The following is a 115,343-nucleotide window of genomic DNA, read 5'->3' on the forward strand; positions in this document are numbered from 1 at the left end:
GTCCTGAAGCTGCGGATCGTCCGGTTCCTGCGCACCATCGACTACGACCAGATCTTCTCCGGCGACCCCTACTGGGCCACCTGGTCCGACGCCGGCTTCGGCCAGGACGGTCGGCCACTGGTCACCAAGACCGCGTTCCGCCTGCTGCAGACCCTGCGCAACCTCGGCCCGGCACCGGAGCCGAACATCACGGTGTTCTGGGATCCGGCTCTACCTGAAGGCTACAAGGAGTTCTGCGCCGCGATCTCCATCGAGACCTCATCGATCCAGTACGAGTCCGACGAGCAGATCCGCAGCCACTGGGGTGACGACGCCGCGATCGCCTGCTGCGTCTCCCCCATGGCCGTCGGCAAGCAGATGCAGTTCTTCGGTGCCCGCGTCAATGCCGCAAAGGCCCTGCTCTACGCCATGAACGGCGGACGTGACGAGGTCTCCGGAAAGCAGGTCGTCGAGGGCTTCACCCCCATCGAGGGCGATGGCCCGCTCGATTTCGACGAGGTCTGGCACAAGTACGAGGACATGCTGGACTGGGTGATCGGCACGTATGTCGAGGCACTGAACATCATCCACTACTGCCATGACCGCTACGCCTACGAGGCCGTGGAGATGGCACTGCACGACTCGGACATCCAGCGCACGATGGGCTGCGGTATCGCCGGCCTGTCCATCGTCGCGGACTCCCTCTCCGCGATCCGGTACGCGAAGGTCTACCCCGTCCGCGACGAGACCGGGCTGATCGTCGACTACCGCACCGAGGGCGACTTCCCGATCTACGGCAACGACGACGACCGGGCCGACGACATCGCTGCGACGATCGTGCACACCGTCATGGCGAAGATCAAGGAGATCCCGATGTACCGGGACGCCATCCCGACCCAGTCGGTGCTGACGATCACCTCGAACGTCGTGTACGGCAAGGCGACGGGCGCATTCCCCTCCGGACACAAGGCCGGTACCCCGTTCTCCCCGGGCGCGAACCCGGAGAACGCCCTCGACTCGCACGGCATGGTCGCCTCGATGCTGTCGGTCGGCAAACTCGACTACAACGACGCCCTGGACGGAATATCCCTGACCAACACCATCACACCTTCAGGCCTCGGTCGGACGCCTGATGAGCGGATCCGGAACCTCGTCGGTGTCCTCGACGCCGGATTCATCATCGACGACAACGACTGACCCACTGTTCTTCCCCATCCAACTCAACTCAAAGGAGCACCACCCATGTCATCCCTCTCTTTCGACGAACGCCTCGCCGACATGAAGTCCAACCGGGCCGCAACGCACTCCGGTTCCGGTCTCTACCACGCCAACATCAACGTCCTCGACCGCTCGACCCTCGAGGACGCGGTGGAGAACCCCGACAAGTACCCGAACCTCACCGTCCGGGTGTCGGGATACGCCGTGAACTTCGTGAAGCTGACGAAGGAGCAGCAGCTCGACGTCATCTCCAGGACGTTCCACGAGGGCGCCTGACACCACCCGCCCGCTGAGGCACGGAAGTACCGAAAAGGAGCACCACCATGTCCGACGGCATCAACTCCCCCGTCGTCGTCGCCCCCTCCGAGGGGCCGAGGATACGGGGAGCCGCCGAGGGCATCGGTGGTGCCCACTCCGTACTGCCGGATGACGCCGAGGGCCGCCGGAAACTGATCGCGGCCCGGCGCACCGGTGATGTCGGCCTGGTCCACTCCTGGGAGCTGGTGACCGCGGTCGACGGTCCGGGAACCCGAATGACCCTGTTTCTCTCCGGGTGCCCGTTGCGGTGCCAGTACTGCCACAACCCGGACACGATGGAGATGCGGACCGGCACACTGGAGACCGTCGAGGACATCATCGCCAAGGTGAAGCGCTACCGGGCGGTGTTCCGGGCCTCCGGCGGAGGGCTGACCATCTCGGGCGGCGAACCGCTGTTCCAGATCGCGTTCGCCCGACGGGTGTTCACAGCCTGCCACGACGCCGGGATCCACGTCGCCGTGGACACCTCCGGGTTCCTCGGCTCCCGGTTGACCGACGCCGATCTCGACTCGATCGATCTGTTCCTCCTCGACGTGAAGTCGGGGGACCCGGACACCTATCACCGTGTGACCGGCCGCGAACTGCAACCGACCATCGACTTCGGTGACCGCCTCGCGGCACACGGAAAGAAGATCTGGATCCGGTTCGTTCTCGTGCCCGGACTCACCGACGACCCCGACAACGTGGGCAAGGTGTGCGACATCGTCTCCCGGTGGAAGGGCTCGGTGGAGCGCGTCGAGGTGCTGCCGTTCCACAACATGGGCCGGGACAAGTGGCACGAACTCGGCATGCACTACAACCTGGAGGACACGAAACCGCCCTCCGCCGAGGAGACCGAAGCCGTCCGCGACCGGTTCCGGGCCCGCGGATTCACCGTCCACTGATCCGCCCGCGACCCACTACCCCGCAACGATCCGTGCGCGGTTCTTCCCGTACGGCGCCACAGCGCGCCCCACGGTCATCCCCCACCACGGATGCGGTCTCCTATCCGGTTACGGCGAATCCTCGCACAGCCACACCGCCCGGAGGCCGGAGAACCTGGTCGCGCCCCCGGCGGCACCGCGCACAGCGGCACCGCCCCGCAGGGTCCGGGGAACCATTCCGCCCCCCGGTCTGCACCGGCGGTGGAAAGCCCGGGGCCCGGGGTCACCGGACACCGAACCGTCACGTCTTGTCGATGAACTCCTGCTCCTCGACCTCCACGTCACTGACCAGCTGCTCCGCGAGTCCGCGGTTCCGGGTCACGAGCTCCGCCGCGTCCCGGGAGGCCCGCTCGATCATCGGGGCGTCGTCGATGAGGTCGAGCAGCCGGACGTGACGGCGTCCACCGGACTGCGCGGTGCCGAGGACATCGCCCTCCTGCCGGGAACGCAGATCCAGCTCCGCGAGGCGGAAACCGTCCGTCGTCGCGGCGATCGCGCTGACCCTAGCGAAGGAATCGGAGTCCTCGGGCTGGTCGGTGTGCAGGAGACAGAGTGAGGAGTGCCCACCACGGCCCACCCGACCGCGCAGCTGGTGCAGCTGGCTGACCCCGAAGTTGTCGGCCTCGCGGACGTACATCACGGTGGCGTTGGGCACGTCGATGCCGACCTCGATGACGGTCGTGGACACGAGGATGTCGATCCCGCCGGCGGCGAAGTCGGACATCACCCGATCCTTGTCCTCGGGGTGCATCCGGCCGTGGAGCAGCCCCACGGTGAGCTCGGGGAAGATCTCCCCGCGCAGGAGCTCGAAGGTCTCGGTGACCCCGCCCTCGCCGTCGATGCGTGGGCAGACGACGAACGCCTGACGCCCCCGCGCCACCTCCTCGCGGATGCGTTCCCACGCCCGGCGGACCCAGGCGGGCTTCGATCCGGGGACCACGGAACTGCTGATCGGGCGACGACCGCCGGGCAGTTCGCGGAGGGTGGAGACCCTGAGGTCACCGAACGCCGTCATCGCGATGGTGCGGGGAATCGGGGTCGCCGTCATCACCAGCAGGTGCGGTGTCCCGCCGTCGCGCCCGGCGCTGCGCAACCGGTCGCGCTGTTCGACACCGAAGCGGTGCTGCTCGTCGACGACGACCAGCCCGAGATCGAAGAACTCGACCCCGTCCTGGATGAGGGCATGGGTGCCGACGACGATGTCGGTCTGCCCGGAGACGGTGTCGAGCAGGGCCCGTCGACGGCGTGCCACGGTCATCGAGCCGGTCAGCACCGTCACGGTCGCGGGCACACCGGCCGCCATTAGGGTCGCCGTGATGCTGCGGGCGTGCTGGACGGCGAGCACCTCGGTCGGGGCGAGCAGCGCGCACTGTCTACCGGAGTCGACGACCTGGAGCATGGCCAGGAGTGCGACGATCGTCTTCCCGGAACCGACCTCCCCCTGCAGCAGCCTGCTCATCGGTACCGGGGCGGCGAGTTCCCCGGTGATGTCGGCACCGACCTCCCGCTGGCCGTCGGTCAGCGGAAACGGGAGGTTGGCGAGCATCGTCGCCTTCTGTCCGTCCGGGGCCTCGGGGCAGGCGGGTGCGACGCGGGCTGCGGCGTCGGCACGGCGCAGGGCCATGACGAGTGCCAATGACAGGGCCTCGTTGTACTTCAGACGCTCGATGAAAGGCGCCGGGCCCCGGTCGTCGGGTTGGTGGATTCCGCGGATCGCCTCGTCGAAACCGACCATTCCTTCCGGTACGACATCGAGCGGTTCGGGGATCCCGGGCGTCTGTGTGAGCACGGCGTTCACCGCGCCGAGCAGCGCCCAACTCGTCACCCCCTTCTTTCCCGGGTAGACGGCGAGGTACTCGAGCTGGGAGAGCAGCTCCTCCAGTTCCTCCGGGGAACCGAAGTCACCGAGGGTACGCAGCGATCCCGTGGCGAACTGTCTGCGCCCGGGTTCCGGGAGGATCACGTACGCGGGGTGGGAGATCTCGGCCTGTCCGCGGAACACCCGGAGTTTGCCGGAGAACATCGCCCGGACACCGGTCTTGAGTTGTCTCGCCGGGAGTCTGGCCTGGAAGAAGGTGGCGGAGAGGGTGCCTGTGCCGTCGCTGATCGTGATCCGGTGCATCTGTTTCCCGGTGGACGTGTACCCGGTCCTCGCCGAGATAACCGTACCGACGCAGGTGACGGTGTCGCCCGGCTCCGCGGCATCGACGTTGACTCCGGCTCCGTGGTGGGACCAGGCGCGAGGGAAGTGCAGGAGGAGTTCATCGACGGTGGTGTACCCGAACGCCTTCTCCAGTGCTGCGGCGTTCTTCTTCGGGATCAGATCGTCGATTCTCCGGGGGTCGAGCCAACCGAGCATGGGCGCTACTCCACCCCGACCTCGGCGAGATGCGCCAGCCCCTCGGCCGGATAGACCATCACCTCTATCTCGGCGCCGCGCTCCACCGCACTGTTGACACCGGGGAGCTGATCGGTGAACCGCGCGAGATCGATCTCCGCGGCGGCTTCATCGGTCAGCAGCAGAGTGACCAGTTCGCCGCCCCGTCCGAGCAATCGGGCACAGGTCTGTTCGAGTGCGGTCTGCAGGTCATCGGCCACGAAGAGAACCCCGGTCCCGCTGGTGACGAGGATGTCTCCGCGGGAGCACGGGCCGGCGAGGGTGAGTGCGGCCTTGTCGGCACGCTGCAGGATCGCGGTGCGCATGGAGCCCGCGGCCTCGGCCATGGCATAGGAATCGACCGCCACGGGCTGTTCCGGATCGTGGACCGCCAGCGCGGCGATGCCGCTGACGAGTCGCGCGGTGGGCAGGATCGTCATGGTGCGTTCCGCCGCGTGTGCGGCGAGTTCCGCCGACACCATCTCCCTGCGGGTGAGCAGGCCGTTCGGGAGCAGAATGACCTCACCGATTCCGCGGGTACGCAGTTCCGCGAGAATCCTCGAGACCGTGTCGGTGGTGCCGTCGTCACCGTCACCGGGGGCATCCGGGGTGATGACGATCGCACCGGCCTGCCGGTAGAGCTCCGCGAGCGGTCCGTCCGGGGCGAGTGCCATGACCGCACGGCGGAGCGTCTCCACCTGGGGGCTCTCCGGCAGCACCTCGAGGCGGAGATCACTCACGTCACCGGCCCGGTACAGCTCCTCGATCACGGGACCGGGAACGCTGCTGTGGATGTGGACGGTCGCTGAACGGACGGGGCCGTCCGGATCGGTGTCGGCGGGTGCGAGGATGAGGCTGTCACCCATATCCGCCAGGTTGGCGCGGAGCGTCCCGAGGGCGTCCCCGTCCTCACCGCTCAACCGGATGAAGCACATGATCTCGAGCTCGCGGGACCTGCCGTGGCGGGCGTCGCAGACGGTGCTGTCCTCCACCACGGGGTGGGCCCCGGGACGCCCGAAGGAATCGATCACGCCGTCCTCCCGGGCGATGCCCTCGATCTCGTCGAGCAGCGACTGGAGCAGAACCACCAGACCCGCCCCGCCCGCATCCACGACACCCGCGGACCGGAGGACCTCCAGCTGGGACGGGGTCTTCATCAGGGCGGTGCGGGCGGCATCCACGGCGGCGGCGGCCGTCTCCCGGAGTCCTCCCCCGGCCTGTGCCGCTGCGACGGCGGTCGCCCGGAGGACGGTCACGACGGTGCCCTCGACCGGGTCGGTGATGGCGCGGTCGACGAGCCGCACGGCGATGGCCAGCGAGTTCTTCAGGCACTCGCCGTCGATGCTTCCGCTGGCGGCAGCCTGGGCGATACCGCTGATCACCTGGCTGAGCACCACACCCGAATTGCCCCGGGCACCGCGCACGGACCCCGCGGCGAGTGCGGCCGCCACCGCGTGCGCGCTCTCCTTCTCCGCGTCGTCGAGCCGGGTGGCTTCCGCGAGCGCCGCCTCCATGGTGTAGGTCATGTTCGATCCCGTGTCCGCGTCCGGAACCGGGAAGACGTTCAGCCCGTTGATCTCCTCCCTGCGGGTGGAGAGAGCGTCCACCGCCCGTTCCGCCCACGAAAGGAGGGCGGTACCGTCGAGGGATAAGTCAGAGGCCATGGTCGACAAGTCTACAGCCGCCAGTCCACCGGCTGTGCGCCCCGGGAGGCGAGGATCTCGTTGGCACGGCTGAACGGGCGGGATCCGAAGAAACCGCGGTGGGCCGACAGCGGGGACGGGTGCGGGGAGCAGATGCACGGGGTGTCGCCGAGGAACCGCTGCGTGTTCTGCGCGTCACGCCCCCACAGTACGGCGACGAGGGGGCGGTCCCGTTCGGCGAGAGCGGTGATCGCAGCCTCGGTGATCTCCTCCCATCCCTTCCCGCGGTGGGATGCCGCGGCGCCGGGACGCACCGTGAGAACCCGGTTGAACAGTGCGACGCCCTGCTTCGACCAGGGCGTGAGGTCACCGTCGTCCGGCACGGGGAGCCCCAGGTCCTCCGAGTACTCCCGGAAGATGTTGGCCAGGGACTTCGGTAGCGGACGGACGCCCGGCTGGGTGGAGAAGGACAGCCCCATCGCGTGCCCCGGTGTGGGATACGGGTCCTGTCCCACGATGAGGACCTTGACCTCGTCGAAGGGGTAGGTGAACGCCCTCAGCACGTCGGCTCCCGCGGGGAGGTAACCACGGCCCGCCGCGTTCTCGGCGCGGAGGAAGTCGCCCATCCGGTGGATCGCCGGAGCCACCGGTTCGAGGACCCGCCGCCAGCCCTCCTCCACCGGGAGGGGGGTGGTGTGGTCGGCGGACATCTGCACGGGGTTTTCTGTGTCACTCATGTCATCCCCGAGTCTAGGGTGCCGTCGCCTGCCGCGGGAAACTGTCCCAACCGGCACTGTGGGCGGGAGGCACGGAATCGACCGTGACGGCCGCTCCGGCACGGCGGCGGTGGACCGCCCCGATCACGCGGAAACCGCTGGGCGCGTCCTTCGACGTCGTGCCGATGAGGGTGTGGTCCTCCCCACCGGTGAGGACCCAGCTCCAGGGATCAACCCCCAGGTGCTTCCCGGCGGCGGTGAGGAGTTCGTCGGGTGCGATGGCGACCCCCGCCAGATCGATGCCCACCTCGCTGCGACGGGCGATGGTACCGAGGTCGGTGATGAGACCGTCCGAGTTGTCGGTCATCGATGAAGCGCCGGTGGCCCGGGCGATGACTCCCCTGCCCGGGTCGACCGTGGGGGCGAGATGCGCGTCGACGAGTTCGGAGAACTCCGCGGGCACCCGCTCCCGCCCGTACCTCCGCAGAAGCGCCAGGCCCGCCGCGGAGTAGCCGATGCGCCCCGATGCGACGACGGCCTGGCCAGGGCGGGCGGCATCCAGAGTGAGGGCGGGCAGGCTCCCGCCGAGATGACCGATGGCGCTGACACCCACCACGATGTGCTCTCCCCCGGTGAGATCCCCTCCGGCGAGATCGGCACTGTAGGCGGAGACGCGGTCCCCGACTCCCCGGGCGAGGTCTGTGATGAAGTCGAGGGGGGTGTGTCCCGGTGCGGAGAGCGCGAGGACGACGGCGACGGGCCTGGCCCCCATCGCCTCGATGTCGGCGAAGTTCTGTACGACGGCCTTGTGTCCGATCTCCGCCGCGCGGGACCAGTCGAGTCGGAAGTGCCGCCCCTCGACGAGCATGTCCGTGGTGACCACGGTGCGGGTGTTGGGGTTCGGCAGCGGGAGCACCGCAGCATCGTCCCCGTTGCGGTGGGACGGAACCGCGTCCAGGATCGCCCGGATCGTGGCGCGTTCCCCGGTCTCGGCGACGGTCGGCCCGGTGTAGCGGCTGGGAAATACGGTGGACACGGGGGAGATCACTCTTTTTCGGTGGTGGGGTACGGGCAGATGTGCACATTACCCGGCGACTAGGATGGGGTGCCATGAGCACCGAGCAGTCCACCCCGTTCAACCGCGTTCCGTTGTACATCGCCCTCGGGCTCTCCGTGGCGCTGGTGATCGCCACCCTGATCGGGGCGAAGATCGTCTATCGGAAGGCCGCACTGCAACCGGTGTCCATGTCCACGATCGATTCCCCGGACGCGGATTCACCGGAGTGTTCGCGGTTCCTGGATGCCCTTCCCGGGGAACTCTCCGGACATCCCCGGGCGGAGCTCACGGACCCGGCCCCGGCGGGTGCGGCGGCGTGGCGCTCGAACTCCGTCAGCCGGATCACCCTGCGGTGCGGTGTCTCGCTGCCGCTGCAGTTCACGGCACTGTCCGACACGACCGATGTCGACGGTACGGTCTGGATCCGGGTGGATGACGCGACCACGGGATCCAGCCTGCGGACGTGGTTCGCCGTGAACCGGACCCCGGTCGTTGCCGTGACGGCCGACGGCCGTGCCCTGGACGACACCGAATCCCCGGTTGCGGAACTGTCCGCGGCACTCGGGACCCTGGACCGCACCGAGCCCGTCCCCGCACCGGCTCCGCTCGCGGAGCTCGGGCCGGGGTCCTCCGATGCGGGCTGCGACAAGCTGCTCCCCTCGTTGCCGGAGAAACTCGGCGGCGCGGCCGGCTACACCCGTGTCGACGGCGACCGGCTCAGTGCCGCCGGTCTGCCCGCCGGTTCGGCGGCCTGGACCGCGCCGGGTGCGGAACCCGTGGTCCTGCGGTGCGGGGTCGCCGATGCGCCGTCCTATGAACCGGGTGTCCAGGTGCAGCAGGTCAACGACATAGCCTGGTACCACGACACCGCACTCGCCAACGGCACCACGGCCGGGACCTGGTATGCGCTGGGACGTACCGCGAATGTGGCGGTCTCGATGCCGCAGGCGGCCGGCAACACGGCGATCGTGGGGCTCGGTGACGCGATCTCCCGGAACATCCCCGCGGCTCCGGGGACCCGGTAGCGTCGGTCCGTCCCGCTTCGCCCGTCCCCAGTCGTCCCAGGAAGGACCCGATGACCATTCTCCACAGCGGGAGACCGGACCTGCCCGGTTTCGCTCGTGTCGCCGGCGTGTACTCGTGCGCCGACTGGTGCCGGTTCGTCGACTCGGGCGAGCCCGCCGTGGATCCCGCGTACCTCTCCGACGGCGGCGGTGCCTTCCTCATCGCGCACCACTGCCCCGCGGATCCCCCGCCGCACTACCCCGGTGGCCTGGTTCTCGGTGGTCTCGCCGGACGGACCTCACGCCTCCTCCTCGATGACGGCGTCCCGGAGTCCCGGCTGCCCGCACTGGTCGACGCGGCGGTGGATCTCTTCCCGTCCTCCCGGGGTGCCTGGGTGTGGCCGTTTCTCAGCGGCGACGACTCCAGACGTCTGATCCGCGCGTTCGGGTTCAGCGCCTCCCACCTGCGGCTCGCCGGCGCGGACTGCACGGTGACCGTCCCCGCGGGCGGAATCGAGGCACACATCGGATCCCTCCAGTCCCGCGAGCGTCGCGACGATGTCCGCGCTGAACTCGGCGCCTTTGCCCGGGGACCGGTGCGGATCGCGGCTGCCGCGGCCACGGCGGCCGACTGCCCCTCCCCCGACATGCTGGGTCCCCTGCTCGGAACCGTGGAGCGGGCTCACGGACAAACCGTCACCGATGGACGGGCGGTCGATCTGCTGGAGCGCCGGAACCGGTTCCTGGCCGACTCGTCGACCGTGTTCACCGCCACGGACACCACCGGTGGGATAGTCGGATTCAGTGTGCTCCGGCGGGTCGGTGACGAGGCCACCGTCGATGTGGTTGGCCTACGTGATCCGTCCCGGGAGGCCGTGGCGGGCCCGCTCTACGCGCATCTCGCCCTGTGGGAACCGCTGGCGTGGTGTGCCGGGCCAGATCGCGGTGTCGTGACGCTGCACCTCGGGATGCAGGCATTCGAGGCGAAGACCAGACGCGGTGCCGCGATGCGGTCCCTGTGGACCGTCACCGCGGCACCGCGCGATGACTAGTCGGGTTCGTCAGTGCAGCGCGCGGGCGACGAGAATGTCCAGCAGCTCGCCGTAGTCGACTCCGGACGCGGCCAGCACCTGCGGGTACATGGAGATCGGGGTGAACCCGGGCAGCGTGTTCACCTCGTTGATCACCGGGCCGTCCGGGGTGGCGAAGAAATCGACCCGGGCGAGTCCGTCCGCGTTCACGGCGCGGAATGCCGCGACGGCCATCCGACGGATCTCCCCGGTCGTCGCCTCGTCCAACGGCGCCGGGATCTGCGGGGTGACCGCGTCATCGAGGTACTTCGTGTCGAAGCCGTAGAATCCCTCGTCGCCTGATTCGGTGCCCTGGAGCTGTGCCGGGACCGAGGCGAACAGCCGGCCGTCCGGGTACTGCAGGACGCCGACCTCGACCTCGGGGCCGGTGATCTGGGATTCGACGATGACCTTGTCGTCCTCGGAGAACGCGGTGTCGAGGGCGGCCGGGAAGTCCGACCAGTCGGTCACCCGGGACACCCCGATCGAGGATCCGCCCTGCGCGGGTTTCACGAAGACGGGGAGGCCCAGGCGTTCGCGCTCGGCGGAGTCGAGGTCCCGGTGCTCACGGAGGATGATCTCCGGGGCGACCGCGAGATCCGCCGCCGCGAGCAGCTTCTTCGTGTACTCCTTGTCCATGCAGCAGGCCGAGGCCAGGACACCGCACCCCACGTACGGGATCCCGGAGAGCTCGAACATCCCCTGGACGGTGCCGTCCTCACCGAAGCGGCCGTGCAGTGCGGGGAAAATCACGTCCACCTCGGCGTGCACCTGCCCGGCACGGTCCCCGTCCAGGATGATGAGTCTTCCCCGGGAGTCCGGGTCGAGGGAGAGCTGGAGGCGCTCACGGAGCCGCACCTCCGGGAGGGTGCGTCCGGAAATGGTGAGCGCCCGCGGATCGGATTCACCGACGGTCCACACCCCCTCGCGGGTTATCCCGACCGGCACGATCTCGTAGCGTTCGGGGTCGAGGTGGGACATGATGGCGCCGCCGGTCACACACGACACGGAGTGCTCGGAGCTGCGGCCACCGTAGACGACCGCGACGCGGATGCGGCGGTCGGTTACGGGTTTGCCCACTGCGGGGGCGGTACTGGGTTCAACGGGTGAAGTCACGACCGTCATCGTACCGAGCGTCGCTCCGCGGTGTACCGTTCCGCCCTATTCCGCCTTCTTCGAGCGCCCCATGAGCGCCCGGATCATCGTGTCCACGTCCATCCCTCCGTGACACACACCGACGACGGCCTGGGTGATCGGCATCTCGACGCCGTGTTCCCGGGCGAGCTGCCAGACGGACTGAGACGAGATGACGCCCTCGGCGACCTGGCCGTGGGTCGCCCGGGCAGCATCCTCGAGCGAGTCACCCCTACCCAGGCATTTGCCGAAGGAGCGGTTCCTGGACAGGGGCGATGAGCACGTCGCGATGAGGTCGCCGATGCCGGCGAGCCCGGCGAAGGTCCGCGCGTCGGCTCCGAGTGCCTCCCCGAGCCGGGAGATCTCCGCCAGACCCCGGGTCATCAGCGAGGCGAGGGAGTTCTCCCCCAGTCCCTTACCGGTCGCCATGCCGCAGGCCAGGGCGATGACGTTCTTGCACGCGCCGCCGATCTCACAGCCGATGACGTCGTCGTTCGTGTACGGACGGAAATACGGTGCCGCGAGCGCCGCCTGGACCGCTTTGGCGCGCTTCTCGTCGGTGCAGGCGATGACCGTCGCCGCGGGTTGTTCGAGGGCGATCTCGCGGGCGAGGTTCGGTCCGGACAGGACCGCGATCCGGTCCGGATCGACTCCGGCCACCTCGGCGATCACCTCCGTCATCCGGAGATGGGTGCCCCGCTCGATACCTTTCGCCAGGCTCAGGAGGGTGGCGTCCTCCGGGATCAGCTCCCGCCACTCGGACAGGTTCTCCCGGAGTGTCTGACTCGGGACCGCGAGGACCACGATGTCGGCGTCCTGCAGTGCCCTGGCCGGCTCCGACGTCGCCCAGATCTCCCTCGGGAGGACGAGTCCGGGGAGGTAGTCGGTGTTCTCGCGGCTGATCTGGATCGTGCGGGCGACCTCAGCGCGCCGGGCCCAGAGCGTCACCGCGCTCCCGGCGTCGGCGAACACCTTGGCGAGGGTTGTACCCCAGGAGCCGGCTCCCATGACTGCGACTCTGACCATTCTCGTTCTCCTCGTCCTCGGTGTCCGGTGCGACGGAAGCCTCCGCCGGCGGGTCCCAGAAAACACTCACACAATTCTAACGCCTGCGATCCGGGCCGAACCGTGGGGACGGCCGGGAATCCTCAGACGGCCGACACGTGGATTCTGGGTTGCGGCAGAGACCTCACCTGGCTCGATATCTCGTTACCTATTCCACATTGACACTGTAACCGGCGGGAACAGATTTCGGCGGAGCGGACGGGGCACACCAAGAGGGAAACGGGGGACTGAAAATCGCTCACATGAGCCCGTACGTGAGAGAGGTACCGCCAAGGACAAACAGTTACAGCTGGTCTCGGTTCCGGGAAAATCAATCAACGGAGATTTCGGCGGGTCAGGATTGAGGTTCGAACGGTGAAGGGACTCAGCCTCTTTGAATACCGGACATCCCGGTTCGGTTCAACACCCATACAGACCGAGGATGAAAACCCGAAGACAAGCCGTGTAACCCGACGAAACCTCAATGAAACGCACTTCCGGATCAACCGTCCCACTCGCCGTGCTCCTCTTGAGCTCACCGGCTCCGGTCACCGGCCAGTCAGAAGATTTGCAGGCACTATCGATAACCGCGCAAAATAGCGGAACCCATCCCCGACGGAACGCGCCCCGTGGTGCACAGCGCCTTCAAGCCCGGCTGAGCGCCATCGATCCCCCTTACACTGACCGGGAAGTGGCCGAGTTCACTGTTCCCGGCTTCGGTAGAGCGGCTGAGATGAATCCTGATCTTTCCCGCTTGGTGCGGACGGACAATGCTCAACGGGTTGGTCCGACCGAAAACCAAGTAAACTTTTCTGTACGGAAAACTGTTCGAAAAGTTTCCGGATCACCATGATGTCGTTTCGCCCAGAATGCAGAGCGGAGAGCCGAACCGGACGCAACGAGCAATTCTGACCACCACATTGGGCTTCGCGAGATCGGGAGGGAATACAGCCACACATCAGAGGAAGGCCACTACGCACAGTACGGTTGCGTGACACCACCGACAATACCGGAAGCAATGGTGCTGTCATTTTGAACGCGGCGTTATATGCACATGCAGCCGTAGCGACTGAGGTAGCCAAGGTTTTCCACGTCGTGCCCGGAGTGATCAGGTACCGGTTCCCCGTGACGGCGATCCCCTCCGAAGCCTGATGCGAAACCCTCAAAACCGGCGGTCAAATTGTTCTGGCACATCTGGAAATCACCGCGCTCAAGGTCCTACCGCGCTCAAGGTCCTGAGGCACTAGACTTGACCGAAAGATTCCGAATGAAGGATGGAGAGACCGGGCCGATGATCTCTCGCCGTCCCCCAAAGACGCACTCCCGACAACCCCTGGAGAAGTTGGCAACATGTCATCGCAAACAATATGTCGAGACGTGATAATCAACTCGACCCTCATCACCCCCAGATCGTTTCGACCACTAATTAAAGATGAATACAGAATCGATAAGGCCGCGAAGACACGGGTGGCATGTGATGGGTGATCAGGATTCGCCAATGGTTAAAGTGGAATCATCGACAAGGCTCGAAGCGATAGTTAGATCTGCGAATATCCAATCCAGGTTCATTTCAATTGGCAGAGCCCTTATCGCCGTCACACAATTGAGCTTCATTCTCTTCACCTCGCACGAGGCACGGTTCGCGGAGGTTGGTCCGCAACCGTTCGGCCCTCACTGTCAAAGTTGGAGTCAGGCCGGTTTGTACTGCGTGGTCGGTAAGGAGAATTTGGGCCTTGCTGACGTGATGATTGCGTTTGGGCTGATCCTAGTCATAAGCGGCTTTTATCCGCGGTGGACCGGATTTTTGCATCTCTACATCACCTACACGATATCGACTGCAGTCGCCCTCCCGGACGGTGGAGAATCTGTGGCTCTCATTTTCGTTGGTCTTCTTGCGATTGTGAGTTTGAGTGATAACAGGCGCAATTGCTACCTCACAGACCTTGACATGGATCGCATTCCGATCCCCCTGCAGGGAATCAGTCGGGCCGCGATCATTTTCGGGCGAGTTCTGTTGTGTTTACTTTACGCCGGTGCTGCGCTTTTCAAGCTCGGTGTTGCCGACTGGAATAATGAAAATGCACTCTACCATGCCGCGAATAATACTACATTTGGTGACTGGTACCAGCTTCTCGAAACATCTGGAATTTCCGAGCACGGCTGGCTTTCAGCAGTGGCCGCCTGGACGCCTGTAGTGCTGGCACTTTTAATCTCGATCAACGCTATCGGCACCGCTGATATGCGGCGATTCGCATTCACGTTAGTTGTTGTCCTGCATGGCGGAAATGTCCTTAGTACGGGCCTTGTCAGTTTTTCCTTGATTATGATTGGCTGCTGCCTAAGCGTAATTACACCGCCTAATCGCTACACACATGTCTCGATTCTCTCCACACCGACAGATTCGGCCGCCTTGGATGATTTCGTGGCGGTCAAGGCCGACATTCGTCCGAACCCTTTCATTTCCCTTTTCGGATTCCATCAGGCGTTCACTCGTCCTGTGGTGTGCTGCGATGGGGTGGCCACACAGGGCCGTTGGGGAGGTGATCTGGCTCTGGTGAAGATCGGCGAACCAATAGTCGTACGGATGCGTTACAAGCTGACGAACAAACTACTCGGCCACAGTACAGAGGTACTGGTCGATGACGAGAGCGATATAATTCGTGCCCGCCTGGGCCCGCTGAACGGGTCCCCGTTCAAAGTTGAGGTCATCTCCGGCGGCAGCTCGGATCCCGGGTAGTTCTCAACCTACCGATTGCCCGGCACCTACCGATTGCCCGGCACCTACCGATTGCCCGGCGGGAGACCGCTGCAGCAAACGCTTCGCCGCATGGTTGAACGCTGAAGCCTCATTCTCGGGTCCAGGGAATGAGGGGGATGGAGTCGCCATTCGGACAGCAGAGGGACGGAAAGATCCTCGTGACCGTTTACTCCTGCCGTGTCGGCCGAGATAACTGCTTTCGTCGGTGTCCTCCTCGTGGATAGAGGTCCGTAAGCTTGAATGACCCCGGCTCTACATTGGATGCAAGTGCGTCTGCAGCCCCACCTACTACGTATGGTAGGTGGGGTTTTCTTTATTGACCCAGGTGCACACGAAAAGATCGGACCACGGTAAACGGTGTGGTCCGGGCGGGTTCCCCGGAACTCTCCTGTTACTGGAGGAGATCGCCTGCGATGGTGATTCACCGGGTGAGTTCCGCCCTTCTGCGTGCCGTTTTGTTCCAGTACACGTGGTTACGTCACCCCGGTTTCGCTCACACGACACTCCGGGATGGACAATGATGGGAACAGCACCCCCGTAGAACCAGCCAAGGAGAGTGGAAGCCAGATGGCAAAGAAGTCGAGCGAGTCCGACAAGGACCGCAGCAATGCGCTGAACGTCACGGGGCGTTACCAGTCGATTCCGGCACGCCCCGCCGACGAGTTCCGGCGGTGCACTCTCGCGGCCGGCGCCGTGCTGTGGCGCGGGGAACTCACCGAGCCCGAGACCGTCGAGGTTGCGGTCATCCACCGCCCCCGCTACGACGACTGGTCCCTGGCCAAGGGAAAGGTGGATCCCGGCGAGTCACTGCCGCAGACCGCGACCAGGGAGATCCTCGAGGAAACCGGCTACGAGGTACGTCTGGGCAAGCTCCTCGGACGCGTCACGTATCCGGTGGCCGACCGTACCAAGGTCGTCTACTACTTCACCGGGAAGGTCATGGGCGGAGAGTTCGCGGCCAACGATGAGGTGGATGAGATCCGGTGGCTGACGATCCCGCAGGCCCGTGAGCTGCTGAGCTACGACGTCGACCGCCAGGTGCTCGACAAGGCGGCCAAGCGGCTGGCTGTTCCGGTGGACACACGACTGCTGCTGGTCCGGCACGCGCACGCCTTCGCGCGCCGAACCTGGTCCGGCAACGATGACGTCCGGCCCCTGGACAAGAAGGGCCGTCGCCAGGCGACGGCCCTGACGGAACTGCTCGCCCCCTACCGGCCCGACCGCATCTACTCGGCCAAGCCGGACCGCTGCGTCGCCACCGCGGAGCCACTGGCTGCACACCTCGGCCTCGACATCGAGTCCGACGTCCTCCTGGGTGATGAGGGCTGGACCACCGCGATGAAGAACTCGAAGAAGCGCTTCCGGGAGATCATCGCCGGCGGCGGAACCCCCGTGGTGATCTCCCAGGGGCTGACGATCCCCGATGTCATCGCCTGGTTGTCCGCCGAGGGGCGGCTTCCACTGGACGAGCCGGACGCGAAGAAGGCGTCGGTGTGGGTGCTGACCTTCACCACGGACGGCGAACTCACCGGGGCAGACTACCTGGTCAGCCCACTGCCCGTGAAATAGCTCGGCCCTGTGTCCCGGGGTGCCCCGACATCGGCTCCGGGCTGCGGGCCGGCGGTGGGGCTCGAGGTCACGCCCGACGGGTCACCGGTTTGAACGTCGGCCGCCCGGCCTCGAAGCGGCTGATCGCGGGCTCGTCCCGCAGGGTCAGTCCGATGTCGTCCAGCCCCTCGAGCAACCGCCAGCGGGTGTAGTCGTCGACGGTGAAAGGCAGGACGTGGGATCCGGCTGTCACGGTGCGTTCGACGAGATCCACGGTGAGTTCCATGCCTGGATCGGCATCCATCAGTTTCCACAGCAGATCGATGTCGGTCTGTTCCATCTGCGCGGCGAGCAGCCCGGACTTGCCGGCGTTGCCCCGGAAGATGTCGGCGAAGCGCGAGGAGAACACGACCCGGAACCCGTAGTCGATGAGCGCCCACACGGCGTGCTCGCGCGAGGAACCGGTCCCGAAGTCGGCACCCGCGACGAGGATCGAACCGTCACGGAACGCGTCCTGGTTCAGGACGAACTCGGGATCCCTGCGCCAGCTCTCGAACAGTGCGTCCTCGAACCCGGTACGGGTCACGCGCTTCAGGTAGACCGCGGGAAGGATCTGGTCGGTGTCGACGTTCGAGCGTTTCAGGGGGACGCCGACGCCGGTGAATTCGGTGAACTTCTCCATGATTTCCTCTCGTGCGTCGCTCAGGCGCTCGCGAGTGCGGGCACCGGGTCAAGGTCGGAGGGGGCGGCGAGATGTCCGAGTACCGCCGTCGCCGCGGCCACCTGTGGTGACACGAGGTGGGTGCGCCCACCGGGCCCCTGGCGTCCCTCGAAGTTGCGGTTCGAGGTCGAGGCCGCCCGTTCGCCCGGTTCCAGCTTGTCCGGATTCATCGCCAGACACATGGAGCAGCCGGGTTGCCGCCAGTCGGCGCCCGCCGCACGGATGATCGAATCCAGCCCCTCGGTCTCGGCCTGGGCGCGGACCACGGCGGAGCCGGGTACGACGAGCATGCGCACCCCTTCGGCGACGCGGCGCCCCTCGAGGACCGCGGCGACGGCCCGGATGTCCTCGATCCTGCCGTTCGTGCAGGACCCGACGAACACGGTGTCGACGGGAATCTCCCGCAGGGGTGTACCGGGGACCAGGTCCATGTAGGACAGCGCCTTCTCCGCCGCGATCCGTTCGGTCTCGTCGGTGAAGTCGTCCGGGTACGGCACACTGCCGTCGAGCGGCAGACCCTGGCCCGGATTCGTGCCCCAGGTGACGTACGGGGTGAGCGACGAGCCGTCGATCTCGACGACGGTGTCGAACTCGGCGCCGTCGTCGGTCCGGAGGCTGCGCCAGTACTCGACGGCGGCGTCCCAGTCCGCGCCGGTCGGTGCGTGCCGTCGACCCCTCAGGTACTCGAAGGTGACGTCGTCGGGGGCGATCATGCCGGCCCGGGCGCCGGCCTCGATGGACATGTTGCACACCGTCATGCGGGCCTCCATCGAGAGTTTCCCGATGGCTTCACCACGGTACTCGATGATGTGGCCCTGTCCGCCCCCGGTACCGATCCGGGCGATGATCGCGAGGATCAGGTCCTTCGCGGTCACATCCTCGCGCAGTGTCCCCGAGACGTTGACCGCCATGGTCTTGAACGGCCGCAGCGAGAGCGTCTGCGTCGCCAAGACGTGCTCGACCTCCGAGGTCCCGATACCGAAGGCGATGGCGCCGAATGCGCCGTGCGTCGCGGTGTGGCTGTCACCGCAGACGACCGTCATGCCCGGCTGGGTGAGCCCGAGCTGTGGACCGGCGACGTGGACGATGCCCTGTTCCGCGGTTCCCATCGGGAAGATCGGGACGTCGAACTCCTCGCAGTTCCTGCGCAGGGTGTCCACCTGGGTCCGGGAGATGAGGTCCTCGATCTCGATGACCGCGCCGGTGGTGATCCCGGAGGTGGGGACATTGTGGTCCTCGGTGGCCAGGGTGAGATCCGGCCGGCGGAGCCGACGTCCGGCGAGCCTGAGCCCGTCGAATGCCTGCGGGGACGTCACCTCGTGCAGCAGATGCAGGTCGATGTAGACCAGGTCGGGGTCGTCGCCGTCGCCTTTCGCGACGATGTGGTCCGCCCAGACCTTCTCCGCGAGGGTGCGGGGTCCGTCTGCTGCGACGCCGGCGGCGGCAACATCGTTCGGACCGCTCATGTCGGAGCACCTCCATATTCGTATATTCGGATCAACTGCGGGACAGCGCGGTTGAGGGTGCCACGCAACACCCTCGCTTTCCCACAACATGAGATGTTAATATCAGAATATGGGACAGTATAACTCACCGGACGCCAACGAAGGAAGCGGGATCAAGGTCCTCGACCGTGCCGTGCTCATCCTCTCCACGGTCGCCGAACAGCCCCGCTCACTGGCGGAACTCTGCGAGTCGACCGGACTCCCCCGGGCCACCGCGCACCGACTCGCAACCGCACTCGAGGTTCACAACATGCTGACGCGCACCGGTGACGGCAGATGGTGCATCGGGCGGACGCTCACGACACTCGGGGCGAACGCCTCCGACAAGCTCATCGACGCCGCCCGCCCCGTGATGAGCGCACTCATGGAGACCACCGGTGAATCCGTGCAGCTCTACCGGCTGACGGGAACGACCCGCACCTGCATCGCGTCCCTCGAGCCACCATCGGGCCTGCAGAACACCGTCCCCGTCGGATCCCGCATGTCCCTCACCGCCGGATCCGCGGCACGGGTATTCATGGCCTACGCCTCCCCGCAGCTCCGGGGTGTGATCCTGCCCGACGCCGCATTCACCACCGACGATCTCGAGCGGGTCCGCCGCCTCGGCTACGCGGAATCCGTCAGCGAGCGCGAGACGGGTCTGGCCTCCCTCAGTGCACCGGTGTTCGAGGACGCCGCCATGGTCGCCGCCCTGTCGATCTCGGGACCTGCGGAGAGACTGCGCCCCCACCCGGGGCAGAAGTGGGGCGTCGAGCTCAGCAGGGCGGCGCGGGAACTGTCCGCACAGCTGTGAGGACGCGGCCCGACGGCCGGACCGAGGCAACCCGGGGCTCCCGGGCCCCGACAGACGGGAACCGGGGCCCGTGGGTGCCGATCACCGGTGGGTGATCAGCACCGGACCCCGGCACCGACCTGAGAGAATCAGCTCCTCTGTCTCCGCATGAAGACCAGGAGTGCACCGATCACGAGAGCCAGCAGGCCGGCGGCGAGAAGGCCGACCACGTCGGCACCCGTCGAGGCGAGAACCCCGGACTTTTCTCCACTATCAGGAGCCTGATCGGTCGACGGCGCGGCGGGCGCCGGCGCGGCTGCCTCCGGTGAAACGGGGGAATCGCCGGCATTACCCGACGCGCCCGGAGCGGAACTACCTGACGACCCCAGAAGGGAGCTTCCGAGAGCCGCCCCCAACAGGGCCCCTCCGGACAGCAGGGCGTCATCGGCGGACTCCTGACGGATGAGGAACAGTGGGTCGTGGGCCTCCATCAGAGCGTTGGTGACCTTCCCGTTGGAGGTCACCGCCGCCATGTCCGCGTGGTAGCTACCCAGCCGGTCGATCACCGACACGCAGTTGACGGCCTGGCCCGGGGCGACGCTCAACTCCTCCGGGAACTCGAACTTGGCCTTGTTGACACCGTCCTCGGTGAACCGCGAACCCTCGACGGTGAATTCCGCACCATCGAGGTAGCTGGCCTGACCCGACGCAGCCTTGTCCACGGTGCAGGTCAGCGGCTCGTCAACCACCGCGGTGTCCCTGTCCGCGGTCTGCACGACCGTGCCCTCGACGGTGAAGTCAATGTTCGAATCCACCAGTTCCAGCATGGTCAGGGCCTCGTCCGACAGTTCCGGGACGCTGACACGGTAGCGAACCTCGACTGAATCGCCGGCCACGTGCACCGGATCGGTGCCCTTCTGACCGTCACCCTCCGGCAGCGACTCCACGAACTTCTTCACGCCGACGCCGACGCCGGCCTCGCAGGAGGAACGGTATTCGACGATGCGCCCCTCGGATACGGAGACCCCCTCGGGTCCGGACACGATCTCCCAATCCGTCGGGGAGGTCGGCTGAAGGACGATAGGCGTCTCATTCGCCGTGCATCCCGGTGCGGCGGTGTTCTCCTTCAGGATCAGCTGGGTCGTCGCCCCATCATCCTTCTTCTGGTCCCAGCCGACACCGTCAGGAAGCCGGTCTTGGAGAGAAATACCGGATCCGGAGACTTCGAAGGAACCCAGATCAGATATCTCACCAGACACGTCCTTGAAACTGACGTCGTACTTTGCACCTTCCCTGGCCTGGCCGGTGGCACTGTCAACGACGCGGAAGGTCAACGGGGCTTGTCGAACCTCCGGCCCCTCCTCGCTCGGGGTGGGTTCTGACTCCACCTCGGACCGCTGCTCGACAGTGGCCTCGGCCCCGCCTGTCGGGACCTCATCCTCGGCTGCGGCGGGGGACACCACAGATCCGGCCAACACCATCATCACACTGACCGGAATCATCCAGCGCTTCTGCATAGTTCTCCTCTTTAAGAGCGGGTTCCGAGACCACTGCCGCCTCCCCCGGGGACACGTCGTTCCTCCGGGAAAAGTTCTGTGTTCGGGTTTTAGATCACCGCGATCTACGGTGCTAACGAATTAGACGATAGCAGGAAAAAAAGACACGGACAGCACGGGTTTCAGAGTCAGAACACGGGTTACACCCGCGTACTCACCCCCGCTCCAGGTCCGGTTCCCGGAGCAGGATTTCCTCGGCGCGGATCAGTCCGACCGATGCCACAGCAGCAACCCTGGAGCACGCCCGTGACCCGAGGAACCGCCCCACCACTGCCACCGACGACACCCCGTGGGCCACCACCCGACCCCGGAAGCGCTGGACAGACGAAAAGGCCGGGCGCAGATCTACCGCGCCCGGCCTTTCACTCGTACCCCGTACGGGATTTGAACCCGTGTTACCGCCGTGAGAGGGCGGCGTCCTAGGCCCCTAGACGAACGGGGCATGCCCTGTGGACCCGCACTACTCTAGGCGACCACCCGATGGGTAACAAATCGCCTGAATAGAGGGTATTTTCCGCACCGTCCGGAGGAACCCACACCGCAAGTCAACCACCACCGTCACAACCGCTCACAGTACTCCGGGCAGCACTTCTTTTGCACAATGCAGACGGAATTGCTAAATTATGTTCATTGTTAGATTAGGGTCGACTCACACAAGGAGCCCGATGATCACCTCCGCCCCCGCATCCCCGCCATCGACCATTCTCGACGTCCGCGGTCTGCACTGCGACCGCGGTGGCACCGAGATACTCAAGGGGGTCGATCTGGCCATCCCCGCCGGTGGGATCCTCGCGGTACTCGGTGCCAACGGCGCGGGAAAGACCACACTCATCAACGTCCTGAGCACCCTCATCCCCTACAGCTCCGGTTCGGTGAGCGTCGCCGACCATGACCTGGGATCCGACCCGAGCGGCGTCCGGAACTCGATCTCCCTCACCGGCCAGTTCGCCGCGGTGGACCAGGAACTGACCGGGACGGAGAACCTCGTGTTCTTCGGGCGACTCGCCGGTCTGTCCCGCAGAGCGGCCCACGACCGTGCAGCGGAACTGTTGACGGAGTTCAATCTCAGTGACGCGGCGGACAAACGCCTGTCGGACTACTCGGGCGGAATGCGGCGTCGGCTCGACATCGCCGCATCACTCGTCGTACCTCCCGCCCTCCTGTTCCTCGACGAGCCATCGACCGGACTCGACCCGGAGTCCCGGGAGGCGCTGTGGACACAGATCCTCGATCTGCGGGATCACGGAATGTCGATCCTGCTGACCACCCAGTACCTCGATGAGGCGGACCGACTGGCGGACCGTGTCGCCGTACTCCGGGACGGCCGGATCATCGCCGTGGACACACCGCAAAACCTCAAGTCCGCGTACGGCCGCCACCGGTGCTCGGTCTCTTTCCCGGACCACGCCTCGGCCGTGACGGCCGGGCGAATCCTCACGGAACGCGGGTACACAGCCCGGAGCAACGATCTCGTGGTGGGCGACACCGGTGTCGTCGAGCTTCTCGTCCGTTCCGGCTTCACCGAGCTCAACCCCCTCCTGCAGGCGATCGACTCGGCGGGACTCACGATCACGGACGTCGGGATGACGCCGCCCTCCCTGGACGACGTCTACTTCGCCCTCGCCCGTTCCGGGGTGCAGACCCCGCAGGGGCCGGCCGGGGACGGTGACCGGTGAACACGCTCACGGCACTGTGGACCCGCGGAATTCTGCGCTTTCTCCGGAACCGCGCGGCGATGATCTCGGCGCTGTTCATCCCCGGTATCTTTCTCGTCTGCTTCTACAGCGTCTTCTCCGACGCGACGGCCATCTTCGGCATCGACTACGCGACCTTCCTCTATCCGGCGGCGATGATGCAGGTGATCGTGTTCGCCTCCGGCGGTTCCGCCCTCGACGTGACACTCGACCGGGAGAACGGCATCCACTCACGTCTGGAGACGATGGCGGTCAGTCCGATCCAGATCGTCACTGGACGACTACTGACCGATGTCACCCGCGTCACCATCTCCGGGGGCGTGGCCACCCTCATCGCGGTTCTCCTCGGGGCACGCATCGACGAAGGCGCGTGGCGGATCGTGGTGGTGTTCGTGGTCTTCCTCCTGCTCACACTCACGTTCTGCGCGGGCTTCTGCGGGTTGAGTCTGCTCGGCCGGAAACCGACGTCCACGGCACTGCTGATCCAGTCCCTGGTCATGCCCTTCATCCTCTTCTCGACGGCGTTCATCCCCGCCGAGGCGATGTCCTCCACCGTCCGACCGATCATCACCCACATGCCGCTGTCACCGATCCTCGACACCGTCCGCGCCATCATGACCGGTGCCGAACTGGATCGGGGAACGACCATCGAAGCCGGGGTATGGCTGATCATCCTCACGGCTGTCGCGGTCGTCGGTTTCTCCGCCGCATTCTCCAGGGAGCACAAGTGACCCAGTCCATTCTCTCCTCCGCTGTCACACACGCCCGACGACTCTTCCTCGGTTGGCGCCGCAACCCGTCCGCCGTCGTCAACACCCTCGGGCCCCCTGTCCTGATGACGCTGATCACCCGTGCGATGTTCGGTGATCTCATCCGCGCCGTCCACCCGGACGGTGAACTCGACCTCCTGCCGCTGACCGTCATGTTGATCTTCGCGGTGGAGTTCATGCTCGCGATCTCCACGTCCGCGGAGATGATCCGGGAAAAGCGCCTCGGCCTGACCGCACGGTTCGCCACCACCCCGTCCGGGATCCGCTCGTACATCGCCGGAAACCTGCTCTTCATCCTGTTCCGGATGATCCTCGGCGGCCTACTCGTCGTCGCGGTCGCCGTCCCCTGTGGACTTCGGATACACACGATCACAGCCGGGGTGTGGCTGGCGGCGTTCATCGCCCTCGCCGGACTCACAGCCGGAGCACTGTCCGTACTGATCGGATCCGTATTCCAGACCCCGGAATCAGCGATGGTGATCGCACCGTTGGTGATGATCCTCCAGTTCTTCAACGAGGGTCTGATGCCCGCGGAGAGGTTCGTCGCCGCTGTCCGGCCCCTGGCGGTGAATTCCCCGGTGAGCCATGCGGTCCGTACGGCGACCGGGCTGAACGACGGTACCGGTGTCGGGGACTCGCTCACCTTCAGTCTCCTCTGGTTCGGCGGACTTCTTCTGGTGTTCTCCTGGGGGGCGCTGCGGGCATCCAGGCGAAGTCTCTGACAGCAGATCCTCCCCCCCCCCCTGAATATGGTGGGGACCTGCCCCCCCCCCGACCGACCGCGCCGGTAGCCTCGGCACCATGTCTACCTACCCCTTCGAACATTTCCTCTGGATCACGTTCATCTTCGCGGCCGTCCCGTCGGCCGTGTGGGCCGCGATTCTCGCGGTCCTCGCCTGGCGGTTCCCCGATGACCGTTCCGCGTCCGGACCGGGGCTGTGGCTGACCGGGCTCATCGGGTTCGCCTTCGGTATTCTGGCGGCCGTCGGCTGGTTGAGCTGGTCGGCGGACGACCACGGAGGAATCACGGCCCCCGGGTTCCCGCCGCCGACCAACTTCCCCTCCTGGCAGATCGCGGCCTGCGCCCTCACGGTCGGTGTTCTCTGGTTCCTGGCGGCCCGGTTGTCCTCGTGGCGGAAGCTCGGCGGGTTCAGCGCCGCAATCGGGGTGACCGCGGGGCTTGTCACCGCGTTCTGCATCGCGGCCGCGACGGACATTACGGGCCAATCGGGAGTCGGTGCCGTGTTCCTCGGCGCAGGCGCCGGTGTCTCACTGGCGTTCTGCGCCGGCACCCGGGCGACCTTTCTGGGCAGGTCGCGGGATACCTCAGCGTAGCGTCAGATTTGCCGGATCAGCGTAGTTCGACGATCTTCTCCGCGTCGCCGAGCCGGTCCCCGAGCCCCACGAGCACGAGGAACACCGCTCCGAGGAAGAACGACAGGCCGACCCACAATCGGTGGAACCTCGGTCCGCAGAGCCCGGCGAACCATGCGCCGAGAAAAGCACCCAGCGTGTTGAACAGGATGTCGGTGACGTCGGAGTGCCCGAGCACGAAAACATACTGCAGTATCTCGATGCACAGGCTCACCGCCGCACCCACGAGGGTCACCCTGCGGAGCGGGTTCGACTCCGATTCGACGATGATGTACAACAGCACGCCGAGGGGAACGAAGAATGCGACGTTTCCCACCCCGTCGAACAACGGCGCGAACCAGCTCGATCCCCGCAAAGCCTCCGCGAGGGGCACGAGTTCCAGGGACCGGGTGCGTTGATTTTCCGGGCGCCACAGGTGACCGATGACAAAGAATGCCTTGAGCATGGTCAGTGCGATCATCACCCCGCCGTAGACGAACAACGCTCCGAAAGCCGCCTGCCGACGTACTGCGACCATGTGGCGGTTCCCCTCTTTCGACCCCCCAGACGGTTGAGGGCCCAGAATACCACCGGGGGTGGTGGGCCAGGCGTCCACGATGGGGAACCGACGGCGAAAGGCCGGTGGGCTCCCCTGGAGGAGAGCCCACCGGCCTCAGAAAACCTGCACTACCACATGCGGCGAATCATGATCACATGGCTAGCTTGGGCCACTCTTCAGCGGTGATCCGGGTGACGACCTCGAAGCTGTCGCCCTCGGGCTTCACGATGTAGGTGGTGCCCTGCGGCTCCGGGTAGATACCCGTTGCGGCGTCGAAGACATCGTCATGGCCGACGATGACGTTGTTCATGCCCTCAGCGGGCATGGTCTCGAGCATCGGGGTCATGTTGTCCTTCATGATCTTGAGCTGCTCCGCCGTGTACTCCTCGGCGGGCTGGAAGTTCAGCTTCGAGTTCTTCTCGTAGCGGCCGAATGCGAGTTCAGCGGTGTTGTACGCACGGCAGTACTCACTGGAGACGACCTCGCCGACCGGGATCTCGAGCTTCTTGAAGGCTTCGCCGATCTCCTTGGCCTGCTTCTTGCCGAGGTCATCGAGCTGACGCTGGGTCGAGCAGTCATCGAGCTTCATGTTCGGATCAGCCTGGTCGGCGTAATCCTTGGCGGTGTGGCCGTGGCGGATGAAGATGACATAGCCACCGTCCTTGAGGTCCTTGACGATCTCCTCCGGGGCAACCACGTTCTCGAACTTGGCCTGCTCCTCGGAGTCATCGTCGTCGCTCTCGGCCTTCGTACTGCTCATGGTCGAGGACTCGTCGGAAGCGGTCTCCGACGAGGCGGACGAAGCCGAGCTCATTTCCTCGGTGGTCTCGTCCGCGGAGTCGGAGCTGCAGCCCGACAGTGAGCCGGCAACGACCATGATGCTGGCGGTTGTGACGAGACTGAGTCGACGGATTCTGGAAATCTTCATACTTTTCTGCTCCTTGATTTGGTGAATGCTCATTTAGCCTAACCTATCCTCTTTGCCTCAGCACAGGTCCAGACGGGAATAATGGGAGGAAGAACGAAACCGGGCGCCCCGAAGCGGGATATTTTTCATCGGCACACACAATCGAAGGAAGGGCGGGAAAGTACCGCTACTCAGCTGTTATGCTACATTTTTTCAGCCCACCGCAAACCCGGGTGCGGTCTGCCGGTACTACACATGTGATATGTGTCACATTTTCTCGTCGATGTCTCATCCCCCACCATTCGATCCGTCATCCGGGACCCGAAAACGCGGGAAATACACCCCGTCCGGCGAACCGGCGTCAGTGACCGACGCGAAGCTCCGACACAGCGAACCACCCGAGGAATCCGACGACGGTCACGAGCACCGCCGCCTTCCCACACCGGCATCCCGGACATCGCCGCCGCCGGTCCGGACACGGCCCCACCGAATGCGGCCGCGACGTTCATGGTGAGGTCACTGCGCCCCTGCGCCCGGACACGCATCCCGGCGGGGACGACATCGACGAGGAGCGCGGAGGATCCGACGAGCGCAGCCGACCAGCCGAGCCAGAGCAGGGTGAGCGCGATGACCACCATGACGGTCTCGCCGTCGCCGATGATGAGCAGTACGCAGCAACCGGTGATCATGGCGTAGCCGGCCACCACGGTGGGGAGTCTGCCGAAGCGGTCCGCGGTGAAGCCGAGCAGTGGCGCCAGGGCGTGCATGCCTGCGACATGGAGGCTGATCGTCACTCCGATCAGGGTGAGAGCCACACCGTGTTCGTGCATGTGGACCGCGGTGACGACCACCGACACCGATCCAGGCCCGGATACCCGTGAGGCAGGTGGTTCATCCTCCGGCTGCGGTCGCTGCGTGCCTGCGCCGGAATGGATGAGTGCCGGGTCCGGCCGCAGGGCGACCTGAAGTACCGACACGACGAACAGTCGGGCGGAGATGGTGATCACATGGGCCCCGGAATGCGGTGCCAGGGCCAGCGACCACCCCGACATCCCGCTCGGCTCGAAGAGGTTGAGTCCGGTCACCGCACCAACGGTGGTCGCCCAGACCACCAGAGAGATCACGACCCCGCGTCACCGCGGAAACGGAGACGTCGGTGGCGGCGAACCGACTCTGGAGGTTCACCGCAGTCACCGAACCGAAGAGAACGAAACCCATGAGCAGTAGTGGCGGGGAGATCCTCTGGTCCGTCGGCACCGCGCAACCGGCGCCCGCTGTGCCGATGAGCAGGCCGGTAATCAGGGAGAACCGTCGTCCCCTGGACACCACGAGCCGGCCGAGAGGCAGCGCGAAAGCGGCGGCACCCAGGGTGGTGCAGGTCGCCGCGATGCCATCCCATGCCGTGCCCGCCATGCCGGCGGCGAGCAGGCCACCCATCGAGTAGGGGATCCCGCTCGCGAGCCCGGCCATGACCTGGGCCGTCATCAGTGCGCCGGGAACACGGCGGCGGTAGCCGGGCGAGAGGCGGTCACCGGGAGAATTCGAAGTCATGATATGAGACTCCCGCATCCCCAGAGCGGTCATCTCCTTCCGGTGACTGAACGTCACGCCCCGGATACGCAGCGAAGCAGCCTGCCATCACCGCTGCCTGAACAACCGGAACCTGCCGCGATGTCCACGCGCCCGCTATGGCGCACGGCCGAGATACCGGCAGGCCCACCACCCCACACCAGCGATCCACGGCATCCGGGAACACGAAGAACCCCCACACCTCGTGAAGTGTGGGGGTTCTTTCAATCTTGTACCCCGTACGGGATTTGAACCCGTGCTACCGCCGTGAGAGGGCGGCGTCCTAGGCCGCTAGACGAACGGGGCATAAAGGACGCGGAATTTATCCGCTGCTGGCCTACCAGGACTCGAACCTAGAACGACGGTACCAGAAACCGCTGTGTTGCCAATTACACCATAGGCCATCGTCTCACGCGCGGTCTGTGCGATTCCTACCGCTTCGCCGCGCTGTGCAACGAAGAACACTATAACCTCATTGTCCGATCACGGACAAATCAGCAGGTGGCCGACCATTCCTCCCGGCCGACCACCCGACACCCCACCCGCGGGCTACTGTGCGGCGGGCGCGACGGGAGTGATCGCACGGGCGGCACGCAGCCGTGCCAGGGTGGAATCCTTCCCGAGGAGCTCCATGGACTCGAACAACGGCGGGGAGACCTGACGCCCGGATACCGCGACCCGAAGCGGAGTGAACGCCTTGCGGGGCTTGAGTTCGAGCTCCTCGATCAGCGCGTTCTGCAGCGCCTTCTCGATCACCGGGGTATGCCAGTCCTCGACGGCGTCGAGTGCGCTGATGGCGGCGTCGAGCGGCGCGATCGCGTCATCCTTGAGGTTCTTCCGGGCGGCCTTCTCATCCAGCTCCAGGTCGTCGTCGGAGACCACGAGGAACTCGAGCAGGTCCCAGGCGTCGCCGAGGGTCTTGATGCGGGTCTGCACCTGCTCGGCGGCGAAGGCGAACTTGTCCGCCGGGTAGTCCGCCGGGAATCCCTTGTACTCCTCCAGGTAGCTGCGCAGCCGGTCCCGGAAGTCCTCCGGGTCGAGCAGCCGGATGTGGTCGGCGTTGATGGCCTCCAGCTTCTTCTGGTCGAAACGGGCCGGGTTGGCGAGGACGTCGGAGACGTCGAAGTTGGCGATGAGGTCATCGACGCTGAAGATGTCCCGGTCCCTGGACAGCGACCAGCCGAGCAGGGCGAGGTAGTTGAGCATCCCCTCGGGGATGATGCCCGCGTCCCGGTGGTTGAAGAGGTTGGACTGCGGATCGCGCTTGGACAGTTTCTTGTTGCCCTCCCCCATCACGAAGGGCAGGTGGCCGAACTCGGGCGTCCGTTCCGCGACACCGATGCGCTGGAGTGCGGCGTAGAGCGCGAGCTGGCGCGGGGTCGAGGGCAGCAGGTCCTCACCGCGCAGGACGTGGGTGATCCCCATGAGCGCGTCGTCGACGGGGTTGACCAGCGTGTAGAGGGGCGCTCCGTTGGAGCGGGCGACGACGAAATCCGGCTGGGTCGATCTTTTGAACTCGATCTCGCCGCGGACCAGGTCGTTCCAGGACCAGTCCTGATCGGGCATCCGCAGCCGCCAGACGGGTTTGCGGCCCTCGGCCTCGAACGCGGCGATCTGTTCCTCGGTGAGGTCCCGGTCGTGGTTGTCGTAGCCGAGCTTCGGATCGCGGCCCGCCGCACGGTGGCGCTCCTCGACCTCCTCGGCGGTGGAGTACGCCGGGTAGATCTCACCGGCCTCCTTCAGCTTCTCCAGCACGTCGAGGTAGATGTCCATCCGCTGACTCTGCCGGTAGGGCTCGTGGGGACCGCCGACGACGACCCCCTCGTCCCAACCGAGTCCGAGCCACTCGAGGGAGTCGATGATCGCCTGGTACGACTCCTCCGAGTCGCGGGCGGCATCGGTGTCCTCGATGCGGAAGATCAGTTTTCCGCCGGTGTGTCGGGCGTGCGCCCAGTTGAAAAGGGCGGTGCGGACCATACCGACGTGCGGGGTCCCGGTGGGCGATGGGCAGAAGCGAACGCGTACATCAGACATGGTTCCCCATGGTAGTCCAGAGGCGTCCGGGCTCCCCGGTAGACTGTTTGCCCATGCCCAACTCCCGTCCGGTGACCGCCCCAGACTTCCTTCTCTCCCGGGCTCACGGCTCGGTGCGTACCCAGGGCAGCCGCGACACCTTCGACGATCCGTGGGATGCCGTCTCCGCACTCCGCGCCGGCCGCCACGACATGATCGTCGGTGCCCTCCCCTTCGACCCCGGGGCACCGTGCGCACTGACCGTGCCGGAAAAGGTCATCCGTTCGGACTCGCCGCTGGAGCCCCACGCCCACTACCGGTTCGGACCGGGCAGCGAACTGAGTGCCCGGCTGGCCGGGGTCGACCCGGACGAGAGGACGCACCTGTCCCGGGTGTCGGCCGCGGTGCGCACGATCAGCCGCACGCCCCTGCAGAAGGTGGTGCTCGCGCGCGCGGTCGACATCGCCTTCGATCCCCCGGTCGATCCACTCCTGGTGGCGGCCCGACTCATCGACCACTCCGCGAACCGGGACGGTTTCATCGCGGATCTCTCGCCGGCCGGCGGTCGATTCACCGGCCGGATGCTGGTCGGTTCCTCACCGGAGGTACTCGTCCGCAGACACGGCTCCACGGTGAGCACCTATCCCCTGGCGGGCTCGGCGGCGCGACTCGCCGACCGGGACCGCGACAGCCTGGCCGGGCAGCAGCTGCGGTCGTCGAGGAAGGATCTCGGGGAGCACCGTTTCGTGGTGGACGCGATCACCGCGGCGCTGACGCCGTTGTGCTCCTCGCTCTCCGTGCCCGCGCACCCCGAGCTCACCCGGACGAACGAGATGTGGCACCTCGCCACCCCGATCACGGGCGAACTGAAGGATGCCCGCACGACCGCGCTGGAGCTCGCGCTGGCAGTGCACCCGACACCGGCGATCTGCGGGACTCCGGAGGAGGCCGCACGTGCGGTCATCGATTCCGCGGAGACGGACCGCGGATTCTATGCCGGTGCCGTCGGGTGGTGCGACTCCACCGGTGACGGTGAGTACATGGTGGCGATCCGGTGCGCGGAGGTCTCCGCCGACGGGGCGACGGCACGCGCGTGGGCCGGCGGCGGAATCGTCGGTGACTCCGATCCGCGGGCGGAACTCGAGGAGACCACGGCGAAGCTGCGGACGGTGCTCCGGGCACTCGGGATCAGTTGAGCGTCCGACGCGCCCTGAGCACCTGATCGGGATTGTCCGTGTGCGCGTGTCCGCCGGGGGCGGTTCCGGCCTCGTCCACGGTGAAACAGCAGTCCGACAGAAGCTCCGCGATCTCCGGGGGGCGGAGCAGATCCGACACCTCGACGCCCAACCGCGCGGCCTGCTTCGAGGCGTCGGTGTGGTGAACGACGATGAGCGTTCCCCCGGGCGCGACGAGCGCGAGGAGATCGTCGAGATCGCCGGTGCCGCGCCGCAGTGGCACATAGAAGCAGGTCACCAAGTCGAACATCCGGCCGTCCACCGCCCGCATGCCTCCGGTGATCACCTCCACCTCAACGCCCGCGGCCGCCGCAGCTCCTGCGGCGCGGCGGGTGGCGGTGGACACGACGTCGACACCGGTGACCCGCCACCCGTGCTCGGCGAGCCAGACGCAGTCCGCCCCCTCGCCGCAGCCGACGTCGAGCGCCGTCCCCGGGCGCAGCCCGGCGGCGAGATGGGTCAGGGCGTAGTTCGGGCGTCCGCTCCAGCGGCGGGCCCGACCGGTGTAGAGGTGTTCCTCACCCGAGTTGGCGTTGGGGTGGTCGGCCATCGGTGGATCCTTCTCAGCTTGTCACGGGCAGCTGCCTACGCAGCCGCACGACGGGTACGTACACGGCGATCGCCACCGCGGCGTCGGCGACGTTGACGATGAAACGGCTCAGGGAGTCGTCGACGAGCCCGGACCAGGTCACCGCGGTGAGCACCAGCATCACGAGGGTAACCAGGACAGGTGTCCGCAACCCACGGTGCGGGAAGTGCATCTCGACGCAGATCCCGGAGAACACCGCCGCCACGACGGCCAGCACCAGACACGCAAGATGCAGCCCGGAGAACGACGGCGTGCGATCGGGGCTGAAGAAGGGACCGAATGCTCCGGCGTACCAGAAGATCGGGGCGAGGCTGATCACGAGCGCCTGCCATCCCGACAGGCGGAGACCCGGGAAGAATCGACGTTGAGTTTCGTTCATGACCGTCAAGAATAACGGGGACGGGACGGCCCCGCCCCCTTCATGAGGGGCGGGGCCGGGAGGACAGTGGGTCAGGCCCGTTCGACGGGATTTCCGAGTCGACCGATGCCGGGGATCTCGATCTCGATGAAGTCGCCCGGCTCCATCGGCGCGGTACCGGCCGGGGAACCGGTGCAGATCACGTCGCCGGGTAGCAGCGTGATGGACGCGGTGATGAACTCGATGATCTCACCGATGTTCATGATCATCTGGTTGGAGTTGGAGTCCTGCTTGGTCTCCGTCGAACCGTCACGGGTGAGGTGCGCCTTGATCGGCAGGTTGGTGGTGTCGATGGAGTCGAGGTCCGTCTCCATCCAGGGGCCGAGCGGGCAGAAGGTGTCGATGCCCTTGGCTCGGGCCCACTGTCCGTCAGCGAACTGGAGGTCACGGGAGGAGACGTCGTTGACGATGGTGAATCCGCGGATCACGGACTTCCAGTCGTCCGCCTTGATGTTCTTGCAGGGCTTGCCGACGACGAGGGCGAGCTCGCCCTCGAACTCGACGTTGGTGGCGAACTCGGGGATCCTGATGGCGGCACCCGGCCCGATCACCGCGGTGTTCGGCTTGATGAACAGGGTCGGCGGCAGTGATTCCGCGGACTTCTTGAACACCTCGGCGACGTGGTCGGCGTAGTTGCGGCCGATGGCCACGACCTTCGACGGGAGCGAGGGTGCCAGCAGACGGACCTCCTTCAGGGGCCACTGGCGGCCGGTAAAGGAGGGCTCGGTGAATGGGGTGCCCTCGATCTCGCGGCACACCGTTGCATCGCCGTCGCCCTCCACGACCGCGAAGCACAGACCATCAGGGGTGGCAATTCGTCCAAAACGCATGCGGACGATTCTAGCGTCACGGACAACGGGGGGAGACATCGGGGCCGCATCTGTGCTGTCCACGGTTCCCCGGGCCCGCGACACCGGATCACCGGACCCGTGACATATGACAGTGTCCGTACGGTGCGACGTACCGTTTAGTGGGTGCATGAACGGTACGGATCCGTGCACCACCCAGACTGTCCCCCACCCACCGGAGGCCACCCCCGTGACGACAACAGATGAACGTGTCCGATCGAACGCGATCACCGCCGCGCCGGCACTGCTGACGCTCATACCGGGCGTCGTCTACGGTCCGGAGTATCTCCCGTACACGCTCAGCCCCTGGATCCTCTATCCCTGCGTCATCGCGCTCCTGGTGGCGTACGGCGGGTTGTTCCTCTGGCTGTTCCACCGCGGCGAACGCCGTCTCGCACTCCGCCGGCGGGTGTGGGGCGCGGGAGGACTGACGGCCATCGCCGGGCTGATGCTGCCGCTGAACCCGGATTCGTCGGCGGCGGGATTCTTCCTCGCCGCGCTCTGGCTCGTCTGTTCCTGTCCGTGGCGTGTCTGGTTGCCTGGCTGGGCTCTCTTCGTCATTCTCGAGATCGTCGCCCAGTTGTTGACGGCCGTCGGGACGGGGATTATCTTTCTCTACCCCGGTGCGCCGCTCATCCTCATCATCGGGGCCATCCGGGTGTTCACGGGAAGGCAGCGCCGGGGAAGCCTGGAGATCGCGGGAGCGGTGACCTCCGAACGCTCCAGATTGGCTCTCGACATCCACGACACGGTGGGGCAGACACTGACCGCCGCGGTAGTGAAACTGCAGGTCGCCGGGCAGCTCTTCGATTCCGCGTCCTCGAATGGAGCGAGCGCGGATGAACTCGGTGCCCGCGCCCGCAGGGAGATGGATGAATCGGAGGAACTCGTCCGCCGCGCACTGACGGAGCTGCGGGCGCTCATCGGTGATCTCCACGATTCCGGTCTCGCCCGGGAACTCGATCACGCGGAAGACATCCTCACCGCCGCCGGAATCACCCCGGTGATCCCCCGGCGCGGTGTGGAGCTGGTCCCGGAGTCGTTGAGCCCCGTGATGGGGTGGGTCGTGCGGGAGACCGTGACCAACGTGGTCCGGCATTCCGGTGCGGATGAATGCCGGATCCGGGTTGAGTCGGACCGGATCATCGTCACGGACGACGGGCGGGGGCCCGGTGCGACGGATGCCCCCGGCACCGGGACAGCGTCGATGACGAAACGTGTCCGGCAGTCCGGTGGGACACTGCGGATCACCGCAACCGAACCAACCGGAACCCGCGTCGAGGCACGGTGGTCATGACCGGGCGGATACGGATCATCATCGCCGACGATCAGGCACTCGTCCGGGGCGCGGTCGCCGCGCTGCTGTCCCTGCAGGCCGACATCGAGGTCGTCGCCGAATGCGCGGACGGCGCCGAAACCGTTGACGCCGCGCGACGTCTGGAACCCCACGTGTGCCTGCTCGACATCGAGATGCCCGGCATGGACGGACTCACCGCGACGCAGGCGATCCGTGCGCTCCCGAACCCGCCGAAGGTACTCATCGTCACCACCTTCGGGCGGATCGGGTACCTGAAGCGGGCTCTCGACGCCGGTGCCTCCGGGTTCACCGTGAAGACGGCACCCGCGGGCGAACTCGCGGAGGCGGTCCGCCGGGTCCACCGGGGGCTCCGGGCGATCGACCCCGTGCTCGCCCGGGAGTCACTTTCCTCCGGAACCAGTCCCCTGACCGCACGCGAGTGCGACGTCCTCCGACTGAGCCTGACCGGAGACACCATCGCGGGAATCGCCGGACATCTGGGGCTCTCCCCCGGTACCGTACGCAACCACATCAGTCACGCGATGGCGAAAACCCACGCCGTCACCCGGACAGAAGCCGCCGTCACCGCCCGCGAACACGGCCGGATCTAGTTCCGCACCCGATCAACGAGCCATGACATCTGTCACCTCCAGGTGGTGACATTCCGGGGATCCGGAACACCCGGCCCGCAACCGACACTGGGGCCATGAGAAACACAGACCCCACCACACCAGTCATCTCGGTCTCCGGAGTGACGAGGACCTTCGGATCGGGCGACCGTATGGTCCGGGCCGTCGACGACGTCACCCTGGAGATCAACGCCGGCGAGATCGTCGCCCTGCTCGGCCCCAACGGCGCGGGCAAGACGACCCTCATCGACATGATCTGCGGGTTCTCCACACCCGGGGGCGGATCCATCCGGGTGTTCGGCCGGCAGCCGGCCGCGGTCACCGGCAGCGGGCGGATCGCCTGTGTCCCCCAGTCGGGCGGGCTCAATCCCCACCTGACGGTGCAGAGAACCCTGCTGCTCATCGCCGCCGCCCAGGAAGTGGAGACGGGGCGCGTCGACGAGGTCGCCGAACGGGCGGGGATCACCGGTCTGATGAAGCGCCGGGTGAAGAACTGCTCGGGCGGGGAACAGCAGCGCATCAAGTTCGCGGTCTCCCTGATCGCGGATCCCGACCTGATCATCCTCGACGAGCCGACCACGGGCATGGACGCCGGTGCCCGGCGCGAGTTCTGGGCAGCGATCTCCCGGGACGCGGATGCCGGGCGGACGATCATCTTCGCCACGCACTACCTCGCCGAGGCGGAGGAACACGCCGAGCGGATCGTGGTGATGGCACACGGGGCGATCATCTCCGACGGGTCGGTGCGCGATCTCCTGGGTACCCGGGCACGGACGGTGACGATCGCGGCCGTCTCCCCGGAGGACACGGCCCGCGCGTGCACCGGTCTGGACGCCCGGGTGGACGGTGACCGCATCACCGTCGCACCCGGCCACTCCGATGAGCTCGCCCGCCGACTCCTCCGGATCCCGGGCGCCCGGGACCTGATCATCCACCAGCCGTCCCTCGAGCAGGTCTTCCTCGAGCTCACCGCCGAGCCCACGGCCCACCCGACGGCTGCGGGCGTCGACACGCACAGCACTCACTGAAAGGCAGCCGACCATGACAACGACCTTCCTCAACCGCCTCCTCCGCCACACCCTCACCGACATCTCCGTCATGCTCGCCGCGGTGTTCCTCCCCGTGGCGGTGTACCTGGGTGTCACCTTCGACACCGGTCAGTGGAACGTCCCGGCCGGGCCGGTCGCCAACCTGCACTTCATCGTCGCCATGTCCATCGCGCTCTACGGCACCGCGACCGTCGCCGCGAACGAGGGCGCGACGATCACGGCGGAGCGGGACACGAACTGGCTCCGGACCATCGCGCTCACCCGCCTGGGGATGAACCGCTACGTGGCCGTGAAGCTGCTCATCACGTTGGTGGTGTCCGTCGTGCCGATCCTCGCGATCGCGGCGGTCTCCCCGCTGCGTGGCGCCGAGGCCCCGGTCGGCATGTGGCTCGCGGTCGGCGCCTGCTGCCTCGTCGGCGCCGTGATCTTCGGACTCTTCGGCCTCATGATGGGGCTCTGGTTCTCCGGGTCCACGGTCACCCGCTACATGGGGCTGATCATGATGCTGATCGCGTTCACGGGCAACCTATTCCTGCCGCTCGAGGGCGTGCTGCTGGACATCGCGCGCTTCACCCCGATGTTCGGCCCGGGCATGCTCACCCGCTCGGTGATCTGGTACCTGAGTCCCGGCACCGGCGGCGGAGCGGAAGACCAGCTGTTCCCGCTGTGGCAGCTCATCCTTAACATGGGGGCATGGACGCTCATCTTCGTCGCGCTCGCGTGGCTCGGCCACCGGAGGGGACTGCGCAGGTGAGTCCCCGGACCGTGACCGGCGGGCGGGACCGGATCTCCGTCCCGGCGGCGCTGACCACCGCCCTCTGGCTGGTGTTCCTCGCCCCGGCCGTCGGGGAGGCCCTCACCGGGGATCACCCGGCGTGGGTGCGGGTGGCGTCCGTGACCACCATCCTCGTCTTCGGTGCTCTCTACGTCGCCCTGTACGGGTTCCTCCTGACGAAGCGGGCCTCCCCGATGACCCGGCGCCGGTCGCTCGTGGGCCTGACCGGTCTGCTCGGGCTCACGGTGCTCAACTGGCTCCTCATCGGTCCCACCGCGGTCGGCATGCTCTACTACCCGGTCGCGTGGGCCGGGATCGCCCTGCCGATCCTGGTGAGTGCACCCCTGATCGGCGGGTCCGTCGTGGTGTTCTTCCTGGCCGGGATGGAGAACCCGGTGCCGATGTCCATCGGGATCATCATCCTCGGCTGGGCCATGATCCTCACCCAGCACTACCGGTACCTCGGCCTGCGGGAAGCCGAGACGCAGAACAAGCTCGCGATCCTCACGGAGCGGGAGCGCCTCGCCCACGACATGCACGACACCGTCGGGCAGACGCTCACCGCCGTCACCGTCAAACTCCAGCTCGCCGAGCGTCTCGTCGACGCGGCACCGGCGGATGCGCGCGACGAGATCGCGGAATCCCGTGAGCTGACCCGGCGGGCGCTGAACGAGCTCCGCAGCGTCGTGGCGGGACTGCGGGAGTCGTCGCTGGACTTCGAGCTGTCCTGTGCGGCGGACATCCTCGGGGCCGCGGGCATCCGGGCCGACCTGCCCGCTGACCCGCCGGTCGACGGGGACGTGGAGAAGCCGATGTCCTGGGTCGTCCGGGAGGCCACCACGAACGTCGTCCGCCACTCCCGGGCACGGACCTGCCGGATCACCGTCGGCCCGCGCAGGCTCGTGGTCACCGATGACGGCACCGGGTTCCGGGCCGACCCGGATCCGGGCGGCAACGGGCTGCGCTCGATGCGGAGCCGCGTCGAATCAACCGGCGGGACATTCACGGTGGACACCGGGGAGAACTCGGGGACGACGGTGGAGGCGACATGGCCGTGACAGACGGCATCCGCGTCCTCATCGCCGAAGACCAGGCGCTCGTCCGGGGAGCGCTCGTGGCCCTGCTCAACCTCGAGCGCGACATCGACGTCATCGCCGACTGCGGCGACGGCGCCACCGCCGTCGATCTCGCCGCCTGCCACCGGCCCGACGTGTGCCTGCTCGACATAGAGATGCCCGTGACGGACGGGATCACCGCGACCCGGGAGATCCGCGCGCTGGATGATCCACCGCGCGTGCTGATACTCACCACCTTCGGGCGCGCCGGGTACCTGCGCCGCGCGATGGATTCCGGAGCCAGCGGCTTCATGGTGAAGGACTCCCCGGCGGAGGAACTCGCCGAGGCGATCCGCCGCATCCACGCCGGGCTCACCGTGATCGACCCCGCACTCGCCCGGGACTCACTCGCGGCCGGCACCAGCCCGTTGACCGACCGTGAGGCAGAGCTTCTCCGGCTCGCGCTCACCGGGGCGACGGTGGCCGACATCGCGTCAAGTGTGCACCTGACCCAGGGGACGGTGCGCAACCACCTGAGCCGCGCGATAGCCAAGACCCACACCGCCAACCGGATGGAGGCCGCCGTCACCGCACGGGACCTCGGCTGGATCTGAGACGGGCTGTTCCCCGGCGCGGGCACGGTACGTGGGTGGCGGTCGGGACGGTCCCACCGGGATCAGCGGTGCCCGTCAGTTCCCATGCGGCCACCGGTGGTTTCCCGCGGCAGGCGAGAGGATCAGGGCTGCATCGTCTTCATCGTGTCGCCCCGGGCGTTCGCCGCGAGGGCCAGGTACAGCTCCGCGCACGCCAGGGCGTCGGTGAGCGCGTTGTGGCTGCGGTAGAACGGTAGCCCGTAGCGGCCGCGCACCCGGGGCAGGCGCAGGTCTTCGCCCCGGGGATAGGTTCCCATGCGTTCCATGTGCCGGCGTTCCACGGCGAAGGTGTCGACGATCGGGACCATCAGGTCGGCGCCGAAGTGCCGCCTGCACGCGTACCCGAGGAACCCCTGCTCCATGTGGGCGTAGTGGACGAGCATGACCCGCCCGGCGAGCGCGTCCAGCAGCCGGGCCACCGCCTCTGCCGGGTCCTCGCCCGCGGCGACGGCGTCATCGGTCAGGCCGTGGACGGTGGCGGAGTCCCCCACCGAGGCGTCCCCCTCGGCTCCGCGGAGCACGACGTGTCCGGCTCCGGCGAGGTCGATGGACCCGCCGTCGACCGGCACCCAACCGATGGACAGCAGCCGGTCCTTTCCCGGGGTCAGTCCGGTGGTCTCCACGTCGACGGCGAGCAACGGCAACGTGTCCAGCTTGTCGGAGGGAACCGGGAAACTGCTCCGGTAGAACTCCGCCAACGGGCCGGTCGCGGCGCGTATCGTGCGGGAGCGCTTGTCCAGACCGAACATCAGATGCTCCTGACCGGGTACTTCGTCGCCAGTGCGTTCTGCATGTTCTTGATGATCTGGAAGGCGTCGCGCAGGTGCTCGGAATCGAGCCTGCCCAGCGCCTTCGGGTTGATGTGGTAGTTCGGCTCCTCGCCGCGCCGGACCTGCTCCGCCTGCTGTTTGAGGGCGATGGTGTTGAGGAAGTCGAAGGCGTCGATGAGTTCCTCGGCCCCGCCCGTGGACACCGCCCCCTGCCCGGCACTGAGCTTCAGGCGTGGCCGGGTACCCACGGCGTCGATTCCGCTGGCCAGGGAGAACAGCCGCGCCATCTGGACGATCGCGGCGGTGCCGCCCTTCTTCACGTCGAGGGTGTTGGCGTACTCCCCGGAGCGGTCCACCACCAGGCCGCGGAAGAGCCCCAGCGGCGGTTCGCGGCGGGCGGCCAGCGCGCCGAGGTGCGCGTGCATCCGCTGTGCACTCCGGGCCTGCTGGACGGCGAAGGCGTGCACCTCCTCGGCGAGTCTCTCCTCGCCGTGGATGGCCCGGAAATCGAAGAAGGTCTGTGCGTGGAGCAGGGCGTCCGGCTCGGGTGCGGTGATCCAGTTGTGGAACGTGGAGATCCACGTCGAGACCGTCATCCGCCAGTCCGGATTCATCGCCATCATGTTGCCCGGGCAGAGCACCTGACCGGCGGCGGCCAGGCCCTCGCACACGTAGGTCGCGAGATCCGCGAAGTACTGTCCGTGCTCCGCCTCATCGAAGGAGTCGTCGAGCACCATCGCGTTGTCCTGGTCGCTCGCCAGCCCCATGCCGCGGCGCCCCTGCGAGCCGACGACGACGAAGGCGTACGGGACCGGTGGCTCGCCGAACTTCTCCTCGCCGAGCTGCAGCAGGCGCCTGGCCAGGCCGTCGGCCGCGACGGTGAGCAGTCCGGTGACCTCCTCCGAGCTGGCGCCCCGTTCGATGAACCGGACGGCCACGTCGTGGGCGTTGTCGTAGACCTCCTTCAGTTCCTCCGGGGTGTCGCGCCTGGAGAGGTCCGCGGTGAGGTAGATGGGGTCATGGCGCAGCAGCCGCATGATGTCGGAGGAGCTGACCAGCCCGACGAGGCGACCCGAATCGACGACCGGAAGATGGTGGACGCGTCGTTCGGCCATGCGGAGCATCGCCTCGAAGGCGGGCATGTCGGACGTCGCCGTCTTCGGTCCCGCCGTCATGATCTCGGTGATCGGTCCGTCCAGGTCCGTTCCCGCGGCGATTCCGCCCCGCATGTCCCGGTCGGTCACGATTCCCGCCAGATCTCCACCGCGGGTGATGAGGAGGGACGAGACGCGGTTACCCTCCATCGTCCGGGCGGCCTCACGGACCGAGACGCCGTCCTCCACCGACACGGGTTCGGTGACCATGAAGTCCCCGACGAGGGTGCTCAACACGTCGGAGGCTGAGTCCTGCCGCAGGGACGAGGCCGCCGCTGCGATCCGGGCGGACTGACCCGAGTAGTAGCGCTGAACCTGGGGATGCTCCTCCGCGAGCTCGACGAACGCCTGACGCGGCAGGACGAGGAGGAGGGTGTCCTCGACGGCGATCATGTCGTACCGGGAGGCCGCTTTGTCACCCACGAGAGTCGAGTACCCGAAGGTCCTGCCCGCACCACGCCGGTCCAGGAGGATGCCTTCCGCATCGGTGATGTCCACGGCGCCGGACCGGATCACGTGGAGGGTGTCGTTGGTGTCCCCCGTCCCGACGATCGTCACCCCACGACGGACATAGCGCATGTCCATCTGCGCGGGCAGGGCGTCCAGGACCTCATCCGGCAGCTGCGCGAAGGGATCGGTGGTGGCCAGGAAGTCGCGGACCTCATCAAGTTCAACAGACATGCAGCAAGTGTATATGGTGATCGCGGACACATGCAGTCAATTCACGTGATGCACGTCTCCAATGTGGTCACCGTGGGTTCATCGGAAAGCTATCACCGTTCACTGTGAATTCCCGGTTGCACCCTGGTTTCACGTCCCCGATTTTTGTACGCTTACCGCAATCGAACTACATGCGTGGACCACAGGGTCACACGCCTGAATCCGGCCGGCCCCCCGACCGTCAACCCGAGGTGATTCGCTTGTCCACCGTTCGCGTCCAACCGGGCACCCGTCCGTTCCCCATCAAGGACAACGCCCTACCCCTCGACACGGTCGCCGACGACGTCCTGTGCGATGCAGCCTGCGCCAACACCCCACGATTCGTCCCCCACGACGACGGGTGGGCACTCGTCCTGGCGACCACCCGGGGAGCACCCGGCCGCAGCCTTTTCGCGGACGTCTCCGGAATCACCGACCGGTCGCGCCTCGAGGCCGGTCTGATGCGCCCGCATCCCGAGGTCCCCAAGGTCCGCGCCTGCGTCCTGAAGGTCCCGAAGGGCTGGCGCGGAAGCGTCCGCTACCTGCCGATGGAGGGCGAGCATCCCGTGGCCCCGACCGGTGCCGCACAACGCGCCTGGTGGAAGGACCTGATCCGGGGCGCGCTCCTCCCCGAGGGCGAGGAGATCAACCACTCGTCCGCTCCGGCGACCGTGGTCTCCGCACCGGACGCCGCGATGGACCACGCCACGGGCGAGGAGCCCGGCTGGCCGGCCCGGACCGTGAACATCGAGGCTGCCGACCCACGGTGCATGCGCCTCGTGGAGACCGGTGGCACCGGGGTACCGCTGGTGGTGTTCGACGGCCCGCTGTTCCACAACGCCGGAGCGATGGCCGCACTGTCCACCCTCGACGTGATCCCCTCCCACATCGCGTTCATCATCCACGGCCACGACGTCGGGTCGAGGAACCGTGACCTCCTGCGCAACGACGATTTCACGGCCGCGGTGCTCGACACCGTGGCCCGGGAGACCGGCGCGCCGAGGGTCGTCGTCGCGGGTTCGTCCTACGGCGGGCTCGGCGCCCTCTACGCCGCCGCGACCCGCCCCGAGCAGGTGGCCGGGGTCATCGCCCTGTCCACGCCGTTCTCCCGCTTCGAGGACTGGGAGCTGCTGCGCAAACTACCGGACCGGATCCGGGTCGTCATCGACGGTGGAGAACTCGAGTGGCTCATGGTGCACGGCTTCGAGCACGCCGAGGACCGCCTGCGCGAACTCGGCGTGAACCACATCGCCAGGAGATTCGTCGGGGGCCACGACATCGCCTGCTGGCGGCGACGGATCGCGGAGGACTACAAGCTGATCGTTGAGTAGAACAGCGGACACCGCACCGGGCACAGGGATATCATTTCCTGACGGACACACCGCCCGACCCGGCACTCCCCGCCGGCAAGTTCGCGTTCCCGGGACCGTTGCGCGATGCCCTGGTCGCGGCGATTCTCGGCGGGGAGAAAACCGCCACCTCCACCCAGCTGCGCGAGCACGAGGCCGAGGGCACCGATCCCCGGGCCCCGGCGGCCACGCGTGAGGTCGTGGTCGACAGCGACAACCGGCCGGTGTGCGTCATCGAGACAACGGACGTGGTGATCCGCCCGTTCGGCGACGCGGACGATGAGTTCGCCCCGGACCGAGGGCGAGGGGTACACGACCGCCCGGGAGTGGGCGTCGGCGCACCGCGGGTTCCGGCACAGCACCGAATACCGCGAAGCGATCGGCGATCCCCACTTCACCGTCAGCGAGGACACACCGGTGGTGTGCGCCCGTTTCCGCGTGGTGCAGCGGTGGGGGACAGCCCGCGCGACACCCCTGACGGGGTTCCACCATCCCCGGGATGTCGTCCGGTCAGCCGACCACGGACCGGCCCACGCCCGAATCCCCCGTGGTTTCACGGGGTGGGGCGGTTCTCTCTCCACCCCGTGACGCCGGGAAATCGGCGTCACACCCCGACGGCGGACTTCCGTGGACGTGACCGACGGGATCACCGGAGTGCGGGATCACCGTTTGTCCGGACCGCGGCCGGACCGGACCGGGTTCAGCGGATTCATCTCCGGTGACCCGGGCAGGGCGGAGGAATCGGAGACTCAGTGGTTCCCGCCGGTGGAGGGGTCGCGCCCGGGCCTGGGGCACTACCCCAGAGCCGCGACGATCCGGTCGCCCACCTCGCTGGTGACGACACCGCCGGTACCGCGGGAGGCGACGTCCTCCGCGACGGCCTTCTCGATGCGTGCGGCGTTGTCCCCGTCGCCCAGGTGGCGCAGGAGGAGTGCCGCGGAGAGAATCGCGGCCGACGGATCGGCGACGCCCTTTCCGGCGATGTCCGGTGCGGAGCCGTGGACCGGTTCGAACATGGAGGGGTTGACGCCCGAGGCGTCGATGTTGCCGGAGGCGGCCAGCCCGATCCCGCCCGTTACCGCGCCGGCGAGGTCGGTGAGGATGTCGCCGAAGAGGTTGTCGGTGACGATGACGTCGTAGCGGGAGGGGTCGGTGACCATGTAGATGGTGGCGGCGTCGATGTGGTTGTAGTCGACGGTGACGTCCGGGTACTCGGCGGCGACGGCGTCGACGGTGCGCTGCCACAGCCCACCGGCGTGGACGAGGACGTTGGTCTTGTGCACGAGGGTCAGGTGTCCACGTCGTGCGCGGGCGCGCTCGAAGGCGTCGCGGACGACGCGCTCCGCGCCGAAGCGGGTGTTCTGGCTGACCTCGCTGGCGACCTCGTGCTCGGTTCCCTCGCGGAGGAGGCCGCCGTTACCTGCATAGAGGCCCTCGGTGCCCTCGCGGACGACGACGAAGTCGATCTCGCCCGGATCGGCGAGCGGACTGGCGGATCCCGGGTAGAGCTTCGCGGGTCGCAGGTTCACGTGGTGGTCGAGGGCGAAACGCATCCTGAGCAGCAGCCCGCGCTCGAGGACACCTGGCGGGACCTCGCCCGGTGCGCCGACGGCGCCGAGGAGGATCGCGTCGTGCTCCCGCAGGCTGGCGAGGTCCTCGTCGGTGAGGGTCTCGCCGGTGGCGAGGTAGCGGCGCGCACCGAGGTCGAAGTCGGTGGTCTCGATGTCGTCGCGTACCGCGCGGAGGACCTTGAGTGCCTCCGCCGTGACCTCCGGGCCGATTCCGTCGCCGCCGATGACCGCCAGTTTCATTTTATGAGACTCCATTCCCACATAGTGAACTTATGCGGGTGAGTCTAACACTTCCCCACCGGTCCCACAGCCCCCGGCCGGAGCTTGGTCAGACCTGCCGGAGCACGGCCTTCAGCTGCGAACCGGCACCGATGACACCGGTCCTGATCACGGCGTCGACCTGAGTGTCACTGACGCCTGCGGCCACGGGGACTCCGACGCGGGACACGAGCCACCAGTCACCCGACTGCTGCACCGCGCACACCGCCGCGGTCGTGGACGACGCGTTGGCGTGGTTGCAGACGTGCAGGAGCTGTCCGGGATCCGGTTCACCGGTCGCGGGTACGCGGGCCGCGACGCGGATGACCGCCTGCCCCGGATCGGCGAGGATGATGTCGACGGGGGTTCCGTCCATCGACAGGCACACGGTCTCCGTCTCCTCGTCGTAGGGAACCTCCTCCACCCCGCGCGCCGCGAACCAGCCTGCGACCCGCTCCCGGGTCAACGGTGGGAGCTCCGGGGACGGCGGCCGGACGACGGAACGGCCCGGTGTCTCCGTGACCTCGGGGGCCGAGTCCGGCAGCGCCTTCGCGATCGCCTCCGCGAGTTCCCCGCCGATGCGCAGTGCGGTGCCGATGAGTCCGGCCACCTGTCCCCTGGTCACCCCGTCGCCGACCGGGAACACCAGGCGGGCGGTGACATCGAGGGGGGCGGCATCCTCGGCCGAGGTGCTCTCCCCCGGCGCGAGCACCGTGCGCAGCGGTTCCCCGCCGGGCGCCGAGAGAAACACGTGCGGGGCACAGGGGGCCGAGTTCACCGCGTTCGCGGCGACGAGTGCGGTGACGTAGTCGGCCGCCGTGACGGTGCCGTTGTAGCGCAGCAGCGCGATGATCCGGGGGTCGTCGTTCTCCGTGTCCACGCGCACGGTGAGGGTGACGGGACCGTGGTCGACGGTGACGTCGGCCCCGGGGGCGGCTGCCCGCGGCTCGAGGCCGATTCCGCGGGCCGCGGACTGGACGAGGGCGGTGTCGGGCCGGGTGAGTTCGTTCATGGAGCGGTGGGGGTCACTTCCTCGGGCGGGTCGGGGCGGCCGGGGTTCGGTCCGGGCTGGTTTCTTCCCTGTCCAACCTACGCCACGCGGTGAGGGCATCGGCGGGGCGAGCACCGGCACCGTTTCCATTTGTGCCGCAACACCGCTAGGGTGGACCTCCTGTGTGCCCGACCGGATAGCGCAACGCGCCCGATCGGGCTTTTTCTTCATCGGCCGCACCCTCCCCGGATCAACCGCGGGAGCGCCGTGCACCCGACCCGCCGACCACGCCCCAGTGCGGTCGGGCGCCACGCTGATTCCCCATGATCCACCTGAAAGGCCCCCATGCCCCTCGAGCGCTCCGCCGTGAACGACACCCACGGAGACATCAGTATTCCGGCTTCCTTCCGCGCCGCCTTCTCCTCCCCGCGCAGGCTGCGCATCGAGGTCCTCGCCGGCCTCGTCGTGGCACTCGCGCTCATCCCGGAGGCGATCAGCTTCTCCATCCTGGCGGGCGTCGACCCCAGGGTCGGGCTGTTCTCCTCCTTCATCATGGCCGTGACCATCGCGTTCACGGGCGGACGACCGGCGATGATCACCGCGGCGACCGGCGCGGTGGCCCTGGTCATCGCGCCACTGGTCGCGTCCCACGGACTGAATTACCTGATCGCGGCGGTGATTCTCGCCGGTGTCTTCCAGATCCTGCTCGCCGCGACGGGTGTGGCGAAGCTGATGCGTTTCATCCCGCGCTCGGTGATGGTCGGATTCGTCAACGCACTGGCGATCCTCATCTTCATGGCGCAGATACCGCACCTCCACAACGTGCCGTGGATCGTGTACCCGCTGATGGCGGTGGCCATCGCGATCATGGTGTTCCTGCCGCGCGTGACGACGGCCGTTCCGGCACCGCTCATCGCGATCATCGTGCTCACCGCCGTGGCGATGCTCGGTGGCCTCAGGCTTCCCGATGTCGCCGACCAGGGCGAGCTGCCCTCGAGCCTGCCGCAGTTCCTCATCCCGGACGTCCCGCTCACACTGGAGACGTTGAAGGTCATCGCGCCGTTCTCGCTCGCGATGGCGCTCGTCGGTCTCATGGAGTCCCTGATGACGGCGAAACTCGTCGACGACATCACCGAGACCCGCTCCGACAAGACCCGTGAGGCCTGGGGCCAGGGCGCGGCGAACATCGCCTCCGGCTTCGTCGGCGGCATGGGCGGCTGCGCGATGATCGGCCAGACGATGATCAACGTCAAGGAATCCCGTGCCCGCACCCGGCTGTCCACCCTGCTCGCGGGAATCTTCCTGCTGATCCTCGTGGTCACCCTCGGCGACATCGTCGGACAGATCCCCATGGCCGCGCTGGTGGCCATCATGATCATGGTCTCCGTCGGCACATTCGACTGGCACTCCATCGCCCCCCGCACCCTCACCCTCATGCCCTGGTCCGAGACCGCGGTCATGCTCGTCACCGTCGCGGCGACCCTCGCCACACACAACCTCGCCGTCGGCGTCGTCACCGGCGTGGTCATGGCGATGGTCATGTTCGCCCGGCGGGTCGCCCACCTGACCACGGTGGAGAAGATCGCCGACGTCGACACCGACGATGACGGCCGGGTCAATCTGCGCACCTACCGCGTCGTCGGTCAGCTGTTCTTCGCCTCGTCGAACGATCTGGTCTACCAGTTCGACTACGACGACGATCCCGCCCAGGTCGTCATCGACCTCACCGACGCCGAGGTGTGGGACGCCTCGACCGTCGCCACTCTCGACGCCATCACCCGCAAGTACGCGGCGAAGGGCACGGAGGTGCAGATCATCGGCCTCGACGGTGCGTCGAAGCGGCGTCTGGACCGGCTCACCGGCGAACTCGTCTGACCCGGTGGCCGTGGGTTCCACGGCCACCCCTGCGGCGGGCTCACCCTGTTACCCTGTCGGTGACCGGACGCCGTTCCCCCCGCGCGTACACGGGGCTGACTTCTTCGGGGAGCCGGATGCGTACCAGCGACGACCTCGCCACCTCCGGGACCACCACCGGCGGATTCTCCATCCGCCGCTGCCTGAACACGGCCGTGGAAACCTTCCTCACGAACACATGGGGATGGCTCGGATACGGGATCATCGCGATCCTGTTCGCACCGCCGACCCTCCGGTATGAGGATTCGGGAGGATTCAGCGCGACCACCGAAGCAGTCATCGGAGCAGTCATCAGCGGTGTGATATCCACGGCGTTGTTCGCGCTCGGGTTCACCTTCATCATCCGGGCCGCACTCCGCGACACCGCAGGAGACGGGGACAACACCGACAGGGAACACGGAAACGCCTTCCCCGTACTGCTGCTGATCGGCGCCGCGTTCCTCACGGTCCAGGCGGCCGTGATCCACGTCACAGATCTCCTGGGACCGGAGTGGGCGCTCATCGACGGTCCTTGGTACTTCCGCCTACGGCTCACCGCCCTGATCACCGCAGCCGTGAACGTTCTGCTGCTGCCCTTTGTACTGTTCGCCCCGTTCTGCTGCACCGCGGGCGCGACGGTCGGCGAGTCCCTCGCACGGGGCTTCGCCATGGGCCGGGCGCACTACCTCCGGCTCGTCGCACTGCTGCTCGTCTGCATCCCGGTCATCATTGCCGGTGCGCTCGCGCTCGGGGTCGGGATCCTGGTCTCGATCCCGTTGGCGATCCTCACCGTCGCCGCCGCCTACCGGACCGTGAGCGGAGAAACGAACGCCACGGGGGACGCCCGCGGGCCGGCGATCGAGCGTTAGGCGACACCCGCATGCCCTGTGTCGGCCACCTCCCACATCATGTGATGCAACACACAGTTGATGGCCCGCACGCTGGACAGGGTGGCTTCGCGGCGTCTACCACGACATTCCCGACGAACGGCCCGTAAACTTCCGATTACGCCCGACCAAACAAGACGGGGGTGTCCGTCGCCACATTCGATACCCCTCCGCATTCCGCGTTACATCAGTATCTTGGAGGTCATGAACCCTCGGAAGATCGGCGTGACAGAAGTAGCACTGCGCGATGCACACCAGTCCCTGATGGCCACCCGCATGGCCATGGAGGACATGACGGGCATCTGCGAGGACATCGACAAGGCCGGGTACTGGAGCGTTGAGTGCTGGGGCGGGGCGACGTTCGACGCCTGCATCCGCTTCCTCAACGAGGACCCCTGGGAACGGCTGCGCACCTTCCGCAAGCTGCTGCCCAACTCGAAACTCCAGATGCTGCTCCGCGGCCAGAACCTGCTCGGCTACCGCCACTACGAGGACATGGTGGTGGACAAGTTCGTGGAACTGTCCGCGGAGAACGGCATGGACATCTTCCGCGTGTTCGACGCCCTCAACGACCCCCGGAACCTCGAGCACGCCATGGCCGCGGTGAAGAACGTCGGCAAGCACGCCCAGGGCACGATCTGCTACACCGTCTCCCCGCTGCACACCGTGGAGGGCTACGTCGAACAGGCGGGACGCCTGCTGGACATGGGCGCGGACTCCATCGCCCTGAAGGACATGGCCGCGCTGCTCAAACCGCAGCCCGCCTACGACATCATCCGCGGCATCAAGGAAACCTACGGCGAGGACACGCAGATCAACGTCCACTGCCACTCCACCACCGGCGTCACCCTGGTGACCCTGATGAAGGCCATCGAGGCCGGCGCCGACGTCGTCGACACCGCGATATCGTCGATGTCGCTCGGCCCGGGACACAACCCCACCGAGTCCCTCGTCGAGATGCTCGAGGGCACCGACTACACCACCGGCCTCGACATGGAGCGGCTCATCACGATCCGCGACCACTTCAAGGAAGTCCGCCCCAAGTACGCCGAGTTCGAGTCGAAGACACTGGTGGACACCAACATCTTCCTCTCCCAGATCCCCGGCGGCATGCTGTCCAACATGGAGTCCCAGCTCAAGGCACAGGGCGCGGGCGACCGCATCGACGAGGTCATGCGGGAGGTCCCCGTGGTCCGCAAGGACGCCGGCTACCCGCCGCTGGTGACCCCGAGCTCCCAGATCGTCGGTACGCAGGCCGTGTTCAACGTGCTCATGGGCCGGTACAAGGTCCTGACCGCCGAGTTCGCCGACCTCATGCTCGGCTACTACGGCGAGTGCATCGGTGAGCGCAACCCGGAACTCATCGAGCAGGCCAAGAACCAGACCAAGAAGGAACCCATCACCTGCCGCCCGGCGGACCTCCTCGACCCCGAGTGGGACGAACTCGTCGAGCAGGCCGCGGCCCTCGAGGGAGCCGACGGCTCCGACGAGGACGTGATGACCAACGCCCTGTTCCCCGGCGTCGCCCCCGGATTCTTCACCACCCGCGACGAGGGCCCGAAGTCCGTCGGCAAGACGAAGGAACAGCTCGAGGCCGAGAAGCAGGCCGCCAAGGAGGGCGCCTCGGCCGTGCGCGAACCGATCACCTACCGGGTCTCCGTCGGCGGCCGCAGCCAGACCGTCCGCGTCGAACCCGCGTAGAGCTCTCCCCCATCCCCCTGCACCACCCCAGCACGAAGGAGCACGATAGTCCGATGGCGCAAGACAACATGGACACCCGCCTGACCGAACTCGCCGAACGTCGGGCGAAGGTCTTCGCCGGCGGCGGAGAGAAGAAGATCGAGGCCCAGCACGAACGCGGCAAGCTCTCCGCCCGCGAACGCGTCGACCTGCTCATCGACGAGGGCACCTTCCAGGAGACCGGGGCCTTCACCACCCACCGCTCCACCCACTTCGGACTGGACAAGGCGACCCTGCCCGCCGACGGCGTGGTCACCGGGTCCGGCGCCGTCTACGGCCGCCCGATCCACGTCGCCTCCCAGGACTTCACCGTCATGGGCGGCTCCGCCGGCGAGGAACAGTCCAACAAGGTGGCCGCGATGATGCAGGCCTCCGCCACCACCGGCACCCCCTTCGTCCTGATCAACGACTCCGGCGGAGCGCGCGTCCAGGAGGGCATCGGCTCGCTCTCCGGGTACGGGAAGGTGTTCTACAACAACGTCCTGCTGTCCGGCCTCGTGCCGCAGATCTCCATCATCGCCGGCCCCTGCGCCGGCGGCGCGGCCTACTCCCCCGCACTGACGGACTTCGTCATCCAGACCCGCAAGGCCAACATGTTCATCACCGGGCCCGGAGTCATCAAGACCGTCACCGGTGAGGACGTCACCGCCGAGTTCCTCGGCGGCGCCGATTCGCACATGTCCAAGGCCGGCAACATCGACTTCATCGCCGAGGACGACGAGCAGGCCATCCTCATCACGCAGAAACTGCTGAGTTTCCTGCCGCAGAACAACACCGAGGAACCGCCGCTGGTCAACCCCGACGAAATCGTCGAATCCGACCCCGCCCTCCGCGACATCGTCCCCGTCGACGGCCGCCGCGGCTATGACGTCCGCGACGTCATCGGACGCATCGTCGACCACGGTGACTTCCTCGAGGTCCAGGCCGGCTTCGCCCGCTCGTTGGTCGTCGGTTTCGGCCGCATGATCGGCCGGACCGTCGGGTTCATCGCCAACCAGCCCAGCGTCATGTCCGGCGTGCTCGACATCGACTCCTCCGACAAGGCCTGCAAGTTCATCCGCTTCTGCAACGCCTTCAACATCCCCCTGGTCACCCTCGTCGACGTCCCCGGCTTCATGCCCGGCGTCTCCCAGGAACACGGCGGCATCATCCGCCACGGCGCCAAGGTCCTCTACGCCTACTCCGCAGCCAGCGTCCCGAAGATCACCATCGTCCTGCGCAAGGCCTACGGCGGCGCCTACGTCGCGATGTGCTCCAAGGACCTCGGAGCGGACAAGGTCTTCGCCTGGCCCACCGCCGAAATCGCCGTCATGGGTGCCGAAGGCGCCGTCAACGTCGTCTTCCGCCGCGAGATCGCCGCGGCCGACGACCCCGAGGCACGCCGCGCGGAACTCGTCCAGGAATACAGGGACACCTTCTCCTCGCCGTACATGGCCGCCAGCCGCGGGCTGGTCGACGAGATCATCGACCCCGCCGACACCCGCCGGGAGATCGCCCACGCCCTCGAACTGCTGGCCAACAAGCGGGTACACCGGCCCGCTAAGAAGCACGGCCTCGGACCGGTGTAAACCACACACCCCACAAGCACAGCGCCCCGAACAACCCCGCACCCAGCCCACAGGAGAACACAGTGAGCGGCACCACGCCGAACCCCGCCGACCGGGACGACCTCGAAGCACGACTCAAGGTCACCGAGGACACGCTCAAGACCATGAGCAGGCGGATCGACCAGCTCGAGCGGGAACTCGACGAACTCCGGCGCCGTTCCGACGTCGAGATCCCCGACGACATCCTCATGGCGATCTCCGCCGCGGTGTCCGCCTACCTCGGTAACTCCGGCAAGGTCCGCGCCGTCCGTTTCCACCGGCACCGCACCTGGGCCCAGCAGGGACGCCGCGCGGCCCAGATCCACCACCGCACCCAGATGTAACCCGACCGACAACACCCCACCCGGGCGCACCGAAACCCGCGCCGCCGAAACCCAGCTGATCGCCCCCAAAGGAGCACACCGCACATGAAACTCAAGGTCACCGTCAACGGCGTCGCCTACTCCGTCGATGTGGAGGTCGAGGAGGAGCAGCGGACCCTCGGTCCCGTGATCTCCATGGGCTCGAGCCCCGTCAACACCCCGGCGGCACCGACCACCGCATCCGTCCAGGGCGTGTCCTCGAACGCGGTCGTCGCTCCCCTGGCCGGCAGCGTGTCCAAGGTCCTGATCAACGAGGGCGACACCATCGAGCAGGGCCAGGTTCTCCTCGTCCTCGAGGCCATGAAGATGGAAACCGAGATCACCGCGCCCGCAGGCGGAACCGTCGCATCCCTCCCCGTCAGTGTCGGCGAATCCGTGCAGGGCGGACAGGTTCTAGTGGAGATCGGTTAGGTCAGTTCTGGCATGGACTCCCGGCTTTTGATGTAGCTGACTGCGGCAAAACACTATGTAAGAGGGCGCTGCTAGGAAAAACCCACGTAAACCTGAATCCCGAATTATTATCTAGACAGTGTACCTACATACAGACGCGACATGACCGAAAAAGATTAAAAATAACAAGACAGTTAATCAAAGAGATTACCCCCTAAGCACATACTCGTCCATAACGTAAGTATTGGGAATATCAATTTCGGAACACTCATCTTAGGACCAGTCAGACCCCCTTTGGTTATCCATTCAGAGCCCCGATTTGATCTAGGGATATAGTATAATAAATTGGCGAATTTCGTACCCAAAACACTCAACAAACACTGACCTACTCCAACGGAAAATTAAACCACTCAAAGATAAACTAAAAAAATAGACCGTCAGACCTTCCATAGGCGCCCCAAGAATATCTTGAGCTTTCACCAGGTGCTTCTCGCACAACTCAGAGAAATTACTCCGTCACACCAATCCCAACGGCAAAACGGAGAGAATCACCAATACTCAATAATAAAGTGGAGACCAACGTAAATAAATACACATGCTATCTGGAGGCACCGCTGCGAGAACTACTCCGACACCCCCAGAAGAAGCACCAATACTACATTGACCCCGATCCAACAAACGGCGAAATCAACGACACAGGCTAGGAGGACACAGAGACAGAGCGCAACCGAAACCAAGATTCCTGAGTGACGGGGAAATAAAACTTGTTCCCAGCCGAAGTGTCCGATATCAATTCGCCTGAAGGATGTTTATGTTGATTTCCAATTCCAAAACTAGCAAAATAAACTAAAGGATCAAATACAGTAAAAAGTTCCCTACAACCATCTTTACGCGCTCCATGATGAGGAAGATCAAGCACAAAGACAGAAGCATTCGCTGGAACATCCATAGGTCCAGTAAGGCAATTTTTTTCAAAACTCATCTTCAGACTTCCAAGCCTTGAGATAATACTTTCTTGCAATTTCTTACACTTTTCATCGTCTCCTAAATTCGAGTCGCCAGTATACAAGAAGGATAGCCCAAGATCGTCCGACCTAGGTTTCAGTAGCATAGTGTTTTTCACTACCCAACCTTCGAAGTCACTCTCCTGAGCAGGGTGACCAGAAACTCCAAACTCCACAACTTTTTGGGCAATCATTTCCCGAAAGATAGAAGCAGGAACTGGCGCACCTGGGAAAAACAACTCCAGAACGTCAGAGTAAGTTTCTTCTATTTTGTCGTCAAAATTACTGTAACAATCATCGCTCGCAAGACCAACGGAAATTAGATGCTGAATATTCCCCGCTCTTTCTTCTCCGCCTCTAGCAAATGAGGTTAACTGCACTCCAGCAATAGTAAACAACGGGAAACTCAGAACTATTAAGGAATGCTCATTGTGAACAGTCTTTTTATTGACGGATACTTTTTCCTTTTCTTCAAGATAATCGACAATTTTCGTTTTTATTGCACTGCCCGCTATATTTAGATGTGATAATTCTACTAATTCACTTAGTAAATTAGAAAATTCTTTCGTTTTAGTGTCGTCACTTCTCATTTTTTCAAAAGAGCTTTTATGACGCCCCTCAATGAACGCAAAAAACGACCATAGCGGTGTCAGTATTTTTGATCTAGCATCGGACAAGAGGACAGTAGCTGAACCAGTCTCCTTGAGAGATCGTCCAATCGACTCTCCCAGATTTTTCCGAGACAACACAGTCCCCGATGTAAAATCGAAATCTACCTTAACAAAACCATCGTCATTCCGTTCATCGCTATTACTGTCAGCAACAGTAAAAACTGTTTCCGAGTCGTCCGACTCGCTACCTTCACGGCTGATTATTTTTTCCCGAAGCCATCCACTTCGATCAACACAATAGTGTATAAAATCGCCATCAGTAAATATTGAACGTTCACCTCGTTCCAATAGATCTAGCAGCGAGAACAAAACATCTCTTCTGGAATAAGGTGCCACTACGATTGACCGAATATCAAATTCTTCACGAAGTTGCCTTAAGCCACTTATATGGTCGAAATCAAAGTGACTTAAAAAGAGAACGTTAATTTCTGGATTTAATTTGGTATTACAGAATGTTTCTTTAAGTAAATTTATCGATTGCTCTATGTTTTTTGAACGGCTCCACTTTTCTGGTGTATTTTTTCCTTTTTTACACTTCGGTTTCGTTGCAGTGGAGCCACAATCGTACACCCAAGTAAACAATTGCTCATAATCAGCGCCTACATGCTCGCTATTGCTAGAATAATTTCTACATATTCTCCCTGCCTGAAAACCACCTTGGCCGACAGGAAGCTGCAGATTCTCAACCCAAATGTTTTCCATACTCACCTAGATCCTTTCGCTATTGTCAAAACTCTTGTCACGCATTAAATGTCCTCTAAAATAACTTAGAGGATAAGATTCTGAGTTCTGGTCCGATTTTGTGACTTTGATAGTTAGGATAGTGTGGTCCCCACCTTCATACCACGAATCTACCACCCCCAGGAACCACGCCACAGCACCTTTGACAAAGGGCACACCAATCTCCCCCCGTCGTTCGATCTCCACACCCGCAAAACGGTCGTCCACGTGTCGAGCAAACTGCACCGCCAGTTCGAGCTGATCCGACGCGAGCACCGAGATGCCGATCTCACGGCCGACAGCCAGGTGCGGCAATGATTTGGACTTGTTCTCGATGCACACGACCACCATTGCGGGTTCGAGGGACAGTGACGCGAAGGCGCTGACTGTCAGCCCAATGTCTTTCCCCTCGGAATGGGTGGTCACCACCGTCACCCCGGAGGGGAACGATCCGACAGCGGTGCGTAGTTCGAGGCCCGATACCGTTTCAGTCATGGTCACCTACTCTACCCTCTGATTTCCGGGACTGAAGAGCATGGAAACTGGTTCGGTCAGCGAAAAACGGACAACCAACGGGTATCTTGGGCGAGTACGCATCCGTGGCATCGACGATGCAGACACAGGACACGAAAGAACCGCCACCTCACCGGCACCCCCATCAAGGGGAAGAAACGGCGGGGTGGCGGTTCGTCGAACGACCGATCTATCAGGCCCCGAAGTCGACCTGGAAGGCGGTTGCGTCGAGATCGGCGCTGATGGCCTCGACGATCTTCTCGGGCACCTCGGCGTCGACGCGGAGGATCAGGGTCGCGCCCTCACCAGAGGCGTCCTGCGACAGTGCGGCGGCGACGATGTTGATGCCCTCGCCACCGAGATGGGTGCCGACCTTGCCCAGTGCGCCGGGCTGGTCCGTGTAGTGGAGGAACAGGTTGCGGCCCTCGGCGCGCATGTCGAGTCCGCGGCCGTTGAGGCGCACGATCTTCTCCACGCGGTCGAGGCCGGCGAGGGTACCGACGACGGTGGCGGTGGAGCCGTCGGAGGCGATGGCCTTGACCTCGACGGCGGAGCGGTGGCTGACCGCCTCGCTCTCGGTGTTGACGGTGACCTCGACGCCACGCTCCTCGGCGATGCGGGGGGCGTTGACGAAGGTGACCTGCTCGTCGATCATCGAGGAGAACAGTCCACGCATGGCGGACAGGCCGAGGGCGTCGACCTTCTCGGTGGACAGCTCGCCGCGTGCGGTGACCTCGAGGGCGACCGGGGCGGTGTCGAGGAGTTCGCCGGCGACGAGGCCGAGCTTGCGGGAGAGGTCGAGCCAGAGGGCGACCTCTTCACCGACGCGGCCGCCGGAGACGTTCACGGCGTCGGGGACGAACTCGCCGGCGAGCGCCTTGAGCACGCTGTCGGCGACGTCGGTGCCGGCGCGGTCCTGGGCCTCGACGGTCGAGGCACCCAGGTGCGGGGTGACCACGACCTCCCTGAGACCGAACAGGGGCGAGTCGGTGCAGGGCTCGGAGGAGTAGACGTCGAAGCCTGCGCCGCGGATCTGGCCGGAGGTGATGGCGTCGGCGAGCGCCTGCTCGTCGACGAGACCGCCGCGGGCGGCGTTGATGATGATCTGTCCCTTCTTGGCCTTGGCGAGCAGCTCGGCGTCGAACATGCCGGCGGTCTCCTTGGTCTTGGGGAGGTGGATCGTCACGAAGTCACTGCGGCCCATGAGGTCCTCGAGCTCGACGAGCTCGACGCCGAGCTGCGCGGCGCGCGCGGGGTTGGCGTAGGGGTCATAGGCGATGACGGTGGTCTCGAAGGCGGCGAGGCGCTGGGCGAAGAGCTGGCCGATGTGGCCGAAGCCGACGATGCCGACGGTCTTGCCGAAGATCTCGACGCCCTTGAAGGAGGAGCGCTTCCACTCGCCGTCGCGCAGGGTGGCGTCGGCGGCGGGGATCTGGCGGGCGGTGGACAGCAGCAGCGAGATGGCGTGCTCGCAGGCGGAGTGGATGTTGGAGGTCGGGGCGTTGGCCACCATGACGCCGCGCTCGGTGGCGGCCGCGATGTCGACGTTGTCCAGACCGACGCCGGCGCGGCCGACGATGGTCAGGTTCTTCGCCGCTTCGAGGACCTCACGGTCGACGGTGGTCGCGGAACGGACGAGCAGGGCGTCGGCGTCGCCGACTGCGGCGAGCAGCTCGGGTCGGTTGGGTCCGTCGACCCAGCGCACCTCCACGCCGTCGCCGAGGGCGTCGACGGTGGACTGTGCGAGCTTGTCTGCGATGAGTACTACCGGGCGGCCATTCTGGCTCACGTTCTTACTCCTGGAGTGCTGGTTGCGTCCGCGTCCGGGCAGGCACGACCGCGTCGGCCCGGGGCGGGTCCACGCCGGCAAAATGTGGCGTGCGACTGCGCTTCAGTCTAGACCGTGCTGTCCGTGTGTCCACCGCGGGTACCCACGGCGGAACGTTTGGTGACACACAACACAGTTTCCCTCACCGAACCTGCGGCTCCGGTGCCTGCGAAACGGGCGTTCACTGGTAGCTGACGAACCAGGGACGGGGGGTGATCTCCATCGTCTGCTCCGGGGTGAACATCGGGGTGTCCTCGTCGATGAAGTTCTTCCAGGCGATGAAGTAGCGGGGATCCAGATCCTGCCGGAGTGCGTCGAAGGTGGCGAACTTGTCGCCGGCGGTTCCGTGTCCGTCGGCGTGCAGGACGAACGCGAGTTCCGGGTGCTCGAGGTCGATGGTCTCGCGGTCGCGGATCATCTGGAGCTGGAACTGGTGCAGCACGAACGCCTTCTGCGGGAGGTTGTTGTCCGCGGTGAGCTCGGCCAGCCAGTCGGCGACCTCGTTGACCTCGTCCGCCTGGACGTGGCCCACCTGCTGCAGCGGCACCTCGTCGGGGCCGAGTTTCCATTCGGCGTCCAGCGCCAGGCCCACGTTCGGGAGTTTCAGCAGTTCGGTGTAGATCTTCGCCTGGTCGATGAGCCGGGCGCGGCCGGGCTGGAGGTCGAGTACGGCGTAGCCGCCGGCGTCGGTGATGGCGTCGATGTAGGGCCGCAGTTCCTCCGGATCGGCTTCGTTGGAGTAGTCGCCGTCCGGCCCGGGTGAGCCGGAGGCGACGGTGGCGATGATCTCGAAGGCGGGGATCACGGGTTCCCCGGACAGCGACGCGTACTGCTCGACGAGTTCGTTGAGGTGGGCGACGGATTCCCCGGGGGTCCGCTCCCCCATGATCCCCAGTGCTCCGCCGGAGGGGTGTCCGTAGTAGGCGACCATTCGCCGACCCGGGAACACGAGTTGTCCCCCACCGGGCTGTTCCGCGGTGACGGTGCGGGCCAGCTCCGTGGTGCGGGTGAAGTGTTCCGAGTCGCCGAACAGCTGGCCGAGTGCTATGACAGGCTCTCCGTCCAGACCTCGGATCAGCTCGAGGGAATGCTCGCTCACGCGGGGATCGGCGTATTCGAGGACCTCGACGTCCGCTCCGGCGGCGCGGGCGGTGGCCACGGCGGCGATCCCGGTGCCGGGGGCGGCTAGGACGAGGGGCGCCCGTTCATTGTCCCCGTGGCGGTTGGGCAGCCGGTCGAGGTTCCCGCCGGACGGTGTCGGTGAATCCGGTTCGGTACCGACCGCTGTCTCCGTGCCGGTCGGGTTCTCCGCGCCGGTGTCCGCGACGGCGGGGTCCTCCGCGGAGGCCGCGCCGAGCAGGTCCCCGGCGTTGAGTGCGGTGATCTGCCGGAGGAGTCCGACGGGCGTGTTGTCCGGGGTGACGGGGTTCGGGGTTCTTCCGGTGAGCGCCTCGAATGCGGCGGGGGTTCCGTCGTCGGTGTGGACGGTGACGGTCTCCGGCAGCTCAACCGCGGCACCGCCGACGGCGAGGACCTCCCCTGCACCGAGTCGTTCGATCTCGGCGGCCAGTGCCGGACCGTTGGTCCCGGTGGCGGTGAGCAAGGGCAGCCCGGCAGCGAGGGCGATGCTCGCACCACGCTGCTGCGCCGCGGGTTCCGGTGTCGCGATGACGGCGGCGGGCGCGTCGGGGAAGAACAGTTCACTGACCTCGATGCCGGAGCGGTCCGCGTCGGACAGGACGCGCGGTTCGGTGCCGTAGCGCTCGGCGACGGGCTTCCGGCCCTGCGCCGGGGACGACTGTGCGTTGCTCTGATCGGATACCCGATCGCCGGATCCCTCGACGGAGCAGGCGATGAGCCCGGTGCCGGTGAGCACCACCCCGCAGAGGAGCGAGATCATGCGCCGCCGGTTCGGGGTCGGGGTGCTGCGGTCGTGGGGCATGGGGCTCAGTCGCCTCTCTCGTAGGATCAGTGCGGTCGCCTCAAAATACTAGGAGACGACCCCCTGCTTCTACCGTGCGGCCCCGCGCGTCAGGAATCGGCGACCTGCGGATCCTCATCCCGGGAGGTGTCGCTTTCCCCGGATTCCCCGGGGTGCGCTGCACCTTCGCCGTCACCGCAGTCGGCGGCACCGTCATCGGCGGCAGCGGCGTTGCCGGTGGTGGCGAACGCGTCGGGGCCCTCCTCCCCACCGCCGAGGTTCGCCTCGTCGACGTCGTGGATCGCGCCCTTGCCCATCGCCTCCTCGATCATCTTGAGCAACCGGGTACGGCGGTCGGCGAAGAAGTCGTCGGAGCAGGCGTTGCGGAGGACCCGCGGATCGAGGAGATGGCTCGCGAGGACGGCGTCGAACTCGTCGTCGTCCATGAGCGACTTCGACTGCACACGGGCGAGGTACCTGGCCGGTTCCGCCCCGTCCATGACCATCTCCGTCCGGCGGCTCAGGGGCGAACGGTTGAGCACACTGTCGGCCAGCATCTGGTTGACCCCCGTCCGACGGCAGTACCGCGGCGGGAAGATCGGGTGGAAGCCCTCCTCGTCCTCCACGAGGTTCTGCGCGTCGAACCGGTCACCGGTGCGCCAGTCCCTGGCGCCGCGGCCCATGAGCAGGGCGTGGGTGCCCTTCCAGACGCCGGACTCCGGGCCGACGCTGAGCAGCCGGGACTCGACGAAACGGGCGTCGCTGATGGATGCCGGCTCGGGCACCTCGGATTCTCCGTCGAGTGCGGCCCGCACCCAGGGGGTCACCTGGTTGACGTCCCTGCCGGTGCGGACGACGACGGAGGCGGAACCGTAGAGTTCGCCGAAGACGCCGGACCAGAACCACCGGTTGAGCCGGTCGACGGCCGCGCTGCAGCGGAACACCTCGGGGGTCTCACCGAGCAGGGAGAGGATCACCGCGAGTGGGGTGATCTGTGCCGCGTAGGGGATCCGGGTGGTGTCGGATATGCACCGTGCCTCCAGGAACTCGGCCGCCGAGATGAAGGCGTCGACGGTGCGTTGCGCGGCGGGAGCGTAGTCCGCGAGGGTGAGCCGGAGGATGTCCTCGCGGTGTCCACTCGCATGCCCCTTCCCCGCGGTGGTCAGGAGGGTGACCGCGGTGAAGAACGCGGTGCGGTCGACGCCGTCGAGGACGGGGTGCTCCCGCAGCGCCTCCTCGATCTCCCGCCACGAGTCGGAGAGCCGGAAGTCGGGGTCCTCGCTGGCGAAGACGGCGGTGAGCAGGTCGACCACGTCCATCTGGAGTCCCGCCGAGTTGGCCTGGGAGAAGATCGAGCCGACGCCGCCCTGGGCGGTCTCCCGGTCGAGCCGGATGATCGGGACGGAGTACCGCACGAGCGGCTTCGCCACGGTGTTGTTGAACCGCTTGACCCGCTCACGGGTGACGGCATCTGCCCCCTCGACGAAGTCGAAGAGCATGTCGGTGCCCTCGTCCTCGAGCAGCGCGGAGACCGGAACCAGGCCGTGGGCGCGGGCGGTCTCCCGGTCCGGGATGCCGCCCGGGATCTTCGGGCCGTAGTGGGACTTGATCTCACCGTCCGCGTCGATGGAGAGCACCGCCTCGTCGGGCATGATGTCCTCGGACACGGCCTTGTCCACGTCGACGTAGAACCGGCGTCGGATGCGCTTGTTGCGGAAGTCGACGGTGTCGACGAGTCCGTCGCCGCGCAGACAGTGGTAGAGGGTGGTGAGACGCTGCTGTCCGTCGAGGATCAGCATGCCCGGGTTCCGCCCGGTGTCCGGCGCCCCGGCGAGTGGGCGGGGGCGGAACCTCATCGGTTCGTTCCGGGTGTCCAACGCCATGAGGCAACCGATCGGGTAGCCGCGCAGCACCGTCACGATCAGGGACCGGATGCGGTCGACGTTCCAGCTGTAGTCCCGCTGGAAGTCGGGTAGTTGGATATCGCCGCGGTCGATGCGGGCGAACAGATCGGTGAGGTCGTAGCTCGGTGTGGTGAAACCCATGTCGACGACTCTATCGGGCTTTGTCTACATGTGCGCTACCGGTGCGTGAAACCCCGGTGACGGAACCGTGTCCGTCCCGGGGCCGGGGTGTGGGATGTGGAGCCGGGCGTCAGTCGTGGACGTCCGCCTCGTGATCGGCGTGGTGCGCGGTTTCGATCTGGATCGTGGCGTGGGTGACGCCGACCTTCTCCAGGCTGCGGTTCGCGATGTCGAGGACGTCGCAGCCGGACTCGACCCGGTCCGGATCGATGACGAGATGGCAGGTTGCGATGAGCTCGCTGCCGTCCATCGTCCACACGTGGAGATCGTGGACGGTCTCGACACCGGGAATCTCCCCCAGTCTCCCGCGGATCTCGTCGAGGTCGACGTTCCCGGGGACCCGTTCCATCAGCACCCGGGTGGCGTCGAGGAGCAGGCGCATCGACCGGGGGAGGATGATCGCGGCGATCACGACGGAGGCGATGGTGTCGGCGAGGATGAAGCCGGTCGCCCGGACGATGAGGCCCGCGATGATGACGGCGACCGAGCCGAGCATGTCCGAGAGAACGTGGAGGTAGGCACCGCGCATGTTCATGCTGTCGTGCTGGCGGCGGACGAGCAGGAGCGCGGAGCCACCGTTGGCGACGAAACCGATGACCGCGACGATGAGCATCATCGTCGTGTCGATGTGCCCGTGTCCGCCGAGTCGCTTGATCGCCTCGACCACGATCCAGATCGAGATCGCCCCGACGGAGAGCGCGTTGACGGCCGCAGCGATGACCTCGATGCGGCGGAACCCGAAGGTGGCGGAGGACGTGGCCGCCCGCCTGCCGATGAGGATCGCCACCAGGGCGATGACCAGGCCCGCCGAGTCGGAGAGCATGTGGGCGGCGTCGGCGAGCAGCGCCAGGGAGCCGGACAACAGGCCGAAGATGACCTCCGCGAGGAAGATCGTGGTGGTCAGGACGATGACACCGATCAGCGCTTTGAGGGATTTCGGCGCGTGGGCGTGTGCGTGTCCGCCGTGACCGTGATCATGTCCGTGGCCGTGGTCGTGGCCGGAGTGGTCGTGCCCGGCGTGGTCCTCCCCCTGACCGTGGTCGTGCCCGTGGTCGTGCATCCCGGGATCGTGTCCGGCGCAATCGTGGCCGTGTTCATGACCGTGTTCGTGATGGTCCCCGGTTCTCGTGCTCTCGCTCATGTCTTGAACACTAGTCCTGCAGACCCCTTATTGAAACCTTATTGAAAACGTGTTGGCGTTAAGCAGCGGAAACAGCTGCCAAATCCGGGACAATTTCGAATGTGGTGGCACGTAAAAGGCCTTTCCACATGGGCAAAGAACTAAGTGTCGACTTACCTGAAACGAATTCCGGTTACTTTTGTATCACCTCGGGAACACCCCCGAACTACACCCCCGATACACAGCCACTCCCGGGTCCGCGGCGGGGATGGCTCCACGGACCGGACCACGGCCCGGTGATACCGCCACTGGCGTACCCCGGCACCCCATCTCACCGGGCAACGTGATCCGCGGCGACAGGAACCCCGCCGCACCGTCGTGTGTACATGACGGTGCGGCGGGGTTCAGTGACCGTTCGAACGGATGGATCAGTGGGGGTTGATCACGCGACCCCAGGTGGACTTGTTGCCCCAGATGTTCTGACGCAGACCCTCGAGCTGCAGGACCTGCGAGTGGTCGACGAACAGGTTGCACTCGTTGCCGTAGTTCTTGACGTACCACTCGAACACGGGACCGTCGGCGGCCTCGAACATGACGTTCTCGAGGCCGAGCCCGTTGATGATGGAGGCGGCGGCGCCGGTGTTCCACTCCCGGACGTTCTCGGTGATGCCCTCGGACTCGATCATGATGATCGACGCCCCGGCGTCGAGTGCACGCTTGCCGCGGTCGATGAGGTCCCCGATGTCCTTGGCCCCCTCAGCGGCGAGCTCGGCCTCGGAGGAGTCGCCACCGGAGCCGATCTGGATACCCAGCTCGGGCTTGGCCTTCAGGCCGGCCTTGACGACCTTCTCGACGAGGCGCTCGAGACCCGAGGTCGGGAGCATGATGAAGCCGGTCGAGATCTCGATGACGTCGAAGCCGACCTCCTTGGCCTCCCTGAGGTAGTGGTCGACGGCGTCGTCGCCGTAGCGCAGGACCGTCTCGATCCAGCCGCCGGAGGAGACGTAGGCGTCATTCTCGTGGGCGATGTCGGAGAACTTCCGGACCTGCTCGGTGGGGCACAGTGCGAAGGAGCCACCGGCCCACTTGATGCCGTCCACCCACTGGCCGGCCATGTCGAACACGTCCTGGAGGTGACGGGTGCCGAAGGTGTCGTAGTAGGGCGCGCGGACCTCGGTCATGCCGTAGGAGCGGGGCTTGGCGGGTCGTTTGGCGCGGGGGACGAAGTTGAAGGAGACGTCGAAGTCAATCGCGTTGGACATGGTGGTGCCTTTCTGTCGGTGGTGCGGTGTCAGGAGCGGGTCGTGGAGACCCGGGCCAGCAGGTCGGTCAGCTCGGAGATCTCGGCGACCTCATCGAGCCGGTGGACGGTGTCGCAGATCTCGGTGCGCAGGGCCTCGTCGGTGAAGGGCTCGGCCAGTGCGGTGAACTTCGCCACCGCGCCGTCCCAGTCGAGCGGCTGGGAGTGGAAGCCGTCGTAGGCGGATTCCACGGCGTGGTACTCGGTACCGTCGTTCATGACGATGACGAGGTCGGCGGGCATCTCGTTCGGGAACCGGTCGGAGAACTCGTCCGACGGGGTGATGGTGACCTTTCCCATCAGCGTCTGCACATCGTCGGCGACGATGCGCTCCGGCTCATACTGTGCGGGATTGAGCTCCCCGTCGAGGATCGTCACCGCGAGCATCCAGGGAAGGGAGTGATCGGCCTCCTCCTTGGTGCGGATGGAGCGCTTGTCACCCTCTTCACCGCCGCCGATGATGGAGTAGGCGACGTCGAAGGTGGTCAGACGCACCTCCCTGATCTCGGAGGGATCGAAGTCGTGCTTCCTCTTGAGCTCGAGGGCCGCCTCGAGGGCGGACTGGGAGTGGATCTCGGCGTTGTACTTCTTGATGATGGTGCGGGTGACGGACTCGAGGTCCTCCTTCGACCAGTCGAGCTCGTAGTCGCCGGCCAGCGCCTTGAAGCCCTTGTTCCCCTCGAACACCGCCTCGGGTCCGGTGATTCCCTTGCCAGCGAGGAGGGCGTAGAACATGCCCTCCTTGGAGGTGTGCGGGTAGGCCAGCCCCTTCCAGTGGGAGAGGTTACCGGTGCGGGTGACGCGCAGCGCGACATTGGCGGTGGCGGTCATCGCGGCCGCGTTGGCGATGCCGTCGGCATCGAGGCCGAGGGCGAGTGCGGCGGATGCACCCGCCGCGAAGGCACCCTGGGTGGTGTGGTCGAAGCCGAGGGCACGCACCGGCGCGACGTCGGAGAGCCGGGTGTGGATCTGGTAGGCGACGGCGAAGGCGGTGAGGAAGTCCCGGCCTGATGCGCCGGCGACCTCGGCCGCGGCGAGGACGGCACCCATGTTGTCGGAGGGATGGTTGGTCTCCCCCTTGGCGAGGTACGCGTCCATGAAGTCGAGGTATCGGGACGCCGCGGAGTTGTGGAATGCCGCGAGGTCGGCGGCCGTCTTTCCGCCACCGATGAGGGTGGCCTGTCCGTTGCCGCCGAGATCGTCGTTGAGCGAACGGATGGCGACGAGAACGTCGGAGTCCAGCGCGCCGACAGCGACGCCGAGGGTGTCGAGGACGCGGATCTTCAGCTGTTCCAGCGCCTCCGGTGACATCTGCTCGAGTCTGGCGCTGGCGGCGAAGTCCGCCATCTGCTGCACTTCGGTGCGGTTCGTGGTCACGGGGTACATACCTTTCTGGTGGGGCAGCCTCGGGCGGGCCGGTCATCGGTTCCGCACCCCACACTGTTTCGGAAGGCTACCCTTACAGTACGAGCGTTCTGTTAGCTGTCAACGCCCCCACACGGGCGTCACCGATCCCGCCACGTAATCCCCGCCCCGTACCGCGTCGTCTCGTGCGCGGGGGCATCTCAGCTGGTCAAACACCCCCAGATCACCCCGCCCCCCACCCGGCCCGCCACCGGATACCGGACGACGCCGCAGTGGTACCCGTGCCGTCAGTACTGCATCCGCACCCCGTACCATGGACAATTCAACGGACGTGAATGTCGTGTACCGCCAGCGTCCGCCCCCCTGCCTGCCGAAGGCGGAACAACGCGGCAGGTGCCAGTACCGCACCCCGGACACCCCCGAACAGCCCCTTACTCCAGCATTCCTAGGAAGTGGAAATCGAAACCCTGAATCACCCCCTTTTTCCGCCCCCACACGATCGCTCCATCCTTCAGGTCGCGCTCCGGCCGGGTTCGGGGAACGCGGCCGGAGCGGAAGAGAAGACCCGCCCGCCAACCGTCGTGGACGGCTGGCGGGCGGGTCGGACACTCCTGCGCCGGGAACGGCCCGGTGGTGGATCAGGCGGTGGCGTCGAGCGGGTTCTTGACCCAGCTCATCAGGTCACGCAACTTGACACCGGTCTTCTCGATGGGGTGCTCGGCGATCTTCGCACGCATGCTCTCGAGCTCCTTGTTGCCGCCCTCGACATTGGCGAGGAGGCGCTTGACGAAGCTGCCGTCCTGGATGTCCGAGAGGACCTCCTTCATGCGCTCCTTGGTGCCCGCATCGATGATGCGGGGACCTGCCACGTATCCACCGAACTCGGCGGTGTCGGAGATCGAGTAGTTCATGTTGGCGAGGCCGCCCTCCCAGATGAGGTCGACGATGAGCTTCATCTCGTGGAGCACCTCGAAGTAGGCCATCTCGGGGGCGTAACCGGCCTCGGTCAGAACCTCGAAGCCCTGCATCATCAGGGACTCGAGACCACCGCAGAGCACGACCTGCTCACCGAAGAGGTCCGTCTCGGTCTCCTCGCGGAAGGTGGTCGGGATGACACCGGCGCGGGCACCTCCGATGGCAGCGGCGTAGGACAGCGCGAGGTCGTGACCTTCGCCCCGGGGGTCCTGGTCGACGGCGATGAGGCAGGGAACGCCCTTGCCGTCGACGAACTGACGGCGCACCAGGTGGCCGGGGCCCTTCGGGGCGACCATGGCGACGGTGATGCCGTCGGCCGGCTCGATGAGATCGAAGTGGATGTTCAGTCCGTGACCGAAGAAGAGGGCGTTGCCGTCGACGAGGTTGGGCTCGATGTCCTCGGTGAAGATCTGGGCCTGGGAGGTGTCGGGGGCGAGCAGCATGATCACATCGGCCCACTCGGAGGCTTCAGCGTTCGACTTGACCTCGAAGCCGGCCTCACGGGCCTTCACCGCGGACTTGGAGCCGTCGCGGAGGCCGATGCAGACCTCGACACCCGAGTCCCGCAGACACTGCGCGTGGGCGTGTCCCTGGGAACCGTAACCGATGATCGCGACCTTGCGGTTCTGGATGATCGACAGGTCGGCGTCATCGTCGTAGAGAACTTCAATTGCCATGGTGCTGTGTGTTCCTTTTCCTCGAATTGAGATGTATCGGTCGAAAAACGCATCGGATGCGATGTGTTCCAGCTTAGATGTTCATTCCCCGTGTGCAGCGGCGGGTGTGCCGGATGGGGCGGTTGCGCGCGGAACCCCGTGGACTGTGGAGGTACCGCATGGGGGCATACGGAGGGGATCGACGTCCGGGCACCCCGTCGGGGTCAGCGTCCGCTGGCGGGGGCCATGGTCCTGGGGCCACGGCAGAGGGCGATCTCACCGGACTGGATCATCTCACGGATGCCGAACGGGGCGAGGACGTCGAGAAGCGCCTCGAGCTTGCCCGGGGTTCCGGTCGCCTCGATGACCACGGCGTCGGGAGAGACGTCGATGACCCGCGCCCGGAAGATGTTCGCGGCGTCGACGATCTGCGGCCGGTTGCCGGCATCCGCGGATACCTTGACCATCATCAGCGCCCGGGCGACCGTGCTCTCCTCCGGGAGACGGACGACCTTGAGCACGGGGATGAGCTTGTTGAGCTGTTTGGTGATCTGCTCAATCGTGTGCTCATCGCCCAGTTCCCCGTCGATGACGATGGTGATGCGGTTGATGCCGTCGACGTCGGTGATCGCGGAGACGATGGATGCGATCGGGTAGCCACGACGGGTGAACAGTCCCGCGATCCGCGAGACGATTCCGTCGACGTCCTCGACGAGGACTGACAGGATGTAGCGGTTCTTCGGGAACATCAGTTCTTCTCCTCGGTGTGCTTGGCGGCGTCGTTCGCGTTGTCCTCGATGGCCTTCTCGACGTCAGCCAGGGCAGTCGCCGCCGAGCCCTCGTCAAACAGCGGACGCAGATCCTTGGCGTACTGGATGTCGGAGTTGGAGTGGCCGGCGGCGACCATGGGCCAGACCTGTGCATCCTCACCGACGATGAAGTCGATGACGACGGGACGGTCGTTGATCTCTCGGGCTCGCCGGATGGCCGGGATCACGTCCTCCTCACGGGTGACACGGATCGCCTCGCAGCCGAGGGCCTCGGCGAGTTTGACGAAGTCGGGCACGTACTCGCCCTGCTTCCGCAGTCGGGTGTTGGAGTAGCGCCCCCCGTAGAACAGGGTCTGCCACTGACGGACCATACCCAGGTTCCCATTGTTGATCAGCGCGACCTTGATGGGGAAGCCCTCGACGGCGCAGGTGACGAGCTCCTGGTTGGTCATCTGGAAACAGCCGTCGCCGTCGATCGCCCAGACCTCCTTGTCCGGCATACCGGCCTTCGCACCCATCGCAGCGGGTACGGCGTAACCCATCGTCCCGAGACCACCCGAATTGAGCCAGGTACGGGGGTTCTCGTAGTCGATGAACTGGGCCGACCACATCTGGTGCTGACCGACGCCCGCACAGTAGATGGCGTCCGGCCCGACCTCCCTGGACAGTGTGTTGATGACGTACTGGGGGGAGATCGTGCCGTCATCGTTGCCCGTCCAGCCACGCGGGAACCTGTCACGGAGCCCGTTCAGGTAGGAGACCCAACGGTCGATTGCCGGAGGATCCAGTTCAAGCTTGCGGTACATGGTCAGCAGAGCGTCCAGGACTTCCCGGGCGTCCCCGACGATCGGGACGTCGGCGTGGCGGATCTTCGAGATCTCGGCCGGGTCGATGTCGGCGTGTATCACCTTGGCGTCCGGGGCGAAGCTGTCGAGGTCACCGGTCACCCGGTCATCGAAGCGCGCACCGATGGTGATGAGCAGATCGGAGCGTTGCATGGTGGCAACCGCCGAGACGCTGCCGTGCATCCCCGGCATACCCATGTGCTGCGGGTGACTGTCAGGGAATGAACCCAGCCCCATGAGTGTGGTGACGACCGGTATTCCGGTGTATTCGGCGAAGGCGAGCAATTCAGCGTGCGCATCGGCCTTGATGACACCACCACCGATGTAGAGGCAGGGGCGCTCGGAGGCTGCGATCATCCGGACCGCCTCCTCGATGCGGCGGTGGTGCGGGGTGGTGACGGGCTTGTATCCGGCGAGCGACATCTCGGGCGGCCAGACGAAGTCGCACATGGCGTTCTGGACGTCCTTCGGGACGTCGATGAGAACGGGCCCCGGCCGACCGGTGGAGGCGAGATGGAAGGCCGCGGCCACGGCGGCGGGGATCCGGTTCGGGTCCGTGACCATGTAGTTGTGCTTGGTCACCGGCATCGTGATGCCGCGGATATCGGCCTCCTGGAAGGCGTCGGTGCCCAGCAGGGTGTGGCCGACCTGACCGGTGATGGCGACGACCGGGACCGAATCGAGGTGTGCGTCGGCGAGAGGCGTGACGAGGTTCGTCGCCCCGGGGCCGGAGGTGGCGATGCACACACCGACTTCACCGGACGCCTGGGCGTATCCCTCCGCGGCGTGCCCGGCGCCCTGCTCGTGCCGGACGAGGACATGCCGGACCTTCTCCGAGGAGTAGAGCGGATCGTACAGCGGCAGGATCGCACCGCCCGGAATTCCGAATACGACATTCACCCCGAGTTCCTCGAGTGAGCGGACGATCGCCTGCGCTCCGGTCATACGCTCGGGGGCGGACGGTTCTGCGTCCTTCGCCAGCATGGCGGGACTGGGATGATGACGAGCTGCCACGTTCACGACGTCGGGCTCCTTTGGGAATGGTCTCGGTGAATTACGATCAGGCGGGTACTGGCGCCGCCCCCGGCACCGGGAGTGCCGGCGGTTGTTTTCGGGGACAACAGGGGCGAGAATGAACAAAACCCCCGTTCACTCACCGTCTGTGCGGTGGTGCCGAGGGCGTTTGACTTCACGACTTGTACGGCCGTTACGGCAAACGCCGGCTGCTTACGGGTACAAGTCGAATGTTGGTCATGTCACGAGATGTTACACAGGCCCCGGTAGGTTACGGCAACTTACGCCACCCCATCCCATACCCCCGTCCACGTGATGGGACGGGACCCGTTCCAGCGGAACACCGTGCCACCAGTGATTCGGGGCACAAACCCCGATCCTTCCGGTCGACGCCACTCCATGGCCCAGGGGTGAGAAATCACCCACCACTCCGACGCTGAAGCCACCCCGTCAACCGCGTTACCCTGTTCCCCATGCCGTCCTTCCCCCTCTCCTACATCCTGTCCAGTTGGTGGCAGTGGATCATCGACCCCGGTATCGAACTCGCCATCCTCGTCGTCCTCGCGTTCCTCGTGCCCAGGGTCGGGCGTCTCACGATCCGGCTCATAACCCGTCGACTCGATCCGGCGGAACAGGAGTCGAAGCAGCGTCTGGCCATAGTCGGCACAGCCGTCTACCTCGTCCAGCTGATCACCTACTTCTTCCTCTCGATCGCCGCGCTCAAACAACTCGGCGTCCCGCTGGCCGGCGCCGCCATTCCCGCGACCGTGATCTCCGCGGCGGTCGGCCTCGGCGCCCAGTCGATCATCGCCGATTTCCTGGCCGGGTTCTTCATCATCTCCGAGAAACAGTTCGGTGTCGGCGACTGGGTGAGGTTCCAGGGCCCCGGGATCGACGTCGAGGGTGACGTCATCCAGATCACGATGCGGGCCACGCGTGTACGCACCCTCGCCGGCGAAACGGTGAACATCCCGAACTCCACCGCCCGGGTCTGCATCAACCACTCCAACTACTGGGCCAGGGCCGTCGTCGTCATGCCCATCCCCCTGCTCGGCTCCGACTCGATCGACGACGCCGTCAAACGGTCCACGGACGCGACGCTCCGCGCACTCGAGCAGCCGGGTATCGCCAGGGACGTCACCGGTGAACTCGACGTCCACCCCGCTGTGGGGGTCGAGGAGCCGAACACGGTCGGCATGCCCTGGATGGTGAACATGCGCTTCATCGTGCAGGTCAATCCCGCACGCCAGTGGGCCGTCGAACGCGCGATCAGAACGAAGATCATCGAGGAGTTCTGGAAGGAGTACGGTTCCGCGACAACCATCTCCGGAGCCGTCCGCAACACCCTCGACGCCGACGCACCCCTGCTCGAACGGGCACTGACCCGCTCCCCGCTCATCGACGTCGACTACGCTCCCGAACCTGCGGCGCAGACCGACACCGGAGACATCACGGACAGCGGTGAGGGCCACACCGCGGTGAAGGGCTCCGGTTCCACCCGGGCAGCCGCAGGCGGGGGAGCCCCCGGGGCAAGCGAGCACCGGGCCGAGCGCGCCGAATCCGAGAGTGCCCGGTCCCGCTCCGATGTCTCCACCAGTGATCCGTCCGACACCGGTTCCCCGGCGGATCCGGACGGTGAGGAACACCCCGTACTGTCCCCGTCGGCCATCGACTCGACCGGCTGGCGGAAGCTCGTCTCATTCGGGGGACGGGTGCGGCCCTCCACGACGGGACTCTGTGTCGCCCTCGTGGCCCTGCTCTTCTTCAAGGGCTTCACCCTGGATCCGACGGATGTCGCCGCCGAGGCCGAGGACATTCTCCCCGCCCCGACAACGAAGGTCACCTCATCCGACGAGACAACACCACCATCGTCTCTGACCGGTGTGGTTCCCTCCCCCAATAGCCGGCCGACCCCGGGATCCCCCACAACAGCATTCCGCCCGACCGGGGAATCGGGTGCGACCCCCACGACCTCGACGGCTTCCCCGACCTCCGGCGCGGCCGGTCCCACGGGCCGAACGGGCGACGGCGGCACCCGGACGACGGTCAACCGCTGACCCCGAGGTGACTGCGGTACCGGCCATTCAATAGAATCGGCAGGTATGTCCTCCACGAGCCCCGACGCTGATCCCGACACCGGCGACAACACCGACGGAGCCACCGGCACGACCCCGGTCACCGCCACCGTGTTCCGGCCCGACCGGACACACCTCCTGGGTGCCGGCCTGATGCTGCTGACCAGCCTGCTCACGGTGGGAGCCGCACCGAAGTTCCTGTTCTGGATTCTGCTGCTCCCCTTCTTCTACGCCTACTGGGCCCTGAGATCACGCACCACCGTCGATGCACGCGGCATCACCGCCACCCATGCGTTCTCGGCGGAGCAGAGCGTCAGCTGGGAGGACTTCGCCGGAATACGTTTCGGGACAGGCAGCTCCCACGCCCGTTCTCACGACGGGCGGGAATTCACCCTCCCCGGAGTATCCTTCAACACGGTGCCTGACCTGTCGGCCGCCTCGGGCGGCAGGATCCCCGACGTCATCGCCGCAGGCCGTAACGCCGCGGACGACAAAGTCGTGGTGATGCGACGGGACGGCCACCAGATCGTCAAGACCCGGGAGGAGGCAACCCGGGAGATCCTCGCAGCACAGGAGGAGCTCGAGCAGGCGAAGAAGGAACGTGCCGCAGCGAGACGACACAGCGGCATGGAACCCGGCGGCTGGTACCGGACAGACGCCGGGGGCAATCCCATCATCGGGGAGCAGGGCGAAACCCACCCCGGTGACGCCGACGGAGACAACCGCTCCGGCGACTCCTGAATCAAGAATCAAATCGAACAGCCACCATTTTCCTTTCCACGGACACCCTGACCCGCCCTGACAAGCAGAAGACAGCCCCCATGATCCCCTTACGCTCAAGAGTCACCACAGTCGGTCGCAACGCCTCCGGTGCCCGCGCCCTCTGGCGCGCCACCGGAATGAAGGACAACGACTTCGGTAAACCCATCGTCGCCATAGCGAACTCCTACACGCAGTTCGTCCCGGGCCACGTACACCTGAAGAACGTCGGCGACATCGTCGCCGAGGCCATCACGGCCGCGGGCGGTGTCCCGAAGGAGTTCAACACCATCGCCGTGGATGACGGTATCGCCATGGGTCACGGCGGCATGCTCTACTCCCTGCCCAGTCGCGAGATCATCGCGGATGCGGTGGAGTACATGGTCAACGCGCACACCGCTGATGCACTGGTGTGCATCTCCAACTGCGACAAGATCACCCCGGGCATGCTCAACACGGCCCTCCGACTGAACATCCCCACCGTCTTCGTCTCCGGTGGACCGATGGAGGCGGGCAAGGCGGTCGTCGTCGACGGCATTGCACACGCTCCGACGGACCTCGTGACGGCCATCTCCGCGTCCGCGAACGAGGGCGTCGATGCGCCGGGGCTCTCCCGGATCGAGGCATCCGCCTGCCCGACCTGTGGTTCCTGCTCCGGTATGTTCACCGCGAACTCCATGAATTGCCTGACCGAGGCACTCGGTCTCTCCCTGCCCGGTAACGGTTCGACACTCGCCACGCACAAGGCCCGCCGGCAGCTGTTCACCCGAGCCGGTGAAACAATCGTCGAACTGTGCCGTCGCTACTACGGGGAGGAGGACACCTCCGTCCTGCCCAGGTCCATCGCGACCAGGCACGCCTTCAACAACGCGATGTCGCTGGACATGGCCATGGGTGGCTCGACGAACACCGTGCTGCACATTCTGGCCGCGGCACAGGAGGGCGAGGTCGACTTCGACCTCGCCGACATCGACGATCTCTCCCGCAGAGTCGGTTGCCTGTCGAAGGTGTCCCCGAACTCCAACTACCACATGGAGGACGTCCACCGCGCCGGCGGCATCCCCGCCATACTCGGGGAACTCCACCGTGGTGGACTGCTCCACGACGACGTCCATTCGGTGCACTCACCGGATCTGCAGTCCTGGCTGGATGCCTGGGACATCCGGGGCGGGAAGGCCACGGACGAGGCGATCGAGCTGTTCCACGCCGCCCCGGGCGGTGTGCGGACGACCGAACCATTCTCCACGGAGAACCGCTGGGATTCCCTCGACACCGACGCGGTCAACGGCTGCATCCACGACGTCGAACACGCCCACACGGTCGACGGTGGCCTCGCGGTCCTGCGGGGCAACCTCGCACCCGACGGCGCGATCATCAAGGCCGCCGGCATCGATGAGGAGCTGTGGCACTTCTCCGGACCCGCCCGGGTCGTGGAATCCCAGGAGGAGGCGGTCTCCGTCATTCTCAAGAGGGAGATCCAGCCCGGTGAGGTTCTCATCGTCCGTTACGAGGGCCCCTCGGGCGGACCGGGTATGCAGGAGATGCTGCACCCGACGGCCTTCCTGAAGGGTTCGGGTCTGGGCAAGAAATGTGCGCTGATCACCGACGGTCGATTCTCCGGAGGCTCCTCGGGCATCTCGGTCGGTCACGTCTCCCCCGAGGCTGCCCACGGCGGACTCATCGGTCTGATCCGGGACGGCGACACCGTCACCATCGACATCCATCAGCGTCTGCTCTCCCTGGATGTCGATGACGCCGAGATCGAGCGTCGTCGCGAGGAGATGAACGCCTCCGAGAGGCCGTGGCAGCCCGTCAACCGCCAGCGCACGGTGAGCAAGGCCCTGCGTGCCTACGCGAAGATGGCCACCTCCGCGGACAAGGGCGCGGTCCGTCAGGTCGACTGACACCGGACGGTCGGACGCGGGGAAGGTGGGCCCCGTCAGCTTCCGAGGACAACGCGGCCCGATTCCGGGTGGCTCCGGTCGGGTCGGTGGTCTGGCTCGGTGATCCCCGCAGCCACCGGCGCGCTTTCCCGACTGTTTCCCGTGGGTCCTGGGCCAGGCGTACAGGAGCCCGGTGGTGTGTTGAGACTCCGTGCCCCGACAGGATGGAGCCGCTCCACCGCAGCTGCGCGGTCTCTCGACCTCGCGGATCGGGATGTCGCTCCGGGTACGGGTTGAACCGCTCCACGAAGGCGCAGCCCGCGCAGGAACGCGGCGGTCCCCCACCTTGTGCCGGTGAGCGACCGCCGCGGAAAACCGACTCTGTGCCGGAAGCGTTCGTCGAGATCTGTCTTCAGGCGGTGAACGGGTAGGCACCACCGGTGACCAGCCACCAGAGGCCGATCGCACAGCCGATGCCGATCAGCGCGAAGACGATGGAGCTCCACAGCGGACGACGGGCCCAACTGCGACTGAAGTCCAGGGAGACGCGGCCTGGGCCGGTGAGCTGGAGTCCGACTGCGATGACTGTCATCAGGACCGCGAAGCGGACCCCGTCACCCCACTGGAAGGGGTTGACCGGGGTGGCTGCGATGTTGATCTGGTGGAGAGCGAGGAACGCGGTGACCACGGTGGCGAGTGCCGCCGCGAGCGGGGTGACGAGGCCGAGAACCAGGAGGATGCCTGCGGCGAGCTCCACCCCGGGTACCGCGATGGCTAGGGCGCCCGCGAACTCGTAGCCCGAGAACTGCTCCTCGAGCGCCGCGATTCCGCCGCCGGCACCGAGCCGGAAGAACACGGACACCGAATGGAGGATCAGAGCTGCACCGAAGAAGAGTCGGATGAGGAAGAGCCCGAAGTCCATCGTGCCGCGCTTCGCTTCCGGTTCATCCTCTTCAATCAGATCCCCGGTGTAGCCCGCGTCGACGGGAACTGACTGGGTCGGGATCTGCTGCACCGGTGCCGGGGTGCCGGTCATCACCGGCATCGTGGTCGTGGGCTGTTCCGTGGCGAAGTCAGCGTCAGCGTAACCCTGTTCCGGCTGCGCGGAACCCGGTTCCCGGACGTGTTCGGGGGACGGGGACGGGAACACCGCGGTCGCGGAGTCCTCCGCTCCGGCACCGATGGACTGTGGGGCGGCACGACCGGCTCGGTCGTAAACGGAGTCACGGGTATTCTCGGGTGAGGACCCCGGAGGGGCGTAGGTGGGGATGTCGTTGTCGTCGAAGTCGCCGGGTACCGCCCGGTCGGGACGGGGGTCATTGTTGTCGCTCATACCTTGCACAGTATGTGAGCCTCAGGACTTTTGCCGGTAACCTCCTCGGGCGCGTCGGTATTTCGGGGCACTCCCACCCGGGATCGTCCTCTGCCCCGGCGACCCGGACCGTGCCCGCCCGTGCGGCCCGGGTCAGTGACAGGTCGACAACACGGCAGCGAGTGCGTCGTGTTCCGCGGGGGTCACCCACAGGTGGTAGCGGTGTTTGACGGCGATCTGGCGCTCCACGTACTCACACCGGAAATCCGGGTTCGGCGGTAGCCAGGTCGCGGCATCCGAGGCCCCCTTCTGCTGGTTGACCGGGCCGGAGACCGCAATGAGGTTGTCGGGATCATTCGCGAAGGCGCGTCTAACCTCAGGATCGAGATCCTGCGCCCCCTTCATCCACGCGTCCGCCAGTGCGACGATGTGATCGACCTCGACCGTGACACCGGTGGCGGAACCGCGGACGAAATCGATCTGGGTTCCGGTGTAGTAGTCGTTCAGCAGTCCGGATTCGACGACACAGTCCCGGGTCCCCGGCCGGAACCGGACGTGTATGAGGTCACGGGCGAGGATGTCGTCGCGGGTGTCGCAGCCGTTGTGTCCGAGTTCGACCGCGACGTCGTCGCTCCACCGCTGTCCGAATGCGTCCCGTGCGTACCCCGTCAGCGGCCCACGGTCCCGCACGACGAGTTCAGCCAGCATGTCACTGTAGATCTGGGGACCCGGCCAACCGTCGGTCGTGGGAGCTCCCCCCACGTCTCCGGGCCCGTCATCACCGCCACCCGCGCGATCCTCCATGACATCGCACAGGACGGACACCAGGACCACCGCTCCCGTGATCAGGAGGACCATGACGACGGCGACCCGGGTGAAACCGCGCCTGGGGGATCCGGTGTTGCACACAAGCCGCTACCGTAGCACCGTACGTCCTGATCCGGAAGGTCACGAAACGGGTTCGAGGCTCTCTTCCGCGGCCGCGATGACCGAATCTGTGAGCTTCTGCAGCAGCGGGGACTCCAGCCGCCAGTGCTGCCAGTAGAGCGGGACGATGGACACCCGCTCATCGAGCAGCACCAGCTCCCGGGAGTCGAGGTACCTGGCGGCCTGGATCTCCGGTACGAGGCCCCACCCGAGTCCGGACCTGGCCGCCTCGACGAAGCCCTCGGAGGAGGGTATCTGTGATATGCGCCGGTGCCGCGGGGTCTGGTCAACACGGCCTGTCAAGTCTGAATCCTGGATTTTGTCATTCGGCCCGTAGCGTAACGCGGGCATGGCCGCCCAGTCCAGACGGCCGTTGACGGTGTAGGAGTCACGGAGCGAGGGGCTGGCGACGGCGCGGTAGCGCATCACCCCGAGGGGACTGACGGTGCATCCGGAGACGGGCGCGTGCTCGCGGGTGACCGCCCCCAGACAGTCACCGCGCCGGAGCAGCTTGAGCGAGTGGGCCTCATCCTCGACGCGCAACTGGAGGGTGGCGGAATCCCACGACGCAACATCAGCGAACACGGGGGTGAACCAGGTGGCGAGGGAATCGGCGTTGATGGCGACGCTGAGGGGCACCCGCGCGATCCTCCCCCGCAACTGTGCGTCGGTCTCCGCCTGCAGGAGGGCCATGCGACGGGCGGCCTGGGCCAGCACCTCCCCCGCGGCGGTCGCGGACGTCGGACTGGTGCGTCGGATCAGCACCCGTCCGGCCTGGGATTCAAGCGCCTTGATCCGCTGACTCACCGCCGAGGGTGTCAGGGAGAGCGCGTCAGCGGCCCCCTCGAAGGATCCTTCATCGAGGACGGCGAGGAGTGTGGCCAGGTGAATCGGATTCATGAAGTAATTCTAACGTACATTCAAAAACTTTAACTTTTCTTAACGATCAGGTGGTGACACGATCGGTGGCATGAACATCGCGCTCCACGGATTCCTCATGGGACTGTCCCTCATCGTCGCCATCGGACCTCAGAACACTCTCCTCCTCCGACAGGGGATTCGCCGGACCGCCGTCGGGGCGGTCGTCGCCGTGTGCCTGATCTCCGAATGGATGCTCATCATCGGCTCCACCGCAGGTGTCGGTGTCATCATCGACAAGGCGCCGATCATCCTGGACGTGATGAAGTACCTCGGTTTCGTCTATCTCCTCTGGTTCGCCTTCACGTCGTTCAGGGACGCGTTCCGTCCCGGCGGCGGCACGTTCACCCGGGACAGTCAGGATCCGGAGGTCCCCACCGGCCCCCACCCCGGGGACACCGACGGAACCGGCCCCGGAACCGGAACCGGAGAAGGTTCGGTCGCCGTGGCTGAGCGCACCGTCCGCACCACACGGACCGCACCGGCACGGACCTGGGTCAAGCCGGTTCTCGCGGCACTCGCCATGACGTGGCTCAACCCCGCCGCCTACGTCGACATCGTGGTGATGCTCGGCGGCATAGCGAACCAGTACGGCGAGATCGGACGCTGGTACTTCGCCGCCGGAGCCCTGACGGCGTCGACCATGTGGATGCCGAGCATCGGATACGGCGCGAAGAAGCTCTCCGGCCCGCTCTCCCGCCCTGACGTGGCACGGATCGTCAACATGGCCATCGGAATCGTGATGATCGCCATCGCCGTCCGACTGCTCCTCCACTGAGGGACACCACACGCCACGGAAGTGGTGCGAGGGCCCCGATCCGACTCACGCCGGATCGGGGCCCTCGGTGTGTCAGATGTCGGACAGCGTGAGGTCAGTTCACTTCTCCCGGGTCTTGGACTTCGTCGCCTGCGCCCAGATGTTGATCCCGGCGTCGGACGCGATCTCGTCGATCGCCGCCAGTTCCGCACCGGTGAATGTGAGGTTCTGGGCGGCATCGATGTTCTGGTCGAGCTGTTCGACGGAGGAGGCACCGACGAGCGCCGAGGTGACCGTCTGTTCGCCGTAGCGTCCCTGCTCCCGCAGAACCCAGGACACCGCCATCTGCGCCAGGGTCTGCCCCCGCTCCTGCGCTATGTCGTTCAGTCTCCGCATCATCCGGATGTTCTCATCGCTCAGCATGTCACTCGACAACGACTTGTGCGCGGCGGCACGGGAGTCCTCGGGTACTCCGTCAAGGTAGCGGTCGGTGAGCAGGCCCTGCGCGAGCGGGGAGAACGCGATGGTCCCGACCCCGTTGTCGGCCGCGGCCTCGAGCAGGGTGTCACCGTCTTCCCCGGCCTCCTCGACCCAACGGTTCACGATGGAATAGCTGGGTTGGTTGATCAACAGCGGACACCCCTCCTCCGCCATCATCCCGGCGGCCTCGGTGAGTAGCTCCGGACCGTAGCTGGACACGCCCACATAGAGCGCCTTACCACTGGACACGATGTCCCGCAGGGCATACACCGTCTCCTCCAACGGAGTCTCCGGATCGGGTCGGTGGTGGTAGAAGATGTCGACGTAGTCGAGCCCCATGCGATCCAGTGACTGGTCGAGTGAGGCCATCAGATACTTCCGCGACCCACCGAACCCGTAGGGACCGGGCCACATGTCCCATCCCGCCTTCGACGAGATGATCATCTCGTCCCGCAGGCCGCGGAAGTCGCGGTCGAGGATCCGGCCGAAGTTGACCTCGGCGGAACCATTCGGCGGTCCGTAGTTGTTCGCCAGATCGAAATGGGTGACCCCCCGGTCGAAGGCACGGTGGATGATGGCCCGCTGTGTCTCGAGCGGCTTGTCATCACCGAAGTTGTGCCACATCCCGAGGGAGACGACCGGGAGTTTCAGCCCCGAGTGCCCGACGGTCCGGTAGGGAACGCCGTCGTGGTAACGGTTCGGTGCGGGCTGATAGGTGGGTTGGACATCCGGATTGAAAGGCATGGCTCCAGTGTGCCCGCGGTGCGGCCACTTGTCGACGTCCGGGACGGCGATGCACCCGCCACACGGGTCGGCGGTGTCATCAATCTCACACGGAGTCGCCCAGTGCCGCGACCCAGGGGACGCTCCCCCACCTTTCACCAGCGCAACGGGGGTGACGCCCGGAGGAAAACCGATGGGGGAATCGCGGCGAAACTGTGGCGCACCACGCATCGAATCCTGTTCACCCCACCACCCCACATTCTATCCTGGCCGAAACGTGGTTTCCGACCCCGGTCGTCGTTCCCCCGGCGCCCGGACACCCCGGGAACCGGTCCGTGTGCGCCGTGGCGCGGCAGCTGACGCCACGCCACGGCGCATGAACCGAAAGGGAGCATCCATGAATCTGACCCGACGAACATTCCTCAAGGCGTCCGCCACAGCGGGTGTGATCGCCGCGATGGGAAGCGTGTTCCGGGAGGCCGCGGCAGCCGAGATCCCGGGGCCTCTCTTCGATGAACTGCGCCAACGCTGGATCGACATCATCACCTCCAGGAATCTATTCGATGCCGATGACGCGGCGTTCGCACCGCTCATCGCGGCACTGGACCGCTCCATCGACCGGACGCTGGATGATCTCGCGACCGGCGCGGAAGCGGAGACCACGGTATTCAGGAGCAAGAACCTGGCGGCCGAGAGGTCCCCCGACATCACCTCCACCGCCCGGAGCATCCTCGCCCTGGCCAACGGCTGGTCCATCCCCGGCTCGAGGCACTTCGGAAGCGACGAGGTCCTGGCCGCCGCCATGGCGGCCCTCGACAGGTTCCTGACCCTGCGCTACAACCCCGATCAGTTCGAGTACGGCAACTGGTGGGACTGGGAGTCCGGGGCGGGCCGCGCCGTCGGCGACATCATGTGTCTGCTTGGCGACAAGCTGCCCGCGGACATCCTCGCCAAGGCCGCTGCGGGAATCAACCACTTCATCCCGGACCCGACCGAGCAGGAGGTCAACAAGGGAGACGCCCGCAAGACATCCACCGGCGCCAACCGGCTGGACCTCTGCCGCGCCGTGGCGTGCTCCGCGATCGCGGTCCGGGACGAGGAACGGCTCCGAGGCGCGCTGGACGGTCTGTCCGCGACCTGGCAGTACGTGGAGACCGGCGATGGTTTCTACCGGGACGGCTCCTTCGTCCAGCACACCCACATCCCCTACACCGGCGCATACGGCAACGTCCTGATCTCCGGTCTGTCGCTCATGTTCGATCTGGTCGCGGGCACCTCCTTCGACATCAGCGAGGACGGCAAGAATCGTGTCTACTACCTCGTGGACCAGGCCTACATACCGATCATCGTCGACGGCCAGGCCATCGACGGCGTCCGTGGTCGATCCGTCTCCCGGAAGGTCGAACCCGGATCCTCGCACGGGATCTCCATCCTCACCTCCATCATCCGGCTCGCGGAGCGGGCACCCGCCGAGTATGCGGATCGCTGGCGCGGCCTCTGCTCCGGCTGGCTCCACCGCAACACCTACAACGATTTCACCGATACGAGCAGCATGTCGCAGCTCGCTCTGGTGAACCGCGCTAAGGGCTTCCCGGCGGCCCCGGCCCTGTCTGAACCCAAGATGTTCCCCTCCATGGACCGACTGGTCCACCGCAGCGCGAACTGGACCGTGGCGGTGTCGATGTGCTCGAAGCGGATCTCCTGGTACGAGTACGGAAATCAGGAGAATGAACTCGGTTCTCGGACCGGAAGTGGCATGCGTTACCTCATGCTCCCGGAGAACATGGGCCAGTACGAGGACGGTTTCTGGTGCACCGTCGACTATTCGGCGCCGACCGGAACAACGGTCGATCACCGGGAGCTCAGGCGCCGCGTCGGCGATTCCTGGGGTGTGGACACCCCGCAGAACGAATGGACCGGTGGCCTGACCAGCGGGTCACTCAGCCTCGCCGGCATGCACCTGATCGGACCAGATCTCAACGGTCTCGAGGCCCGGCGCCTCTGGCTCGGCACTGCGAATTCCGTCGTGGAGCTCGTGGGCGGTGTCACGGCACCGGACAGCCCGGCGCTGACGGTCGTCGAGCACCGCAACATGGGTGAGAACGGCAAGCCGGTGCTCACCGTCGACGGAAACCGGGTCGCCGGAGAAGCGACGGTCAAGGATCCGAAGTGGGCGCATCTCGACGGTGTCGCCGGCTACGTGTTCCTCACTGCGGGAACCGTGCGGGCGAGCATCGATGACCGTACCAACACCTGGCTGAACGTCAATCCGTTCCGTAGCAGTTACCCGGGGGCCGCTGACCCGGTCACCCGCACCTGGGCCACCATCCAGTTCGATCACGTCGGCGATTCACAGAAAGCGGGCGGCTGGATACTGCTGCCCAGGGCCAGCGCCGAGGAGACCCGCCGGATCGCCGACACACTGAACGGCTCCTCCGCGACAGCCAAGATCGAGCAGAACGATGAGCACGCCCAGGTCGTCCAGGTGGGCGATGCAACCGGCTTCGCGGTCTGGAAGCCGGGCACCTACGCCACCTGGGAGTTCGCGCAGCCCGCCGTCGTCCTGGCCGAGTACGCCGGCGACGAGCTGACCGTCACCGCAGCCGACCCGACCCAGGAAACGGCACAGCTCACGATCAAGGTGCCCGGAGAATGGCCGGTGTCCACGGGTGAGGGCGTCACCGTGACCGTCACACCAGCGGTGACCACACTCGTCGTGGATACCGCGGGCCTCGAAGGCGCATCCCGCAAGGTTGTCCTCCGCAGGAAGGGAACGCCGCCTTCCGGGGCCCCCTCATCAGCGGAAAACCTGAGCTCCTGGCTGGGTGACACCGGCAGCAGCTCGTTCTTCTCGTCGTAGGGACAGAGGCCGGACGGCGGTGAACACCACCAGAGGCCCCGTTTCCACGTGTGACACGTGGAAGCGGGGCCTCATCTCACGGCACTTCCGGGGAACAGATCAGTTGACGTGCGACGAACCGTGTCCGGAGGAACTGTCGTCGATGGAGAAATCGACCGAGTCATCCTCATCGAGCTGACGCTCGACCTTCTCCCGGACGGTCGCGGCCATCTCCTCCTCGTCGATGTTGGAGGCCTTCAGGCGACGGGTCAGCTCACGCTGGTGGCCCGCGGTGAACTTCCTCGACGGATCGAGCTTCCGGGTGACCAGTTCACGGATACGTTGCCGACGCTTGACCTCGTTCACGATCATGCCGCGGTCCCGTACCCAGGCGTAGACGAGGACACACATCAGTGCGACGCCGACGTAGCCGAGCAACGGATAGAGGTAGGTGACCAGGGTACGGAAGCCCAGGAAGCTCAGGACGAATCCGGCCAGGACGGTGATGACGAAGGTGGAATTGAAGTTCTGCGGCTTGTTCACCGTCAGTCGCCGGGTCAGGGCGTAGAACATGCCGAGCGCCGAGTTGAAGATCATGCCGTAGATCGCGACCGACATCAGGGTGCCCATGATCGGGTGCATGAGACCGACGAGCGTCAGCATCGGCATCGCGTCGTCCTTGAGCATGTCCACCTTGAGGAACAGCGAGGAGGCCACGAGGCACAGCATCAGGCCGAAGATGCCGCCACCGAGGAGACCACCGAGTCCGGCGATCCGTGCGTTGAGGTAGTAGCCGCCGATGACGATCGACATGGAGACGACGACGATCAGGGAGAATCCGAGGTAGTTCAGGGCGCCGACCCAGACGTTGGGCAGGGTGGTGCGGATCGTCGAAGCCGATTCCTCCAGGTGGGACCAGTCATCGGGTGCGGTCACGAAGGCATAGACGGCGGCGATGAGGATGAAGAGGATGATGCCCGGGGTGATGGCACCGATGATGTTGCTCACCTTGTCCACGTCGAGCCGCCCGAGCACCAGCACGAGGACGAGCAGGATGATGGAACCGACCCAGATGGGCAGGCCGAACTGCTGGTCGAGGTTCGCGCCGGCACCGGCGAACATGACCATACCGAGGGAGAAGATGGTCAGCATCACCGAGCCGTCGAGGAATCTGGCTGCGACCGGGTGTGCCACCTGGTCGAAGACGGCGGTGTGCTCGGTGGCCTGGTAGTAGCTGCCGAGCTGGAGGATGACCAGTCCGACGACGCACATCATCAGCGCGACGAAAACGGCTCCCCAGAGACCGGCATGACCGAACACGACGAAGAACTGGAGCACCTCCTGCCCGGATGCGAATCCGGCGCCGACGCTCAGGCCGACGAAGGCCATCGCGATTGCCATTACTCGTTTCAACATGTTGGGTGTCTCCCTCTCCGGAGAATCGTCGAACACTGTTTTTGCGGATCCACTCCCGTTGCCGGGGGATCACCACGGGAGATTCTAACGAGGTCGGGGCCGATAACCCGCATTGATCGGATCTGTGGCATGAATTCTCGCGTGCAAGGCCATTCGGAGAATCATCCCACCGAATGCGTCGGTGCTGCACAGAACCGATCGAAAATGCCCGCACAGACAGTCGGACAGGCGGGGTTCTCCGTGATGAAACAATCAACCCTCTTCAGGGGAGATCGCGGCCCGACGTATCCCCGACCGGGGCCTGACAGGTGCCGCATCACCAGCGTGATCGGGGCGGCGCCGGATCCACCGGTTCCTCCCGGAACCCCGCCGACACGAAACCGGTGGTGCGACACGCCGCACCACCGGCAGTCCCCGCGGTCAGCGCGGGATCAGCGGCACTTCTCCGCGATGAGCTTATTCACCAGGGCCGGGTCGGCCTTGCCGCGGGTCGCCTTCATGACCGCGCCGACGATGGCACCACCGGCCTTGGCGTTGCCACCCCGGATCTTCTCCACGATGTCCGGATTGGCGGCGAGCGCCTCGTCGACGGCCTTCTCGATGGCTCCGTCGTCGCGGACGACCTCGAGGCCACGCGCGGCGACGACCTCATCGACGTCGCCCTCACCGGCGAGAACGCCGTCGACTGCCCGGCGGGCGAGCTTGTTGGTCAGCTTCCCCTCCCTGACCAGGGCGGCGACATGGGCGACCTGTGCCGGGGTGATGTCGAGCTGCTCCAGCTCGGCGCCCGACTCGTTGGCCTTCTGGGTGAGGTAGGACACCCACCAGGAGCGCGCTTCCGCGGGGGTCGCGCCCTCCTCGACGGTGGCGATGATGAGATCGAGTGCGCCGGCGTTGACGAGGTCGCGCATCTCCGCGTCGGAGAGGTTCCATTCCTCGCGGATCCGGGCCTTGCGCACCCAGGGCAGCTCGGGCAGGGTCGCCCGGATCTCCTCGACCCACTCGCGCGGGGCGATCACCGGCGGGAGGTCCGGGTCGTTGAAGTAGCGGTACTCCTCGGCGGTCTCCTTGATGCGGCCGGCCGTCGTCGATCCATCCGTCTCGTGGTAGTGCCGGGTCTCCTGGCGGATGGAGCCACCGTCGGTGATGACGCGCGCCTGGCGCTGCATCTCGTAGCGCACGGCCTGTTCGACGGACTTCAGGGAGTTGATGTTCTTGGTCTCGGTGCGGGTACCGAACTCGGTCTGACCGATGGGCCGGAGGGAGAGGTTCGAGTCGACGCGCATGGAACCCTGGTCCATGCGGGCATCCGACACACCGAGTGCCTTGACCAGATCGCGGAGCGCGCTGACGTAGGCGCGGGCGACCTCCGGGGCACGTTCGCCGGCCCCCTCGATCGGCTTGGTCACGATCTCGATGAGAGGAACGCCGGCACGGTTGCAGTCCACCAGCGAGGACGTGGCGCCCTGGATGCGGCCCTCCGCACCACCGAGGTGGGTGAGCTTTCCGGTGTCCTCCTCCATGTGGGCGCGCTCGATGTCGACGCGCCAGGTGGTTCCGTCGTCGAGGATGACGTCGAGGTAACCGTCGTACGCGATGGGCTCGTCGTACTGGGAGATCTGGTAGTTCTTCGGCTGGTCCGGGTAGAAGTAGTTCTTCCGGGCGAAGCGGGAGGACTCCGCGATCGAACAGTTGAGGGCGAGGCCGATCTTGATCGCCCACTCGACGCCCCTGGCGTTGACGACCGGCAGTGCCCCCGGCAGCCCGAGGCTTACGGGATCGACGTTCGAGTTCGGGGCGGAACCGAAGTTCGCGGAGGACGCCGAGAACATCTTGGTCTCGGTCGCCAGCTCGACGTGCACCTCGAGCCCCATCACCGGGTCGAAGTGCGTGAGTACCTCATCGAAATCCATCAGATCATTTACCGGAGCAGTCATGGAGAACAGTGTAACGCGCGGCCCTACCATCCGTGCGCACACACTATGCCCCGCGGCCACCCGTTTCCGGGAAAACCTGCAAAATGAGACACCCACTACCGGGATTCCCGGTAGTGGTGGAGCTTACACCTCTGGTCAATTCAGCAGAGATTTTTTATCCGTTCACCTAAGACGCCTCGACACCGAAGGCGTTCGCGACGTCATCCAGGACAGCGTTCGCCCCGTAGAGTCCGACAGCACTCATCCAGATTCCATCCTGTTCCTCATGAATCTCACCGTCGAGTTTCTCCCACAGAGGGTTGGCCTTGAAGTCTTCCTTGATGCTCTCGCTCAGACCGTCCTCATCAGCATAAGTGGTGATGAAAATGTGGTCTGCATCCATCAGGTCAATTTGCTCTTCCGAAATCTCGATATTGAACCCGGTTCCAGCGCTTGTCTCGGTTTTTTCAAAACCGAGGTCATTCATTATGACACCAATGTAGGTGTCTTCCTTATAAATTCGGGTGGGACCGTCAACAAACCGTACGACGGAAACGGTGGGATTCCCACCGAGTTTCTCGCGGACTCGATCACCTATGCGCTCCGCGCGCGCCTCGTATTCATCAAGTTTTTCCTTAGCCTCCTCAACACGGTCAGTGGCCCTACCGGTCAACTCGAGGTTTTCCTTCCAAGTCCCACCCGTTTTTTCAGTGAAAACTGTAGGTGCAATCTTCGACAGCTGCGGATAAAGCTCCTCGTGGCGGACCTTCGCCGACAAGATGAGATCTGGCTTCAAAGTAGCGATTCTCTCTAAGTTAGGTTCGCTCAATGTGCCAACCAGTTCAGCATTTTTGGCGTAGACGTCGCCATCTTCACCAAAGTAGTCAGGAATCCCGTCACTGCCGGCAATTTCGGTAAAACCAATCACTTGGAGACCTACCGCGATGGAAGTGTCGAGAACACCTCGGTCAAGCGCCACCACGGTCTGCGGCTGCGAATCGAGTACCGTTTCACCCATTGCGTGCTCAATCGTCTTCGGATAACCCGACGCGTCGTCTGCATTCCCGCCATTGTTGATCTCCTCGACAGCGGTGTTAGTGGCCACGTCGCCACTCGCGGTGTCGTCACCGGAATCACCGCACGCGGTGAGGCAGAGACCTCCCGCAAGAAGCACAGTGGCTACGACTGCAGCCAATCGATCCAGGGGGCGAAAATGTTGAGCAATCAAGTTTCTCTCCTAGCCTTGACACCAGATACAAGGTAATGCTTACCTTGCTTTCTATGTATCCCGCAAGCCTCTACGGAACTTCTGTCACCAAACGGGAAAAACCTGGGAGGGTTTTGGCCCTCCTAGTCGTTCTGTGCGTTTTGATTTCCGCATGTAGCCTCTTTATCGGTAACCGTGAACTCGGCATCGAAGGATGGCTGGATGTCTTCCGAGACAGCCATTCCGTCAGCTCCATTGTCGTCACCGATCTGCGCTTTCCCCGGACTGTGCTCGGGATGTGTGTAGGTATAGCACTGGGTACCGCGGGGGCCCTCATACAGGGCCACACCCGGAACCCCGTTGCGGATCCGGTGTTGCTCGGCATCAGCGCGGGTGCCGGATTCTTCGTTGCCGGCGGCATATTTATCGCCGGTATCGACACCGTCGCAGGCCAGGTGGTTTGTGGGTTGATCGGAGCAACTGCCGCCACAGCCCTCGTCACACTCATTGGCACACAAATCGCCTCCGGCATGTCCTCCCTAACGCTCGTACTCGGCGGTGTCGCCGTCCATGCGGGTTTCACCGCCGCCACGACAGCAATGCTGCTACACAACCAACAAGCCCTAGATACGTACAGGTTTTGGACCGTTGGGGCGATTTCTGGACGGTCCTGGGACATAATTTTGCCAGTCATTCCCATCATCCTGGTTGGACTCACTCTAGCGGCTTTCAATGCCCCGGATCTGAATGCACTGGCACTAGGTGACGAGGTTGCGGGCGGGTTGGGAGCACGGCCTGTCAGGGCGCGTATCATCGGCCTGGCCGCCATCGCTGTTCTCACCGGTGCCGCAGTGGCAGCGGCCGGCCCAATCGGTTTTATCGGTCTGATGTGTGGCGCAATCGGACGAAGGGTGGCCCGCTCGGACTGGCGTTGGACGCTACCGATTGCGGGAACCCTTGGAGTCGCCCTACTCCTCGGCGCCGACATCCTCGGTCGTGTGGTGATGCGGCCGAGCGAAATCGCCGTCGGTATTACCGCCGCCATCGTCGGAGCCCCCTTCTTCATATACATGGTCCGCCATCGTGATCAGGGGACCGATAGCCGATGACGCCATCAATTTCTCAGAGACCGATGCCACGAGCGATCACGTCCTGTGGAGCTCCCCTGCTGCTCCTGCTCTTAGTCGCGGTCGCGGGCATTCTGGGTATCACTGTCGGCCAAACCCCAATGACTCTCGGCGACGCCATCGGCGGTTTGTTCGGAACGGCAGACGGCCCAACAACTCTGATCGTCCGAGAGCTACGTGTGCCGCGTATAGCGGCCGCCGCAGTCATCGGAACTGCACTTGGACTATCAGGGGCGCTGCTGCAATCGATTTCTCGTAACCCGTTGGCCAGCCCCGATGTGCTCGGTATTACCACCGGCGCGGGCACCGCGGCTGTGACCGTCATCGTCCTGGGCGGTGAATACGGCGGTGCCTCCGGAATGTTGGCCCACATCGGACTACCACTGGCGGCACTTGCAGGAGCCCTCGCCACAGTCATTTGCGTCGGAGTTCTGGCCCGTGGTCGCGAGATCATCAAACTCCTCCTCATCGGAGTCGGTATACAGGCCATGCTCGCATCGGTAACGTCTTGGCTACTGATCAAGGCATCCATTGTCGATGCCGGACGTGCGATCGTCTGGCTCACAGGATCGCTGAACGGAAGTAACTGGCTGACATCAGCTCCAGTGGCCGTTGCGCTAGTAATCGGGCTGCCTACCGCGGGAGTGCTCGCCCGGCCGCTGCGTGTTCACGCCCTCGGTGCGGACGTTGCCGTGGGGCTCGGTGCCCGGCTCACCACAGAACGAGTGGTCGCAGTGGGCGCATGCGTCATACTCGCGGCCACCGCCACAGCCGCTGCAGGACCCATTTCTTTTGTCGCTCTCGGTGCACCACAAATCGCGAAGCGACTGTGGCGCCTCGAAAGTCCGCCATTGTTCGGGGCGGCTCTCACCGGCACCGCCATCACCCTGTGGGCCGACTGGATCGGTCGCGTCGCAGGCGGTGACGTCACTGTTCCCGTTGGCGTAGTAACTGCTGCCCTAGGTGCTCCGCTACTGATCTACCTGATCGCTGACTCACGGAAGGACAATCGACTGTGACCCACCGTCTAACAACGTCACACCTTACTCTCGGCTACGGCGCGGAACCGATCGTCGATAGGTTCGATTCCGCCATCGAAGACGGTGTCGTCACCGGAATCATAGGCCCAAATGGCTGCGGAAAGTCCACCTTGCTCAAGGGACTGGGCCGTCTACTCACCCCGGTTTCTGGCTCGGCACTTCTCGACGGTCGGCCGATACACTTGATTCCCACCCGGGAAGTCGCCCGCACGCTCGCAATCTTGCCCCAGTCCCCTATCGCCCCCGATGAAATCACGGTTCGGGACCTGGTTGGACGGGGCCGCCACCCGCACCGTGGATTCTTCAGCGGCCCCACGTCCGCCGACCGTGATGCCGTATCGGAAGCACTGGCCCGCACCCGACTAGAAGACCTCGGTGACGTCGCCGTAAATCACCTGTCAGGAGGGCAGAGACAGCGTGCATGGCTCGCGATGGTACTCGCTCAACAGCCTGACATCCTGCTTCTCGATGAACCGACATCACACCTGGACCTAGTGCACCAAATGCAGGTGCTGCGTCTAATCAGGGAACTATCCGCCACGGGGACCACGGTTGTGGTGGTCCTTCACGATCTTGCCCTCGCCGCACGCTTTTCCGACCGTCTCATCGCCATGAGGGACGGGAGGCTCGTTGCGCAGGGAGAAACCCATGAGATCTTCACAGCAGGCCTGCTTGAGTCCACCTTCGGGCTCCGTGCCCGGGTCTTCATCGACCCCGATACCGATCTACCGGTGGTTTTGCCCCTTGATGTTACAGCCAGGGTGCTGCCACCAAACGATAAACCGCCATACCCCACACGGAAGGTAATCACAAAATGCACCAGCAAACGGATCTAAAAACACAAGAACTTACCGAATCAGCCGCACGTTATTACCCCAGGGTGCTGCCGATGGTGATCGACACCGCCCAAGGCAGCTGGGTTACTGCCACCGATGGGCGCCGATACCTCGACTTCCTGGCGGGAGCTGGAACACTCGCCCTCGGACACAACCATCCCGAAGTTACTGCTGCCCTGCGCGCCACACTCGACCGTGGCGCTCCACTACACACCCTCGACTTTTTCACACCCGAAAAAAGCACCTTCATAGAACAGTTGCGGTCCGCCCTCCCCGGTGACCTCGGACAGAATGGAAAGCTGCACTTCTGAAGCCCCTCGGGTACAGATGCCGTCGAGGCGGCTCTGAAGCTTGCCCGACGCGTGACCGGACGCAGCACAGTGATAGCCTTCACCGGTGCCTACCACGGTATGTCTGCGGGAGCCGCCGGGGTGTCCGCTTCCCCTGGCATGCGCACCGGTGTTCCGGTGGAATCACAGCCGGTCGTCCGAATGCCGTTCTCCTGCAACGAAACCAACGGGCAGGAGGTACTTAAGACCGTTTCTGATCTCGTGGATGATCCCAAAAGTGGCATAGAGCTACCGGCAGCGGTGATCATCGAGCCGATCCAGGGAGAGGGTGGCGTTAACGTCGCTCCGGACGGGTTTTACACTGCCTTGTACGAGTTCGCCACACAACGCTCGATCATCGTCATCGCCGATGAAATTCAATGCGGTGTCGGGCACAGCGGGAACATGTGGGCGAGCGAGTATGCCGACGTGGTCCCTGACATTCTGGTGATGTCCAAGGCCCTCGGCGGGAGCCTACCTCTTGCTGTCATCGCTTATGCGGAACGGCTTGATACCTGGCCCCCCGGAGCTCACACGGGTACCTTCCGTGGAACCACGTTGGCGATGGCTGCTGGGGCTGCCACACTGCGGGTTATCGAGGAAGACCAACTTGTTTCACGGGCTGCGGCAACAGGCTCCCAGTTCAAGGACCGACTGAGCAGACTGGTAGAACGTGGACTCGCGGCCGATGTCCGGGGTCGCGGGTTGATGCTCGGGATCAATGCGGGGACTGGCGAACGCGCCGGACGGGTCCGAGACTCCGCGTTTACGGCCGGCCTCATGCTGGAAACCGGTGGCCGTAACGGTGAAATCGTCCGGCGTCTGCCACCGTTGAACACCACAGACGCGGACTTCGATCTGGCCGGGTCGATCCTTGAGCAGTCGTTTAGCGATTGCGGCCAGTGCCCAGAGCCCAGCTGGCCGACAGGGAGTGAATGCTAATGAGTAACGAAGCATTCAACTTCGCGAGGGGCCCAGCATTGAAGGAGGCCGTAGGTCAATCGCTCCGCATCGTCGATTCTGCAGTCAAGGGTGCTGCGCCGGCGGGCTCTCCAAGAGAGCATGACCGCCGGCTGAGGACCACATTGAGGGGAATCACCGACGGTTACGGAATAGGCAGGCAACGCGCTATGGAGTCCGTGCTCGGTGCTGCCGCAGCCGGTTCCGTCAACCCTGCAGCTCCCACCTGCACGGCTCATCTACATTGTGCGCCCACCGCGGTGGCCGCAGCATCCGACCTGGTGATCAGCACATTGAACCACTCCATGGATTCCTGGGATCAAGCTCCAGCAGCGAGCATCATCGAGCTGGTCGCAGCGGAGATCCTATCCAGTATCACGTACCCGAACCGCAAAAAGGCCGATACTCTTTTCACTGGGGGTGCGACGGAATCGACTTTGGTGTCGATGCTCGCAGCCCGGGAGAGTTTCAGTCAGTCACCGGTGTTGGTGTGCGGTGACAATGCCCACCACAGCGTCACGCGCGCAGCTTGGATGCTGGGGTTTGAAAAACCTGTCGTCATTCCGACAACTGATGGCAGACTTACCGGCAACGCTGTCGCAGATGTACTACGCAGTGTCAGTGGGCCTGCTGTAGTAAACGCGACGGCGGGAACTACCAACTTCGGAGCAATTGACGAGCTACCGGAGATAGCGAGTGCCGCGCGCGAGGTGGGCGCCTGGCTCCATCTCGATGCTGCTTACGGGGGTGCGCTGCTATTCAGTGGCACTCACCAGCACCGCCTGTACGGTCACGAACTTTTCGACAGCACTGCTTTCGACCTGCATAAGCTCGGATGGCAACCGATTGGTTCTGGGCTGGCAAGCTTCGCCGATAGAGAAACCGTCAAGCCCCTCCACTTAACGGCCGACTATCTCAACGCGGTGGACGACACCGAGCACGGAGTACCCGACATGCTCGGAAGATCGATCAGGACCTCCCGGCGCGCCGACGCCGTCCGTGTCCTGACATGTTTGGCGGAAACCGGACGGGATGGACTCGGTGAATTGGTTGACACCTGTGTGGATACGGCGAACCAATTCCATACTCTCGTCGGTGACGATGAGCGATTCGACGTTGCCGGAACGGGTCCCGGCATTACGACAGTTGCCTTCCGGCCACACCGATCCGAATCCACTCCGTCGGAGGACCACTCCCGACGTGTAGCGGAGTTGCGCCGGCGTCTCGCGGCTGACGGTTCCGTCATCCTCGGACGGGCTGCCCCACCCAGTTCACCGCGCGGTGATTGCTGGCTGAAGGCAACCGTCCTCAATCCACTAACCACGAGAGCCCAGCTGTCCGCACTCCTGGATACCGTTGCGGAAGCTTGGGCGCGACTCCCTGGAGAATTATAATGAAGCACTTCGATCTCGTCGGCGTCGGGGTGGGGCCGTTCAATCTTTCCACTGCTGCCCTGTGCGACAGCCATGGTGTGAACTCGCTTTTTCTGGACCGGAACCCCGGCTTCGACTGGCATCCCGGAATGATGATTGACAATGCGAAGATGCAGGTACCGTTCCTGGCTGACCTCGTCAGTCTCGCGGAACCAGCGCATGAGCTATCGTTCCTATCGTATCTCCACTCCCACTCCCGTCTTTTCCATTTCTACTTCCACGAGGACATCTACCCAACACGCCGGGAGTATGTGGACTACTGCCAGTGGGTCACACGGCAACTCTCGAATCTCCGCTTCGGCGCCGAAGTAACACGTATCAGCCCAGCCCCAGGTGGTGGGTTCACCGTGGAGTACTCCTATGCCGGCGACTGCACCACGGTCCACGCATCTCACGTCGTGCTTGGGGTGGGCACAGAACCAACAATCACTCTGCCATTTAGCGAACGCGCCGCAAGCAATACCGGGAATCTTGAGCGCCATATCTGCCACTCAGGTGACTACCTCACACGGGTGGATGAGATCTCGGCAGCCAAACACGTCTGTGTAGTCGGATCCGGACAGTCCGGTGCCGAGGTATTCCTGGACCAGCTACGCAGGCGGCCCGCCGGCAATGAACGGCTCACGTGGCTCACTCGCAGCCCGGCTATCGCCCCAATGGAACACTCCAAACTCGGGCTTGAGCACTTCACACCCGAATACATGGCCTACTTTCAGACCCTTCCGGAATCCGCCCGCCACAGGCTCTTCGCCGAACAGTGGCAGTTGTACAAGGCCATCAGCGACTTAACCATTAGTAATATCTTCGATGAACTATACCGACGCAGTGTCTGCGACAGCCCGGACGTCCACATTCATCCGGCAACAACCGTCACCGAGGTTGACTTCCACGATGGTTCGATCCAGATTTGGGCACGGGACAACGACGATCCCCGAGTGTCAGCGGCTTTTGACGCCGACTTCGTTATCGCCGCGACCGGTTACCGTCCACGGAATTTTTCTGAGTTGTTGTTCGGAATTGAATTCTCCACGGATTCGGTTGGTGCGCCACGAGTCGATAGCCACCACCGGTTGCGTCTCAGTACAGAAGTGACAGGGAACATTTACACCCACAACGTCGAACACTCCACCCACGGCGTCGGCACACCCGACCTCGGACTGACGGCATGGCGTTCGTTACGCATAATCACCGACATCACCGGTGGCGACATCAGTGGAAGCAACCGCGGAGGTGCTTTCATCTCCTTCGAGTTGTCCGGTGACGGGCGAGTCTGACCATCAAAATTCCACATTCACTCGTAACGAAGAGAGGAACCGACAATGCTCAGCACGTACACCGCTGATGGTTGGCGCCGGGCAGATATCCAACTCTGCGCCAAATTCATCGCGGAACTCTCCCTTGAAGGCGTGATACCAGTATCCCTAACCGACGAACAACCTGCATTCTCTGGACCCGGTGTGTCCCGTTACCAGGCAGCTATCGGTGAAGCCCGTTACGCCTTTGACGGTCGGCCGACCGCCTGCGGCGGATGGACGATTCGCAACGAATCGGTTGTGAGAATCGATGACGCGGGCAATGCACAGCCGCCAACCAGCCACCAGCTGTGCATAGATTTGAGACCTGCACTATCAGTGGACGGTGCCCGCTTCGCAGACATACTCGCCGAGCTGAACAATACCCTCATTGCGGAGGCGCAGCGTCTATCCAACCCACCGACGGTTTCCGCCGTTGTAGACATGGACTACGACACCGCCGATGGTTACTTGCCCGGCCATCCCCGAATCGTCATCAACAAAGGACGGGTGGGATTCGGGGATAAAGCACGCGCCGAATACTCACCGGAGACCCACAGGCCTTTTCAATTGCGGTGGATTGCGGTGAGCAGCCAGTTTGCCCGCTTCTCGCACACTTCTGGCATGAACCAGGAGCAATTCCTGCGTGGGGAGATCGGAGATGGGGCTTGGGAGCTTATGATTCCTAGACTGCCAGCGGGCACAGATGCCGGTGACTACGTTTTCGTGCCGGTGCATCCTTGGCAATGGGATTCTGTGATCACGGGTTGGTACGCACACCATCTCGCCGTCGGTGAAGTCGTCGACCTCGGTGAAATCGGAGACTGTTATCTGCCACATCAGACCGTACGGACGCTGGCGAATGTGAGTAGCCCCGGACGATCGGATCTAAAGACGGCGTGCTCGGTCCGAAACACCCTCGTCTATCGGGGGCTCGACATGGACACCACCGAAACCGCACCCGAACTGACACGGTGGATACTGTCCGTCGACGAAGCCGATGACAAACTCGGAACAACGTACCCGCTGGGGTTGATCGGTGAGATTGCGTCTGTATCAGTTCGCCACCCCACTCTAGCCGCTATTGACGACTTACCGTACCGGTTCTACGAAACACTCGGAGCCTTGTGGCGGCCAAATGTTCGGAATTTCATCACCAGCAGCGAACACGCGGTTTCGATGGCCTTGCTGCCACTGATCGATGACGGTCACAGTGCCGTGGCAGAGATCATCTCCCGGTCCGGAGTCGACCCAAGGAAGTGGTTCGAACGGCTCTGGACAATCATCCTGGAACCGCTTCTGTACTGGTACTATGCCTACGGCGTGGCTTTCTGCCCACACTCCCAGAATCTCATTCTTGTTCTAGACGATACGTGGTCGCCCAAACGCATGCTCATCAAGGACTTTGCCCAGGGGGTCGATCTCGTAGAAGCAGCTAACGGTGGGAAATTCGCCGCACACGAAAAGCTGCGCGAACCCGTAGCGAGCCACGTTCTAAAATGGCCCCCACACCTCATGGTCCAGGCCTTCTTCTCCTCGATATTCGCCGGCCAGGTCCGATTTCTGGCAGAAATCGCCTACGACGAACTAGGCATCCCTCCCCACGAGATGTGGGAGATGGTGCGCAGAATCGTCAACCGCTTCCACGAAACCAAGCCAGAAATCGTCGCCAATATCGGCCACGCCTATTTCTATGAAGAAACTGTCGAGCGGGTATGCCTCAACCGCGAACACCTTTCGGGTGTCGCTTTTGAAAGGGTCGAACGCGACGAGGAGTTCGATGTACGGGAAGGGCGGCTCATTAACCCAGTCGCCAGTCCAGATCCGGAGGGACTGTGGTAAACCACCGGACCAAGGAGCCCACACTCGCTGAACGCCGAGACATCGGTGTAGTCAACAGAAACCGGTGGCACGCCAATCCTGCCGCCCGCATGAGGATTTTCTTCCCCGATATACACCGGCGCCTCGCCTCGTCTGTCGACCCGGTGGGAAATCTCGTAGCAGTGAGACCGTGGGCCTATGCGATTACCTGACACGGTGGGATGTATCGAGGCAAGGCCCGCTGCCAGGACTCGGCAGGGACGACGATACATACGGTGACATGCGAGTAACGCCCGATTGGTACTCGGCACGGCCCGACAGCGACGACAAAGACTTAGTCTGGGTACCGGGTAACGTCGATGCCCCGTCCGCACCCCGGACAGTGCTTGCGCGCCAACTTAAAGAACTCGAGAATATCGGTCTGATACCTTCTGTGGGGATCGAAAACGAGTTCACTCTCTTTGGCCCCCCTCACACCGCAGCCGCGTCTTCCGGGGCACCCGCCACCACTGTAGGAGGGGACTACGGGCTTGGCCAGACCACAGAACTCCATGCCCTACTCAGCGACGTGGCAGAGCGAGCCTCACATGCGTCGCTGGCTATCGACAACTACCGCTGCGAATGTCACCCCGGGCAGTGCGAGATCGTGCTCCGCCACTCTGACGCCCTCACCGCCTGCGACGATGCCCTAATTTTGCAACACATTGTGCGACGTACTGCTACGCAACGCGGATACACGGCAAGCTACCTCGCCGCACCTGCTACAAGGGAAGGAAACTCCTGTCACGTCCACATTTCCCTGTCCCCGGCAACCGACGATGGAAACTACAGCAGGAACGTGGAACTTCTCGAGTCCTTTGTTGCCGGCATTGTCGAAATGCTCCCCTCCCTTGGACCAGTATTCTCTCCAACCGTCAACGGTTGGACCCGACTCAGAACTGCCCCCTTCGCACCAAATGCTGCAACCTGGGGTGTCGATGACCGCACCGCGGCGGTGCGCCTGATCGGAATAAGCACCGGCGAACCACGATGCGAAGTCCGTATCGCAGGGGCAGACAGTCAACCCCACCTGCTAGTGGCGGGATTACTCGCCAGCGGTCGTTGGGGCATCACCTCCGAACGCGTCCTCGCTGGACCTAGTGGCAGCGGCCAACCCATTCCACAAACACCGGAACAGGGGCTCGAGGCATGGAAGGGAAACCGAACCCTCACCGAACTGCTCGGACGAGAATTGGTCGAGACTATCTCGTGTGCTGCTTCCGCGGCAATCGACGACCGGTTAAACGCGGTCACCGACCACGATTATGCCCGTGACCAGGAGCGCAGTTGATATGTCACGGATCATTCCCCGAAACGGCAGTAGCGCCTTGGCGCAATCAATGACTGCGGCAACCGCGAGACTTAGAAGCCGCTATCAAAACTTCCGCGAGGTCGCCAACAAACCCGGATTGAAAACCCTGATCATCTGGAGTTTCCCTGCCCGCCTCCACTTATCGGCCTCCGTCGTAGCCCTGTTGCTCGTCGCTTCTGATGAATTGTCGTCAGTAGCGGCTGCGGGCACGGTCACCGGACTTTTTGTCCTGGGACAGGGAGCCTCGGGGCCGCTCAGGGGACGGATGATCGACAGGCACAACGCTGCCACCCCGCTTGTTGTGTTCTCCGGCATCTACGGTACGGGCCTCACCGCCCTCGCCTACTTGCCATTGCATTCAGTGTCCACACTGGGCTTCGCAGCCTTCGCAACAGGGTTACTGTGCCCACCGACGACACAAGCGGTAAGAGCAAAAATCGGCCAGCTGATACCAGCCGAACACCGGAAACAGGCCTTTTCGCTGCAGTCGGTCGTCAACGAACTGGTGCTGGTGAGCGGCCCGGGACTGGTTGCTTTCGCCGTACTGGTCCACGGCCCTGGGTTGGCACTCGCGGCTTGTGGTGCAGTGGCCGTGGTGGGTGGTACCGGCCTGGCAGCCGCCTGCGTGCGCGTCGGAGTCAACTACCCCCCGGAAATCGGTGAACAACAGACTTCACCAAGGCGACTCAATGCCGGGGTATGGGCCCTAATCGGGGTGGTCGCAGTGCTAATTGCCGCTTTTACGATGGTTGATCTCACCTTGGTGCTGTGGTCTCGTGCGACCGGTAACCCGGAGCTAGGGGGTGTTCTCATCGCAGTGTGGGCCATCGGTAGCGTTATCGGCGGAATTAGCGGATCCACTGACACCGGGACTGCGTTACTATGGACCAAAGTGGCGGGCATCGCTGCAACTACCATGCCATTGGCCATCCTGTGGGCTGTAGTTGATTCCCCGCAGACGCTGGTGATCGCCGTCATTCTCCTAATCAACGGCTATACGATTCCGACCACATTGGCTGCGCTGTACAGCCGGATATCGGAGTTCTCAGGCAATTCTGCCGGAAGTGCCTTCGGTTGGCAGGCCGCCGCCTGCACCGCATCCGGAGCGGCGGCAAACACCGCGGGCGGTGTAATCTTTGAATCTGTTGGCGCGGTCGGTGGGGCGAGTTTTGCTGTGGCTTGTACAACGGTTGCCGCAGTAGTTCTTGTCCTCTTGGAGCTCGCAGGAAAAGGTGCGGCTCCCGGTGTCTAGTTGTACTCGACCAGGGTGTCGGTGACGCTGGCTGCTGAAGATAAGGACCATATGTCCTACCTCCACGAGCTGGGCCCGGTGACCGGGGTGGCGACCCACACTGATGTGAAGTAGGTCACGCGGACCTCCGAGAGGTGAGCGGAAGCTCCACGACCGCGGCCTGATCACCCGCAGGCGCGAGATCCGTACGCACTGCCCCTGGCAGAACAGCAACGTCGAACGGTTCAACCAGAGCATCATGATGGTCGAGTACACCCGGACCGCCGGCGGCTCAGATCCGTCCGGGGTTCGGTCCGAGTGCGAGCAGGAGGAAGATGATCAGCACGAACACCACGGAGACACCGATGATGAGTCCATCCCGGTGCGGGCTGTACCGGTCGGCGAACCACGCACCGGCCGCGGCTCCGGCGGTGTTGAGCATGAGGTCGTCGACATCCGAGTACCCGACCGCGAAGATGAACTGGAGTGTCTCGATGAGCAGACTCAGACCGAGACCGGTCAGTGCGGTCCGTTTGATCCGGTCGGCCCGATCCCGGAGCAGGAGGCACACCAGTGCACCGAAGGGAAGGAACAGGGCGATGTTTCCCGCGATGTTGAGGGGCGGGCCGTACCAGACATGGGCGGTGAACAACTCACCGAAGGGGATCAGCCGGATGTCCCGGATCCGGTGGGCGGCGGTGGACCAGAGGCCCGCGATGACGAAGATGAACTTGAACAGGGTCAGGACCGTGATGACGGCGATGTTGAGCGCCAGCGCGACCACGATGTGGCGGCGTTCGACCGGCAGACTCTCTGTGGGGGTCACGGAGGGCATGGGGCCACAGTGTAACCACCGCACCTTGAAGGACCCTGTGAATCGTCAGCACCCGGCGGGACGATGTTCCCTCCGGGGCGCTGACGGGGATGTTGACGGTTTCTCAGCCGAACAGCGCCTGGGCGGTGCGGTAGCGTCCCTCCGGCACGCGCTTGAGCGTCCCGACGGCCTCCTCGAGGCCGATGAGGTTGATGTGCTCCCCCTTGAGGGCGACGACCTTGCCGAAGTCTCCCGTGTGGCAGGCGCGTGCGGCGTGCACACCGTAGCGGGTGGCCAGAACCCTGTCGTAGGCGGTCGGGGTTCCACCACGCTGGATGTGTCCGAGCACCGTGGTCCGGACGTCGTGCCCGGCGCGGGCCTGGATCTCGTCGGCGATCTGCTGCCCCATACCGGTGAAGATCTCGTGGCCGAACTGGTCCACTCCCCCGGACTTGAGCTCCATCGTCCCTTCCTTGGGCATGGCACCCTCGGCGACGACGACGATGCCGTACTTCTCGCCCATCTGGAAGCGACGCTCCATGGCCTTGCAGATTTCGGCGATGTCGAAGGGCTGCTCGGGGATCACGATGTAGTGGGCGCCGCCGGCCATGCCGGCGTGGAGCGCGATCCAGCCGACGTGGCGGCCCATGACCTCGACGATCATGACCCGGTTGTGGGACTCGGCGGTGGTGTGCAGCCGGTCGATCGCGTCGGTGGCCACGGAGACGGCGGTGTCGAAGCCGAAGGTGTAGTCGGTGCCGTTGACGTCGTTGTCGATGGTCTTCGGGACACCGACGACCGGGATCCCGTTGTCGGAGAGCCACTTGGCACCCTTGAGTGTGCCCTCACCGCCGATCGGGATGAGGGCGTCGATTCCGGCGTCGGCGAGATTCGCCTTGATCTGGTCGAGCCCGCTCTTGAACCGGTCCGGGTGCAGTCGACCCGTACCGAGGATCGTGCCGCCCCGGAGGAGGATCCGGTCGATCGACTCATCGTCGTAGAGCTGGACACGGCGGTCCTCCATGAGACCAACCCAACCGTCCTGGTAGCCGACGACAGTTGAGCCGTAGTCCGAACTGGCGGTGCGGACGATACCGCGGATGACAGCGTTGAGGCCGGGGCAGTCGCCGCCGGAGGTCAGTGTCGCAATTCGCATGTGCCCCATCCTAGTCTGCCGAGCAGACGGATGCCCGTTCGGAAGTTGACCTGAAGAAGGAAACGGACACAAAACCAAGGAAAAGTACGCACGCGGTAATGATGACGGCGTCACCCATGGCGTTGCCGATCGACGTTCGCGCAGCTCCGATCTGCATCGCGGCGCCGACGGCCGCGGCACCGATCACCGATCCGACCTGACGTGTGGTGTTGTACACACCCGAGGCCGCCCCTATCCGCTGCGGCGGCAGATCGCGCATCGCGGTCGCGGAGTTCGGCGACCAGATGAATCCGTGCCCGACGCCCATGAGCAGGACCGGGACGAGGATCCACCAGACGGACACCCCGTCACGCATCACGGCCGCGAGCATCCCGACCGCCGCGGTCATGGCACCGAATCCGATCATCGACAGGGTCCGCGGATGGACACGGTCGGCCAGCCGGCCGACGAACGGTGAGAGGACCCCCGAGATCACGGCGGTGGGAACGAGCATGAGCCCGGATTTCTCCGCGCTCATCCCGAGCCCGTCCTGCAGGTAGATCATCATGGGCAGCGCGATGGAGGCGACGGCGAAGCCCATCGTCGCGATGGAGAACGCCCCGATGGAGAAGTTCCGGTTGCGGAAGATGGCCAGCGGGACGAGGGGATCCGCGCCCTTCTCCCCCGCCGTGTGCTGCCGGCGCAGGAAGAACGCCAGGGAGACGAGGCCACCGACGAACACGAACCAGATCCACGTCGGCCAGTGCAGTTTCGGCCCCTGCTGCATCGCGTAGACCACGCCGAACACGGCGAGCAGGGAAAGCAGGACGCTGAGCCCGTCCACCCGACGCGTGACCGTGGGCATGGACGGCACCCATCTCACAACCATCACCAGACTCAGCACACCGAAGGGGATGTTGATGAAGAAGATCCACTGCCAGCCGAGGGTGCCTGTGATGAGGCCACCGAGGAGGGGCCCCGCGAGGGATGCGAATCCGGCCACCGCACCCCAGATCCCCATGGCGGCGCCCCGGCGTTCCCGGGCGAAGATCCGGTTGATCACGCTCATCGTCTGCGGGGTGAGTATCGACGCGCCGAGCCCCTGTACGGCGCGCGCGGCGATCAGCCACTCGATGCCCGGCGCGAGTCCGCAGGCCAGTGAGGAGAGGGTGAAGATGACCATGCCGACGAGATAGACGTTGCGTTGCCCGTACCGGTCGCCGAGACGCCCGGTGACCAGCAGCGGAACCGCGAAGGTGATGAGGTAGACGGAGGTCACCCAGACGACGGCGTTGAGAGAGGCCCCGAGTTCGGTCTGGAACTGCGGCGTCGCCACGGCCACGACAGTCTGGTCGAGGAGGATCATGAAGAACCCGATGCACAGGGCGGCGAGGGCACGCCAGGCCTGTTTCTCGGGCAGGACGGGGGATGCTGGTCGGATGTCGGTCACCGATCCATCCTACGACCACCGCTGTTCCGAGGCCCCCGACGCCGCTGCACCCCGGTCGTCACCGGACGTCGCCTCCGGGGAGGATTCCGGCGGTGCCGGTGGTACGGTCCGGACTCCGAGGACTCCGGACCAGACACCGAAGGGGAGGAAACTGAGCCCGATGCCGAGGGCCGTGCGGTATATGCCGAAGGCGGCTATCAGTGGTGCGGTCGCGGTGAGTCCGACCGGCTGACTGAGGCTTCCGGCCGCGGTGAACAGGGACAGCGTCCGCCCGCGCACCCGGTCGGGGACGGTCTCGGTGATCAGGACGAGGTGCAGCGGGCCGAAGAGACCCGCTCCGATTCCGGCGAGCACCATGCCGGTGAACACGAGCGGGTCGTTTCCGAGTCCCCCCAGGAAGAGGAAAGCCAGGGTGAACAGGACGACGGTGGTCGCCCAGAGTGTCCGCCGGCGCCGGGTGCCGAGCACGGTGGCCAGTCCGCCGCCGATGACGAATCCGACGGCGTAGGTGGCGAGCACGGCCCCCATCACGGCCGGTGCGTCCACGGACTGGTAGTGGGCGGGCAGCAGGATCACCAGGTACGGGACCACGAGCATGGTGGACACCAGCTCCATGATGAGCAGGAGGCGCACGATGGGGTGGGTGAGGACGTCGCGCCACTGGCGCACGACACTCATGTCGGGGACATCCGGGTCCGTGTCCCCCGCGTAGCCACCTGTGTGCGCCACCCGCACGGTCGCGGTCAACGCTGCGGCGGCGAGGGAACAGCCCGCGGTGATCCACAGCACCGTGATCACCGGCTGCACCGCCATCAGCACGCCTCCGAGTGCGGGCCCGATCAGTGCTGCGACGCCCACGAGTGTCTGCATGATCCCGGCGAGTCTGTCCCGGGTCACCCCGGACGTGGCCGAGACGTCGCCGAGCAGTGACTGCCTGGCGGCCATTCCCGGCACGTCACCGACCGCACCGAACACGGCGAGCCCGATGAACCAGGCGAGCGTCAGTTCCAGGGAGGCGTCGACGGCGATGAGAGCGACGATGGACAGTCCGCTGATCACGTCGGAGATCACGCTCATGGGTTTGCGCCCGAGGGTGTCGATCAACTGACCCCCGATGAAGGACACGATCAGTCCGGCGACCGCGGTGACCGCGACGACGGTGCCCGCGGCTGCGGGGTCCCCGGTGCGGTCGAGGATCAGCCACGGCCACGCGATCAGCGCGATGGAGTTGCCGAACTGCGAGAGCCCCGCGGAGGAGAGGTACAGCCACGCGGAGGCGCGGTGCCGCACCGGGGTACCGGTCGTCACCGTGCGACCGCCGTATCCGTGAGCTGCCCGACCAGTTCGTTGAACCGGATGATGGCCGGAGGGATGTCCCCGATCACGGATTCGAGCACAACCGATGCGGGGAATTCTCCCCTCCGGAGTTCCTCCTCGTCGAGCTGCCGGATGTAGTCGGCCACCCGGCGGGCGGTCTCCGCCACGAGAGGATCGTCCGGCTCCACCGTCCACAGGTGGCTGACGTCCCGGAGCAGCACCCGGTACTCCACGGACTCGAGGGCCTCGGTCGCCCACCGGACACTGTCGTCGAACGTGTCCGGAACCAGCGTCCGGCAGACGACCCACACCCGGCCGAGTGCGCGGATGAATTCCTCGGCGACCCCGATCTCCCGCCACCGGCGGAACAGCGCCGCGGTCCCGTCGGACAGCCCGACGAGTTCCGGGGATTTCAGCCCGACGAGATGCCGGCGCTGGCCGGAGATCACCTTCGCCTCCTCCGCGAGACGCTCGGCCACCCGTGACCGGACCCGGGTGAAGACCCCGATGTCCATCTCGGTGACGCCGACGGGGAGGACCTCGAGGATGTCCGTCAACGTGAACCCCGCCTCGGCGAGGGACCTGACCCGGGCGAGCCGTACGGCGTCGGCCGGGGCGTAGATCCTTCGCCCCGCAGTGTCCCGCCCGGCGGGCGGCATGAGACCGATGTCGTGGTAGTGCCGGATCGTCCGCGCCGAGACCCCCGCGAAGGCGGCGAGTTCGCTGATCGTGAGCATCGTCATGGGCCCGAGCCTAGGCGCTGCCGTTGCGGCAGCCGCAAATGTCCGTCGCCCCCTCCAAGGTGGCGGTCGGGACCGCTGTACGGACGGTGGACGGGCCCGGCTGAGCGGGAGTGATCCTGCTGTCGCCCGATCAGGCCGTGAATGCCGGGTACCGCCGGTCAGACCCCGGGTGCGCCGGAACCGGACACCCCGCCGTCGGGGACACCGACGCGATCGGGCCGGGTCAGGTGTGCGGATCAACCGCCCACCGCCGGCCGGTATCGTTCCCGGCCGCCCCGGAGACAACGCGACATACGAACCTTCCGCCCGCGGGACGGTGTCCCTAGCTACGGTGTCCCTAGCTGAAGTACTCCTGGCCCGGGACGGACGCCGGCAGCTCCAGCTCGGGGACGATGTCGGACGCGGGGACGAGCTCGAGGTGCTCCAGACCCTTTCGGACGTGCTCGGCGGCGTCGATGTTCAGCGGGCCCGCGGTCCACATCGCGTAGGGCAGGTTGATGAACCTGTTCTCCTTGACGGCCGGCAGGTCGCGGGTCACCGGGTTGGTGCGCAGCAGCTCGATCTTCTCGTCGAGTTCCTGTCCCGGGTACTCGACGAACACGAATGCGTCGGGTGCGGAATCGGCGAGCTTCTCCCAGCTGACCTGGACCCAGGTGTCCTCGACGTCGTGTGCCCCGTTCTCGGCACCGGCGGCGTCGAGGATCGACTCCGGGGCGCCGAAGCGTCCGGAGGTGAACACGGCGTCCGTGCCGGAATCGAACAGGAACACCACGGGGCGGTTCTCGGGCTGCGGTGCATCCTCCAGGGCCTTCAGGCGTTCATTCTGGTCCCGTATCACGGCCTGGGCGGTGTCCGGGGCCCCGACGATCTCACCCATGTTGGCCAGGTCGGTCTCCACGGAGGTCCACGGGTCCACGATCCCGCGGGCGTCGGTCCCCTCCTGGCGGCACGCCTCGGTGAGGATGTAGGTGCCGATGCCCCGGTCGGCGAGGGAGTCCGGGGTGATGTTCTTCTCGTCCGACAGCCCGTAGTTCCAGCCTGCGACGTAGATGTCCGGCTGTTCGGCGACGATCTGCTCGAGCGAGGGGTACTTCTCGGCGACGTCCCTCAGTCCGTCGACGACGTCGGCGCCGTACTTGGCGGCGAGGATGTCGCGGTCACGCTGCACGGAGCTGACCTCGGCGATCCTGTCCCGGCCACCGGCAGACAGGACGGTGGCGATGATGTTGCCGTCGTTGACGAAGAGCTTTTCGGTGGCGTCATAGGTGACCTCGGTGCCGCAGTTCTCCACGGTCACCGGCCCCTGCGCCGTCCCGGCACCGGCCGCCGCCGTTGATTTCGCGTCACTCGCCGCGGTGTCGGTTGAGCCGGTCGTTCCGGAGTCTCCTCCGGAGCAGCCGACCAGCAGGGTCGAGGTGGCCAGTACGGCGATGAGCGCCCTGGTCGTGTTCTTCATGGTGTTCTCCTTGGTTGGGTGGTGGTGGGTGGTGTTCGGACGGTCAGAGGGTGTCGACGATCAGATGGGGGTTGCGCGCCTGATCGAGCTCCGCGATGAGGGCCCCGACGTCGAAGGCCGTTCGCATCCGGTCCGGGGTGAGCACCTGCCCGGACGGACCGGCGGCGAGGACACCGTCCCCGTGGAGCAGGACGACGCTGTCGAAGTACACCATCGCGAGGTCGAGGTCGTGGACGGTGGCGATCACGGTCCGGCCCGTCGAACGCAGCACCCCGAGAAGGTGCAGTTGGTGGTGGACGTCGAGGTGGTTGGTCGGCTCGTCGAGGAGGACCACCGGGGTATCCTGCGCGAGTCCCCGGGCGAGCAGGACCCGCCGGCGTTGTCCGCCCGACAGCTGGTCGCACGGGCGGTCGATCTCGGCCTCCATTCCGACGAGAGCGAGGCTGCCGTGGACGATCTCGTTCTCCCTCCGACCACCGAACTCCCAGGGTCTCCGGTGCGGCAGCCTGCCGAGGGCCACCGTCTCGCCGACCGTGAGATCCCCCGGCGGGGTCTCCTCCTGCCCGACGAACGTGACCAGCTTCGCCCGCTTCCGGGGTGGCAGGCGGTGCACGTTCCGACCGTCGATCTGAACCTCGCCGGAGTGGGGGCGGGTGATTCCGGCCAGGCACCGTAGCAGGGTCGATTTCCCGACGCCGTTGACGCCGACGATGGCGGTCATGGTGCCCGGCTCGGCGGCCCAGGTGACGTCCCGCAGGATCGTCGTCCGCCCGATGCCGCAGTCCAGCGCGTCGATCTTCATGTCCGCCATCAGCTGTGCCCCTCGTAGCGGTACCTGTTGCGCCCCATGAGCAGAAGGAACAGCGGGGCGCCGAGAATTCCGGTCACGACGCCGAGCGGTATCTCCTGCGGTGCCGCCGCGACCCGGGACAGCACGTCGACCCAGAGGAGGAACACCGCCCCGGTCGCGGCGGCGACGGGCAGCAGCCGGATGTGCAGGGAACCGACCATGAGTCGGGCCAGGTGCGGGATGACCAGACCGACGAAGCCGATTCCACCGGAGACCGCGACCATCGCCCCGACCAGGAGCGCCTGGATGAAGAACAGTGCCTGACGGAGCAGTCCGACCCGCACCCCGAGCGCGGCGGCGGTGTCGGGACCCGCGGCGAGTGCGTCGAGCCGGGAGGACAGCGACATGAGGATCACGACCCCCACGACGACGACACCGAGGGGCAGGACCACGCGGTCCCACTGGGCGCCGGCGACGGAACCGAGCATCCAGAACATCACCGACTGCGCCGCCCGGGATTCCGGGGAACGGAACACGAGGAAGCTCGCGATCGCGGAGAACGCCGACGACAGCACCACGCCTGAGAGGATCAGCCGCAGGGGCGTGATGCCGCCCTGGATCACGGTGACGGCGTACACCGTGGCCGTCGCCCCGAGCGCACCGACGAGTGCGCCGCCGGAGAGTGCCCAGACGCCGAATGAGCTGAACATCCCGAGGGTGATCACCGCGGTGGCCCCGACGCTCGCACCCGCGGACACACCCAGCAGGTAGGGGTCGGCGAGGGGATTGCGCACGAGGGTCTGCATGGCGACCCCCGAGACCGCGAGCCCGGCGCCGACGATCAGGGCGAGCAGACCCCGGGGCGCGCGGAGCTGCCAGACGATGGCGTCGACGGCGGGATCGGGACCGACTCCGCCGCCGAGGTGCGCGCGGACCACGGTCCACACCTCGTCACGGCTGTACTCGACGGACCCGAAGGTCAGGGAGATGACGAAGCTGGCCGCACCGACCGCGATGAGGATCAGGAACAGCAGGGGGGTTCTCACCCGTCGGAACACTCGGCGCCCTCTCCGGGGCGCGTGGGGCAGTTGTGACGGAAGTCAGTCACTCTTACGCTCCTCGCCCGGAACGATCCGGGCCATCTGGGTGCGCCGGATCGCGCGGCACGGACCTCTGAACTAGCTGAGCCGGCAGGTATTCGGACTCGAGGATCACCGTCCCACGGAACCGGCCTTCCCGGCGGTATCGACCGCCAGTGACCCCGACGTCCCTGGGGACGGTCGGTCATGCTCCGTGGAACTTCCCTCTCACCGCTGCGCGCCAGTCCCGGATTCACACCGGATTCCCTCTTCGTTCGCGGGCACTGCTGCCCGACCGGCTCACTGGAAGAATCCCTGAAATCGTAACAGGGGTGGCCGGCGACCGCAGCAGATTCACTCACACCGCCCCCGCGCGAGTGCGCACGCTCTAAGGTGGTGGGCATGGACATGACACTGAAGAAGGCCGAAGACGTCAACACAGCAGCCGTGGTCACCACCGGACTCATCGGTGGGTGGCTCACCGCGCGCGAGACCGGGATCCGGCCCCTCGGCGGGGTGCTGCTCGGCGCCGCGGGCGTCTGGGCGGCCCGCAGCTGGGCGGCGAAGAAGGGACCGGTCACGGCCACGGCTCTGACCGCCCTCTACGTCGGGGCGTTCGGCGCCTCGCATCCCCTGGCGAAGAAGATGGGCTCCTGGCCCGCCGTCCTCACCGTCACCGGTGCAACAGCCGCCGCCGCATACCTGGCGAGCGACCGCGGCTAGGCCCACAAGCCGCTCGGGCGTACGAGGAGGGGTCGGTATCCGGATCCGGATACCGACCCCTCCTCGTGCAGACGGTCAACGAGGGAGCGTCAGCTCCGGCCGGCCTCGAACGCTGCACCGACCCGGTAGAGGCGGTCATCGGCGAACGCCGAGGCCATGATCTGCAGACCGACGGGCAGTCCGGTGTCCGCGGCGAGACCGGAGGGCAACGACATACCGCACACACCGGCGAGGTTCAGCGGCAGCGTGCACAGGTCGAAGTTGTACATCGCCATCGGGTCGGAGACCTTCTCCCCCAGCTTGAACGCCGTGGTCGGCGTCGTCGGGGAGATCAGCACGTCGCACCGCTCGTAGGCGCGGGTGAAGTCCCGGGCGATGAGCGAGCGCACCCGCTGCGCCTGCAGGTAGTAGGCGTCGTAGTAGCCGACGGACAGGGCGTAGGTGCCGAGCAGGATCCGGCGCTTGACCTCGGGGCCGAACCCGGCGGCGCGGGACAGCGACATGACCTCCTCGGCGGAACGCTGGCCGTCGTCGCCCTCGCGGAGGCCGTAGCGCATGCCATCGAAGCGGGCGAGGTTGGAGGACACCTCGCACGGGAGGATGAGGTAGTAGGCGCCGAGCGCCTCGTCGAAGTGCGGGCAGTCGACCTCCACGATCTCCGCGCCCTGGCTCTTCAGTTGTTCGACGGCGGCGTGGAAGGAGTCGAGGACACCGGTCTGGAATCCCTCACGGTCGAACTGCTTGACCAGACCGATCTTCACGCCGCTCAGATCACCGGAGGCCCCGGCGCGGGCGGCGCCGACGACATCGGCGACGGGACGGTTGACGCTCGTCGCGTCGAAGGGGTCGTGGCCGGCGATGACCTCGTGCAGCAGCGCGGTGTCGAGGACGGTGCGGGCCGTCGGGCCACCCTGGTCAAGGGATGAGGCACAGGCGACGAGCCCGTAGCGGGACACGGTGCCGTAGGTGGGCTTCACACCGACGGTGTCGGTGAGTGCGGCCGGCTGGCGGATGGAGCCGCCGGTGTCGGTGCCGATGGCGAGCGGTGCCTCACCGGAGGCGAGGGCCGCGGCGCTGCCGCCACCGGACCCGCCGGCGGTGCGCTCCGGGTCCCAGGGGTTACGGGTCGGGCCGTAGGCCGAGTTCTCGGTGGAGGAGCCCATGGCGAACTCATCCATGTTGGTCTTGCCCAGGATCGGGATGCCCGCGGCACGGATCCGCCCAGTGACTGTGGCGTCGTATGGGCTCATGTAGCCCTCGAGCATCTTCGAGCCGCAGGTCGTCGGGGCGTCGGTGGTGGTGAACACGTCCTTCAGCGCGAGCGGGACGCCGGCCAGCGCGGAGGCCGGCTCCTCGCCCGCATCCAGGGCGCGGTCGACCGCGGCAGCGGCGGCCAGGGCCTCCTCCTCGCCGACGTGGAGGAAGGCGTGGATCTCACTGTCGACGGCGTTGATCCGGTCGAGGTGTGCGCGGGTGACCTCGACGGAACTCACCTCACGGGAGTGGATCTTCCCGGCGAGTTCGGCGGCGGAAAGCCTGGTCAGTTCGTCGCCCGAGGCGGAGTAGCGCAGATCGGTGGTCATCTAGTCTTCCTCCCCGAGGATGTGCGGAACCTGGAAACGCTGTTCTTCGACGGCGGGCGCCTGATCGAGCGCCTGCTCTGCGGAGAGGGTCGGCAGCACGACATCCTCACGCATCGGGGTCTGGATGGCATGCGGGTGGCTCATCGGCTCGACGTCCGAGGCGTCGACGCTCCGGACCGCGCTGACGTTGGCGATGATGTCGTCGATCTGCTCCACGAAGGCGTCGAGCTCTTCGTCGGTGAGGGCCAACCGGGACAGTTTGCCGAGGTGTGCCACCTCTTCACGGGAAATCTGGGACACGTCTGTGCTTCCTCTTTTCACGTCATTGTCACGTCGGAGCGCACCCTCCCCCGTGATTCCCGCGGCATCGAGGCGCCGCAAGGGGCGGGGACCGGTACGTCCGTTGCTTGGTGTGCACACCACTTTAACGCACGGCCCCGGCACACCCGCCGCCCAGCCGCCGCGAAGCCGCCGGAGCGGAATACCGCACACCGGACCGCGGTGGGCCCTCGCGCGACGCACGGCGACAGCGGCTCTCGTTGGGTCGGCCCCGGCCACCGCCGGGGAAGACCGCCGGACCCCGCCGCTCCACCACTGTGACCGGGGAAACTCCGAATCGGATGGGATCGCGTCACCGGGTCGCTGAGACCCGTGGGAACTTCAACGGCACCACGGGCGTTGTCTGTGTGAACCGGTGCCCGCCGCATCCGGACCGGGAACAATTTCCGGGCCTTCCGGCGGCACTCTCCCGCGGGGCCGACCGGCCTCGTACCACGGAAGAACGACGACAACCCGCGAAAGGTCACCTGCTGACGATGTCCTACCTCCTCCGCGTGCTCCTGCCCGACGTCCCGGGAAGCCTCGGCCAAGTGGCGGAGGCGCTCGGCCTCGTGGAGGGCAACATCCAGTCCGTCGACGTCGTGTCGACGTTCCCGGACGGCACCGCGATGGACGACATCGTCGTCTCCCTTCCCCCGACGCTGCTGCCGGATTCCCTGATCAGTGCCGCCGAGCAGGTGGAGGGGGTCCAGGTCGACTCGATCCGTCCGTTCTCCGGGACCGTCGACCGACGCGGTCAGATCGAGATGCTCGCACTGGTCGCCAGGCACCGCCGGAACATCAACCGGGCGATGACCGAGCTGGTCACCGTTCTCCCCCGCACGATGACCTCCGGGTGGGGTGTCGTCGTCGACACGGAACCGCGGCTCAACCGGATCGCCGCGTCGCAGGCCGCTCCGGAGGATGACGGCTCCAATCCGCAGGCGACGATCGGGACGGCCCGTGTCCTCGACCCGGACCGGGACACCTGGATCCCGGATTCCTGGGCTCTGCTGGACTCGGCGCTCGCCGCCACGCCGATCCGCGGGACGAGCCTGGCACTCGTCGTCGGCCGCCCCGGCGGACCCGACTTCCTCGCCAGCGAGGTCGAGCACCTGGGCCACCTCGGCGACATCATCGGTTCGATCCTCAAGTAGCGGCCACGGTCGCGGGCACTCAGTCCCCGGCCGCCACCGCCTGCGCCCCTCCCGCCAGGAGCAGGTCGAAGCCCGCCTCGTCGAGGATTCTCAGACCGAGCTCGCGCGCCTTCGTCTCCTTGGATCCGGCGTTCTCCCCGACGACCACGAAGTCGGTCTTCCTCGACACCGACCCGGAGGCCTTCCCGCCCCGGGAGATGATGGCCTCCTTCGCGCTGTCGCGGGTGTGGTTCCCGAGGGCCCCCGTGACGACCACGGTCAGGCCCTGAAGGGTCTGCTCGGGGAGTTCATCGACGGAGTCCTCCATCGTCACCCCGGCCTCCGCCCATGCGTCGACGATCGCGCGGTGCCAGTCCACCCCGAACCAGTCGAGGAAGCTCCGGGCGATGATCTCCCCCACGCCCTCGGTCTCGGCGAGCTCGGTGACATCCGCTGAACGCATCGCCTCCAGGGACCGGAACCTGGACGCGAGCGCCCGCGCGGCGGTGGGACCGACGTGCCTGATGGACAGGGCGACGAGCACGCGCCACAGCTCGACCCGTTCCGCGGCCTCCCGCAGGTTCTTCAGCAGCTTGTGTCCCTGGGCGTTCACCTTCCCGGCCTTCGTTGTGTAGACCGATGAACGCTCCAGTGCTTCCTCGGTGAGCGCGAAGAGCCCGGACTCGTCGGCGAGGATCCCGCTCCGGATGAGATCGATGGCCCCCTTCTCCCCGAGCGCCTCGATGTCGAAGGCCCCGCGGCCGGCGAGGTAGGTCAGGCGTGCGGAGAGCTGGCCGGGGCAGCTGCGGGCGTTGGGACAGCGCCAGTCGGCGTCCTCGGCGCGGGTCGGGGCGAGCCGGGTCCCGCACTCGGGGCAGAGCGTGGGGAACACGAAGGTCCGTTCCGTGCCGTCGCGTTTCTCGACGACCGGCCCGAGAACCTCCGGGATGACCTCCCCGGCCTTCCGGATGACCACGGTGTCACCGATCAGCACACCCTTGCGGCGCACCTCCGTCTGATTGTGCAGGGTCGCCATGGAGACGGTGGATCCGGCGACGAGGACCGGTTCCATCACGGCGAAGGGAGTGACCCGTCCGGTACGGCCGACGCCGACCTGGATGTCCACCAGGCGGGTCGTGACCTCCTCGGGCGGATACTTGTAGGCGATGGCCCACCGGGGCGCGCGCGATGTCGAACCGAGGGCGCGCTGGGCCGCGAGATCGTCGACCTTGATCACCACCCCGTCCATCTCGTGGGTCGCGTCGTGCCGGTGCTCCGCCCAGTACCGGACCCGCTCGTGGACCTCGGCGACGGACCCGACGGCCCTCGTGTACGGCGAGACCGGCAGCCCCCAGTCCGCGAGCGCGAGGTACGCGTCATACTGCGACCGCGGGGTGAATCCCTCGACCGCACCGATTCCGTGGCAGATCATCCTCAGACGACGTTTGCGCACTTCCGCGGTGTTCTTCTGACGCAGGGAGCCGGCGGCCGCGTTCCGGGGGTTGGCGAAGGGTCTGCCTCCGTCGGCTATCCGGAGGGCGTTGACCTCGGCGAAGTCTTCGACCGCGATGAATACCTCACCCCGGACCTCGAGCAGGTCGGGCACCGGATGATCGTGGCTTGCGGTCAGCTCGTGCGGGATGTCGTCGATCACCCGGGCGTTGGCGGTGATGTCCTCGCCAATCCGCCCGTCGCCGCGGGTGGCGGCACGTTCGAGGCGCCCGGCCCGGTAGACCAGATCGATCGACAGGCCGTCGATCTTGAGCTCGGTGAGGTACCTGGCGGCGGGGGTGCGGGCCAGCCACTCGTCCAGTTCCCCGGTGTCGAAGACGTTGTCGAGGCTCAGCATCCGCTCCGGGTGCTCGACATTGGCGAAGCTGGAGGTCTCGTCGACCGGTGCGCCGACCTGCATCGTGGGGCTCTCCGGCACCGCGAGTTCCGGGTGCTCGGCCTCGAGCTGCTGGAGCTCACGGAAGAGGGCGTCGAAGTCCGCGTCCGGGATCGACGGCTGGTCGTTGTAGTAGAGATCCCGGTGGTGGCGGACCTCTTCCGCGAGTTCGGTCCACCGCCTGCGGAGCCCGGTGTCGTCACCGTCCCCGATCGCGTCGGTCCGGTCTCCGGGGGTGTTGTCGCTTCGATTCACGGCTGTCAGTCTAACGACCCCGCCGCCGGGCCCCGTCGCCCCGTCGGCCACGGCCCGGTTACGTGTTGTCTAGGGTTGTGGCATGACGAACTTCGACCCCTCCGCGATGCTCTCCTTCGATCTGGAGACCACGTCGGCGAACCCCATCGAAGCCCGCATCGTCACCTCGGCGATGGTGCGCATCGAGGGCGGGAACGTCGACCCCGTCGAACTGCTGGCGGATCCCGGGGTGGAGATCCCCGCGCAGGCCTCCGAGATCCACGGAATCACCACCGAATACGCCCGCGAGCACGGACGCCCGCACGACGAGGTTCTCGCGGAGACCGTCGAACGCATCCGCAGGGGCTGGGCGGAGGGCCTGACGCTGATCGTGTTCAACGCCGCCTACGACCTGACGGTGCTGCGGAAACTCACCGGGGATTTCACCGTCACCGGACCGGTGTTCGACCCCTACGTGATCGACCGAGCGAAGGATCCCTACCGGAAGGGCCGGCGGACACTCGGGTCCATGTGCGAGCACTACAAGGTCCGCCTGGACAACGCCCACGAGGCAACCTCCGATGCTGTCGCCGCCGCCCGTGTGGCATGGGTCCAGGCCCGCAAGTGGCCGGAGCTGGTGTCCATGGACACCGACGAACTCATGGAGAACCAGGCCGTCTGGCACCACAACTCGCAGGCCAGCCTGAAGCGCTACTTCGAGGGGCGCGGACGGGATGCCTCGGACATCAGCACGTCGTGGCCGATGCGGGGCTGATCAGGTCCGGGTCCACCACCGGACTGGCCCGGAGAGCGGCGGTGCGACTCCTGCACCGGCCGGGGGCGGGTGTGCGGTGCGACTCAGCGCCGCACACCCGGGCGCGCAGTGTCCGGGCCCGGATGTCCCGGAGATTCCGGAGTAAGGCGTCCACCCGACGGTGACCGCCCGCATTCGACCACGGTCCGTTGAGTTGTGCGGGTGCGGCCGGTCATCCGGACTCCGTGCCCGTCCCCCGGTCCGCGGCGGCTGTGCGGTGGACGGACGGGCCCGGTCGGTGCGGTGGCCGACGCGATCGGCGACAGCACGGCGGAAAACGTCCGCTCACGGGTCCGGGAACCGGAGGACGTGGGGTTCCGCTGGACGGTCCTTCTCGATCACCTCGGCGGGACGAACGTCCGGAAACGGGGAGAAACCGGAGGGAACCCGTAAATCACCCCGATCCGGATAAATCGGTGGGACCGGGTGAGATCTTCCGGGACATCACTGTGCCGACAGAACAGGTCCTCCCGCCATTTCTCCGGTCAACCAGGGGATACACCGCCTCCAACGGGTCGCGATGATCCCATCCCCTAGGAATTGACGGGTTGGAACCGTGCTGAAGCAATGCGACGATCAGTGCTTGACAGCATCCGTGTGCGTGTACGCACACACGCCGACCACCTTGGTGAAAACAACAGAGGGATCAACCATGACCCAGATCTTGGATTCAACCCGGGATACCGCGCGACCGACACCCCGGCTGACCCGGAGGGAGGTCCAGGTCGCCCGAACCTGGTTCCGGTCCCGGTCGAAGGCCGTCGCGGCCAGGCATCTGGCCATCCGCGAGGACACCGTGCGCAGCCACATCACCAATGTGAGGAACAAGTATCACGCGCTGGGGAGGGACGCCGGAACCAAGTCCGCCATGAAGGCACGGATGCTCGAGGACGGTTTCCTGGAGGAACCCCGCTAGAGGTCGCCCGCGTCCCGGGTGAGCATTCCCGCCACGGTCCGGGATGCGGCCAGGGCACGGACCGCCACGTCCGTGGGTACACCGGCCAGGCTCGACCGGGGATGGACATCGACCATCGAGGTGAGCTGATTCCGGTGCAGCCCGAGTTCGTCCCAGAGACGGGCGATCCACACCGCAACGTCCCGTGAGTACCCATCCAGATCCCCGGAGGCCGGGAAGCCGGTGAGACCGACGGGAATGGCGCCCAGTCCCACCCTGACCCCCTCCGAGACCGCGGTACCGAGACCGTCGAGCTGCGCTGCACCCGTGACGTGCCGTGGATCAAGGAGAACGGTGTCCGCACCACTGACACCGGCGACCTCCCAGAGCGGCGGTGCCGCGGTGAGGTTCAGCAGTACCTCCGGCACCCCGGCGTCCCGCAGTTCTCCGCTGAACGCACGCAGCCGTTCAGCGGCGTCCGGGCCGGGCACCGCGCGGATCGTGTCGTAGTCGGATGTTCCCCGCAGAGTTCCCCGGCACACGTCCGCGAGCAGGGGTTCGTCAACCTGGACCACCACCGCGGAGCCGAATCGACGGTGAACGTCGGCCACGTGCTCGAGCGTGCCGTGGATCAGGGCGCCGGTGAGGTCCCTGAGGGCTCCCCGGTCCGTGATGGCCCGGTGCCCGTCGGGGAGTTCGATCGCGGCGGCGAGCGTCCAGGGCCCGGTCACCTGGATCTTCAGCGCCGCAACCCCGGATCCCCAGACGTCGCCGCAGGTGTCGAGATCGGCCTCGACGAGGTCCCTGGAACGCCGGGTGAGCAGCTGCGGCCTGGCGCACAGACGCCAGGCCCTGGGCCCCGGCTCGACGTACAGTCCCGCCAGGAGGGCCGCGGTGCGTCCGACCGGATCGGATCCCACCCCGCGAGCGGGTAGCTCGGGGAAGGCCGGGAGATCCCCGGTCTCCCCCAGCACTATCTCGGCGGCCGCCGCCGGGTCCGTACCGGGCATCGGGCCGAGACCGAATCCCCGGCTCCGGGGGGTGTCCGACGTCATCCGGCGGACTCCGTCCCGCAGATCGTGCCGGAGCCGATGACGATGTCCCCGTCCGGGTCCGGGAGGTA

Annotated in this window: 94 protein-coding genes, 3 tRNA genes, 2 pseudogenes and 1 riboswitch (2 of these 100 cut by a window edge); of the genes and pseudogenes, 45 read left to right on the forward strand and 54 right to left on the reverse strand. The window is 65.6% G+C overall.

Translation table 11 applies throughout. The features are described 5' to 3' along the window. Both grcA2 and pflA read left to right on the forward strand, forming a co-directional pair. Positions 1-1,473 (forward strand): annotated as a pseudogene (gene grcA2, locus KRX55_RS04160) (autonomous glycyl radical cofactor GrcA2) (it extends 924 nt beyond the left edge of the window). Between the two features lie 47 nt (positions 1,474-1,520). Further along, positions 1,521-2,399: a pyruvate formate-lyase-activating protein gene (pflA, locus tag KRX55_RS04170; protein ID WP_218406549.1), complete on the forward strand. Its 879-nt coding sequence runs from the start codon at positions 1,521-1,523 to the stop codon at positions 2,397-2,399. Positions 2,400-2,679: 280 nt separating this feature from the next. Here pflA and KRX55_RS04175 read toward each other — a convergent pair whose 3' ends face one another. Genes KRX55_RS04175 through KRX55_RS04190 form a run of 4 tightly spaced genes read right to left on the reverse strand, consistent with a single transcriptional unit; the run spans position 2,680 to position 8,210 of the window. Next, positions 2,680-4,797 carry an ATP-dependent DNA helicase RecG gene (locus tag KRX55_RS04175; RefSeq protein ID WP_218406550.1) on the reverse strand — a complete coding sequence of 706 codons (2,118 nt, stop codon included), beginning with the start codon at positions 4,795-4,797 and terminating at the stop codon, positions 2,680-2,682. A 5-nt stretch (positions 4,798-4,802) separates the two neighbouring features. Then, the gene (locus KRX55_RS04180; RefSeq protein ID WP_218406551.1) at positions 4,803-6,479 is read right to left on the reverse strand and encodes a DAK2 domain-containing protein; all 1,677 of its coding nucleotides are present in this window, start codon (positions 6,477-6,479) and stop codon (positions 4,803-4,805) included. A gap of 11 nt (positions 6,480-6,490) precedes the next feature. After that, positions 6,491-7,195 (reverse strand): uracil-DNA glycosylase, encoded by a 705-nt coding sequence (locus KRX55_RS04185; protein WP_255567556.1) that lies wholly within the window; start codon positions 7,193-7,195, stop codon positions 6,491-6,493. Between the two features lie 13 nt (positions 7,196-7,208). Further along, positions 7,209-8,210, reverse strand: coding sequence for a thiamine-phosphate kinase (locus KRX55_RS04190; RefSeq protein WP_218406552.1), 1,002 nt, complete (start codon positions 8,208-8,210; stop codon positions 7,209-7,211). Between the two features lie 74 nt (positions 8,211-8,284). Between KRX55_RS04190 and KRX55_RS04195 the strand changes: the two genes are divergently transcribed. Further along, on the forward strand, positions 8,285-9,256 hold the full coding sequence (locus KRX55_RS04195) for a DUF3515 domain-containing protein (protein WP_218406553.1): 972 nt from the start codon (positions 8,285-8,287) through the stop codon (positions 9,254-9,256). Positions 9,257-9,306: 50 nt separating this feature from the next. Next, complete coding sequence (locus tag KRX55_RS04200) at positions 9,307-10,287, forward strand: hypothetical protein (protein ID WP_218406554.1); 981 nt, start codon at positions 9,307-9,309, stop codon at positions 10,285-10,287. A 9-nt stretch (positions 10,288-10,296) separates the two neighbouring features. Here the strand turns inward: KRX55_RS04200 and KRX55_RS04205 are convergent, their stop codons facing one another. Continuing rightward, the gene (locus tag KRX55_RS04205; RefSeq protein WP_370625753.1) at positions 10,297-11,385 is read right to left on the reverse strand and encodes a D-alanine--D-alanine ligase family protein; all 1,089 of its coding nucleotides are present in this window, start codon (positions 11,383-11,385) and stop codon (positions 10,297-10,299) included. A gap of 81 nt (positions 11,386-11,466) precedes the next feature. Continuing rightward, the gene (locus KRX55_RS04210; RefSeq protein WP_200259247.1) at positions 11,467-12,465 is read right to left on the reverse strand and encodes an NAD(P)H-dependent glycerol-3-phosphate dehydrogenase; all 999 of its coding nucleotides are present in this window, start codon (positions 12,463-12,465) and stop codon (positions 11,467-11,469) included. 1,516 nt (positions 12,466-13,981) lie between these two features. On the opposite strand from KRX55_RS04210, the gene KRX55_RS04215 reads away from it, so the two are divergent. Continuing rightward, the gene (locus KRX55_RS04215) at positions 13,982-15,220 is read left to right on the forward strand and encodes a sporulation-delaying protein SdpB family protein (protein ID WP_255567568.1); all 1,239 of its coding nucleotides are present in this window, start codon (positions 13,982-13,984) and stop codon (positions 15,218-15,220) included. 588 nt (positions 15,221-15,808) lie between these two features. Beyond that, complete coding sequence (locus KRX55_RS04220) at positions 15,809-16,810, forward strand: NUDIX hydrolase (RefSeq protein ID WP_218406557.1); 1,002 nt, start codon at positions 15,809-15,811, stop codon at positions 16,808-16,810. A 67-nt stretch (positions 16,811-16,877) separates the two neighbouring features. Here the strand turns inward: KRX55_RS04220 and leuD are convergent, their stop codons facing one another. Then, positions 16,878-17,471, reverse strand: a complete 594-nt coding sequence (gene leuD, locus KRX55_RS04225; protein WP_218406558.1) for a 3-isopropylmalate dehydratase small subunit — start codon at positions 17,469-17,471, stop codon at positions 16,878-16,880. A gap of 20 nt (positions 17,472-17,491) precedes the next feature. Then, positions 17,492-18,976 (reverse strand): 3-isopropylmalate dehydratase large subunit, encoded by a 1,485-nt coding sequence (leuC, locus tag KRX55_RS04230; RefSeq protein WP_218406559.1) that lies wholly within the window; start codon positions 18,974-18,976, stop codon positions 17,492-17,494. Between the two features lie 109 nt (positions 18,977-19,085). On the opposite strand from leuC, the gene KRX55_RS04235 reads away from it, so the two are divergent. Continuing rightward, complete coding sequence (locus KRX55_RS04235) at positions 19,086-19,808, forward strand: IclR family transcriptional regulator (RefSeq protein ID WP_218406560.1); 723 nt, start codon at positions 19,086-19,088, stop codon at positions 19,806-19,808. 128 nt (positions 19,809-19,936) lie between these two features. On the opposite strand, the gene KRX55_RS04240 is transcribed toward KRX55_RS04235, so the two are convergent. Continuing rightward, entirely contained in the window at positions 19,937-21,304 is a 1,368-nt protein-coding gene (locus tag KRX55_RS04240; RefSeq protein WP_218406561.1) for an LPXTG cell wall anchor domain-containing protein, read from the reverse strand. A gap of 408 nt (positions 21,305-21,712) precedes the next feature. Next, a tRNA-Glu gene (locus KRX55_RS04245) sits at positions 21,713-21,785 on the reverse strand. Positions 21,786-22,008: 223 nt separating this feature from the next. Between KRX55_RS04245 and KRX55_RS04250 the strand changes: the two genes are divergently transcribed. From KRX55_RS04250 to KRX55_RS04265, 4 genes are all read left to right on the forward strand, one after another. After that, the gene (locus KRX55_RS04250) at positions 22,009-23,019 is read left to right on the forward strand and encodes an ATP-binding cassette domain-containing protein (RefSeq protein WP_255567557.1); all 1,011 of its coding nucleotides are present in this window, start codon (positions 22,009-22,011) and stop codon (positions 23,017-23,019) included. Beyond that, complete coding sequence (locus KRX55_RS04255; protein WP_218406563.1) at positions 23,016-23,768, forward strand: ABC transporter permease; 753 nt, start codon at positions 23,016-23,018, stop codon at positions 23,766-23,768. The genes KRX55_RS04250 and KRX55_RS04255 overlap by 4 nt, the downstream gene beginning before the upstream one ends. Next, positions 23,765-24,529 (forward strand): ABC transporter permease, encoded by a 765-nt coding sequence (locus KRX55_RS04260; RefSeq protein ID WP_218406564.1) that lies wholly within the window; start codon positions 23,765-23,767, stop codon positions 24,527-24,529. The genes KRX55_RS04255 and KRX55_RS04260 overlap by 4 nt, the downstream gene beginning before the upstream one ends. 79 nt (positions 24,530-24,608) lie before the next feature. Then, positions 24,609-25,142: a hypothetical protein gene (locus KRX55_RS04265; RefSeq protein WP_218406565.1), complete on the forward strand. Its 534-nt coding sequence runs from the start codon at positions 24,609-24,611 to the stop codon at positions 25,140-25,142. 16 nt (positions 25,143-25,158) lie between these two features. On the opposite strand, the gene KRX55_RS04270 is transcribed toward KRX55_RS04265, so the two are convergent. The 3 genes from KRX55_RS04270 to KRX55_RS04280 all read right to left on the reverse strand — a co-directional run bounded on the left by KRX55_RS04270 (position 25,159) and on the right by KRX55_RS04280 (position 27,750). After that, positions 25,159-25,698, reverse strand: coding sequence for a VanZ family protein (locus tag KRX55_RS04270; protein ID WP_218406566.1), 540 nt, complete (start codon positions 25,696-25,698; stop codon positions 25,159-25,161). Positions 25,699-25,870: 172 nt separating this feature from the next. Next, the gene (locus KRX55_RS04275; RefSeq protein ID WP_198737299.1) at positions 25,871-26,647 is read right to left on the reverse strand and encodes a histidine phosphatase family protein; all 777 of its coding nucleotides are present in this window, start codon (positions 26,645-26,647) and stop codon (positions 25,871-25,873) included. Between the two features lie 182 nt (positions 26,648-26,829). Next, a complete protein-coding gene (locus tag KRX55_RS04280; RefSeq protein ID WP_218406567.1) occupies positions 26,830-27,750 on the reverse strand; it encodes an MFS transporter in 921 nt (306 codons plus the stop codon). A 92-nt stretch (positions 27,751-27,842) separates the two neighbouring features. Between KRX55_RS04280 and KRX55_RS04285 the strand changes: the two genes are divergently transcribed. After that, the gene (locus KRX55_RS04285) at positions 27,843-28,070 is read left to right on the forward strand and encodes a hypothetical protein (protein WP_218406568.1); all 228 of its coding nucleotides are present in this window, start codon (positions 27,843-27,845) and stop codon (positions 28,068-28,070) included. Positions 28,071-28,428: 358 nt separating this feature from the next. On the opposite strand, the gene KRX55_RS04290 is transcribed toward KRX55_RS04285, so the two are convergent. The 3 genes from KRX55_RS04290 to gltX all read right to left on the reverse strand — a co-directional run bounded on the left by KRX55_RS04290 (position 28,429) and on the right by gltX (position 30,229). After that, positions 28,429-28,501: transfer RNA gene (locus KRX55_RS04290), tRNA-Glu, on the reverse strand. A 26-nt stretch (positions 28,502-28,527) separates the two neighbouring features. Beyond that, positions 28,528-28,599 (reverse strand) — tRNA-Gln (locus KRX55_RS04295). Between the two features lie 145 nt (positions 28,600-28,744). Then, positions 28,745-30,229: a glutamate--tRNA ligase gene (gltX, locus tag KRX55_RS04300; RefSeq protein ID WP_218406569.1), complete on the reverse strand. Its 1,485-nt coding sequence runs from the start codon at positions 30,227-30,229 to the stop codon at positions 28,745-28,747. 53 nt (positions 30,230-30,282) lie between these two features. Here gltX and KRX55_RS04305 point away from each other — a divergent pair, with 53 nt between their 5' ends. Further along, entirely contained in the window at positions 30,283-31,404 is a 1,122-nt protein-coding gene (locus KRX55_RS04305; RefSeq protein WP_218406570.1) for an isochorismate synthase, read from the forward strand. Here the strand turns inward: KRX55_RS04305 and KRX55_RS04310 are convergent. The 3 genes from KRX55_RS04310 to KRX55_RS04320 form a co-directional block, all read right to left on the reverse strand. Then, positions 31,397-31,993 (reverse strand): class I SAM-dependent methyltransferase, encoded by a 597-nt coding sequence (locus tag KRX55_RS04310; protein ID WP_218406571.1) that lies wholly within the window; start codon positions 31,991-31,993, stop codon positions 31,397-31,399. The two genes, KRX55_RS04305 and KRX55_RS04310, sit on opposite strands and share 8 nt — an antisense overlap. 13 nt (positions 31,994-32,006) lie before the next feature. After that, positions 32,007-32,411: a hypothetical protein gene (locus KRX55_RS04315; RefSeq protein ID WP_218406572.1), complete on the reverse strand. Its 405-nt coding sequence runs from the start codon at positions 32,409-32,411 to the stop codon at positions 32,007-32,009. Positions 32,412-32,482: 71 nt separating this feature from the next. Continuing rightward, complete coding sequence (locus KRX55_RS04320) at positions 32,483-33,280, reverse strand: fumarylacetoacetate hydrolase family protein (RefSeq protein WP_218406573.1); 798 nt, start codon at positions 33,278-33,280, stop codon at positions 32,483-32,485. 208 nt (positions 33,281-33,488) lie between these two features. On the opposite strand from KRX55_RS04320, the gene KRX55_RS04325 reads away from it, so the two are divergent. The 6 genes from KRX55_RS04325 to KRX55_RS04350 all read left to right on the forward strand — a co-directional run bounded on the left by KRX55_RS04325 (position 33,489) and on the right by KRX55_RS04350 (position 38,717). Then, complete coding sequence (locus KRX55_RS04325; protein WP_218406574.1) at positions 33,489-34,595, forward strand: sensor histidine kinase; 1,107 nt, start codon at positions 33,489-33,491, stop codon at positions 34,593-34,595. Further along, entirely contained in the window at positions 34,592-35,206 is a 615-nt protein-coding gene (locus KRX55_RS04330; RefSeq protein ID WP_218406575.1) for a response regulator transcription factor, read from the forward strand. The genes KRX55_RS04325 and KRX55_RS04330 overlap by 4 nt, the downstream gene beginning before the upstream one ends. A gap of 95 nt (positions 35,207-35,301) precedes the next feature. Next, positions 35,302-36,252, forward strand: coding sequence for an ABC transporter ATP-binding protein (locus tag KRX55_RS04335; protein ID WP_218406576.1), 951 nt, complete (start codon positions 35,302-35,304; stop codon positions 36,250-36,252). 13 nt (positions 36,253-36,265) lie between these two features. Beyond that, positions 36,266-37,027, forward strand: a complete 762-nt coding sequence (locus KRX55_RS04340) for an ABC transporter permease (protein WP_218406577.1) — start codon at positions 36,266-36,268, stop codon at positions 37,025-37,027. Beyond that, positions 37,024-38,106 carry a sensor histidine kinase gene (locus KRX55_RS12015; protein ID WP_218406578.1) on the forward strand — a complete coding sequence of 361 codons (1,083 nt, stop codon included), beginning with the start codon at positions 37,024-37,026 and terminating at the stop codon, positions 38,104-38,106. Before KRX55_RS04340 ends, KRX55_RS12015 begins: the two co-directional genes overlap by 4 nt. Continuing rightward, the gene (locus tag KRX55_RS04350) at positions 38,097-38,717 is read left to right on the forward strand and encodes a response regulator transcription factor (protein WP_200259100.1); all 621 of its coding nucleotides are present in this window, start codon (positions 38,097-38,099) and stop codon (positions 38,715-38,717) included. The genes KRX55_RS12015 and KRX55_RS04350 overlap by 10 nt, the downstream gene beginning before the upstream one ends. 122 nt (positions 38,718-38,839) lie before the next feature. Here the strand turns inward: KRX55_RS04350 and KRX55_RS04355 are convergent, their stop codons facing one another. Together KRX55_RS04355 and KRX55_RS04360 are read right to left on the reverse strand one after the other, a co-directional pair. Beyond that, positions 38,840-39,505 carry an exonuclease domain-containing protein gene (locus KRX55_RS04355; RefSeq protein WP_218406579.1) on the reverse strand — a complete coding sequence of 222 codons (666 nt, stop codon included), beginning with the start codon at positions 39,503-39,505 and terminating at the stop codon, positions 38,840-38,842. Further along, positions 39,505-41,361 carry a DUF294 nucleotidyltransferase-like domain-containing protein gene (locus KRX55_RS04360; RefSeq protein WP_218406580.1) on the reverse strand — a complete coding sequence of 619 codons (1,857 nt, stop codon included), beginning with the start codon at positions 41,359-41,361 and terminating at the stop codon, positions 39,505-39,507. Before KRX55_RS04360 ends, KRX55_RS04355 begins: the two co-directional genes overlap by 1 nt. Positions 41,362-41,600: 239 nt before the next feature. Between KRX55_RS04360 and KRX55_RS04365 the strand changes: the two genes are divergently transcribed. Continuing rightward, positions 41,601-42,710 (forward strand): alpha/beta fold hydrolase, encoded by a 1,110-nt coding sequence (locus KRX55_RS04365; RefSeq protein ID WP_218406581.1) that lies wholly within the window; start codon positions 41,601-41,603, stop codon positions 42,708-42,710. Positions 42,711-42,808: 98 nt separating this feature from the next. After that, positions 42,809-43,450 (forward strand): ASCH domain-containing protein, encoded by a 642-nt coding sequence (locus KRX55_RS12020; protein ID WP_218406582.1) that lies wholly within the window; start codon positions 42,809-42,811, stop codon positions 43,448-43,450. 72 nt (positions 43,451-43,522) lie between these two features. On the opposite strand, the gene KRX55_RS04375 is transcribed toward KRX55_RS12020, so the two are convergent. Both KRX55_RS04375 and KRX55_RS04380 read right to left on the reverse strand, forming a co-directional pair. After that, positions 43,523-44,539, reverse strand: coding sequence for a 3-isopropylmalate dehydrogenase (locus KRX55_RS04375; RefSeq protein WP_218406720.1), 1,017 nt, complete (start codon positions 44,537-44,539; stop codon positions 43,523-43,525). 88 nt (positions 44,540-44,627) lie between these two features. Then, the gene (locus KRX55_RS04380) at positions 44,628-45,569 is read right to left on the reverse strand and encodes a YbjN domain-containing protein (protein ID WP_218406583.1); all 942 of its coding nucleotides are present in this window, start codon (positions 45,567-45,569) and stop codon (positions 44,628-44,630) included. A 324-nt stretch (positions 45,570-45,893) separates the two neighbouring features. Between KRX55_RS04380 and KRX55_RS04385 the strand changes: the two genes are divergently transcribed. From KRX55_RS04385 to KRX55_RS04410, 6 genes are all read left to right on the forward strand, one after another. Continuing rightward, positions 45,894-47,423: a SulP family inorganic anion transporter gene (locus KRX55_RS04385; protein ID WP_218406584.1), complete on the forward strand. Its 1,530-nt coding sequence runs from the start codon at positions 45,894-45,896 to the stop codon at positions 47,421-47,423. Between the two features lie 116 nt (positions 47,424-47,539). Next, a complete protein-coding gene (locus KRX55_RS04390) occupies positions 47,540-48,310 on the forward strand; it encodes a hypothetical protein (protein ID WP_218406585.1) in 771 nt (256 codons plus the stop codon). Between the two features lie 222 nt (positions 48,311-48,532). Continuing rightward, positions 48,533-50,029 (forward strand): methylmalonyl-CoA carboxytransferase subunit 5S, encoded by a 1,497-nt coding sequence (locus KRX55_RS04395; protein ID WP_218406586.1) that lies wholly within the window; start codon positions 48,533-48,535, stop codon positions 50,027-50,029. 53 nt (positions 50,030-50,082) lie between these two features. Then, complete coding sequence (locus KRX55_RS04400) at positions 50,083-51,636, forward strand: acyl-CoA carboxylase subunit beta (protein ID WP_218406587.1); 1,554 nt, start codon at positions 50,083-50,085, stop codon at positions 51,634-51,636. Positions 51,637-51,779: 143 nt separating this feature from the next. Then, positions 51,780-51,998, forward strand: a complete 219-nt coding sequence (locus KRX55_RS04405; RefSeq protein WP_198737642.1) for a hypothetical protein — start codon at positions 51,780-51,782, stop codon at positions 51,996-51,998. A gap of 84 nt (positions 51,999-52,082) precedes the next feature. Continuing rightward, positions 52,083-52,448 (forward strand): biotin/lipoyl-containing protein, encoded by a 366-nt coding sequence (locus KRX55_RS04410; RefSeq protein ID WP_198737324.1) that lies wholly within the window; start codon positions 52,083-52,085, stop codon positions 52,446-52,448. A gap of 679 nt (positions 52,449-53,127) precedes the next feature. Here KRX55_RS04410 and KRX55_RS04415 read toward each other — a convergent pair. The 11 genes from KRX55_RS04415 to KRX55_RS04465 all read right to left on the reverse strand — a co-directional run bounded on the left by KRX55_RS04415 (position 53,128) and on the right by KRX55_RS04465 (position 69,219). Beyond that, complete coding sequence (locus KRX55_RS04415) at positions 53,128-54,804, reverse strand: MBL fold metallo-hydrolase (RefSeq protein WP_218406588.1); 1,677 nt, start codon at positions 54,802-54,804, stop codon at positions 53,128-53,130. 6 nt (positions 54,805-54,810) lie between these two features. After that, a complete protein-coding gene (locus KRX55_RS04420) occupies positions 54,811-55,317 on the reverse strand; it encodes a flavin reductase family protein (RefSeq protein ID WP_218406589.1) in 507 nt (168 codons plus the stop codon). A gap of 211 nt (positions 55,318-55,528) precedes the next feature. Continuing rightward, a complete protein-coding gene (gene serA / locus KRX55_RS04425) occupies positions 55,529-57,124 on the reverse strand; it encodes a phosphoglycerate dehydrogenase (protein WP_218406590.1) in 1,596 nt (531 codons plus the stop codon). A 220-nt stretch (positions 57,125-57,344) separates the two neighbouring features. Then, positions 57,345-59,105, reverse strand: a complete 1,761-nt coding sequence (locus tag KRX55_RS04430; protein ID WP_218406591.1) for an MBL fold metallo-hydrolase — start codon at positions 59,103-59,105, stop codon at positions 57,345-57,347. An 89-nt stretch (positions 59,106-59,194) separates the two neighbouring features. Beyond that, positions 59,195-61,129, reverse strand: a complete 1,935-nt coding sequence (locus tag KRX55_RS04435) for a GmrSD restriction endonuclease domain-containing protein (protein ID WP_218406592.1) — start codon at positions 61,127-61,129, stop codon at positions 59,195-59,197. Between the two features lie 109 nt (positions 61,130-61,238). Then, positions 61,239-62,228, reverse strand: coding sequence for a cation diffusion facilitator family transporter (locus KRX55_RS04440; protein WP_370625754.1), 990 nt, complete (start codon positions 62,226-62,228; stop codon positions 61,239-61,241). A 488-nt stretch (positions 62,229-62,716) separates the two neighbouring features. Further along, positions 62,717-63,550, reverse strand: coding sequence for a phosphosulfolactate synthase (locus KRX55_RS04445; RefSeq protein WP_218406594.1), 834 nt, complete (start codon positions 63,548-63,550; stop codon positions 62,717-62,719). A gap of 29 nt (positions 63,551-63,579) precedes the next feature. Beyond that, complete coding sequence (locus KRX55_RS04450; RefSeq protein ID WP_218406595.1) at positions 63,580-64,974, reverse strand: MmgE/PrpD family protein; 1,395 nt, start codon at positions 64,972-64,974, stop codon at positions 63,580-63,582. 617 nt (positions 64,975-65,591) lie between these two features. Further along, positions 65,592-66,605: a ketol-acid reductoisomerase gene (ilvC, locus tag KRX55_RS04455; RefSeq protein WP_218406596.1), complete on the reverse strand. Its 1,014-nt coding sequence runs from the start codon at positions 66,603-66,605 to the stop codon at positions 65,592-65,594. A gap of 203 nt (positions 66,606-66,808) precedes the next feature. Next, complete coding sequence (gene ilvN / locus KRX55_RS04460) at positions 66,809-67,333, reverse strand: acetolactate synthase small subunit (RefSeq protein WP_198737333.1); 525 nt, start codon at positions 67,331-67,333, stop codon at positions 66,809-66,811. Then, a complete protein-coding gene (locus KRX55_RS04465; protein ID WP_218406597.1) occupies positions 67,333-69,219 on the reverse strand; it encodes an acetolactate synthase large subunit in 1,887 nt (628 codons plus the stop codon). Before KRX55_RS04465 ends, ilvN begins: the two co-directional genes overlap by 1 nt. Before the next feature lie 467 nt (positions 69,220-69,686). Between KRX55_RS04465 and KRX55_RS04470 the strand changes: the two genes are divergently transcribed. The 3 genes from KRX55_RS04470 to ilvD all read left to right on the forward strand — a co-directional run bounded on the left by KRX55_RS04470 (position 69,687) and on the right by ilvD (position 73,951). After that, entirely contained in the window at positions 69,687-71,270 is a 1,584-nt protein-coding gene (locus KRX55_RS04470) for a mechanosensitive ion channel family protein (protein ID WP_218406598.1), read from the forward strand. Positions 71,271-71,315: 45 nt separating this feature from the next. Beyond that, positions 71,316-72,029, forward strand: coding sequence for a PH domain-containing protein (locus tag KRX55_RS04475; RefSeq protein WP_218406599.1), 714 nt, complete (start codon positions 71,316-71,318; stop codon positions 72,027-72,029). Positions 72,030-72,109: 80 nt separating this feature from the next. After that, on the forward strand, positions 72,110-73,951 hold the full coding sequence (ilvD, locus tag KRX55_RS04480; protein WP_200258985.1) for a dihydroxy-acid dehydratase: 1,842 nt from the start codon (positions 72,110-72,112) through the stop codon (positions 73,949-73,951). A 391-nt stretch (positions 73,952-74,342) separates the two neighbouring features. Here ilvD and KRX55_RS04485 read toward each other — a convergent pair whose 3' ends face one another. From KRX55_RS04485 to KRX55_RS04495, 3 genes are all read right to left on the reverse strand, one after another. Beyond that, complete coding sequence (locus tag KRX55_RS04485) at positions 74,343-75,263, reverse strand: DoxX family protein (RefSeq protein ID WP_218406600.1); 921 nt, start codon at positions 75,261-75,263, stop codon at positions 74,343-74,345. A gap of 132 nt (positions 75,264-75,395) precedes the next feature. Then, positions 75,396-76,100: an HNH endonuclease family protein gene (locus KRX55_RS04490; protein WP_218406721.1), complete on the reverse strand. Its 705-nt coding sequence runs from the start codon at positions 76,098-76,100 to the stop codon at positions 75,396-75,398. Positions 76,101-76,190: 90 nt separating this feature from the next. After that, positions 76,191-77,069 carry a LysR family transcriptional regulator ArgP gene (locus KRX55_RS04495; RefSeq protein WP_218406601.1) on the reverse strand — a complete coding sequence of 293 codons (879 nt, stop codon included), beginning with the start codon at positions 77,067-77,069 and terminating at the stop codon, positions 76,191-76,193. 70 nt (positions 77,070-77,139) lie between these two features. Here KRX55_RS04495 and KRX55_RS04500 point away from each other — a divergent pair, with 70 nt between their 5' ends. After that, positions 77,140-77,865 carry a LysE/ArgO family amino acid transporter gene (locus tag KRX55_RS04500; protein ID WP_218406602.1) on the forward strand — a complete coding sequence of 242 codons (726 nt, stop codon included), beginning with the start codon at positions 77,140-77,142 and terminating at the stop codon, positions 77,863-77,865. A 99-nt stretch (positions 77,866-77,964) separates the two neighbouring features. On the opposite strand, the gene mgrA is transcribed toward KRX55_RS04500, so the two are convergent. Then, the gene (mgrA, locus tag KRX55_RS04505) at positions 77,965-79,068 is read right to left on the reverse strand and encodes an L-glyceraldehyde 3-phosphate reductase (protein ID WP_218406603.1); all 1,104 of its coding nucleotides are present in this window, start codon (positions 79,066-79,068) and stop codon (positions 77,965-77,967) included. Between the two features lie 376 nt (positions 79,069-79,444). Between mgrA and KRX55_RS04510 the strand changes: the two genes are divergently transcribed. Next, complete coding sequence (locus KRX55_RS04510) at positions 79,445-81,907, forward strand: polysaccharide lyase 8 family protein (protein ID WP_218406604.1); 2,463 nt, start codon at positions 79,445-79,447, stop codon at positions 81,905-81,907. A gap of 99 nt (positions 81,908-82,006) precedes the next feature. Here the strand turns inward: KRX55_RS04510 and KRX55_RS04515 are convergent, their stop codons facing one another. The 3 genes from KRX55_RS04515 to KRX55_RS04525 all read right to left on the reverse strand — a co-directional run bounded on the left by KRX55_RS04515 (position 82,007) and on the right by KRX55_RS04525 (position 86,413). Then, entirely contained in the window at positions 82,007-83,287 is a 1,281-nt protein-coding gene (locus KRX55_RS04515; RefSeq protein WP_255567560.1) for a YkvI family membrane protein, read from the reverse strand. 446 nt (positions 83,288-83,733) lie between these two features. Further along, positions 83,734-85,239: an Asp-tRNA(Asn)/Glu-tRNA(Gln) amidotransferase subunit GatB gene (gatB, locus tag KRX55_RS04520; RefSeq protein WP_218406606.1), complete on the reverse strand. Its 1,506-nt coding sequence runs from the start codon at positions 85,237-85,239 to the stop codon at positions 83,734-83,736. Positions 85,240-85,405: 166 nt separating this feature from the next. Continuing rightward, complete coding sequence (locus KRX55_RS04525; RefSeq protein WP_218406607.1) at positions 85,406-86,413, reverse strand: ABC transporter substrate-binding protein; 1,008 nt, start codon at positions 86,411-86,413, stop codon at positions 85,406-85,408. Positions 86,414-86,499: 86 nt separating this feature from the next. On the opposite strand from KRX55_RS04525, the gene KRX55_RS04530 reads away from it, so the two are divergent. The 9 genes and pseudogenes from KRX55_RS04530 to KRX55_RS04575 all read left to right on the forward strand — a co-directional run bounded on the left by KRX55_RS04530 (position 86,500) and on the right by KRX55_RS04575 (position 97,866). Continuing rightward, positions 86,500-87,534 carry a FecCD family ABC transporter permease gene (locus KRX55_RS04530; protein WP_218406608.1) on the forward strand — a complete coding sequence of 345 codons (1,035 nt, stop codon included), beginning with the start codon at positions 86,500-86,502 and terminating at the stop codon, positions 87,532-87,534. 23 nt (positions 87,535-87,557) lie between these two features. Then, entirely contained in the window at positions 87,558-88,571 is a 1,014-nt protein-coding gene (locus KRX55_RS04535; protein WP_218406609.1) for a FecCD family ABC transporter permease, read from the forward strand. Beyond that, positions 88,568-89,428: an ABC transporter ATP-binding protein gene (locus KRX55_RS04540; RefSeq protein ID WP_218406610.1), complete on the forward strand. Its 861-nt coding sequence runs from the start codon at positions 88,568-88,570 to the stop codon at positions 89,426-89,428. The genes KRX55_RS04535 and KRX55_RS04540 overlap by 4 nt, the downstream gene beginning before the upstream one ends. 53 nt (positions 89,429-89,481) lie before the next feature. After that, a pseudogene (locus KRX55_RS04550) lies at positions 89,482-90,699 on the forward strand (aspartate aminotransferase family protein). Positions 90,700-90,887: 188 nt separating this feature from the next. Next, entirely contained in the window at positions 90,888-92,111 is a 1,224-nt protein-coding gene (locus KRX55_RS04555) for a pyridoxal phosphate-dependent decarboxylase family protein (RefSeq protein ID WP_255567574.1), read from the forward strand. Continuing rightward, the gene (locus tag KRX55_RS04560) at positions 92,111-93,424 is read left to right on the forward strand and encodes a lysine N(6)-hydroxylase/L-ornithine N(5)-oxygenase family protein (RefSeq protein ID WP_218406613.1); all 1,314 of its coding nucleotides are present in this window, start codon (positions 92,111-92,113) and stop codon (positions 93,422-93,424) included. Before KRX55_RS04555 ends, KRX55_RS04560 begins: the two co-directional genes overlap by 1 nt. Before the next feature lie 45 nt (positions 93,425-93,469). Further along, a complete protein-coding gene (locus KRX55_RS04565; RefSeq protein ID WP_218406614.1) occupies positions 93,470-95,284 on the forward strand; it encodes an IucA/IucC family protein in 1,815 nt (604 codons plus the stop codon). Between the two features lie 259 nt (positions 95,285-95,543). Beyond that, positions 95,544-96,593, forward strand: a complete 1,050-nt coding sequence (locus KRX55_RS12025) for a glutamine synthetase (RefSeq protein WP_218406615.1) — start codon at positions 95,544-95,546, stop codon at positions 96,591-96,593. 1 nt (position 96,594) lies between these two features. Beyond that, positions 96,595-97,866 (forward strand): MFS transporter, encoded by a 1,272-nt coding sequence (locus KRX55_RS04575; protein ID WP_218406616.1) that lies wholly within the window; start codon positions 96,595-96,597, stop codon positions 97,864-97,866. Positions 97,867-98,137: 271 nt separating this feature from the next. Here KRX55_RS04575 and KRX55_RS04580 read toward each other — a convergent pair whose 3' ends face one another. From KRX55_RS04580 to KRX55_RS04615, 8 genes are all read right to left on the reverse strand, one after another. After that, a complete protein-coding gene (locus tag KRX55_RS04580; RefSeq protein ID WP_218406617.1) occupies positions 98,138-98,680 on the reverse strand; it encodes a VanZ family protein in 543 nt (180 codons plus the stop codon). 103 nt (positions 98,681-98,783) lie between these two features. Further along, positions 98,784-99,815: a 6-phosphofructokinase gene (locus KRX55_RS04585; RefSeq protein ID WP_218406618.1), complete on the reverse strand. Its 1,032-nt coding sequence runs from the start codon at positions 99,813-99,815 to the stop codon at positions 98,784-98,786. 10 nt (positions 99,816-99,825) lie between these two features. Beyond that, positions 99,826-101,244: a DHA2 family efflux MFS transporter permease subunit gene (locus KRX55_RS04590; RefSeq protein WP_370625749.1), complete on the reverse strand. Its 1,419-nt coding sequence runs from the start codon at positions 101,242-101,244 to the stop codon at positions 99,826-99,828. Between the two features lie 9 nt (positions 101,245-101,253). Then, complete coding sequence (locus tag KRX55_RS04595; RefSeq protein ID WP_218406619.1) at positions 101,254-102,552, reverse strand: MFS transporter; 1,299 nt, start codon at positions 102,550-102,552, stop codon at positions 101,254-101,256. Beyond that, the gene (locus tag KRX55_RS04600) at positions 102,549-103,304 is read right to left on the reverse strand and encodes a MerR family transcriptional regulator (RefSeq protein ID WP_218406620.1); all 756 of its coding nucleotides are present in this window, start codon (positions 103,302-103,304) and stop codon (positions 102,549-102,551) included. Before KRX55_RS04600 ends, KRX55_RS04595 begins: the two co-directional genes overlap by 4 nt. Before the next feature lie 337 nt (positions 103,305-103,641). After that, positions 103,642-104,760 carry an ABC transporter substrate-binding protein gene (locus tag KRX55_RS04605; RefSeq protein WP_218406621.1) on the reverse strand — a complete coding sequence of 373 codons (1,119 nt, stop codon included), beginning with the start codon at positions 104,758-104,760 and terminating at the stop codon, positions 103,642-103,644. Positions 104,761-104,803: 43 nt separating this feature from the next. Further along, complete coding sequence (locus KRX55_RS04610; RefSeq protein ID WP_218406622.1) at positions 104,804-105,571, reverse strand: ABC transporter ATP-binding protein; 768 nt, start codon at positions 105,569-105,571, stop codon at positions 104,804-104,806. Beyond that, complete coding sequence (locus KRX55_RS04615; protein WP_218406623.1) at positions 105,571-106,608, reverse strand: FecCD family ABC transporter permease; 1,038 nt, start codon at positions 106,606-106,608, stop codon at positions 105,571-105,573. Before KRX55_RS04615 ends, KRX55_RS04610 begins: the two co-directional genes overlap by 1 nt. 114 nt (positions 106,609-106,722) lie before the next feature. Further along, positions 106,723-106,944: riboswitch (cobalamin riboswitch) on the reverse strand. Between the two features lie 87 nt (positions 106,945-107,031). Here KRX55_RS04615 and KRX55_RS04620 point away from each other — a divergent pair. Beyond that, positions 107,032-107,352, forward strand: coding sequence for a hypothetical protein (locus KRX55_RS04620; RefSeq protein ID WP_218406624.1), 321 nt, complete (start codon positions 107,032-107,034; stop codon positions 107,350-107,352). A gap of 89 nt (positions 107,353-107,441) precedes the next feature. Here KRX55_RS04620 and gatA read toward each other — a convergent pair whose 3' ends face one another. Both gatA and gatC read right to left on the reverse strand, forming a co-directional pair. Next, the gene (gene gatA, locus KRX55_RS04625) at positions 107,442-108,935 is read right to left on the reverse strand and encodes an Asp-tRNA(Asn)/Glu-tRNA(Gln) amidotransferase subunit GatA (protein ID WP_218406625.1); all 1,494 of its coding nucleotides are present in this window, start codon (positions 108,933-108,935) and stop codon (positions 107,442-107,444) included. After that, positions 108,936-109,235 (reverse strand): Asp-tRNA(Asn)/Glu-tRNA(Gln) amidotransferase subunit GatC, encoded by a 300-nt coding sequence (gene gatC, locus KRX55_RS04630; RefSeq protein ID WP_200258940.1) that lies wholly within the window; start codon positions 109,233-109,235, stop codon positions 108,936-108,938. A 515-nt stretch (positions 109,236-109,750) separates the two neighbouring features. Between gatC and KRX55_RS04635 the strand changes: the two genes are divergently transcribed. After that, positions 109,751-110,410, forward strand: coding sequence for an amino acid-binding ACT domain protein (locus tag KRX55_RS04635; protein WP_218406626.1), 660 nt, complete (start codon positions 109,751-109,753; stop codon positions 110,408-110,410). 19 nt (positions 110,411-110,429) lie between these two features. Here KRX55_RS04635 and ligA read toward each other — a convergent pair whose 3' ends face one another. Beyond that, the gene (ligA, locus tag KRX55_RS04640) at positions 110,430-112,490 is read right to left on the reverse strand and encodes an NAD-dependent DNA ligase LigA (protein WP_218406724.1); all 2,061 of its coding nucleotides are present in this window, start codon (positions 112,488-112,490) and stop codon (positions 110,430-110,432) included. 124 nt (positions 112,491-112,614) lie between these two features. Here ligA and KRX55_RS04645 point away from each other — a divergent pair, with 124 nt between their 5' ends. After that, positions 112,615-113,286, forward strand: coding sequence for a 3'-5' exonuclease (locus KRX55_RS04645; protein ID WP_218406627.1), 672 nt, complete (start codon positions 112,615-112,617; stop codon positions 113,284-113,286). Positions 113,287-113,977: 691 nt separating this feature from the next. Continuing rightward, positions 113,978-114,241, forward strand: coding sequence for a LuxR C-terminal-related transcriptional regulator (locus KRX55_RS04650; protein WP_218406628.1), 264 nt, complete (start codon positions 113,978-113,980; stop codon positions 114,239-114,241). Here KRX55_RS04650 and KRX55_RS04655 read toward each other — a convergent pair. Together KRX55_RS04655 and mnmA are read right to left on the reverse strand one after the other, a co-directional pair. Continuing rightward, positions 114,238-115,275 carry a hypothetical protein gene (locus KRX55_RS04655; RefSeq protein ID WP_218406629.1) on the reverse strand — a complete coding sequence of 346 codons (1,038 nt, stop codon included), beginning with the start codon at positions 115,273-115,275 and terminating at the stop codon, positions 114,238-114,240. The genes KRX55_RS04650 and KRX55_RS04655 overlap by 4 nt on opposite strands. Continuing rightward, positions 115,272-115,343, reverse strand: partial view of a tRNA 2-thiouridine(34) synthase MnmA gene (gene mnmA / locus KRX55_RS04660; RefSeq protein ID WP_218406630.1) — the 3' end only. The gene runs 1,032 nt beyond the window's last position; only the last 72 of its 1,104 coding nucleotides appear in the window; its start codon lies beyond the right edge, outside the window; its stop codon occupies positions 115,272-115,274. The genes KRX55_RS04655 and mnmA overlap by 4 nt, the downstream gene beginning before the upstream one ends.

The sequence above is a fragment of the Corynebacterium sp. TAE3-ERU16 genome, assembly GCF_019209935.1.
Taxonomy (GTDB): domain Bacteria; phylum Actinomycetota; class Actinomycetes; order Mycobacteriales; family Mycobacteriaceae; genus Corynebacterium; species Corynebacterium antarcticum.

What these genes read in the sequence shown, in the direction of transcription:
- KRX55_RS04575 (WP_218406616.1), top strand. Translation starts at nt 96,595, where the DNA reads ATGTCACGGATCATTCCCCGAAACGGCAGTAGCGCCTTGGCGCAATCA.
- KRX55_RS04585 (WP_218406618.1), bottom strand. Translation starts at nt 99,815, where the DNA reads ATGCGAATTGCGACACTGACCTCCGGCGGCGACTGCCCCGGCCTCAAC.
- leuD (WP_218406558.1), bottom strand. Translation starts at nt 17,471, where the DNA reads ATGGAGAAGTTCACCGAATTCACCGGCGTCGGCGTCCCCCTGAAACGC.
- KRX55_RS04240 (WP_218406561.1), bottom strand. Translation starts at nt 21,304, where the DNA reads ATGCAGAAGCGCTGGATGATTCCGGTCAGTGTGATGATGGTGTTGGCC.
- KRX55_RS04440 (WP_370625754.1), bottom strand. Translation starts at nt 62,228, where the DNA reads ATGCACGACCACGGGCACGACCACGGTCAGGGGGAGGACCACGCCGGG.
- KRX55_RS04470 (WP_218406598.1), top strand. Translation starts at nt 69,687, where the DNA reads ATGCCGTCCTTCCCCCTCTCCTACATCCTGTCCAGTTGGTGGCAGTGG.
- KRX55_RS04385 (WP_218406584.1), top strand. Translation starts at nt 45,894, where the DNA reads ATGCCCCTCGAGCGCTCCGCCGTGAACGACACCCACGGAGACATCAGT.
- KRX55_RS04495 (WP_218406601.1), bottom strand. Translation starts at nt 77,069, where the DNA reads ATGAATCCGATTCACCTGGCCACACTCCTCGCCGTCCTCGATGAAGGA.
- KRX55_RS04375 (WP_218406720.1), bottom strand. Translation starts at nt 44,539, where the DNA reads ATGAAACTGGCGGTCATCGGCGGCGACGGAATCGGCCCGGAGGTCACG.
- KRX55_RS04635 (WP_218406626.1), top strand. Translation starts at nt 109,751, where the DNA reads ATGTCCTACCTCCTCCGCGTGCTCCTGCCCGACGTCCCGGGAAGCCTC.
- KRX55_RS04340 (WP_218406577.1), top strand. Translation starts at nt 36,266, where the DNA reads ATGACAACGACCTTCCTCAACCGCCTCCTCCGCCACACCCTCACCGAC.
- KRX55_RS04380 (WP_218406583.1), bottom strand. Translation starts at nt 45,569, where the DNA reads ATGAACGAACTCACCCGGCCCGACACCGCCCTCGTCCAGTCCGCGGCC.
- KRX55_RS04510 (WP_218406604.1), top strand. Translation starts at nt 79,445, where the DNA reads ATGAATCTGACCCGACGAACATTCCTCAAGGCGTCCGCCACAGCGGGT.
- KRX55_RS04445 (WP_218406594.1), bottom strand. Translation starts at nt 63,550, where the DNA reads ATGTCCAACGCGATTGACTTCGACGTCTCCTTCAACTTCGTCCCCCGC.
- KRX55_RS04335 (WP_218406576.1), top strand. Translation starts at nt 35,302, where the DNA reads ATGAGAAACACAGACCCCACCACACCAGTCATCTCGGTCTCCGGAGTG.
- KRX55_RS04430 (WP_218406591.1), bottom strand. Translation starts at nt 59,105, where the DNA reads ATGCCCCACGACCGCAGCACCCCGACCCCGAACCGGCGGCGCATGATC.
- KRX55_RS04235 (WP_218406560.1), top strand. Translation starts at nt 19,086, where the DNA reads ATGGGACAGTATAACTCACCGGACGCCAACGAAGGAAGCGGGATCAAG.
- KRX55_RS04435 (WP_218406592.1), bottom strand. Translation starts at nt 61,129, where the DNA reads ATGGGTTTCACCACACCGAGCTACGACCTCACCGATCTGTTCGCCCGC.
- KRX55_RS04565 (WP_218406614.1), top strand. Translation starts at nt 93,470, where the DNA reads ATGCTCAGCACGTACACCGCTGATGGTTGGCGCCGGGCAGATATCCAA.
- ilvC (WP_218406596.1), bottom strand. Translation starts at nt 66,605, where the DNA reads ATGGCAATTGAAGTTCTCTACGACGATGACGCCGACCTGTCGATCATC.
- KRX55_RS04250 (WP_255567557.1), top strand. Translation starts at nt 22,009, where the DNA reads ATGATCACCTCCGCCCCCGCATCCCCGCCATCGACCATTCTCGACGTC.
- gatA (WP_218406625.1), bottom strand. Translation starts at nt 108,935, where the DNA reads ATGACCACCGATCTGCGCTACTCCGCCTCGGGCGACGAACTGACCAGG.
- KRX55_RS04620 (WP_218406624.1), top strand. Translation starts at nt 107,032, where the DNA reads ATGGACATGACACTGAAGAAGGCCGAAGACGTCAACACAGCAGCCGTG.
- mgrA (WP_218406603.1), bottom strand. Translation starts at nt 79,068, where the DNA reads ATGCCTTTCAATCCGGATGTCCAACCCACCTATCAGCCCGCACCGAAC.
- KRX55_RS04515 (WP_255567560.1), bottom strand. Translation starts at nt 83,287, where the DNA reads ATGGCAATCGCGATGGCCTTCGTCGGCCTGAGCGTCGGCGCCGGATTC.
- KRX55_RS12025 (WP_218406615.1), top strand. Translation starts at nt 95,544, where the DNA reads ATGCGAGTAACGCCCGATTGGTACTCGGCACGGCCCGACAGCGACGAC.
- KRX55_RS04310 (WP_218406571.1), bottom strand. Translation starts at nt 31,993, where the DNA reads ATGGCCGACCACCCCAACGCCAACTCGGGTGAGGAACACCTCTACACC.
- KRX55_RS04220 (WP_218406557.1), top strand. Translation starts at nt 15,809, where the DNA reads ATGGCAAAGAAGTCGAGCGAGTCCGACAAGGACCGCAGCAATGCGCTG.
- KRX55_RS04355 (WP_218406579.1), bottom strand. Translation starts at nt 39,505, where the DNA reads ATGTTCGGTCTGGACAAGCGCTCCCGCACGATACGCGCCGCGACCGGC.
- KRX55_RS04275 (WP_198737299.1), bottom strand. Translation starts at nt 26,647, where the DNA reads ATGAAGATTTCCAGAATCCGTCGACTCAGTCTCGTCACAACCGCCAGC.
- KRX55_RS04485 (WP_218406600.1), bottom strand. Translation starts at nt 75,263, where the DNA reads ATGAGCGACAACAATGACCCCCGTCCCGACCGGGCGGTACCCGGCGAC.
- KRX55_RS04400 (WP_218406587.1), top strand. Translation starts at nt 50,083, where the DNA reads ATGGCGCAAGACAACATGGACACCCGCCTGACCGAACTCGCCGAACGT.
- KRX55_RS04390 (WP_218406585.1), top strand. Translation starts at nt 47,540, where the DNA reads ATGCGTACCAGCGACGACCTCGCCACCTCCGGGACCACCACCGGCGGA.
- ilvD (WP_200258985.1), top strand. Translation starts at nt 72,110, where the DNA reads ATGATCCCCTTACGCTCAAGAGTCACCACAGTCGGTCGCAACGCCTCC.
- KRX55_RS04215 (WP_255567568.1), top strand. Translation starts at nt 13,982, where the DNA reads ATGGTTAAAGTGGAATCATCGACAAGGCTCGAAGCGATAGTTAGATCT.
- KRX55_RS04265 (WP_218406565.1), top strand. Translation starts at nt 24,609, where the DNA reads ATGTCTACCTACCCCTTCGAACATTTCCTCTGGATCACGTTCATCTTC.
- leuC (WP_218406559.1), bottom strand. Translation starts at nt 18,976, where the DNA reads ATGAGCGGTCCGAACGATGTTGCCGCCGCCGGCGTCGCAGCAGACGGA.
- KRX55_RS04535 (WP_218406609.1), top strand. Translation starts at nt 87,558, where the DNA reads ATGCCACGAGCGATCACGTCCTGTGGAGCTCCCCTGCTGCTCCTGCTC.
- ilvN (WP_198737333.1), bottom strand. Translation starts at nt 67,333, where the DNA reads ATGTTCCCGAAGAACCGCTACATCCTGTCAGTCCTCGTCGAGGACGTC.
- KRX55_RS04555 (WP_255567574.1), top strand. Translation starts at nt 90,888, where the DNA reads ATGGAGTCCGTGCTCGGTGCTGCCGCAGCCGGTTCCGTCAACCCTGCA.
- pflA (WP_218406549.1), top strand. Translation starts at nt 1,521, where the DNA reads ATGTCCGACGGCATCAACTCCCCCGTCGTCGTCGCCCCCTCCGAGGGG.
- KRX55_RS04315 (WP_218406572.1), bottom strand. Translation starts at nt 32,411, where the DNA reads ATGAACGAAACTCAACGTCGATTCTTCCCGGGTCTCCGCCTGTCGGGA.
- KRX55_RS04650 (WP_218406628.1), top strand. Translation starts at nt 113,978, where the DNA reads ATGACCCAGATCTTGGATTCAACCCGGGATACCGCGCGACCGACACCC.
- KRX55_RS04180 (WP_218406551.1), bottom strand. Translation starts at nt 6,479, where the DNA reads ATGGCCTCTGACTTATCCCTCGACGGTACCGCCCTCCTTTCGTGGGCG.
- KRX55_RS04605 (WP_218406621.1), bottom strand. Translation starts at nt 104,760, where the DNA reads ATGAAGAACACGACCAGGGCGCTCATCGCCGTACTGGCCACCTCGACC.
- KRX55_RS04320 (WP_218406573.1), bottom strand. Translation starts at nt 33,280, where the DNA reads ATGCGTTTTGGACGAATTGCCACCCCTGATGGTCTGTGCTTCGCGGTC.
- KRX55_RS04655 (WP_218406629.1), bottom strand. Translation starts at nt 115,275, where the DNA reads ATGACGTCGGACACCCCCCGGAGCCGGGGATTCGGTCTCGGCCCGATG.
- KRX55_RS04285 (WP_218406568.1), top strand. Translation starts at nt 27,843, where the DNA reads ATGAGCAGTAGTGGCGGGGAGATCCTCTGGTCCGTCGGCACCGCGCAA.
- KRX55_RS04530 (WP_218406608.1), top strand. Translation starts at nt 86,500, where the DNA reads ATGTATCCCGCAAGCCTCTACGGAACTTCTGTCACCAAACGGGAAAAA.
- KRX55_RS04405 (WP_198737642.1), top strand. Translation starts at nt 51,780, where the DNA reads ATGAGCAGGCGGATCGACCAGCTCGAGCGGGAACTCGACGAACTCCGG.
- KRX55_RS04475 (WP_218406599.1), top strand. Translation starts at nt 71,316, where the DNA reads ATGTCCTCCACGAGCCCCGACGCTGATCCCGACACCGGCGACAACACC.
- KRX55_RS04450 (WP_218406595.1), bottom strand. Translation starts at nt 64,974, where the DNA reads ATGTACCCCGTGACCACGAACCGCACCGAAGTGCAGCAGATGGCGGAC.
- KRX55_RS04360 (WP_218406580.1), bottom strand. Translation starts at nt 41,361, where the DNA reads ATGTCTGTTGAACTTGATGAGGTCCGCGACTTCCTGGCCACCACCGAT.
- KRX55_RS04195 (WP_218406553.1), top strand. Translation starts at nt 8,285, where the DNA reads ATGAGCACCGAGCAGTCCACCCCGTTCAACCGCGTTCCGTTGTACATC.
- KRX55_RS04580 (WP_218406617.1), bottom strand. Translation starts at nt 98,680, where the DNA reads ATGCCCTCCGTGACCCCCACAGAGAGTCTGCCGGTCGAACGCCGCCAC.
- KRX55_RS04610 (WP_218406622.1), bottom strand. Translation starts at nt 105,571, where the DNA reads ATGGCGGACATGAAGATCGACGCGCTGGACTGCGGCATCGGGCGGACG.
- KRX55_RS04200 (WP_218406554.1), top strand. Translation starts at nt 9,307, where the DNA reads ATGACCATTCTCCACAGCGGGAGACCGGACCTGCCCGGTTTCGCTCGT.
- KRX55_RS04395 (WP_218406586.1), top strand. Translation starts at nt 48,533, where the DNA reads ATGAACCCTCGGAAGATCGGCGTGACAGAAGTAGCACTGCGCGATGCA.
- KRX55_RS04270 (WP_218406566.1), bottom strand. Translation starts at nt 25,698, where the DNA reads ATGGTCGCAGTACGTCGGCAGGCGGCTTTCGGAGCGTTGTTCGTCTAC.
- KRX55_RS04410 (WP_198737324.1), top strand. Translation starts at nt 52,083, where the DNA reads ATGAAACTCAAGGTCACCGTCAACGGCGTCGCCTACTCCGTCGATGTG.
- KRX55_RS04645 (WP_218406627.1), top strand. Translation starts at nt 112,615, where the DNA reads ATGACGAACTTCGACCCCTCCGCGATGCTCTCCTTCGATCTGGAGACC.
- KRX55_RS04500 (WP_218406602.1), top strand. Translation starts at nt 77,140, where the DNA reads ATGAACATCGCGCTCCACGGATTCCTCATGGGACTGTCCCTCATCGTC.
- KRX55_RS04560 (WP_218406613.1), top strand. Translation starts at nt 92,111, where the DNA reads ATGAAGCACTTCGATCTCGTCGGCGTCGGGGTGGGGCCGTTCAATCTT.
- KRX55_RS04415 (WP_218406588.1), bottom strand. Translation starts at nt 54,804, where the DNA reads ATGGAAAACATTTGGGTTGAGAATCTGCAGCTTCCTGTCGGCCAAGGT.
- gltX (WP_218406569.1), bottom strand. Translation starts at nt 30,229, where the DNA reads ATGTCTGATGTACGCGTTCGCTTCTGCCCATCGCCCACCGGGACCCCG.
- KRX55_RS04185 (WP_255567556.1), bottom strand. Translation starts at nt 7,195, where the DNA reads ATGAGTGACACAGAAAACCCCGTGCAGATGTCCGCCGACCACACCACC.
- KRX55_RS04600 (WP_218406620.1), bottom strand. Translation starts at nt 103,304, where the DNA reads ATGACGATGCTCACGATCAGCGAACTCGCCGCCTTCGCGGGGGTCTCG.
- KRX55_RS04350 (WP_200259100.1), top strand. Translation starts at nt 38,097, where the DNA reads ATGGCCGTGACAGACGGCATCCGCGTCCTCATCGCCGAAGACCAGGCG.
- KRX55_RS04330 (WP_218406575.1), top strand. Translation starts at nt 34,592, where the DNA reads ATGACCGGGCGGATACGGATCATCATCGCCGACGATCAGGCACTCGTC.
- KRX55_RS04490 (WP_218406721.1), bottom strand. Translation starts at nt 76,100, where the DNA reads ATGGTCCTCCTGATCACGGGAGCGGTGGTCCTGGTGTCCGTCCTGTGC.
- KRX55_RS04420 (WP_218406589.1), bottom strand. Translation starts at nt 55,317, where the DNA reads ATGACTGAAACGGTATCGGGCCTCGAACTACGCACCGCTGTCGGATCG.
- gatB (WP_218406606.1), bottom strand. Translation starts at nt 85,239, where the DNA reads ATGACTGCTCCGGTAAATGATCTGATGGATTTCGATGAGGTACTCACG.
- KRX55_RS04305 (WP_218406570.1), top strand. Translation starts at nt 30,283, where the DNA reads ATGCCCAACTCCCGTCCGGTGACCGCCCCAGACTTCCTTCTCTCCCGG.
- KRX55_RS04210 (WP_200259247.1), bottom strand. Translation starts at nt 12,465, where the DNA reads ATGGTCAGAGTCGCAGTCATGGGAGCCGGCTCCTGGGGTACAACCCTC.
- KRX55_RS04175 (WP_218406550.1), bottom strand. Translation starts at nt 4,797, where the DNA reads ATGCTCGGTTGGCTCGACCCCCGGAGAATCGACGATCTGATCCCGAAG.